Source organism: Deinococcus roseus, from assembly GCF_014646895.1.
In the GTDB taxonomy this organism is placed as follows: domain Bacteria; phylum Deinococcota; class Deinococci; order Deinococcales; family Deinococcaceae; genus Deinococcus_C; species Deinococcus_C roseus.
In genome coordinates this window covers 1-111,158 of the sequence record NZ_BMOD01000008.1, presented here as the reverse complement: position 1 = coordinate 111,158, position 111,158 = coordinate 1, and the positions used below count along the sequence as shown (strand labels likewise).

General features: G+C 56.1%; 110 protein-coding genes, 1 tRNA gene and 1 pseudogene (1 of these 112 running past the window's edge). 60 read left to right on the top strand and 52 right to left on the bottom strand.

Features of this window, described 5'->3' with window-relative positions; translation table 11 throughout:
- Positions 1-12 carry the final stretch of a gluconokinase gene (locus tag IEY52_RS12435; protein ID WP_189003017.1) on the top strand. Its footprint begins 1,407 nt before the window's first position, so the window shows 12 of its 1,419 coding nt (coding positions 1,408-1,419); the start codon falls outside the window, past its left edge; its stop codon occupies positions 10-12.
- A gap of 2 nt (positions 13-14) precedes the next feature.
- The gene (gnd, locus tag IEY52_RS12430; RefSeq protein WP_189003016.1) at positions 15-1,469 is read left to right on the top strand and encodes a decarboxylating NADP(+)-dependent phosphogluconate dehydrogenase; all 1,455 of its coding nucleotides are present in this window, start codon (positions 15-17) and stop codon (positions 1,467-1,469) included.
- Positions 1,470-1,641: 172 nt separating this feature from the next.
- On the opposite strand, the gene IEY52_RS12425 is transcribed toward gnd, so the two are convergent.
- Positions 1,642-2,397: a hypothetical protein gene (locus IEY52_RS12425; RefSeq protein ID WP_189003015.1), complete on the bottom strand. Its 756-nt coding sequence runs from the start codon at positions 2,395-2,397 to the stop codon at positions 1,642-1,644.
- Complete coding sequence (locus tag IEY52_RS12420; protein WP_189003014.1) at positions 2,394-3,116, bottom strand: hypothetical protein; 723 nt, start codon at positions 3,114-3,116, stop codon at positions 2,394-2,396. Before IEY52_RS12420 ends, IEY52_RS12425 begins: the two co-directional genes overlap by 4 nt.
- A 135-nt stretch (positions 3,117-3,251) precedes the next feature.
- Between IEY52_RS12420 and rplU the strand changes: the two genes are divergently transcribed.
- The 7 genes from rplU (at position 3,252) to rsfS (ending at position 8,676) form a co-directional block, all read left to right on the top strand.
- Positions 3,252-3,551, top strand: coding sequence for a 50S ribosomal protein L21 (gene rplU, locus IEY52_RS12415; protein ID WP_189003013.1), 300 nt, complete (start codon positions 3,252-3,254; stop codon positions 3,549-3,551).
- Between the two features lie 13 nt (positions 3,552-3,564).
- Entirely contained in the window at positions 3,565-3,834 is a 270-nt protein-coding gene (gene rpmA, locus IEY52_RS12410) for a 50S ribosomal protein L27 (protein ID WP_189003012.1), read from the top strand.
- Positions 3,835-3,961: 127 nt separating this feature from the next.
- Positions 3,962-5,038, top strand: coding sequence for a sialidase family protein (locus tag IEY52_RS12405; protein ID WP_189003011.1), 1,077 nt, complete (start codon positions 3,962-3,964; stop codon positions 5,036-5,038).
- Between the two features lie 3 nt (positions 5,039-5,041).
- Positions 5,042-6,355: a GTPase ObgE gene (obgE, locus tag IEY52_RS12400; protein WP_189003010.1), complete on the top strand. Its 1,314-nt coding sequence runs from the start codon at positions 5,042-5,044 to the stop codon at positions 6,353-6,355.
- Between the two features lie 113 nt (positions 6,356-6,468).
- Complete coding sequence (gene yqeK, locus IEY52_RS12395) at positions 6,469-7,020, top strand: bis(5'-nucleosyl)-tetraphosphatase (symmetrical) YqeK (RefSeq protein WP_229684766.1); 552 nt, start codon at positions 6,469-6,471, stop codon at positions 7,018-7,020.
- A gap of 54 nt (positions 7,021-7,074) precedes the next feature.
- Entirely contained in the window at positions 7,075-8,325 is a 1,251-nt protein-coding gene (locus IEY52_RS12390; protein WP_189003008.1) for an LCP family protein, read from the top strand.
- A gap of 15 nt (positions 8,326-8,340) precedes the next feature.
- The gene (gene rsfS / locus IEY52_RS12385) at positions 8,341-8,676 is read left to right on the top strand and encodes a ribosome silencing factor (protein WP_189003007.1); all 336 of its coding nucleotides are present in this window, start codon (positions 8,341-8,343) and stop codon (positions 8,674-8,676) included.
- Here the strand turns inward: rsfS and IEY52_RS12380 are convergent.
- From IEY52_RS12380 to IEY52_RS12365, 4 genes are all read right to left on the bottom strand, one after another.
- Positions 8,603-9,883, bottom strand: coding sequence for a sensor histidine kinase (locus tag IEY52_RS12380; protein WP_189003006.1), 1,281 nt, complete (start codon positions 9,881-9,883; stop codon positions 8,603-8,605). The genes rsfS and IEY52_RS12380 overlap by 74 nt on opposite strands.
- A gap of 2 nt (positions 9,884-9,885) precedes the next feature.
- Positions 9,886-10,353 (bottom strand): putative pterin-binding protein, encoded by a 468-nt coding sequence (locus IEY52_RS12375; RefSeq protein WP_189003005.1) that lies wholly within the window; start codon positions 10,351-10,353, stop codon positions 9,886-9,888.
- A gap of 61 nt (positions 10,354-10,414) precedes the next feature.
- Entirely contained in the window at positions 10,415-12,412 is a 1,998-nt protein-coding gene (locus tag IEY52_RS12370) for a molybdopterin oxidoreductase family protein (protein ID WP_189003004.1), read from the bottom strand.
- A gap of 77 nt (positions 12,413-12,489) precedes the next feature.
- Positions 12,490-13,689, bottom strand: coding sequence for an MDR family MFS transporter (locus IEY52_RS12365; RefSeq protein WP_189003003.1), 1,200 nt, complete (start codon positions 13,687-13,689; stop codon positions 12,490-12,492).
- A gap of 261 nt (positions 13,690-13,950) precedes the next feature.
- Between IEY52_RS12365 and IEY52_RS12360 the strand changes: the two genes are divergently transcribed.
- Positions 13,951-14,160: a hypothetical protein gene (locus IEY52_RS12360; RefSeq protein WP_189003002.1), complete on the top strand. Its 210-nt coding sequence runs from the start codon at positions 13,951-13,953 to the stop codon at positions 14,158-14,160.
- Positions 14,157-14,531 (top strand): type II toxin-antitoxin system death-on-curing family toxin, encoded by a 375-nt coding sequence (locus IEY52_RS12355; protein WP_189003001.1) that lies wholly within the window; start codon positions 14,157-14,159, stop codon positions 14,529-14,531. The genes IEY52_RS12360 and IEY52_RS12355 overlap by 4 nt, the downstream gene beginning before the upstream one ends.
- Before the next feature lie 20 nt (positions 14,532-14,551).
- Here the strand turns inward: IEY52_RS12355 and IEY52_RS12350 are convergent, their stop codons facing one another.
- Entirely contained in the window at positions 14,552-15,169 is a 618-nt protein-coding gene (locus IEY52_RS12350) for a GNAT family N-acetyltransferase (protein ID WP_189003000.1), read from the bottom strand.
- A gap of 118 nt (positions 15,170-15,287) precedes the next feature.
- Between IEY52_RS12350 and pdxR the strand changes: the two genes are divergently transcribed.
- Together pdxR and pepF are read left to right on the top strand one after the other, a co-directional pair.
- Entirely contained in the window at positions 15,288-16,754 is a 1,467-nt protein-coding gene (gene pdxR / locus IEY52_RS12345; RefSeq protein WP_189002999.1) for a MocR-like pyridoxine biosynthesis transcription factor PdxR, read from the top strand.
- Positions 16,755-16,804: 50 nt separating this feature from the next.
- The gene (gene pepF, locus IEY52_RS12340; protein WP_189002998.1) at positions 16,805-18,580 is read left to right on the top strand and encodes an oligoendopeptidase F; all 1,776 of its coding nucleotides are present in this window, start codon (positions 16,805-16,807) and stop codon (positions 18,578-18,580) included.
- 87 nt (positions 18,581-18,667) lie between these two features.
- Here pepF and IEY52_RS12335 read toward each other — a convergent pair whose 3' ends face one another.
- Positions 18,668-19,513, bottom strand: a complete 846-nt coding sequence (locus IEY52_RS12335) for a M12 family metallopeptidase (protein WP_189002997.1) — start codon at positions 19,511-19,513, stop codon at positions 18,668-18,670.
- Between the two features lie 112 nt (positions 19,514-19,625).
- Here IEY52_RS12335 and IEY52_RS12330 point away from each other — a divergent pair, with 112 nt between their 5' ends.
- Positions 19,626-20,507, top strand: coding sequence for a DUF2167 domain-containing protein (locus IEY52_RS12330; RefSeq protein WP_189002996.1), 882 nt, complete (start codon positions 19,626-19,628; stop codon positions 20,505-20,507).
- A 165-nt stretch (positions 20,508-20,672) separates the two neighbouring features.
- Here IEY52_RS12330 and IEY52_RS12325 read toward each other — a convergent pair whose 3' ends face one another.
- Together IEY52_RS12325 and IEY52_RS12320 are read right to left on the bottom strand one after the other, a co-directional pair.
- Positions 20,673-20,987: a c-type cytochrome gene (locus tag IEY52_RS12325; protein WP_189002995.1), complete on the bottom strand. Its 315-nt coding sequence runs from the start codon at positions 20,985-20,987 to the stop codon at positions 20,673-20,675.
- Between the two features lie 66 nt (positions 20,988-21,053).
- Positions 21,054-21,866 (bottom strand): HpcH/HpaI aldolase/citrate lyase family protein, encoded by an 813-nt coding sequence (locus IEY52_RS12320; protein WP_189002994.1) that lies wholly within the window; start codon positions 21,864-21,866, stop codon positions 21,054-21,056.
- A 187-nt stretch (positions 21,867-22,053) separates the two neighbouring features.
- Between IEY52_RS12320 and IEY52_RS12315 the strand changes: the two genes are divergently transcribed.
- The gene (locus IEY52_RS12315; protein ID WP_189002993.1) at positions 22,054-22,551 is read left to right on the top strand and encodes a GGDEF domain-containing protein; all 498 of its coding nucleotides are present in this window, start codon (positions 22,054-22,056) and stop codon (positions 22,549-22,551) included.
- Between the two features lie 3 nt (positions 22,552-22,554).
- Here IEY52_RS12315 and IEY52_RS12310 read toward each other — a convergent pair whose 3' ends face one another.
- The 4 genes from IEY52_RS12310 to IEY52_RS12295 are packed head-to-tail and all read right to left on the bottom strand — an operon-like array spanning position 22,555 to position 25,137.
- Positions 22,555-23,223, bottom strand: a complete 669-nt coding sequence (locus IEY52_RS12310; protein WP_189002992.1) for a tRNA (adenine(22)-N(1))-methyltransferase — start codon at positions 23,221-23,223, stop codon at positions 22,555-22,557.
- Positions 23,220-24,107, bottom strand: a complete 888-nt coding sequence (locus IEY52_RS12305) for an aminoglycoside phosphotransferase family protein (protein ID WP_189002991.1) — start codon at positions 24,105-24,107, stop codon at positions 23,220-23,222. Before IEY52_RS12305 ends, IEY52_RS12310 begins: the two co-directional genes overlap by 4 nt.
- Entirely contained in the window at positions 24,104-24,628 is a 525-nt protein-coding gene (locus tag IEY52_RS12300; RefSeq protein ID WP_189002990.1) for an MOSC domain-containing protein, read from the bottom strand. Before IEY52_RS12300 ends, IEY52_RS12305 begins: the two co-directional genes overlap by 4 nt.
- Positions 24,629-24,666: 38 nt before the next feature.
- Positions 24,667-25,137, bottom strand: a complete 471-nt coding sequence (locus IEY52_RS12295) for a hypothetical protein (RefSeq protein ID WP_189002989.1) — start codon at positions 25,135-25,137, stop codon at positions 24,667-24,669.
- 329 nt (positions 25,138-25,466) lie between these two features.
- Here IEY52_RS12295 and tyrS point away from each other — a divergent pair, with 329 nt between their 5' ends.
- Positions 25,467-26,663: a tyrosine--tRNA ligase gene (gene tyrS, locus IEY52_RS12290; RefSeq protein WP_189002988.1), complete on the top strand. Its 1,197-nt coding sequence runs from the start codon at positions 25,467-25,469 to the stop codon at positions 26,661-26,663.
- A 280-nt stretch (positions 26,664-26,943) separates the two neighbouring features.
- On the opposite strand, the gene IEY52_RS12285 is transcribed toward tyrS, so the two are convergent.
- Together IEY52_RS12285 and IEY52_RS12280 are read right to left on the bottom strand one after the other, a co-directional pair.
- Positions 26,944-27,654 carry a hypothetical protein gene (locus IEY52_RS12285; protein ID WP_189002987.1) on the bottom strand — a complete coding sequence of 237 codons (711 nt, stop codon included), beginning with the start codon at positions 27,652-27,654 and terminating at the stop codon, positions 26,944-26,946.
- An 83-nt stretch (positions 27,655-27,737) separates the two neighbouring features.
- Positions 27,738-28,826 (bottom strand): hypothetical protein, encoded by a 1,089-nt coding sequence (locus tag IEY52_RS12280; RefSeq protein WP_189002986.1) that lies wholly within the window; start codon positions 28,824-28,826, stop codon positions 27,738-27,740.
- A gap of 161 nt (positions 28,827-28,987) precedes the next feature.
- On the opposite strand from IEY52_RS12280, the gene IEY52_RS12275 reads away from it, so the two are divergent.
- Entirely contained in the window at positions 28,988-31,828 is a 2,841-nt protein-coding gene (locus IEY52_RS12275) for an ATP-binding protein (RefSeq protein WP_189002985.1), read from the top strand.
- Here IEY52_RS12275 and IEY52_RS12270 read toward each other — a convergent pair.
- Positions 31,713-32,189, bottom strand: coding sequence for a COG4315 family predicted lipoprotein (locus tag IEY52_RS12270; protein WP_189002984.1), 477 nt, complete (start codon positions 32,187-32,189; stop codon positions 31,713-31,715). The genes IEY52_RS12275 and IEY52_RS12270 overlap by 116 nt on opposite strands.
- 291 nt (positions 32,190-32,480) lie before the next feature.
- Here IEY52_RS12270 and IEY52_RS12265 point away from each other — a divergent pair, with 291 nt between their 5' ends.
- The 4 genes from IEY52_RS12265 (at position 32,481) to IEY52_RS12250 (ending at position 34,447) form a co-directional block, all read left to right on the top strand.
- Positions 32,481-32,897, top strand: coding sequence for an ester cyclase (locus IEY52_RS12265; protein ID WP_189002983.1), 417 nt, complete (start codon positions 32,481-32,483; stop codon positions 32,895-32,897).
- A complete protein-coding gene (locus tag IEY52_RS12260; protein WP_189002982.1) occupies positions 32,894-33,319 on the top strand; it encodes a hypothetical protein in 426 nt (141 codons plus the stop codon). The genes IEY52_RS12265 and IEY52_RS12260 overlap by 4 nt, the downstream gene beginning before the upstream one ends.
- Before the next feature lie 64 nt (positions 33,320-33,383).
- On the top strand, positions 33,384-33,884 hold the full coding sequence (locus IEY52_RS12255) for a hypothetical protein (protein ID WP_229684765.1): 501 nt from the start codon (positions 33,384-33,386) through the stop codon (positions 33,882-33,884).
- Between the two features lie 11 nt (positions 33,885-33,895).
- Positions 33,896-34,447: an SRPBCC family protein gene (locus IEY52_RS12250; RefSeq protein WP_189002981.1), complete on the top strand. Its 552-nt coding sequence runs from the start codon at positions 33,896-33,898 to the stop codon at positions 34,445-34,447.
- A 15-nt stretch (positions 34,448-34,462) separates the two neighbouring features.
- Here IEY52_RS12250 and IEY52_RS12245 read toward each other — a convergent pair whose 3' ends face one another.
- Both IEY52_RS12245 and IEY52_RS12240 read right to left on the bottom strand, forming a co-directional pair.
- Complete coding sequence (locus IEY52_RS12245; RefSeq protein ID WP_189002980.1) at positions 34,463-35,497, bottom strand: phosphotransferase enzyme family protein; 1,035 nt, start codon at positions 35,495-35,497, stop codon at positions 34,463-34,465.
- A gap of 109 nt (positions 35,498-35,606) precedes the next feature.
- Entirely contained in the window at positions 35,607-36,470 is an 864-nt protein-coding gene (locus tag IEY52_RS12240; protein WP_189002979.1) for a hypothetical protein, read from the bottom strand.
- Between the two features lie 215 nt (positions 36,471-36,685).
- Between IEY52_RS12240 and IEY52_RS12235 the strand changes: the two genes are divergently transcribed.
- A complete protein-coding gene (locus IEY52_RS12235) occupies positions 36,686-36,895 on the top strand; it encodes a hypothetical protein (RefSeq protein ID WP_189002978.1) in 210 nt (69 codons plus the stop codon).
- A gap of 340 nt (positions 36,896-37,235) precedes the next feature.
- On the opposite strand, the gene ypfJ is transcribed toward IEY52_RS12235, so the two are convergent.
- The 5 genes from ypfJ to IEY52_RS12210 all read right to left on the bottom strand — a co-directional run bounded on the left by ypfJ (position 37,236) and on the right by IEY52_RS12210 (position 42,526).
- On the bottom strand, positions 37,236-38,051 hold the full coding sequence (gene ypfJ, locus IEY52_RS12230) for a KPN_02809 family neutral zinc metallopeptidase (RefSeq protein WP_189002977.1): 816 nt from the start codon (positions 38,049-38,051) through the stop codon (positions 37,236-37,238).
- A gap of 201 nt (positions 38,052-38,252) precedes the next feature.
- Positions 38,253-39,473 (bottom strand): MFS transporter, encoded by a 1,221-nt coding sequence (locus tag IEY52_RS12225; protein ID WP_189002976.1) that lies wholly within the window; start codon positions 39,471-39,473, stop codon positions 38,253-38,255.
- Positions 39,474-39,682: 209 nt separating this feature from the next.
- A complete protein-coding gene (locus tag IEY52_RS12220; protein ID WP_189002975.1) occupies positions 39,683-40,486 on the bottom strand; it encodes an ABC transporter ATP-binding protein in 804 nt (267 codons plus the stop codon).
- A complete protein-coding gene (gene ntrB, locus IEY52_RS12215; protein ID WP_189002974.1) occupies positions 40,479-41,303 on the bottom strand; it encodes a nitrate ABC transporter permease in 825 nt (274 codons plus the stop codon). Before ntrB ends, IEY52_RS12220 begins: the two co-directional genes overlap by 8 nt.
- A gap of 11 nt (positions 41,304-41,314) precedes the next feature.
- A complete protein-coding gene (locus IEY52_RS12210) occupies positions 41,315-42,526 on the bottom strand; it encodes a CmpA/NrtA family ABC transporter substrate-binding protein (RefSeq protein WP_189002973.1) in 1,212 nt (403 codons plus the stop codon).
- Between the two features lie 365 nt (positions 42,527-42,891).
- Between IEY52_RS12210 and nirB the strand changes: the two genes are divergently transcribed.
- The 4 genes from nirB (at position 42,892) to IEY52_RS12190 (ending at position 50,985) form a co-directional block, all read left to right on the top strand.
- On the top strand, positions 42,892-45,420 hold the full coding sequence (gene nirB / locus IEY52_RS12205) for a nitrite reductase large subunit NirB (RefSeq protein ID WP_189002972.1): 2,529 nt from the start codon (positions 42,892-42,894) through the stop codon (positions 45,418-45,420).
- Positions 45,421-45,430: 10 nt separating this feature from the next.
- Entirely contained in the window at positions 45,431-45,775 is a 345-nt protein-coding gene (gene nirD / locus IEY52_RS12200; protein ID WP_189002971.1) for a nitrite reductase small subunit NirD, read from the top strand.
- Positions 45,776-45,964: 189 nt separating this feature from the next.
- Positions 45,965-50,134, top strand: coding sequence for a bifunctional nitrate reductase/sulfite reductase flavoprotein subunit alpha (locus tag IEY52_RS12195; protein ID WP_189002970.1), 4,170 nt, complete (start codon positions 45,965-45,967; stop codon positions 50,132-50,134).
- Between the two features lie 11 nt (positions 50,135-50,145).
- Positions 50,146-50,985, top strand: a complete 840-nt coding sequence (locus IEY52_RS12190; protein ID WP_189002969.1) for a uroporphyrinogen-III synthase — start codon at positions 50,146-50,148, stop codon at positions 50,983-50,985.
- Between the two features lie 63 nt (positions 50,986-51,048).
- On the opposite strand, the gene IEY52_RS12185 is transcribed toward IEY52_RS12190, so the two are convergent.
- Positions 51,049-51,516: a putative antibiotic biosynthesis monooxygenase gene (locus tag IEY52_RS12185; RefSeq protein WP_189002968.1), complete on the bottom strand. Its 468-nt coding sequence runs from the start codon at positions 51,514-51,516 to the stop codon at positions 51,049-51,051.
- A gap of 87 nt (positions 51,517-51,603) precedes the next feature.
- Here IEY52_RS12185 and IEY52_RS12180 point away from each other — a divergent pair, with 87 nt between their 5' ends.
- Positions 51,604-52,539, top strand: coding sequence for a LysR substrate-binding domain-containing protein (locus IEY52_RS12180; protein WP_189002967.1), 936 nt, complete (start codon positions 51,604-51,606; stop codon positions 52,537-52,539).
- Between the two features lie 290 nt (positions 52,540-52,829).
- Here the strand turns inward: IEY52_RS12180 and IEY52_RS12175 are convergent, their stop codons facing one another.
- The 4 genes from IEY52_RS12175 to IEY52_RS12160 are packed head-to-tail and all read right to left on the bottom strand — an operon-like array spanning position 52,830 to position 56,580.
- Positions 52,830-54,185, bottom strand: coding sequence for a dihydrolipoamide acetyltransferase family protein (locus tag IEY52_RS12175; RefSeq protein WP_189002966.1), 1,356 nt, complete (start codon positions 54,183-54,185; stop codon positions 52,830-52,832).
- Positions 54,186-54,193: 8 nt separating this feature from the next.
- Entirely contained in the window at positions 54,194-54,418 is a 225-nt protein-coding gene (locus tag IEY52_RS12170) for a hypothetical protein (protein ID WP_189002965.1), read from the bottom strand.
- A gap of 57 nt (positions 54,419-54,475) precedes the next feature.
- On the bottom strand, positions 54,476-55,492 hold the full coding sequence (locus IEY52_RS12165) for an alpha-ketoacid dehydrogenase subunit beta (protein ID WP_189002964.1): 1,017 nt from the start codon (positions 55,490-55,492) through the stop codon (positions 54,476-54,478).
- Positions 55,489-56,580 carry a thiamine pyrophosphate-dependent dehydrogenase E1 component subunit alpha gene (locus IEY52_RS12160; RefSeq protein ID WP_189002963.1) on the bottom strand — a complete coding sequence of 364 codons (1,092 nt, stop codon included), beginning with the start codon at positions 56,578-56,580 and terminating at the stop codon, positions 55,489-55,491. Before IEY52_RS12160 ends, IEY52_RS12165 begins: the two co-directional genes overlap by 4 nt.
- Positions 56,581-56,871: 291 nt before the next feature.
- Here IEY52_RS12160 and IEY52_RS12155 point away from each other — a divergent pair, with 291 nt between their 5' ends.
- Together IEY52_RS12155 and IEY52_RS12150 are read left to right on the top strand one after the other, a co-directional pair.
- Positions 56,872-58,224: an ArsB/NhaD family transporter gene (locus IEY52_RS12155; RefSeq protein ID WP_229684764.1), complete on the top strand. Its 1,353-nt coding sequence runs from the start codon at positions 56,872-56,874 to the stop codon at positions 58,222-58,224.
- Positions 58,225-58,379: 155 nt separating this feature from the next.
- Positions 58,380-60,848, top strand: a complete 2,469-nt coding sequence (locus tag IEY52_RS12150) for a hypothetical protein (RefSeq protein ID WP_189002962.1) — start codon at positions 58,380-58,382, stop codon at positions 60,846-60,848.
- Positions 60,849-61,023: 175 nt separating this feature from the next.
- Here the strand turns inward: IEY52_RS12150 and IEY52_RS12145 are convergent, their stop codons facing one another.
- Together IEY52_RS12145 and IEY52_RS12140 are read right to left on the bottom strand one after the other, a co-directional pair.
- On the bottom strand, positions 61,024-61,719 hold the full coding sequence (locus IEY52_RS12145) for a CPBP family intramembrane glutamic endopeptidase (protein WP_189002961.1): 696 nt from the start codon (positions 61,717-61,719) through the stop codon (positions 61,024-61,026).
- Positions 61,720-62,794: 1,075 nt separating this feature from the next.
- The gene (locus IEY52_RS12140) at positions 62,795-63,388 is read right to left on the bottom strand and encodes a hypothetical protein (protein WP_189002960.1); all 594 of its coding nucleotides are present in this window, start codon (positions 63,386-63,388) and stop codon (positions 62,795-62,797) included.
- Between the two features lie 278 nt (positions 63,389-63,666).
- Here IEY52_RS12140 and IEY52_RS12135 point away from each other — a divergent pair, with 278 nt between their 5' ends.
- The 7 genes from IEY52_RS12135 to IEY52_RS12105 all read left to right on the top strand — a co-directional run bounded on the left by IEY52_RS12135 (position 63,667) and on the right by IEY52_RS12105 (position 69,251).
- Positions 63,667-64,614 (top strand): ABC transporter ATP-binding protein, encoded by a 948-nt coding sequence (locus tag IEY52_RS12135; RefSeq protein ID WP_189002959.1) that lies wholly within the window; start codon positions 63,667-63,669, stop codon positions 64,612-64,614.
- Positions 64,598-65,326 (top strand): hypothetical protein, encoded by a 729-nt coding sequence (locus IEY52_RS12130; protein WP_189002958.1) that lies wholly within the window; start codon positions 64,598-64,600, stop codon positions 65,324-65,326. Before IEY52_RS12135 ends, IEY52_RS12130 begins: the two co-directional genes overlap by 17 nt.
- Entirely contained in the window at positions 65,319-66,218 is a 900-nt protein-coding gene (locus IEY52_RS12125) for an ABC transporter ATP-binding protein (RefSeq protein WP_189002957.1), read from the top strand. Before IEY52_RS12130 ends, IEY52_RS12125 begins: the two co-directional genes overlap by 8 nt.
- Complete coding sequence (locus IEY52_RS12120; protein WP_189002956.1) at positions 66,196-66,843, top strand: ABC transporter permease; 648 nt, start codon at positions 66,196-66,198, stop codon at positions 66,841-66,843. Before IEY52_RS12125 ends, IEY52_RS12120 begins: the two co-directional genes overlap by 23 nt.
- The gene (locus tag IEY52_RS12115; RefSeq protein WP_189002955.1) at positions 66,840-67,319 is read left to right on the top strand and encodes a hypothetical protein; all 480 of its coding nucleotides are present in this window, start codon (positions 66,840-66,842) and stop codon (positions 67,317-67,319) included. The genes IEY52_RS12120 and IEY52_RS12115 overlap by 4 nt, the downstream gene beginning before the upstream one ends.
- Before the next feature lie 98 nt (positions 67,320-67,417).
- Entirely contained in the window at positions 67,418-68,374 is a 957-nt protein-coding gene (locus IEY52_RS12110) for a CobW family GTP-binding protein (protein WP_189002954.1), read from the top strand.
- Positions 68,375-68,552: 178 nt separating this feature from the next.
- Positions 68,553-69,251 (top strand): copper homeostasis protein CutC, encoded by a 699-nt coding sequence (locus tag IEY52_RS12105; RefSeq protein ID WP_189002953.1) that lies wholly within the window; start codon positions 68,553-68,555, stop codon positions 69,249-69,251.
- Between the two features lie 99 nt (positions 69,252-69,350).
- Here IEY52_RS12105 and IEY52_RS12100 read toward each other — a convergent pair whose 3' ends face one another.
- From IEY52_RS12100 to IEY52_RS12070, 7 genes are all read right to left on the bottom strand, one after another.
- Positions 69,351-70,040, bottom strand: coding sequence for a metallophosphoesterase family protein (locus IEY52_RS12100; protein ID WP_189002952.1), 690 nt, complete (start codon positions 70,038-70,040; stop codon positions 69,351-69,353).
- Positions 70,041-70,125: 85 nt separating this feature from the next.
- Complete coding sequence (locus IEY52_RS12095; protein ID WP_189002951.1) at positions 70,126-70,362, bottom strand: ferredoxin; 237 nt, start codon at positions 70,360-70,362, stop codon at positions 70,126-70,128.
- A 74-nt stretch (positions 70,363-70,436) separates the two neighbouring features.
- The gene (locus IEY52_RS12090) at positions 70,437-70,673 is read right to left on the bottom strand and encodes a 4Fe-4S dicluster domain-containing protein (RefSeq protein ID WP_189002950.1); all 237 of its coding nucleotides are present in this window, start codon (positions 70,671-70,673) and stop codon (positions 70,437-70,439) included.
- Positions 70,674-70,822: 149 nt separating this feature from the next.
- Positions 70,823-71,899, bottom strand: a complete 1,077-nt coding sequence (locus IEY52_RS12085; RefSeq protein ID WP_229684763.1) for a quinone-dependent dihydroorotate dehydrogenase — start codon at positions 71,897-71,899, stop codon at positions 70,823-70,825.
- A gap of 156 nt (positions 71,900-72,055) precedes the next feature.
- Positions 72,056-72,907, bottom strand: coding sequence for a carbohydrate ABC transporter permease (locus IEY52_RS12080; RefSeq protein WP_189002949.1), 852 nt, complete (start codon positions 72,905-72,907; stop codon positions 72,056-72,058).
- Complete coding sequence (locus IEY52_RS12075; RefSeq protein ID WP_189002948.1) at positions 72,897-73,856, bottom strand: carbohydrate ABC transporter permease; 960 nt, start codon at positions 73,854-73,856, stop codon at positions 72,897-72,899. The genes IEY52_RS12080 and IEY52_RS12075 overlap by 11 nt, the downstream gene beginning before the upstream one ends.
- A gap of 264 nt (positions 73,857-74,120) precedes the next feature.
- Positions 74,121-75,428 carry an ABC transporter substrate-binding protein gene (locus IEY52_RS12070; RefSeq protein ID WP_229684762.1) on the bottom strand — a complete coding sequence of 436 codons (1,308 nt, stop codon included), beginning with the start codon at positions 75,426-75,428 and terminating at the stop codon, positions 74,121-74,123.
- A gap of 234 nt (positions 75,429-75,662) precedes the next feature.
- Here IEY52_RS12070 and IEY52_RS12065 point away from each other — a divergent pair, with 234 nt between their 5' ends.
- On the top strand, positions 75,663-76,577 hold the full coding sequence (locus IEY52_RS12065; protein WP_189002947.1) for a Stp1/IreP family PP2C-type Ser/Thr phosphatase: 915 nt from the start codon (positions 75,663-75,665) through the stop codon (positions 76,575-76,577).
- A gap of 73 nt (positions 76,578-76,650) precedes the next feature.
- The gene (locus IEY52_RS12060) at positions 76,651-77,028 is read left to right on the top strand and encodes a RidA family protein (protein ID WP_189002946.1); all 378 of its coding nucleotides are present in this window, start codon (positions 76,651-76,653) and stop codon (positions 77,026-77,028) included.
- Positions 77,029-77,328: 300 nt separating this feature from the next.
- Here the strand turns inward: IEY52_RS12060 and era are convergent, their stop codons facing one another.
- Positions 77,329-78,234: a GTPase Era gene (gene era, locus IEY52_RS12055; protein ID WP_189002945.1), complete on the bottom strand. Its 906-nt coding sequence runs from the start codon at positions 78,232-78,234 to the stop codon at positions 77,329-77,331.
- Between the two features lie 287 nt (positions 78,235-78,521).
- Here era and IEY52_RS12050 point away from each other — a divergent pair, with 287 nt between their 5' ends.
- Positions 78,522-80,225, top strand: a complete 1,704-nt coding sequence (locus IEY52_RS12050) for a dCTP deaminase domain-containing protein (RefSeq protein ID WP_189002944.1) — start codon at positions 78,522-78,524, stop codon at positions 80,223-80,225.
- A gap of 141 nt (positions 80,226-80,366) precedes the next feature.
- On the opposite strand, the gene IEY52_RS12045 is transcribed toward IEY52_RS12050, so the two are convergent.
- On the bottom strand, positions 80,367-80,810 hold the full coding sequence (locus IEY52_RS12045; protein ID WP_189002943.1) for an anti-sigma factor domain-containing protein: 444 nt from the start codon (positions 80,808-80,810) through the stop codon (positions 80,367-80,369).
- 255 nt (positions 80,811-81,065) lie between these two features.
- On the opposite strand from IEY52_RS12045, the gene IEY52_RS12040 reads away from it, so the two are divergent.
- Together IEY52_RS12040 and IEY52_RS12035 are read left to right on the top strand one after the other, a co-directional pair.
- Positions 81,066-82,646 (top strand): catalase, encoded by a 1,581-nt coding sequence (locus IEY52_RS12040; RefSeq protein ID WP_189002942.1) that lies wholly within the window; start codon positions 81,066-81,068, stop codon positions 82,644-82,646.
- A gap of 69 nt (positions 82,647-82,715) precedes the next feature.
- Positions 82,716-82,874, top strand: coding sequence for a hypothetical protein (locus IEY52_RS12035; RefSeq protein WP_189002941.1), 159 nt, complete (start codon positions 82,716-82,718; stop codon positions 82,872-82,874).
- Between the two features lie 15 nt (positions 82,875-82,889).
- On the opposite strand, the gene IEY52_RS12030 is transcribed toward IEY52_RS12035, so the two are convergent.
- Together IEY52_RS12030 and IEY52_RS12025 are read right to left on the bottom strand one after the other, a co-directional pair.
- Positions 82,890-82,965, bottom strand: a tRNA-Lys gene (locus IEY52_RS12030).
- Positions 82,966-82,977: 12 nt separating this feature from the next.
- Entirely contained in the window at positions 82,978-84,246 is a 1,269-nt protein-coding gene (locus tag IEY52_RS12025; protein WP_189002940.1) for a bifunctional folylpolyglutamate synthase/dihydrofolate synthase, read from the bottom strand.
- 128 nt (positions 84,247-84,374) lie between these two features.
- Between IEY52_RS12025 and IEY52_RS12020 the strand changes: the two genes are divergently transcribed.
- From IEY52_RS12020 to IEY52_RS12000, 5 genes are read left to right on the top strand one after another with little or no spacing between them, the layout of a single operon-like run.
- Complete coding sequence (locus IEY52_RS12020; protein WP_189002939.1) at positions 84,375-85,550, top strand: SpoIID/LytB domain-containing protein; 1,176 nt, start codon at positions 84,375-84,377, stop codon at positions 85,548-85,550.
- 31 nt (positions 85,551-85,581) lie between these two features.
- Positions 85,582-88,269 carry an LPS-assembly protein LptD gene (locus tag IEY52_RS12015; protein ID WP_189002938.1) on the top strand — a complete coding sequence of 896 codons (2,688 nt, stop codon included), beginning with the start codon at positions 85,582-85,584 and terminating at the stop codon, positions 88,267-88,269.
- Positions 88,270-88,279: 10 nt separating this feature from the next.
- On the top strand, positions 88,280-89,338 hold the full coding sequence (locus tag IEY52_RS12010; protein WP_189002937.1) for a hypothetical protein: 1,059 nt from the start codon (positions 88,280-88,282) through the stop codon (positions 89,336-89,338).
- Positions 89,323-89,760, top strand: coding sequence for a methylmalonyl-CoA epimerase (gene mce / locus IEY52_RS12005; protein ID WP_189002936.1), 438 nt, complete (start codon positions 89,323-89,325; stop codon positions 89,758-89,760). Before IEY52_RS12010 ends, mce begins: the two co-directional genes overlap by 16 nt.
- Entirely contained in the window at positions 89,757-90,134 is a 378-nt protein-coding gene (locus tag IEY52_RS12000; protein WP_189002935.1) for a VanZ family protein, read from the top strand. Before mce ends, IEY52_RS12000 begins: the two co-directional genes overlap by 4 nt.
- 13 nt (positions 90,135-90,147) lie before the next feature.
- Here IEY52_RS12000 and IEY52_RS11995 read toward each other — a convergent pair whose 3' ends face one another.
- Positions 90,148-90,879, bottom strand: a complete 732-nt coding sequence (locus IEY52_RS11995) for a hypothetical protein (RefSeq protein ID WP_189002934.1) — start codon at positions 90,877-90,879, stop codon at positions 90,148-90,150.
- A 97-nt stretch (positions 90,880-90,976) separates the two neighbouring features.
- Here IEY52_RS11995 and IEY52_RS11990 point away from each other — a divergent pair, with 97 nt between their 5' ends.
- The gene (locus IEY52_RS11990) at positions 90,977-91,717 is read left to right on the top strand and encodes an SDR family NAD(P)-dependent oxidoreductase (RefSeq protein WP_189002933.1); all 741 of its coding nucleotides are present in this window, start codon (positions 90,977-90,979) and stop codon (positions 91,715-91,717) included.
- Between the two features lie 56 nt (positions 91,718-91,773).
- Here the strand turns inward: IEY52_RS11990 and IEY52_RS11985 are convergent, their stop codons facing one another.
- A complete protein-coding gene (locus IEY52_RS11985) occupies positions 91,774-92,307 on the bottom strand; it encodes a fasciclin domain-containing protein (protein WP_229684761.1) in 534 nt (177 codons plus the stop codon).
- 283 nt (positions 92,308-92,590) lie between these two features.
- Positions 92,591-94,729 carry a glycoside hydrolase family 3 C-terminal domain-containing protein gene (locus IEY52_RS11980; RefSeq protein WP_189002932.1) on the bottom strand — a complete coding sequence of 713 codons (2,139 nt, stop codon included), beginning with the start codon at positions 94,727-94,729 and terminating at the stop codon, positions 92,591-92,593.
- Positions 94,730-95,137: 408 nt separating this feature from the next.
- On the opposite strand from IEY52_RS11980, the gene IEY52_RS11975 reads away from it, so the two are divergent.
- Complete coding sequence (locus IEY52_RS11975) at positions 95,138-96,640, top strand: carboxypeptidase M32 (protein WP_189002931.1); 1,503 nt, start codon at positions 95,138-95,140, stop codon at positions 96,638-96,640.
- 163 nt (positions 96,641-96,803) lie between these two features.
- On the opposite strand, the gene IEY52_RS11970 is transcribed toward IEY52_RS11975, so the two are convergent.
- Positions 96,804-97,115, bottom strand: coding sequence for a hypothetical protein (locus IEY52_RS11970; protein ID WP_229684760.1), 312 nt, complete (start codon positions 97,113-97,115; stop codon positions 96,804-96,806).
- 193 nt (positions 97,116-97,308) lie between these two features.
- Here IEY52_RS11970 and IEY52_RS11965 point away from each other — a divergent pair, with 193 nt between their 5' ends.
- Positions 97,309-97,698, top strand: coding sequence for a helix-turn-helix domain-containing protein (locus IEY52_RS11965; protein ID WP_146884374.1), 390 nt, complete (start codon positions 97,309-97,311; stop codon positions 97,696-97,698).
- Positions 97,699-97,760: 62 nt separating this feature from the next.
- Positions 97,761-98,201, top strand: coding sequence for a DUF3052 domain-containing protein (locus IEY52_RS11960; protein ID WP_229684759.1), 441 nt, complete (start codon positions 97,761-97,763; stop codon positions 98,199-98,201).
- Here IEY52_RS11960 and glnA read toward each other — a convergent pair.
- The 4 genes from glnA to rocF form a co-directional block, all read right to left on the bottom strand.
- Positions 98,189-99,574 carry a type I glutamate--ammonia ligase gene (gene glnA / locus IEY52_RS11955; RefSeq protein ID WP_229684758.1) on the bottom strand — a complete coding sequence of 462 codons (1,386 nt, stop codon included), beginning with the start codon at positions 99,572-99,574 and terminating at the stop codon, positions 98,189-98,191. The genes IEY52_RS11960 and glnA overlap by 13 nt on opposite strands.
- A gap of 276 nt (positions 99,575-99,850) precedes the next feature.
- Entirely contained in the window at positions 99,851-100,771 is a 921-nt protein-coding gene (locus IEY52_RS11950; RefSeq protein ID WP_189002928.1) for a hypothetical protein, read from the bottom strand.
- A gap of 91 nt (positions 100,772-100,862) precedes the next feature.
- Complete coding sequence (locus IEY52_RS11945; RefSeq protein WP_189002927.1) at positions 100,863-101,384, bottom strand: hypothetical protein; 522 nt, start codon at positions 101,382-101,384, stop codon at positions 100,863-100,865.
- 190 nt (positions 101,385-101,574) lie between these two features.
- Positions 101,575-102,459 carry an arginase gene (gene rocF, locus IEY52_RS11940; RefSeq protein ID WP_189002926.1) on the bottom strand — a complete coding sequence of 295 codons (885 nt, stop codon included), beginning with the start codon at positions 102,457-102,459 and terminating at the stop codon, positions 101,575-101,577.
- A gap of 157 nt (positions 102,460-102,616) precedes the next feature.
- Here rocF and IEY52_RS11935 point away from each other — a divergent pair, with 157 nt between their 5' ends.
- The 6 genes from IEY52_RS11935 (at position 102,617) to IEY52_RS11910 (ending at position 105,932) form a co-directional block, all read left to right on the top strand.
- Entirely contained in the window at positions 102,617-103,204 is a 588-nt protein-coding gene (locus IEY52_RS11935; protein ID WP_189002925.1) for a YceD family protein, read from the top strand.
- A complete protein-coding gene (moaC, locus tag IEY52_RS11930) occupies positions 103,197-103,667 on the top strand; it encodes a cyclic pyranopterin monophosphate synthase MoaC (RefSeq protein ID WP_189002924.1) in 471 nt (156 codons plus the stop codon). Before IEY52_RS11935 ends, moaC begins: the two co-directional genes overlap by 8 nt.
- On the top strand, positions 103,664-104,548 hold the full coding sequence (locus IEY52_RS11925; RefSeq protein WP_189002923.1) for a hypothetical protein: 885 nt from the start codon (positions 103,664-103,666) through the stop codon (positions 104,546-104,548). The genes moaC and IEY52_RS11925 overlap by 4 nt, the downstream gene beginning before the upstream one ends.
- A gap of 18 nt (positions 104,549-104,566) precedes the next feature.
- A complete protein-coding gene (locus tag IEY52_RS11920) occupies positions 104,567-104,932 on the top strand; it encodes a hypothetical protein (RefSeq protein ID WP_189002922.1) in 366 nt (121 codons plus the stop codon).
- A gap of 100 nt (positions 104,933-105,032) precedes the next feature.
- A complete protein-coding gene (gene rpmF / locus IEY52_RS11915) occupies positions 105,033-105,215 on the top strand; it encodes a 50S ribosomal protein L32 (protein WP_189002921.1) in 183 nt (60 codons plus the stop codon).
- A 93-nt stretch (positions 105,216-105,308) separates the two neighbouring features.
- Positions 105,309-105,932 carry an MOSC domain-containing protein gene (locus IEY52_RS11910; protein ID WP_229684757.1) on the top strand — a complete coding sequence of 208 codons (624 nt, stop codon included), beginning with the start codon at positions 105,309-105,311 and terminating at the stop codon, positions 105,930-105,932.
- A gap of 59 nt (positions 105,933-105,991) precedes the next feature.
- Here IEY52_RS11910 and IEY52_RS11905 read toward each other — a convergent pair whose 3' ends face one another.
- A complete protein-coding gene (locus tag IEY52_RS11905; RefSeq protein ID WP_189002919.1) occupies positions 105,992-107,530 on the bottom strand; it encodes an Ig-like domain-containing protein in 1,539 nt (512 codons plus the stop codon).
- A 161-nt stretch (positions 107,531-107,691) separates the two neighbouring features.
- On the opposite strand from IEY52_RS11905, the gene IEY52_RS11900 reads away from it, so the two are divergent.
- From IEY52_RS11900 to IEY52_RS11885, 4 genes are all read left to right on the top strand, one after another.
- Positions 107,692-108,669 carry a beta-ketoacyl-ACP synthase III gene (locus IEY52_RS11900; protein ID WP_189002918.1) on the top strand — a complete coding sequence of 326 codons (978 nt, stop codon included), beginning with the start codon at positions 107,692-107,694 and terminating at the stop codon, positions 108,667-108,669.
- On the top strand, positions 108,666-109,583 hold the full coding sequence (gene fabD, locus IEY52_RS11895) for an ACP S-malonyltransferase (RefSeq protein ID WP_189002917.1): 918 nt from the start codon (positions 108,666-108,668) through the stop codon (positions 109,581-109,583). Before IEY52_RS11900 ends, fabD begins: the two co-directional genes overlap by 4 nt.
- Positions 109,580-110,314 carry a 3-oxoacyl-[acyl-carrier-protein] reductase gene (fabG, locus tag IEY52_RS11890; protein ID WP_189002916.1) on the top strand — a complete coding sequence of 245 codons (735 nt, stop codon included), beginning with the start codon at positions 109,580-109,582 and terminating at the stop codon, positions 110,312-110,314. Before fabD ends, fabG begins: the two co-directional genes overlap by 4 nt.
- Before the next feature lie 120 nt (positions 110,315-110,434).
- Positions 110,435-110,665, top strand: coding sequence for an acyl carrier protein (locus tag IEY52_RS11885; RefSeq protein ID WP_189002915.1), 231 nt, complete (start codon positions 110,435-110,437; stop codon positions 110,663-110,665).
- A 147-nt stretch (positions 110,666-110,812) separates the two neighbouring features.
- Here IEY52_RS11885 and IEY52_RS11880 read toward each other — a convergent pair.
- Positions 110,813-111,158: pseudogene (locus tag IEY52_RS11880) on the bottom strand (ATP-dependent zinc metalloprotease FtsH); the annotation flags it as partial.

Here is a 111,158-nt window from a genome sequence, read left to right as displayed (position 1 = left end):
AAGGAGTTGTAAACATGGGTCAATCTGATATTGCCGTGATGGGTCTCGCCGTGATGGGCGAAAACCTGATCCTCAACATGGCCTCCAAGGGCTTCACTGTCACCGCCTACAACCGCAGCACCGACAAGGTCAAAGCTTTTATTGAAGGCCGTGCCAAAGGCGAAAGCATCGTGGGGGTTTACTCCCTGCAAGAACTGGCAGACAGCCTCAAGCGCCCCCGCAAGGTCATGCTGATGATCAAAGCAGGCAGCGCAGTGGACGCCTCCATCGAATCCCTGCTGCCTTACCTGGAAGAGGGAGACATCATCATCGATGGTGGCAACAGCCACCCTGCCGACTCTGACCGCCGCACCGCCTACCTCAAAGAGAAAGGCATCCTGTTCATCGGCACCGGGGTTTCCGGTGGTGAAGAAGGTGCACTCAAAGGCCCCTCCATCATGCCCGGCGGCAACAGCGCAGCCTGGGAGCACGTCAAACCCATTTTCCAGGGCATCTCTGCCAAAGTCTCTGACGGCAGCCCCTGCTGTGACTGGGTCGGCGAAAACGGCGCAGGCCACTTTGTGAAGATGGTGCACAACGGCATCGAGTACGGCGACATGCAGATGATCGCAGAAGCCTACAGCATCCTGCGCGGCGTGGCTGGACTTTCCAACGCTGAAATTGCCCAGATTTTCTCCGAGTGGAACACCGGGGAACTCGACAGCTTCCTGATCGAGATCACCGCAGACATCCTCACCAAAAAAGACGAGGAAACCGGCAAGGACCTCGTGGATGTGATCCTGGACAGTGCAGGCCAGAAAGGCACCGGAAAATGGACCTCCGTGTACGCCCTGGACGTGGGCAGCCCCAGCAGCACCATCGCTGAAGCTGTGTTTGCCCGCTGCATCTCCGCCCTCAAGAACGAGCGCGTGCAGGCCAGCAAACTTTTCACCGGTCCCCAGGACGCCTTTCAGGGCGACAAAGCAGAATTCATCGAGAAGGTGCGCAAGGCTCTGTTCGCCAGCAAGATCTGCTCCTACGCCCAGGGTTACCAGCTGATGCGCCTCACCGCCAAAGAGCAGGGCTGGACCCTGAACTACGGCTCAATCGCCCTGATGTGGCGTGGCGGCTGCATCATCCGTGCCCAGTTCCTGGAGAACATCAAAGAAGCCTTCGACAAGAACCCCGAACTGGCCAACCTGCTCCTGGATGAGTACTTCGCCAACATCATCCAGAACTACCAGCAGCCCTGGCGTGAAGTGGTGGCCCAGGCCATCCTGTCTGGGGTGTGGGTTCCCGCGTTCAGCAGCGCCATCTCCTACTTCGATGGTTACCGCTCCGAAATCGTGTCTGCCAACATCATCCAGGCCCAGCGCGACTACTTCGGTGCCCACACCTACGAGCGTCTGGACAGACCCCGTGGCGAATTCTTCCACACCAACTGGACGGGTCGTGGTGGCACCACGGCGAGCAGCACTTACAACGTTTAAGGGCCAGCGGCCTGCCGAGAGCCGGGGGCCGAGGGCTGAGAGCTGAAGGCATGATCAGGCCCTAAAGGTCTTCTTGTACAATCCAACTTTGTAGGGGCGCAGCACGCTGCGCCCTTTTTCTTTTGATTCAGAATATTGATTTGGTCTTCTGCCCTCGGCAGGCCGTAGGCCCTCACGCATCAAACATGGTCAAGGCATCCTGATCCAGGGTGTCCTGAATCCATTGCCTGAGGCTGATCCGCAAGGCATCCGGGCTTTCGTTGCGGTGCATCTGCTTGAGGTGTTGCAGGGCAGAAGGGGCACCCCGTCCCACGAATTCCCGCAGGATCACCTCCAGGCGAAACCACAGGCTGTGCAGTTCTGCATTGCGGCGCTGTTGCTGGTAGGTTCTGAAGGCCGTCATGATGTTGGGGGGCAGCGGATGGGGGACCTCCAGCACATGATAGGTGCCCTCATCAGGGTGTTCAGGAGGCAGCAGGGCGTCCCCATCCACCCACAGGCAGACATGCAAAGGATGGGCTTCTTGCAGCACACAGCCGGTGAAGACCTCCTGGTACAGGCTCAGGTGCAACTTTGTCCAGTTCTGCTCGGGTCTGGAACGGGCGCTGCCATGGGTGAGGGCCAGAATGGCCCGTGCGCTTTCTGGCGGAATCTGGTAACCCACAAAACCCAGGTCTGGAGCCTGGTACAGCATTTCCAGGGCACTGACCGCGTCTTTCTGGTTCCAGAGGGCCACCAGCAGCTCTCCTTGCAGGAACAGGAAAAAAGCCTCCTGATTGTGGGTGCCCAGCACAGCGGTCATTTTGTGGTCTTCAATGAGGGGGAGCAACTCCTGAAAAAGCTGCTCTGCGGTCATCTCCACACCCAGGGGCTGGTGCCTGGGAAGCTGGGACAGCACCCGATTTTGCACCTCGGGGGTGAATTTCATCCCGACTTCCTGGGTGAGAAATAGATCAGGATGCTCATGCCGGTCAGCCAGATCACCTCGTAGATGGTGTGGGTGATGGGGGACCAGGTCCACACAATGGCGATGATGCGTCCGACATTGACCAGGGCCAGGGCAATGCTGATCACCTGCACCTGTTTGCCGATGCGTCCTCCGCCAATCAGGAAACTTTGCAGCAGGTACAGCACAAAAACCAGCATGATGATGGCGTGAATCAGGATGCTCAGCAGGGGCATGCTGTTGAAGTAGGTGGTGTAAATGTACACCGTGATGGAACTGCAGATGGCTGCAATGCCGATCAGGAGGGCAAAACGCCCGTTGGGGTACAGCCCCTGCTGCTCCATGATGTAAGGCAGGCTGAAACTGCCCATCATGATGCTGATGGTGGCCAGCAGGAACACATAATCGCTGCTGGGATCCAGCGCTCCGGTCAGGTGCAGGTACTGTTTGCCAGGCAGCAGCATCAGGTCGCCGATGGTGACCAGCAGAACACCCCAGCTCAGGCCCAGAAAAGGCGTTTTGAGGGCCCGTGGGGCCTGCTGATAGAACGTGTTGAGGGCCGCTGCTCCCAGGGCATCGCTGAGCAGGATGGGAAGGTGTCGCCAGGGGATCTGGGGGTCAATGAGTACCAGAACAAACCACCCAATCCAGAAAAGCCCCATCAGAGCCAATCGCTGTGGAAGAGGGGTTCTCAGGAGCATGCTGGAACCAGTCTAACACATGCTTTTGTCGGGCCTGTGCGCAGTTTTGGGGGTCTTGAGTTTGAGGGGAGACTTGTGCTAGCATGGGGGCTTGAGTCCCCTTTTTGAAAAGGGGTGTTCTGGGAGGCACAAAAAATGTTTGCAATTGTCCAAAGCGGCGGCAAGCAGTACCGCGTGAGTGAAGGGGATGTGATCCGCGTTGAGCGCGTGAAAGCAGACGCCGGCGCCACCGTTGAACTGCCTGTGCTGCTCCTGCAAGGCGAAAACACCCTGGTGGGTGAAGGCGTTCAAGGCAAGCTCGTGAAGGCTGAAGTGGTCGCTCACGGTCTGAGCAAGAAAATCTATGTCCGCAAGTACAAGAGCGGCATTCAATACCGTCGCCGTAACGGTCACCGTCAGCAGTTCACCACGCTGAAAATCACGGCGCTCGGGTAAGAGGTAACAGGCCATGGCACACAAAAAAGGTGTAGGTTCCTCTAAAAACGGTCGTGACAGCAACCCCAAATACCTCGGCGTCAAGAAGTTTGGCGGCGAAGTGGTGCTGGCTGGCAACATCCTGGTCCGTCAACGCGGAACCAAGTTCCAGGCCGGAAGCGGCGTGGGCATGGGCCGCGACCACACCCTGTTCGCTCTGCTGGACGGCGTGGTGACCTTTGCTGACAAAGGCACCAAAGGCCGCTTCATCAGCGTGCAGGCCCAGGTCGCCGCAGCAGATTGATCCCGAATTCGGGTGAGGGCCAGGGCAACCCTGGCCCTCATTTTTGTGCCCTCATGTTTGTCATGTGACTCATCTGCAAAACCCTGACACTCAAGTCATGCAGAGTCAAGTCATGCAGAGTCAAGTCATGCAGAGTCAAATCAAGCAGAGGCTTTTTGTGACCTTTATTCTGGCCGCTTCACTGGCCCAGGCCCAGGACTTCAACGGTGCCCGCATGGTCTCTGAAAACACCATCTGGGGATTCACGCGGGGCGGGGTGTACCTCTCGCAGGACCGGGCCCGCAGCTGGAATCAGGTGACACCAGCGTTCACAGAGAAAGTGCAGGCCCTGCAGGGTTTCGCACTGGACGAGAACCGGGCCTGGGTGACGGCGCAACTGGATGGCAAGGTTTTGCTGGCCTTCACCCAGGATGCCGGACAGAACTGGACCCAGATGAAGATGGCCGATGTGGGGCAGGGGGCCTGGGTGAAATTCCGGGATCCTCAAAACGGCATCGGGCTGATTGGGATGGATGCAGGCATGAGCCACCAGGCGTTCATTCTGCTGAAGACCAGCAATGGTGGCATCACCTGGCAAAAGGTCAACAGCAGCCAGAACAGCTATTTCCAGATGCCAGAACTGCAAGGCGGCACCCTCCCAGACATCTGCTGTTTCACAGATGCAGTGTTTCTGACCGACAAAAACGTGCTGGTGACGGGCGGATACACCCCCACAGAGAAGCCCTATTTCTTCAGGAGCAACAACGGAGGCAAGTCTTTTTCTGCGGCAAATTCCCTGTTGCCTTTGAATGCCACCGAGCGAAAAAGCTTCTCCCGTCTGGAAATCCCGTATGCTAAAGGGGATGTGGTGCTGATGGCAGGTGTGTTCAGCACCCCCGAACAGCCCAGTTATCTGGTCACCTTCCTGTCGCAGGATGGCGGAAAGAGCTGGGTCAGAGGAGAAAAACTCAACCCCAGATCTCAACCCCAACTGACACAGGTGGTCTTCACAGACGCCAAAAACGGATTCACCTGGCTGGGAGGCAAGCTTTACATGACCTCCACCGCCGGACAGACCTGGCACCAGATCGTGGTGCCCTTTGAAAATGCTGCAGGGTTCAAACAGATCTCCTTCGCAGACCCCAAAAACGGCATGGCCCTGCTGGACACCGCTCTGTGGATCACATCGGACGGTGGGGCGTCATGGCAGGAAATCAAGAGGTGAAGTGTGGCTTTTCGGGATGTTCTCGAAATTGAAGTGATTGCAGGCAACGGTGGCGACGGCTCCATGAGCTTCCACCGGGCCAAATACATGCCCAAAGGTGGCCCCGATGGCGGCCACGGCGGCAAGGGCGGCAGTGTGTTCCTGAAAGCTGTGAACAACGTCAGCAGCCTGGACACCTTGATCGGCAAACGCAAATACAAGGCCAGCAATGGCTGGTACGGCGAAGGTCGCCTCAGGAACGGCAAAGATGGCGAAGACTTCGTCATTGAAGTTCCCGTGGGCACCACGGCTTTCGATGTGGAAACGGGCCGGGTGCTGGCAGACCTCACCGAGGTCGGACAGGTCAAACTGGTGGCCAAAGGTGGATCCGGTGGACGCGGCAACAGTGTGTTCGTGACCCCCACCCGCCAGGCCCCCCGCTTTGCAGAGCTGGGCACCAAAGGCGAAAACCGCAAGATCCGCCTGGAACTGCGCCTGATCGCCGATGTGGGACTGGTGGGCTACCCCAACGCCGGGAAATCCAGCCTGCTCTCCAGGCTGTCCCGCGCCAATCCAGAAATCGCAGATTACCCTTTCACCACCCTCAGCCCCATTCTGGGCGTGGTGACCCGCCAGGACCAGGAAGACCAGCGCTTCACCCTGGCAGACATCCCCGGCATCATTGAGGGGGCCTCTGAAGGGAAAGGACTGGGCCTGGAATTCCTGCGCCACATCAGCCGCACGCGCCTGCTGGTGTACGTGCTGGCCGGAGACCAGGACCCGGTGGGCAACCTGGACAGCCTGCAGAGTGAACTGCGCAGCTACGATCCCAGTTTGCTGGACGCTGCTGCCTGCATCGTGTTGAACAAGATTGACCTGCTGGAAGAAGACGAGCAGGAGATGATCGAGGAAGAACTGCAGGAGTTTGGCCTCCCCATCCTGAAAATCAGTGCGCTGGAAGAAATCGGACTGGACCGCCTCAAAGAAACCCTCTTTGACCTGCTGCCCTCCCGCGAACTGTGGCGCGAAACCCACGCCCTGGAAGAAGAACCCGAAGTGGTGCGCATCGAACCGCTCAGGATCGAACGCCACGAGGACATCATCCCCGGAGACGACCAGTACGACCAGGAAATCGAAATCGTCTGGGAGGTGCTGGGAGGGGGCTTTGCAGAACGCCTGTCCCGCTTTTCCCGTTACCTCGACGATGCAGCCGAGTACCTGCAGGCCTACTTCAAACGGGAAGGCCTCTTCAATGCCCTCAAGCGCGCTGGAGCCAAACAGGGCGACACCGTGGAAATTGGCATCATGAAGTTTGAGTACTTTGAGGACGACAACTGATCAGCAGAAGCACTGGCCTTGAGGGCGCAGCACGCTGCGCCCCTACAGGGGTATGTATGATTCACGCTAGGCTTTCAGTCCCAAACTCCTATAATGAAACAGCTGAGCGCATCATGATGATCCCTCCACACCTTGAAGTCTGGGCCAGACGCGTACAACTGATGGTGAAACCCCGCAGGTTCGAGCATGTGTTGCGGGTGGCTGAACTCGCCTGCCAGATGGCCCGTGCCAATGGTTTCGATGAAGCCCTGGCTTACGAAGCGGGTTTGTTGCACGACATTGCCCGCGATGTCAGCAGCATGGATTTGCTCAAACTGGCTCCGCCTGAGTGCCCCATTGACGCAGCCCATCCGCTGGCCTTGCATGGTCGGGCAGGAAGGGCGCTGCTGGAGTACTGGGGGTACACCAACGAGGAGGTGTTGTGGGCTGTGGAGGAACACACCACCGGGCCCAGTCCGGACCGCCCCATCAGCAAGGTGGTGTACATTGCAGATGTCAGTGAGCCTGGGCGCAACGTGAACCACCACATCCGTGAGATGGCTTTCCACGATTTGCAGGGTGCGCTGGATCTGGCCATTGGCAGCAAGGTGCGTTATTTGCAGGGTCGGGGCATTCAGGTGCATCCTCGAACCATGCAGGTGTTCAACAGTCTCAACATTTCATGATCTTCAGGTGGCAGGTGAACAGCTTTTGACGACGGCACACAACAAGGAGCAGCCATGACCCGCTGGAACCAGCAGCGGCGCATCTGGCGCACGGTGCAACTGACCAGCCTGATGCTGGCGGCCAGTGGCCTGCTGGGTTTCGCCCTGATGAGCGCCCAGGGCATCACCGGAAAGCGGGCAGGTCTGGTGACGGCCAGTGGGCAAGCGCCCAGTTTCACCGTTCTGCTGGCCGGTCTGGAGGCCTCTTACTGCGCCTGGGCCACCCCCACGGCTCCGGCCCGCAAGTGCACCCCGGAAGAAGCCGTGGACCGCAACAAGGTGATTGATGGCATGCACACCGACACCATCATGCTGGCCACCTTCAAGGGAACCAATGTGCAGATCCTCAACATTCCCCGTGACACCCAGGCGGAGGGAACCTACCGCAAGGTCAATTCCTCCTTCAAAATTGGGGGTCCTGAGCAGCTGCTGGGCGATGTGGAAACCCTGATCGGGCAGCGCATCGATTACTACGCCATTGTCCGTCTGGACTTCGTGGCCGATGTGATTGACCGGCTGAATGGCCTGGACGTGATCGCTCCTGCAGACGTGGCTTTCGATGACCGGGCTGCAGATTTGCACCTGCACCTGACCGCTGGCCCCCACCACCTTGAAGGCAAAGACGCTGTGGCTTTTCTGCGCATGCGCAAGGCTCCGGGCTGGGGGGACGATTATGGCCGCATTGACCGCCAGAAACTTGCCATTGCCCAGCTGCTGGACAAGTTGCGCAGTTCGCAGGGGCTTTCTGCTCTTCCTGGCATCCTCACCCAGTTCAACACTGGGGTGATCACCAATGCTGACCCTGCCCTGATTGATGCGATGGTGCCTTTCCTGAAGAGCTACCGTCTGCAGATGGCCACCCTGCCCACCAATGAAATTCCTGGGTCCAGCAACCTTGCGGTGGACCGCGAAACCCTGGAAGCCATGAATGCCCCCGCAGTGCCCGAAACCCAGAATGCCCTGCCCGAATCGCCTGTCCGCATTGTGGATGGCAGCGGAACGAACCTGGGCCAGAAACTCTCCCGTTACCTCTCAGAGCAGGGGTATCAAATTTCACGGGTGGATGAACAGACGGCCAGCTCCGAACAGAGCTCCGTGGCCACCCGCAACCAGGTGGGCGATGCCGAACAGGTGTCCACCCGCCTCAACCTGCCCAGAATCCAGACCCTGCGCCTGCCTGTGGAATACGGCGAAGTGGTGGTCTTTCTGGGCCAGGATGCCAACGACAAGTATGCAGCCCTGGCTGCCCTCCCCGAATCCCCATAAATTTCAAGGAGAAACATGCAAGACAATGCCCTGATCAAACTGATTGTGGATGCCGCCCAAGACAAACGTGCCGAAGATGTGGTGGTGCTGGATTTGCAGGATGTCAGCAGCACCCTGGATTACTTCATCATCTGCACTGCCAGTGCTGGACTGCAGATCAACGCTGTGCAAAACAGCATCCGTGAAGCCACCAAGGAACACGGCATTCAGGCGGTGGGCATTGAAGGCCCCAGTGACCGCTGGATCCTGATCAACTTTGGCACCGTGATCGTGCACGTCATGACGAAAGAGGCTCGTGATTATTATGACCTGGAAGGTCTTTGGTCTGATGCCCGGCACGTTGCAGTTTAGGTAAAACCACATCCACCTGGGTTCCGCCCCCATCCGGGGTCTGGATCTTCAGGTGGCCTCCGTGGGCTTCCACAAAGCGTTTCACCACTGCCAGACCCAGTCCCCAGCCTTTCTTGCCGCCATTGCGTTTCAGGCGGTAGAAAGGCTCCATCACTTTTTTCTGTTCTTCTTCGGGAATGCCCGGGCCGTAATCCCGCACACTGATGGTGACCTCCTTGCCCATGGCGTACACCCCGATGTCCACGTTGGTGTGCGACGGGGCGTACTTGAGGGCGTTGTCCACCAGGTTGCGGATCACCTGTTTGATGCGCACCACATCCACATCCAGCAAAATCGGGGTGAGGGGCAGGATGCACTGCACCCGGGGTTCCTCGTGGGAGAATTCCCGCACCAGTTCCCGGATGTCGATGCGCTCCCACTTGAGTTCCAGGTTGACGTACACGTCTTCCAGGCGGCTGAGGTCGGTCAGCACGGTGAGTTCCTGGGTGCTGTTGACCAGCCGTTCCAGCAGGGTGCGGCGCTGGTCTGCGGTCAGGGAATCCCGGCTGAGCAAATTGGTGGCCAGCACCAGTTGCTGCAGGGGTTTGCGCAGTTCGTGGGAGGTGATGGCGTTCAGCTCCATCTGCAGCTGTTTCTGGGCTTCCACCTTGGCTTTCTCGCCGTTGTAATTCACCCAGATGCGGGTCATCATGGCCGCCAGCAGCCCGAAAGTGATGGAGATCAGGATGCGCAGCCAGAACTGCTGGGTTCTGAGGGTGTACAGCACGCTCAGGCGGTTCTCCTGAATCAGGTCGCGGGATTGCATGGAAAGCTGCATGGATTCCCGGTAAGCCAGCTCCAGCAGTTTCACGTCTGCAGGGTTGGTTTTGATGGCCTCCTGCAGGTTCTCAATGATGTGGTCCAGCCGGGCCTCCCCGTAGGTTTCCACTTCTTTGACCTGTGGAAACTCATTGGTGAGGTTCTTGAAGGTGTCTTTCAGCAGCTCCAGGTTTTCTGCATAGGTGGCGCTGCAGATCTGGCGGTCGGCCACCTGCATCAGGATGCAGGCGATGCGCTGGTTCAGCTGGTAGTAGTGGTGGTTGCTCCAGATCAGGTTCTGGCGGGTCAGTGCTTCGTAAGAAGGCAAAAACGCCAGGGTGAACAGCACAAAAGACAGTCCGGCAGCCAGCAGGGCCATGATGAAGGGGGTGAACCGGTGCCGCAGCATCCTCACTCCACACGGATGCTTTTCAGGAACCACACCCATTTGCTGCCGTATTCCAGGGTGTTGAACCGTTCAGCGTAGGCATGGGTGGGGAAGACCACCAGCAGGGGTCCTTTGTCTTCAATGGTCAGGGGCCGTCCATCTCCTTTGAAGGCAATCATCACCGGGTAATCCAGCACATCTTCTGCATTGATGAAGGTGCTGTAATCGTTGGTGGCCACCATGTAAAGCTTTTTGGGGGTGAGCCTGAGGTGGTCCAGCAAATCTGCCACCATCACGCCCTGGTAGGTGTGGGGAACACTGGCATCGTCTGGACGGCTGGTGCGGTATTCAATGACCCGCAAGGATTCCAGCTGGGGCTGGGTGAGGGTGGTTTTTCCAGAGGAAGATTCGATGGTCAGGACCACAGGATCACTGCCTGCTGCTGGCATGTTTTGCGCCGGGTGCACTTCCTGATACACTTCAGGCCGCATGCATCCTGTCAACAGGAGCAGCGTGCAGGAAACCGTAAAAGCCCGCATACTTACCAGAATACTACGCTTTTGTCACGCCAATCGTATTTGCGTGGAAAGTGCTTCCCGCCCCCAGGTCGGTGAGCCGCTCTGAAGTGAGGGTGTTGATGCTCTTGCCATCCCGGGCACTGAGGCCCCACCAGCTGCCTTCCAGCACAATGACTCCTTTTTGCACCCCACCATGCACCCGAATTTGCCGCAGCACCGACCCCTGAGGGCTGCTCAGGTGAGCAAAATCTCCGGTGCTCAGGTTTAAAGGTGCCGCGTCCTCAGGGTGCATCAGGGCCAGGGGTTCTCCCCCTTCTGCCTGATTGAGGTTTTCCAGGTTGCCATAGGTGCTGTTCAGAAAGTGGTGTGCAGGAGGGGTCAGCAACCGGAAAGGATGCTCTGGAGTCACCTGCAGGCTGTCGGGGGTGTAATGCGGAGCAGGGGAGAGCTGCACTTTTCCGCTGGCTGTGGGTGCCCCGTGCTGGTAGGGCAGCAAACCTTCGGGCAGGTTCAGGCGCACAGAGCCTTCCTGCCTGACCCGTTCAGGCGTGAAACCCTGCAAGAACGGATGTTCGGTGTCCAGCAGGTGTTCCAGCAACTGGTCCATGCTCCAGTAAAGGGTTTCCTCCTGGAGGCCCAGGCGTTTTCCCAGTTCCTGAAACACCCAGGTGTTGGGTCTGGCCTCTCCTGGGGCATTCAGGGTTTTTGGGTTGTAGCCCAGGTAAGTGTGGCCATAACTGGTGTACACGTCCTCGTGCTCCATGAAAGTGGTGGAGGGAAGCACATAATCGGCAAGCTTTGCCGTCTCGGTCATGGCCTGCTCCAGCACCACCACCAGCAGGTCTTCCCGTTTGAACCCTTCAATCACCCGTGCTGTGTCAGGGGCGACCACCACCGGGTTGCTGTTGTACACGAACATGGCTTTGATGCCCCGTTCAGGCTGCAGGGCAGTGGCAAGCCGGGTCATGTTGATGCGTGGGGTGCTGGCTTTGACCAGATGGCCTGCCCCCAGTTTTTTGCGGTTCAGCTGGAAATACCCACTGGTGGAGAGGGTGACGCCCCCGCCCCGGTGTTTCCACTGGCCCATCACAGCAGGCAAGAGCAGCACCGAACGCAGGTTGTTGCCGCCGTATTCATGGCGGGTCATGCCATACCCCACCCGGATGTAGCTGGGCGTGGTGCTGGCGTATTCGCGGGCCAGTTGCTCGATTTTTTCGGTGGGGATTCCGGTGATGTCTGAAACTTTTTCGGGGGTGTAATCTTTTGCAGCTTCCCGCAATTCTTCTGAACCCAGGCAGGCTTCCTGCAGGTATTCCCGGTCCTCAAGGCCCCACCTGAAGATCAGATGCATGAAACCCAGCGCCAGAGCTGCATCTGTGCCAGGGTTGATTTTGATGTGCTCATCGGCAAAAAGGCTGGTTTTGCTCTGGTAGGGGTCGATGTGGTAGATCTTTGCGCCGTTCTTGCGGGCTTTTTTCAGCCAGGGGGTCAGGTGGCTGTTGGTGGTCAGGCTGTTGATGCCCCACAAAAAAATCAGCTTTGCATGTGGAACGTCCTCTGCAAGCACGCCATACCTGGGGCCGTAGGTCATCACCCAGGCTTCGGTGCCAGCGGTGGCGCAGATGGTTTCATCCAGCTCACTCGCTCCCAGAGCACGGAAAAAAGCATGCACATGGGTGCCTTCCCTCAGGCCCATGGTTCCCGCATAGTTGTAGCGCATCAGGGCATGGGGGCCATGTTCTGCCAGCACGGTTTTTAAACGGTCCGCAATTTCATCGAGGGCCTGATCCCAGGAGATCCGCACAAAGTCCCCTCCCAACCGTTTTAAGGGGTAGAGGGGACGGTCCGGGTGGTACTGCCGCGCCGGATAATGCACGGTCTTGGCACAGGCAAACCCCTGCGTGAAGGGATGGGATGGATCTCCGGTGACCTTCACGGCCTTCTCTCCCAGCGTTTCATCCGGGGCCAGGGTGATTTTCAGGCGGCAGGCATCGGGGCAGTCCAGGGGGCAGGTCAGGATCACATCACGCATCAGGAGCTCCTTGAGGGGTACGAAGGTCTGGGTCAAAGCATAACCCGCTGTGAATCAGCAACTGTGCAGCGGGAACTTTATTCTGTGGCATGTTGCATCCTTCTTTTCAGTGGCCCGGCCAGCACCACATGCATGATGGCCACCACCAGACCGATCAGGCCGCAGGCAGACCACAGGGTCAGGCTGCCATGACTGCCCAGCAGCCACCCTCCAAACACCGGAGCCACCATGGCCGCCAGACCCCAGGAGGCTCCATTGAGGCCTGCGTAAGTGCCCCTCAGGTGTGCAGGGGCAAGGTCTGCAATCACGCTGGATGCCACGGTGTTCATGCCCAGTTCTCCCAGCGTCCAGACCACCACCGCCACCATGAATCCGGTCAGGTCGTGGGCCAGCATGTTCAGCATCAGGCCACCCCCCATCAGAAGCGCAGAAATGGCCATGACTGTGGGGCGGGGAAACCGGGGCAGCACCATCTGGGCTGGAATCCCCAGCAGCACAATGATCAACCCGTTGATCGCAATGGTGTGCCCGAACTGCGCCGCCGTGAAATGCAGTTTCTGCATGGCCAGGGACAGCACCCCGAACCCCTGCATCATCAGCACCCCGAACAGAAACCCTGCCACGGTGTAGGCATACAGCAGGCCATCTTGTGGCATGCGCATTTTCTGGGAGGTGGTTCTCTGGTGTTTGGACAGGGTCTCGCGGAAGAAAAACAGCATCAGCAAACCACAACCTGCAGAGGTCAGGGCATCCCCATAAAACAGGTAACGGTAATTCTGGTCGGCCAGCAAACCGGCCAGCAGTGGCGCAATGGCAGCCCCCAGATTGATCGCCCAGTAATTCATGCCATACGCCCGGATGCGCCCTTCAGGGGGAACCAGATCCGCCACAGCCGCCTTCATGCCCGGACGGGAGGTGTTCATGATGAAGCCCTGCAGCACAATCACCGCCAGGAGCAGGTAAAAGTGCCGGATTTCACTGATGCCCACCATCATCAGGGCACCGCCAACCATTGAAAAGACCATGACCTTCTTGCGCCCCAGACGGTCCGTGACAAAACCCGCCAGAAACTGGGCCAGAAAAGACCCCACCCCGAACAGGCTCAGGGCCAGTGCAGCCTGCCCGGTGCTCCACAACAACTGGCTGGTCAGGTAATAGCTGAGAAACGGCACCACAAAATCCCCCACGCGGTTGATCAGGGTACCCCACCACAGAATCCAGAACTGCCGGGGCAGCACTGGAAGGATGCGCTGGATCAGGGGTCTGCGGGCGTCCATGGTTTTAACCTACCTTTTTTGATTTGGTGTCTGGTATACGCCAGGGTGCTTAAAGATAGGCAGAAGGCAGCGACCCAATGCCGACGGTGCCGTCCCCGAGCGACCCAGCGGTCCAAACCGCTTTGGACCGCGTAGTAGGGTCAAGAGAGGCATGCTGTAAGGGTCAATAAGAAGGCAGAAAACCTGGATCCAACCTGTAGGGGCGTAGCGTGCTGCGCCCAGCCGCAAGAAACCCAGACCAGAAAACCGTACCATGAACCCATGGATGCCCGAATTGTCACCATCGACGGACAGAAAATGCTTCTTCTTCCAGAAGAACTGCTCTTTCAGGCTGGACTGCTGGAAGAGGTGACTTTGCAGGTGACCGAGGAAGGTTTGCTGGTCCTTCCCAGAATTCAGCTTTTTGAAGATGCTTTGCAGCAGGTGTTCTCTGAGCATCATGACCTTCTGAAAAACCTGGCGGAACGATGATCCCCCTGAGCCTGGATCAGGTGTTGCACCTGCATGACCTCAACATCAAGCACTTTGGGGGTTCTTCCGGTGTGCGGGATCAGGGGCTGCTGGAGTCTGCACTGGCCCAGCCTTTCCTGAGCGCTTTTGGAGAGGAGCGGTATGTGGGCCTGTTCCAGAAAGCTGCGGCTTACTGGTATTTTCTGGCCCGCAACCATCCGTTCATTGATGGCAACAAACGCACCGCCCTGACCACCGCCCTGGTGTTCCTGCAGATGCACGGAATCAAAATCCAGACCAGCAAAACCCTGGAGGACACCGCTGTTGAGGTGGCCACTGGAGCGCATTCCATGGAGGCGATGGCAAGCCTGCTTGAGGTGTGGCAGAAATAAGATGGTTTTGCCCTCGGCCCTCAGCCCTCGGCCCTCAGCCCTCGGCCTCCGGCATAAACCCGCTCCTCCAGCTTCCGTTTCACCTCTGGCCATTCGGAATCCAGAATCGAGTACATCACGCTGTGGCGGTAACTGCCGTCTGACATGATGATGTGGTTGCGCAAAATGCCTTCTTTCTGTGCGCCCAGTTTCTCGATGGCCCGCTGGCTCTGGGTGTTCAGGTGGTGGGTCTTCAGGCTCACCCGGATGGCCTGCAGGCTTTCAAAGGCGTGTCTCAGCATCAGGTATTTGGCTTCCGGGTTGACCAGGGTGCCCTGCTGGTCTTTTCTGATCCAGGTGCCTCCGATTTCCAGGCCCCTGTGCGCGGGTTCGATGGTCAGGTAAGAGGTGTTGCCCACCACTTCTCCGCTGTCTTTGCGGCAGGTGGCAAAGACCACCCGTTGTTGCAACAGTTGCTGGTATGAGGTCACAAAGTCTTCAAAAGAGATGTTGCCCTCACCATTCAGGCCCCGCACCGAAAACCACTTCAAGAGGCCAGGGGAGAGGGTTTGGTACAGCGCGGGCAGGTCTTGTTCCTCCAGAGGTCTGAGGATGACGTGCGCTCCGGTCAGGGTGACGGGTTGAATCCAGGTTTGCATGGGGCCTCCGGCAGGACAGACGCTTAAACAATCCTCTGCGTGTGGTCCTGATAGGTTCTAGGATACGGGGACGGTGGTCTTCTCCAAAGAGCCACTTTTCTGGTTTTGAGGAGGACCAATGTTGCCCCCCAGTGTGCTTGCCCACCTGAACCGAACGCTGGATGTCCCCCTGCACCTGCAGGTCTATGAGGGACTTCGGGAAGCCATTCTGGAAGGCACCCTGAAGCCCTCGCACCGCCTGCCTTCCACCCGTGCGATGTCCCAGCATCTGGGGGTGTCCCGAAACACCGTGTTGCTGGCTTTTGAACAACTCCTGCTGGAAGGCTATCTGGAAAGCCGGGTGGGAGACGGCACCTACGTGACCCACACCCTGCCAGACACCTCCATCCAGAAGCCTGAAGTGCGCCTTGAGCAGCAGGGCATCCAGCCGCAACTTTCCAGACGGGCACAGAAACTGCTGCAGGTGCAGGTCACGCAGTACCTCAGCCAGCCAGAATACCGGGCGTTTCGTTCGGGGATGCCTGCCCTGAAAGATTTCCCCTTCGAGGAGTGGCGCAGGTTGCATGCCAGACACTGGAAAAACCCGCCCTTGCAGCTTCTGGCTTACGGGGATCCCAGAGGCTATCTGCCTTTGAGGGAAGCCATCAGCGAATACCTCAATGCCTCCAGAGGGGTACGCTGCACGCCCGACCAGGTTTTGATCACTTCGGGTTCGCAGCAAGGGCTGGAACTGGCTTCCCGCCTCCTGCTGGACGAGGGAGACAGTTTGTGGATGGAAGACCCCGGATACCTGGGGGCCAGGGCCGCTTTCCAGTCCTCTGGATTGCAGGTCTGTCCCATTCCCCTCGATCAGGAGGGGATGCAGGTGCAGTACGGTGAAATGCACCATCCACAGGCCCGCATGGCTTATGTGACCCCTTCGCACCAGTATCCTCTGGGGATCACCCTCAGCCTGACCCGCCGTCTGGAACTGCTGAAGTGGGCCAGAAACAGCGGGGCATGGATTCTGGAAGACGATTACAACAGCGAATACCGTTATGAGGGACGGCCCTTGAATGCTTTGCAGGGACTGGACCAGGATGGGCGGGTGATTTACGTGGGCACCTTCTCCAAGGTGCTCCTTCCTGCGGTGCGCATGGGGTACCTGGTGCTGCCCGAACACCTGATTGATCTGTTCATCCATGCCAGGTCTCTGGTGGACCGCATGCCTCCGGGGGTGTCCCAGGCGGTGCTGGCGGAATTCATGCAGAACGGGGGCTTTGAGCGGCACATCCGCCGCATGCGTTCTCTGTATGCAGACAGACAGGCTTTCTTTTTGCAACTGGCCCAGCAGCATTTCCCGGACTGGTTGCCCTTCCAGCCTTCTCCTGCAGGCATGCATCTGGTGTCCCATCTGGGGGAAGGTTTTTCAGACCGGACGCTGGTGGAGGAGGCCCGCAAGGCCGGTGTGACGGTGCGTGCCCTTTCCCCTTCTTACCTGCAGGATGCAAAACAGGGATTGCTGTTCGGATACGCTGGATTTCCCGAGGATGAGTCCATTCTGGCGGCAAGGGATCTGGGGCGGGCTTTTCGGGTGCAGAAATGAGCATGTGCGAACAGACGGTTTTGGGACAGGTCAGCTTTTAAGATGTCAGCATGACCCTTTCTTCAGATCTTCCACGCTGGGACATCGAGAGCATTTTCCCAGATTTTGCTGCCTGGGATGAAGAACTTCAGTCTGTGGTGGGTGAGATCCAGACCCTATCGGCTTTTCGTGGGACCCTGACCCGTGACCCGGAGCACTGCTTTCAATTCTTGCAGGCGTGGCAGGAGCTTTCCCTGAGGGTGCACCGTCTGGGCATCTACACCACCATGAAAGTCAGCACGGACACCACCGATCAGGAGGCCAGACGCAAGCAGGGGGAAAGCCAGTCCCTTTCTGCGGCTTTCCAGAGTGAACTGGCCTTTGTGGAGCCAGAACTGCTGACCCTGCCAGAAGAACACGCCCGCAAATGGTTTGAGCACCATGCAAGTCTGAAGGTCTACCAGGCTTTTTTCGAGAAACTCTGGGCACAGCAACAAAGCATGCGCTCCACGGAAATTGAAGCTTTGCTGGGAGCAGTCTCAGAGGCTTTTCAGGGGGCCAAAAGCATCCACCCCACCCTGGTGAACGAACTGGATTTTGGCAGCATTGCCACCCCTCAGGGCGAGGTGAAACTGACCCACACCTCCCTGCAATCTCTGCTGGCCCATCCAGACCGTGCAGTGCGCAAAGCCGCCTGGGAGCAGTATGCCCGCAAGCATCTGGAAGTGCAGCAAACCCTGGCCACAGCCGTGAGCACCGGGGTGCGCCAGAACGTGTTTCTGGCCCGCAGCAGGAGGTTTAAAAGCAGCCTGGCTGCCGCCCTGTATCCCAACCGCATCCCGGAGCAGGTCTACCACAACTTCATGCAGGTTTTTGAACAGAACCAGCAGATCTGGCACCGCTGCTGGCAGATCCGCAAGAAAGCCCTGAACCTCCCGGATTTTGCCGAGTACGACATCAAAGCCCCCCTGACCCAGAGCCCTCCTGTGGTGTCTTACGAACAGGCCGTGGATTTCATCACGGAAGGCATGCGACCGCTGGGAGAGGCTTACGTGCAGACCATGCGTTCTGGATTGCTGGAGGACCGCTGGGTGGATCACGCACTCACGCCCCACCGCAGGCAGGGGGCGTTCAGCATCGGGAACAGCCTGACCAGACCTTTTATTTTCATGTCCTTTCAGCCGAGCCTGTTCGGAATGTCCACCCTGGCCCACGAGGTCGGGCACAGCATGCACAGGCACCTCAGCAACCAGATCCAGCCCATTGTGTACGAGAAATACACCCTGTTTGCTGCAGAGGTGGCCAGCAACTTCAACCAGGCCCTCACCCGTGCACACTTGCTGAACACCGTGCAGGATCGGGATTTCAGGATCGCGGTTCTGGAGGAGGCTTTCTCCAACTTCCACCGCTACTTTCTGATCATGCCGGTGCTGTCCCGCTTTGAACTGACTTTGCACCAGCAGGCCGAGCAGGGCAAAACCCTGGGAGCAGCCCAGATGAACCGCCTGATGACCGAACTGCTCTCCGGGGTGTACGGATCAGAAGTGCAAATGGATGAAAACCTGAACGGGATCCTGTGGTCCCAGTTTTCCACGCACCTGTATTCCAATTTTTACACCTGGCAGTACGGAACAGGAATTGCAGCCGCCAATGCCCTGGCCGCCAGGGTGCTTTCTGGAGAGGCAGGTGCTGTAGACAGCTACCTGGAATTCCTCTCTCTGGGTGGAAAATTGCCCCCACTGGAAGCCCTGAAAGTGGCAGGGGTGGACATGTCCACGCCAGCCCCCATTGAGGCAGGTTTCCGAACCCTGGAAGGTTTGCTGGACCAGCTGGAAAGGCTACTGTAAGGCAAATCCACAAAAGACAACCCCGAGTTCTGGCTCGGGGTTTTTGCCCGGGGGAAGGCGTGCATTTTGAGGTGTGGATGGAGCGGTTCAGGGGTACAGGGATTTGATTCCTGCGATGTCTCCGCTGCTGAGGGTCTTGGCGGCCCCCAGACGGCTCAGTGGAATGCTGCTGTTTTTGGGCACAATGGTGGCCTGACCGTTGATGCTGAAGGCTTTGGCCGGGTAGTGCATGATCGAATCGAAGTCGTAAGCACCCACAGCGCGGCTGTTGCTCTCGATCTGGAAGTTGTGTTCGGTGCCACTCTGGATGTTGGCCCACACGATGGTGACGTACTGGTCACGGTCCTTGCGGCTCTGCTCGTGCCAGAGTCCCAGGGCATGCCCGAACTCGTGGATGGCTCCGGCCACCCCGCATCCACCCGTGGAGAGGGAGAGGGCCTGTGCGCCCCCGATGCGACCCACGTAAGAGTAGCAACCATTGTCCACAATCACCCGCACATAGTTTTTCTCACTGGCACGGGGCACAATGCGGACTTTGGTGTAGGCATTGTAGGTGTTGATGGCGCTCTGCACGTGGCTTCTGACCGTGGAGGACACATTCGAGGCAAATGTGTAGGGAATGCGGGCACTGGGCCACAGTCCGCCAGTGTTGGCAATGACCGTGGAGTTCTTCTGAATGTCACTGTTGGAGAGTTCTGCCAGCAGAATGTCTCCCTCAAAGAGCACCTTGTTGCCGTGCAGTTCTGCCGTCACGGTCCGGTCAAACTGCCCCAGTTTGACCTGCACGGTGCCATCTGGTTTTCCCTGGTTCTGGAAAAGGGCAGTTTCAGACAGGGCTTGTTCCTGGGTTTCCGGGGTGGCGGGGGTCTTGCTGCAGGCTTGCAGCAGAACAGCCGTCAGACCAAGGCAAAGTACACCGACAGTGCGTTTCATGTGTCCTCCAGATTGTGCAAAAGTGAACCGACTATAAGTTGCTGCAACCCTCAGTGTCAAGGAGGGGGAATGCCCAATGGACCTTCCGGGCATTCCCCGATATACTCGGAAAATGCTTGACAATTCAGGATTTCGGGTCTCACTGCATGCTTCTGCCCATGGGCTGCGCAGAAGCATGCTGCTGGGCGCTTTGCTGCTGGCTTCTGGGCTGCTTGCTTCTGCACAGGGGCACGGCATCAACAATCCTGAACTGTTTGACAGTGTGCTCCACTACCACACTGAAGAAGTGACCCTGCCGCACCAGTTGCAGGTCCAACCTGCAGCCTCCCTGCGCTTTCTGAACGGAGAAGACGCCAACCACGTGATTTACGACGTGTGGGGAGGCAGTGCCGACCCCAGCATTCTGGGGATGCTGCTGCCCAGAAACCTCAGCCCGGTGTCTGAAGGTGGATGGGGACTCAGCCTGCAACACCTGGACACCGGTTACGTGGATGCCCGCCGCTGGAAGAACGTGCAGGCCCAGGATGTGCTAAAAAAACTGCAGGACACTTCATCCCAGGTGCAGGTCCTGGGCTGGGCCATGCCCCCCACCTTTGATCCCAGAACGGGCCTGTTGATTTACGCCGCCGAGGTGAAATTGCCCGGTGCAGAAAGCACAGCGGTGTTCCCCAGGGTGCTCTTGCTGGGCCGGGAAGGTCTGGTCCTGATGAAAGGCATCATCGAGAAAAAACACTGGGAAGGCCTGAAAAAAGAGCTGCAGAATCTGGGCCACTCTGTGCAATTTACCGCAGGCCACCGTTACACCGATGTGCAGGCTGGAGACCGCCTGTATGACTACGGCATGTCTGCCCTGATCACCGAACAGCCCATTCAGGACCCGGAAAAAGCGCCCTTCCGCTTCCCCTGGATGGTTCTGCTGATGGGCATGGGTTTGATGGTGGTTTTGCTGGGAAAAAGGGTGCGTTCCAGAAACCTGACCCTGCAGGCAGAGTAAGTTATTCCTCTTTGGGAGCGCGGGCTTTGATGTTCAGGACCATGTGAATCATGCCGCCAGTGAACAGGGCAAGCAACCCCAGAAACAAAAAACCGAGCCATAAATTCATGGATTCATTTTAAAAAACCGCTGTGGGAAAAGCCACAGCGGTTCAGCAAGTTGTCTTCACTTCAGGGATTTCAGGTAGGCCAGCAGGTCGGCATATTCCTGATCCGACAAATTGAACTTCATCATGGGTGGGCCCAGTTTGCGTTTGTCCGGGGTGACGTTCTCTTTGAGGGTCTTCTTGAAGCCTGCAAACGTCCACTTCTTCAGTTTACCAGCCAGTTTGGGACCCACGCCCCCGAGTGCCCCTTCGCCGTGGCATCCCGAGCAGGTGGCCTCAAAAAAAGTTTTCCCCTTGGCGGCGTTGCCCTTGGGGGTGGCGGCAAAAGCCAGTGGAATCAAAAGTGAACTTGCCAGCAGAACCATTTTTTTCATGCACTTTCCTCCTGTTTACAGTGTGCAACTTTCAGTGTGAACAAATCGTCAAAACCTGTTTGACCCTCACTCCAGAGATGTGAGTTCCAGAATGCGCTCTGCTTCAATGGCGTGCAGCTCCTCAATGAGTTGACCGTCCAGCACTGTCACCCCCTGGTCTGCGTCCTTGTTCTGCCATGCAGCAATGACTTTTCTGGCCCACTCGATTTCTTCAGGGCTGGGAGAGAAGATGCGGTTGGTCATCTCGATCTGCAGAGGGTGAATCAGGGTCTTGCCATCGAACCCCAGCGCTTTGCCCTGAAGACAGACTTCTTTCAGGGTTTCCATGTTCCTGAAATCCAGATGCACCCCATCAAGCGCATATTTGCCATACGCTCTGGCATGCAGCACCACCTGAGAGAGGGCATAAAGCAGGTTGTCCCTTGAAGGCATGGGTCGGGCCTGCAGGGTTTTCACCAGATCGGTGGTGCCCATCACCAGGGCTTCCACATCTCCGTGCTCTGCAATTTCACGGCTGTTCACCACCCCCAGAGGGGTTTCAATCATGGCCCAGAGGGGAAGGCCCACTTCTGGCAAATCTGCGGTGCTTTCCACCTTGGGCAGCACCAGCAGCTCTGGCTTGATGTCCTCCATCAGGGCCAGGTCTGCTTCCCCCCAGACGGTGTGGATGGGATTGATGCGCACCGCGACCTCCATGGGAAAACCCTCCCGGATGGCACTGGCGGCCTGATTGCGGGCCAGGGCTTTCTGCTCGGGAGATACGGCATCTTCGAGGTCCAGAATCACCACATCTGCCTGCAAGGTGCGGGCTTTCTCGATGGCTCTGGTGTTGCTGGCAGGCAGGAAAAGGGCGCTGCGGCGGCGTTTGTAAATGGGCATGGTTTATTTTAAAGTTTTCAGTTCACAGTTTTCAGTTCACAGTTTTCCAGAACGAGGGGTTCAGGCCATATTCGGAGGGGCTGTATGCAGCAGACAAAAAGCTTTGCTGAAGCCTCTGCAGAAAGTTGCAAGAGGTCTTTTGGCAATAATGTTTTGAGGTTTTTTCAGGATGCCTGGAGGCAAAAGCATGCCAACATTTGATTTCTTTTATGACCCTGTTCCTTTCCAGTACCGGGTTGATCCCATGACGGGTCTCACCACCCACCGGGTCTGGATGAAACGCACGGATCAGCTCGGAAGGCTGGTTGCTTATGTGGACATTGACCAGCTCAAAACAGTAAATGACTTCCACAGCCTTCATGCTGGTGATGCAGTGGTCAGGGGGCTGGCAAACCGTCTGGATGTCTACAGGCGTCAGCATGAACACCTTTACCGTCTGGGTGGAGATGAATTTTTGCTGGTCCATTCCAGAAATCTGCCTGTTGAAGCTGCAAGAGCAAGAAGCAAAGCACTTCGGCAACTCTGGCTGGAGCCCTTTGCTTTTGAAGGCACAGGCATTCAGATCACGGCAGGGATTGTGGTGACCATTGTGGATGACCTCAATCTGGAAACCTTTTGGGAAAAGCTCAGAGATTTGATGTTGCAGAACAAAAAACAAGGAAGGAATCAGCTGCTTTTTGCCTGATCCTTACTGCAGCATCCGCAAAGCCATCTCCACCCGTTCCAGATCCTGCTGCACCCTTGGATTGGACACATTCGCCAGATTTTGCAGGCGTTTTTTCTGTTTCTGGACGTAATCCAGCAGAAAAGGATCTTTGCGCCTCAGAAGCCAGGGGCCAAACCTGAGGGCCACCTCCAGATTGAGGCCTTGATAAACCGGATCTTCTCCTGGGGCACGCTGGAAATGCAGCACCGGGTAATGCCAGAAGCCCACGGTCAGGGTTTCCTGTTTCACGTGAAACATGTTTTGCATGGCCCAGCGTCTGAGTGGTTCTGCAGAATCGTTGGGCTGCACGATCACCTGATCTGGCACCTTCTCTGCATGGGCCTGCAGGATCTTGACCATCAGGCCTGCCCCCATGCCACAGATGCTGATGCTGTCCACCTCTCCAGCCTTCAGAGGGGTCAATCCATCTCCCAGACGGGCTTCTGCACGGTCCTGAAATTTCTGCAGGTTCCTCAGGGCCAGTTCAAAAGGCTCCCGGTTCTTCTCGATGGCGATGCCTTTTGCAATGCGGTTCTGGTCCAGCAGGTTCCCCAGCAGGTAAGCATGGTCTGCCCCGATGTCTGCATGGATGCCGTAAGGCACCCATTCCAGCACGGTTTGCAATCGGGATTCCAGGGTTTTCAGGTTCACAGCAGGCCCCTCAACACTTCTGCTCCCAGCAGTTCTTTCTTCCAGTCATCACGGGTTTCAGCGTACCCCCAGCAACCCGAAAGCACAAAAATGTACACGCTCCATTTCAGGATGCGCTCTCTGGAGAGGCCCAGCCGTTCGGCGAAAGCATCCACCCGTCTGGCCTGCACGTTCTGCAATTCTTCCGGGGAATACAGGTCGTAAAGGACAGGCCAGGGGTTGCGCAGGAAAGCCCCAATCTCATAGGCCCTTTCCCCGATGATGCCCTTGGGGTCTATGGCCAGCCAGTTTTCCCCATGCTGCAGCACATTGAAATGGTGCAGATCGCCATGCAGCACCACGGGTTCTTCTGCAGAAGCGGTGAGTTCCTGGTAAAACCCCTCTGCCAGATCCAGCATCTCTGCAGGAAAAGCTGTTCCACTGCGCGGAAATTCCACCAGCCCCTGGTGCCACTGCTCTATGCTGGGAAAAGCATGTTCTGCAGGCACCGGATGCCAGATTTTCTCCATCACCTCACACATGATGGGGACGGTCTGGGCTTCAGGCAAAGTGCTCAGCATCTGGCCCGGAAACAGCCGCTCAATCAGCAGGGCACCCTGCTCAGGATCGGCTTTCAACAATTTTACGCCACCCGAGCCGTTCCAGAGTTTTAAGGCTGCAATCTCGGTGTGCAGTTCCTCACGGGGCACCCCCAGTTTGAACACCACATCCTGCCCCTCCCACTTGGCAGGAGCCACGTAATTGAAAGACAGGTTCTCAAAAGGCGCTCCCAGGTCCAGTTCCCACTGGGCAGCAAAAAGGTTCAGCAACTCTGGCAATTTCTGCAACCAGATGTCCCCATCGTCAAAGCTGTGTCGGATGTTCTCCAGAAATTCGGGATTCACTCCTCGAATTCTACCGGACCGACCAGACGCACCACATCGGACAGGTGCAGTGTTCCACCTTCCAGGATCCGTGCAGTGATGCCCCCATGACCGCGCATGGCGTTGTAGCCACCTTTTCCAAGCACCTCTTCCATGCGGCTGCAGGGGTGACAGTCTCCCGTTCCCTCGAACAGCACATTCCCAATTCTGAAGCGGGCTTTTTTCAGGGCATGCAAATTGATGCCCCGCACCACCAGATTGCGGCGCAAAAGGGCAGGCTCAATTTCGCACTTCTCCATCAGGCGGGCCAGCACATCCAGGTGCTCCGCCTGAATCAGGGTCACCTGACGCTTGCTGGGATTTTTCCCCTTCGACTGCAGGTTCTTCAGGCCCTGCGCTCCGGTGTGGTCGCCAGCAAGACCTGCGTCGGTGAGGGCTTCCACCTCCTCCACCTCGATGAGGGGCTCGCGGTAGGCGGGCCTCAGGCCCATCCAGATGAGTTCTCCAGTGAAAGGCTGGCTGGCAAACAGGTCTTTGAGCATGATTTGATTGTAAGGGCTGGGGATGAAAAGCGTGGGATTCAGTCGTCTTCCAGGACCAGCAGAAGTCCTGCGTGATTCTGGTCCATCAGCAAAAGACCATGCTCAAAAATGCATCTGTCCGTGATGCCCATGCCCATGTATCCTCTGGGCTGCTCGAAAAGATCCAGAAACCGCTGACTGAAGCGCAGGGCTTCCTGTTCCGGCATGGAGTCGATGGTGTGTCCCACAGCCGCTCCTCCCTTCAGGCCATCAACCAGGGTTTCCAGCAGATGCTGGGTTGACACTTCGTACCCATCCCCTTCTCCCCGGTAAAGCAGATCTTCCACAGAAGCAACCCCACTCCAGTGGCAGTACACTTCATCCAGAATGTCATTTTCATTTAAGCCCCCTGCCCTCAGATGGGCAATGGACACCAGATCAATCAGGTATTCGCCGTGCATTCTTGGGTAAGTTTCGATTTCACGTTTCAATGTCAAAAATTCAGGGATTTGCAGGGTGGGAAAGGGCATGGCCTGAGTATAGGACGCTTTGGAATGTGCATATACAGGTCTACTTTTATTGCCAATCCATGCTTTTTTGATGTTTTGGTGGAGCAGAACTTGTGTTTGTTTTCAGCCCTCGGCACTTGGCCCTCGGCAGGCGAAGCCGTCGGCCTTCAAACCCCCATAGCCCGCACCCTTGAGATTCCCCCCTCAAGCCGATAGACTGTTTGGCATGTTCGAGAAGCGATATTCTTCCTTGCAAGCGCCCCAGAGGTTTGGCGTTTAAGCGAAGTGTTGCTTCCCAGATCCCCAGGCGTGCCCCGAACAGGCACGGTTTTTTTTTGAAGGAGAAAGCCATGATTCCTGCAGAGCAACAAATCGAGATCCTCAAACGCGGCGCAGTGGACCTGATCAGCGAAGAGGACCTCAAGCGCAAAATCGAAACCGGCAAACAGTTGCGCGTCAAACTCGGGGCAGACCCCACCCGTCCTGACCTGCACCTGGGTCACGCTGTGATCCTCAAGAAGATGCGGCAATTTCAGGAACTGGGCCACAAGGTGATCATGCTGATCGGGGATTTCACCGCCATGATCGGGGATCCCAGCGGCAAGAGCAAAACCCGTCCTCCTTTGACCCTGGAGGAAACACGCCAGAACGCCCACAGCTACCTGGAGCAGTGCAAACTGATCCTCAAAGACGACCCTGAAGTGCTGGAGTTGCGTTACAACAGCGAGTGGCTGGAACCCCTCAATTACGCCGATGTGATCCGTCTGGCCTCCCGTTACACGGTGGCCCGCATTCTGGAGCGCGATGATTTCACCAAGCGTTTGAACAACGGCACCCCCATCAGCCTGCACGAACTGCTGTACCCCCTGACCCAGGGGTACGACTCTGTGGCCCTGGAAGCCGATGTGGAACTGGGCGGCACCGACCAGCTGTTCAACAACCTGGTGGGCCGCACCCTGCAGGGCCAGTACGAGCAGGAACCCCAGGTGGTGCTGACCCTGCCCCTGCTGGTGGGTCTGGATGGCACAGAGAAGATGTCCAAGAGCCTGGACAACTACATCGGCCTGATTGACGCTCCAGAAGTGATGTTTGCCAAACTGATGAAGGTGCCGGACACCCTGATGGAGAACTACTTCACCCTGCTGACCGATTTGCCCCTTGATCAGATCCAGCAGATCATCTCCGGTCATCCGGTGGAAGCCCACCGCATTCTGGCCCGCAACATCTGCCAGTGGCTGCATCCTGATGCAGACATCGCCTACGCAGAGCAGCGTTACGATGAAGTTGCCAAAGGCGGCATCCCCGACGACCTGCAAACCACCACCGTGCCTGAAACGGACTTCAATGACACCGGCAAAGTGGGCATCCTGAAACTGATCGTGCTGGGCGGTCTGGCCACCAGCAACAAGGAAGCCCGCCGCTTTGTGGAACAGAAAGGCATCAAACTGAACGGTGAACTGTTCACCGACCCACAGGCCTTTCTGGACCTCTCTGAGCCCGTGGTTTTGCAGCGGGGCAAGGACAAATTTGCCAGACTGAGCAGGTGAGTTTGGCTGGAAGGTGCGGTTGAGGTTTCTGGGGGTCAGATCTCCCCGCACCTCACTGTGTTCGGTGGTCCCCCGTCAGCGTTGGGGGGTTGGTGGAAGACCAGGCTGGAAGCCATCCCAGACGCGCACCAAGTCCCCCAACGCTGACGGGGGACAGCCTTGAGCGAATGCGAAAGGCAGGGGGATCTGACCCCCAGTGCTCCCAGACGCACACCCCAGATAAACCAGGGGATCTGACCCTCAGTGCTCCCAAAAAAACACTGCAAACACCCAAAAAAATCTACCTCCAGTTCTTCAGCGTTACCCCCACCAGGCGGGTCAGGTGGCCCGTCTGGAATTCCCAGCCCACGGTGGTGTGCATCAGGCCGGAGTGTTGCATGGCTTCGGTGTAGGCTGCGCTGGTGAACCACTGGGCCAGTTTTTGCCTTGCAATGTCTTCGCCCGAAAACAGGGCAGAGGCAGGGATGTGCAAGGTCAGGCCTTCGGATTGCATCACGATGGTGATGGGGGTTTTGCGTGGCAGGGTGCGGCTGGGTCTGGCGGTCAGGAAACGCAGGTCGTTCCAGAAGGCAGAGAGGTGCTGGCTGTGGTGGGGTTTCAGCAGATTCTCGAGGACGGCTGGTGCGGGTTCCTGATGCAGGTAATGCACTTCGCTGGCGTTTTGGGTGCCCCGAAAGCCGGAGAGCACCGGCACGCAGTCTTCCAAATACAGCGGATCAGGATCGTTCCAGTCGTGCAGTTTCAGCAACTGGTGGGTGGTGGCCCTGGAGGTGCGCTGGATGCTGAGCCAGCAGTAATCCAGGCCCTCGGTGTGTTTCTTCAGTGCAGAGGGCACCTGTCTGGGATGCAGGTCCAGGGTGTAACGCACCTCCTCATTGTGGGAACTGAACGTCCATTCGATGGGACAACCGCTGGGGGTGAGGGTGCTGTGGGGGTTGAAGTCTCCCAGGCTGGGAGGGGCAAGCAGCAGTTCTGCGACGGTTTCCAGCATGACAAAACCTCCGTGGTCGGGTCAGGCCCGGTCACTGAATGGGGATGCAGGGTTGTGGGAAAAATCAGGTGGGGATGGTCAGGTCAATGGGCGTGCTGCAGTTGCACGGCGGCCCCCAGCACCACAGGTGGCAGGGTCACCATTTCGCTGTGGTGGGTGGTGGTCTGGCTTTGCAGGGCGAATTCGCTGACCTGCTGCCAGGCCGGGCTGGAGCTCAAAAGAGAGTGCATCAGCTTGATGCCCTGAACCCGGATCTGCGGCTGGGAGAGGGTGTCCAGCAGGGCTTCCAGCAGTTTGCTGTTGATGCTCCACAGGTACACCTGGGAGGCCTGGTGTTCTTCTGCCTGACGGATGGTTTGCAGCAGGGTTTTCACAAATTCCATGGCTCCGTGGGACACCACCAGCATCTGCTGTTCCAGGTTGAGTTGTTGCATTCCGCTGTTCAGGGTGCGCAGGTCTTTTTGCACTTCCGGGGTGAGCATGGGGTTTCCCAGCGGATGGCCCAGACTGGCCACAGTGATGCCCAGTTGCCCCAGAGAGAGGGTCTGGGTGTCTCCGTGGTGCTGGAAGCCCAGACGCAGGGCCATGCCCTGCACAGGTGTGCCAAAGGTGATGGAGGAGGGGGTGGCTTCGGTTTCGTCCCGACCCAGTTTGTGCATCAGGCGTTGCAGCTGGGTTTGCAGGTGCTCGATCTGGATTTGCTGTTCTCCCTGGGCACCCACACTGTCTTCCAGCAGGGCACTGAAATCCAGAAAGTGATGCCTGAGGGGACGCAGCAACTGCCCCAGTTGCTTGCGCAGTTCGGCATGGCGCAAATGCTGCTGGTCGGAATTTTTTTTCAATTTGAGGATTTCGCTGATCAGAAGGTGCCGCTGGGTTTCGGTGGGAATGCCGCCCTGGTGGGTGATGGCCTCCTGAATGGCCGGGCGCAGGTTTTTTACGGCGCGTTCCAGATGGAGGGTGTAATCCATGAAGCTGCGGGGGGTTTGCATGCAGAACTCAGGAAGGAGTTTCAGTCCAGCGGCCAGCACGTCTTTTTTGACCTGTTGCAGGATGTCCTGGTGGTTCATTTGCAGGGTGGTGAGGGCATGCAATTTGAGTTTCATCTGGTGGTGCAAATTCAGGTGCCCAGTGAGGGTGTCCAGAATCAGGTGGTGATCGGGAGCAAGCATGGGTCTCCTCCTTGTGGTGAAGTGGGGGCATCACCAGGATGAATACAGTGTGCCCATTCAGGTGTTAACAAGGCGTTAACAGCAGATCAGGAACCCTGCCAAAGCATCAATAAGGGATTTCCCTAGGGGTGGGTTCGGGAAAGACACCCTACCCTGAAGGTATGCATGTACAAACGCTGGGTGGGCTGGATGCAGGCGTCAAACCCATCAAACCCAAAAACCTGCTGCTGCTGTGTTACCTGGCCCTGGAAGGCAAGCAGGACCGCAAACACCTGCAGATGCTGTTCTGGCCCGAGGCTGCAGATCCAGCCACCAGCCTGAGGGTGGCCCTCAGTTATTTGCAAAGCCTGGAGAAAGATTTGTTCAGGTCGGTGCAGAATCAGGTGGAGTCCCGGATTGAAACCGATGCCCAGCAACTCCTTTTGGCCGTTCAGCAACAGAACCACACAGAGGTGATACAGCTTTACAGCGGAGCTTTCTTAAAAGGGCTGGATTTGCGCAACACCAGCACTGAGCTGGAAGACTGGATTTTTGAGACCCGCGAGAAACTGGCCTCTCTGGTGCAGTGGTCCATTTTGCAGGAGGCCCAGAAAATCCGCCATGCCCTGCCAGACCAGTTCAAAGTGCTGGCAGAACAGTTTTTTCAGGTGGAGGGTGCGCCTCCGCCCACCCTGGAAATGCTGCGTTTTCTGCATGCGCTGGGTCTGGAAGGGTATCTGGAGCACCGGGTGTTGAAAGAAGCTGCAGAACTGGGGGTGGACCTCACCACCTTGCAGGTGCCCCAGAAAACCAATTTGCAGACCGCCATCCGTCCGGTGCAGGTGTTTGTGGGACGGGATCAGGAGCTGGCCTTGCTGCGTGAACGCCTGCAGCAGACCCCTCCGGGCATTGTGACCGTGACCGGACTGGGTGGGGTGGGCAAAAGCACCCTGGTGCGGGCCTATTGTGCTGCAGAGCATCCCGAAGACACCCTGTGGCTCAAGGCAGACGGCCTGAAAGACGCCAGCGGTTTGCTGCACCAGCTGGGCCTCAATGTGCAGCAGGCAGATCCCTGGATGGGTTTGATGGACACCCTGAGGCACCACAGGGGTGTTGTGGTGATCGATGGTGCAGACCAGCTTTCTGGACTGGAAAACCTGCAGAACTGGCTGCGTTTTTCGGCCCTCAGAATCATTGTGACCTGCAGGCAACCCCTGCAACTTCCTGAAGAAAGCCTGCTGAAACTGGAACCTTTCAGCATTCAGGAATACCGGGGAATGGGTCTGACGGAAGTGCTGAACCATCCTGCAGTGCAGTGTTTTGAAAAACACGCCAGAAGGCACCACGCCGCTTTCAAAATCCAGTCTGAAGATGCCCAGGAGGTGGTGCAGCTCTGTGCGGCCCTGAGTGGTTTGCCTCTGGCCCTGGAAATGGCATCCAGCTGGGTGCAAATGCTCTCTTTAAAAGAAATCCGTGAAGAGGTGCAGCAGGTGGTGGACCCTGAGGGGGATCCCCAGAGCCTGAAACCCATCTTTGAGGCCAGCTGGCATTTGCTGTCAGAACAGGAAAAACAGGCCCTGACCAGCCTGAACTGTTTTCTGGGCAGTTTCACCAGAGAGGCCGCTGTGATCGTCAGTGGGGTGCAACTCAGAACTTTGCAGCAACTGGTGCGCAAATCCATGCTGCAGATGGAACCCGGACAGCGGTTTCGGGTGCCTCAGGTGCTTCGGGGATTTGTGCCAGAGCCTTCCACCGAAGTTCAGAAGAAACATCAGGCCTATTACTTGCACCTGCTGAACACCCTGGATGCCAGTTCATCTCAAGGGCTCCTCGACCATGCGAGCACCATTCCAGACCTGATGGAAGTGGTGCGTTTCAACATGTTCAACGGCTCCGCAAAGTCTTTCAGCCTCTTGAAGATTTTTGACCGTTCCACACTGTACTATCAGGGATTGCAATTTTACAATGATGTGCTGAAGGACATCAAAATTCAAGACAAACCAGATGCTTATCTTGAGTACGCATGGATGTGCTTCAGATCGGGCGAGTCCAGGGAAGCCCTTCGGGTGTGTGATGGTCTGGATGAAATATGTGATGACATCAGGATCAACATGATCAGCAGAAACATCAGGGGATCTGTTTATATGGGAATGATGATTTATGAAAAATCATATTTGCTGTTTAAGGACGCCATGCAAATGGCAATGCGGCTGAAAGAAGAGGATAGGATTTTTCTGTATGGAATTAATGCCATCATAGCCTCCAGGGAATCGCTGATGGAGGATAAAGAGGTTCTCGATATATTGTCTGGTCTAGAGTACTCTAAAAATGGGTATCATGATCTTTATCTCAAGTATGCGATAGCATACTCTGATGTAATCAGAGAAAACAATATGAAAGAGATTTATGTGATAGACAGCATCATCGAAAAATCCCGGGAGAATCAATTTGGTGATCTTGAATTGTACTCCATCTACTGCAAAATGTTCACTTTGTTTCTGGATGGAAAAGCCGTATTGAATAATCTTGAGGCAGACATTGAAAGAGGCATCAGTCTTGCTCTGTTTCAGGGAAACTCAACCATGCTCAATGGGATTCTTCTGTTCAAGCTGGCAAAGTCCTCACCTGTTCACGTTCAGGATGTGAACGAAGTTTTGAACAAGATATACAAAACAGAGGACAACTACAATGCCATCCTCTGTGCGATCTTCTTGCTGGGGCATGCTGGTTTTGATGAAGAGCAGAAGAAAACGCTGATCACACGGCTTTTGGAGTGGCGCTGTGTCAGCCCTCTCTCCAGAAGGCTTCTGGAGCTGAACCTCTCCAGATCGTTGTGTGACCTTGCAGAACAGGATCAGGTGCAAGAAGTTTATGTGCTGGTCAACAAAGTGCTGGACTGGTTGATCTTCAAGGACCGCCTAGCAGTCCAGGAGGTGGATTTCCAACATCATCATCGTCCAGAGGAACCAGAGGCTCCACATCTGCCGGAACCACATCCCAGATCCCCGGAACAATCCCTTTGACCTCTCCGGCCCGGTCCTCGGTGAAAATGTACAGCCACCAGCCGTTGTATTCCACCTGCTTGTACCCATATTTGCCATCGTTGCGCTCAAATTCAGAGATGGTTCCTGGCACCGTGGCTCCCCCATAAGCTGGAGCAGGCAGGGGGACATACTGGAAAATCAGGGGTTGCAGACGGTCTGGCCACTCATCTCCCCAGGTGACATTGGCCTCAGTGATTTCCCCAAGGCTGTTTTTCTGCAAATAGAGCGGCAGAAAACGGTAAAGGGTGTAGCCTTCGGAGGTGACCAGATACCCACTGCCCGAAGTGGTCAGCCGAATGCCCGGTGTGGGGTCCAGATTTTCGCGTGAACGTTTGCCCATGACATCACCTGTGGTCCTGACGTTTGAGAATGTTTGATGGAGGTGCCTGTTGGAGCATGCTTGAAACGGCACCCAGAGATGAAAAGCGGACAATTACCACTTTCAGGGAAAGCCGCAGAGAAACCTACTGGGGATTTCCCTCATGGCAAAAAAGATCCAGACCAAATAAAATGCAAAATTCTCTTGCTGCCAACAATGGAAAACCGTCAAAATGCCCATCAAATGCAGGTGTTTGCTTTTGACGTTTCTTTCACACCCCAAATTGCACACTGTTTCTCAAGAGGTCAGGGTATGTCCGAGGCGAACCGCAGCATCTTCCAACACTTTCTGGACGAGGTGGTGGAACGCGGAAACCTGAGCGTCATTGAAGACGTGGTCAGTCCGCAGTTTCTCAACCACGACCCGAGGCTCCCCCACCTTCCTCCAGATTTGGAAGGAGAGAAACGCTTTTTTGCAGAGCTGCATGCCTCTTTTGAAAACCTGGAAGTGCAGGTGCAGGAATTCCGGGCTTTTCAGGATGTGGTGGTGTGCAGAAGCAGCTGGTCTGGAGTGCATGTCGGAGGTTTCGCTGGCCTCCCACACACCCGGCGCAGGGTTTCTCTTGAGGTGGTGGATGTCCTCAGGTTCCGGGAAGGCTTTTTGACGGAACGCTGGGGTTTATTGGACTACTGGCATCTCTTAAACCAGTTGAAGGGTGAACACACATGAAAAAACTTTTGATCCTGGCCGCAACCCTGGGCAGCATGGCCCTCGCCTCCGACATGATGGGACGCATGACCGTGATGACCATTCCCCTGATGGGCATGGGCATGCAGATGGGCAGTGCCGTGGTGGTGGCCTGGCCCAGTGGTGAGCACGAAGTCTTTGTGCACCTTGAGGGCCTGACTCCCGGCTCTGGCATGTACGCCAACCACATCCACTTCAATGCCACCAATGACGCCATGTGTTCCATGCAGAACGGCGACAAGATCATTGGCCTCAACAACCTGATGGCCGATGACAGGGGCATGGCCACCTCTTACACCAAACTGCCCGCCACCGTGAAATTCACCATGACCCCCATGTACCTGAACATCCACTCCAACAACCCGGATGCTGTGGGTCCCAGCATCATCTGCGGCGATTTCTAACCCCACCTCGCTTAAACCCCACCCCTCCCCTGCGTGTCAGGGGAGGATTCTGGAGGAGGAGAACATGAAAAAACACCTGTTGTGTGCAGCATTGATGCTGGGCATCGGGATCTCTGGTGTGGGTCTGGCCCAGGACGACTCTGGCAGCATGCCTGGCTTGGACATGGGCCAGGGACCGATGTTCACGGAAGAGCAGCAAGCCGCCATGGCTGAGACTGCAAAGCGCTGGGGGCTGCCCGAAGGCACCGTCAAAGTCTCTGACTGCGTGCCCACCATGGGCGAACACTGGGCCAGACTGCAGGATTTGCCGCTGGGTCCCATTTATGGCATCAAAGATGACAGACTGGTTTTTGTGGAACTGATGCCCTCCCAGGAGATGTTTGCGAAAGGCATGTCCTGGGTGGACGCCTTGAAGACCCCCAAATGGTTTTTAAAAATCGACCATGTGGACATCGAATTCCAGCCGCAGGGCCATGAAGGTTATCCCATTCCGCACTATGACATCCATGCTTACTTTGTGCCGCACGCAGAACACCTCGGGTACTGCCTGCCTCCCATGCCCTGAAGGAGCAATTCATGACCCAGACCAGCAAGACCCAGAGCACCAACACCTACCATTTTGTGACCCACTGGAGGGTCAAAAGCAGCTGTCAGGAAATCAGCGAAGTTCTGGCAGATGCTGAGGGGCTGGCCCGCTGGTGGCCCAGCGTGTATTTGCAAGTGAAGGTGTTGAAAGAAGGGGCCCAGAATGGGGTGGGCAAAGAAGTGGAGCTCTACACCAAAGGGTGGTTGCCCTACACCCTGCGCTGGTCTTTTGTGGTCACCGAGGTCAATGTGCCGTATGGTTTTGCCCTGAAAGCCCAGGGGGATTTTGTGGGAAGAGGGATCTGGACCTTCAAGCAGGATGGGGACTGCGTGAACATCACCTACGACTGGTCCATCGTGGCCGAGAAACCTTTGCTGAAGTACCTCTCATTCCTGATGAAACCCATTTTTCGCTGGAACCATGGGTGGGCCATGCAGAAAGGTTTTGAGAGCCTGGAACTGGAGTTGAGGCGCAGGAAGGCCCGCACCCCCGAGGAGGCCAGAGGCATTCCCGCGCCACCCCGTTCCACTTTTGTGCGCTGACTCTACGGGCTGAAGCTACTGGGGGTAGGTCTCCTGGGCAGGGTTCCGGTAGGTTCCCTGTTCCAGCCAGTGGGTCATGCGCCGGGTGGTCTTGTTCAGGAACTCTGGAATGTACTTGCGCACCTCCGGGTTGAGGTTGACCAGCACATCGTTGGCCAGCAGCAACCCACGTCCTGCCATCAGGACCTCAATGTCGCTGTCCTGAAATGTCCAGGGCAGCACCTCGGCGTAACCCTGCTGAAAGGCTTCCTGGTAAGCGTCCCGTTCTTTGAAGCCATTCAGGTAGTAGATGGCATTGGCCACATCCTGCACCGGATGGCCCAGGGCGCAATCGTCAAAATCGAAGACCTGCAGATCGCCACGCCAGACTTTCAGGTTGTGGCTGTGCAGGTCGGTGTGGATGGGGAAAGGCTGGTTTTCTTGCTGGTAAATGCGGTCCAGGGTGCCCTGGGCGAGGTCTGCAGCGTTCTGAAACAGGTCTTGCTGCTCAGCAGAGAGGTGGGCGGCTCCCACTTCTCCGAAGAGCACAATCTGATCGCCCAGGTAGATGCTGGTGGTGGTGGGCAAAGCGCAGCCTGCAGGCAAAGTCCAGCCAGAGGCATGCTGGTGGAGTTTTGCGGTCACCTGGCCCAGCTGGTGCACCAGGGAGACCCCATTTCTGGAGAGTCTGTCTCCCAGCAAAGGACCGGGAATCCACTCAAAAAGTGCAGAGGGCAAAGGGTCTGCAAATCCGGGAACCTCAAGCATCTGCAGGATGGGGCCTGCTGAAGTGCGAATGGGCTTCACCACGGGAATGTCGGTGTCTGCAGCCAGGGCCTCCAGCCAGGCCATTTCAGCCTGCACGTTTTCGGTGGTGCGACGGCTGTTGACGTTGATGCGCAGGGCGTATTTGTGGCCTGCCGTGTCGTCCACCCGGAAGGTGGTGTTGAAGCCGTGGTTGAGTGTTGAGAGCTTTTTGACTTCAAAGGGGTAAGCCCCCAGCGCTTCAAAGGCCACCTTTCTGAGCCGGTGAATCTGGGCCTTGCCGCTGAGCTGCGAGAATTCGGTCATGGGATCCTTTCGGGGGTTGCAGTGGTTTCAGTTGCTGAATACTGCATAACGTGCTATAATTTTTTCATCAGTCGCCAATCACGGCGATTTTTTCATTTTGGATCTTTGTTCAGCCTTTCAATTGCAACACCAGAGACCGGTACCAGCCCTGCTTCATGCCGGGCAACTGTACCATTTCTCGGGCAAGCTGCAGTTTTTCTTCCCGGCTGCGGCCCACCTCGTACAATTTTCGGGAAAAATGCAGGGCCTGCAGGTGCCAGAATTCCCTGGGAGGAAGCTGCATCTGCTCCTCGGCCCAGAAGGCAGGGGGGTTCCAGCGGGCCACCTTGTGCTGCTGGTCTCCCAGGTAAAACCAGAAACGGTAAGGCACCGAGATGTTTTTCACCTCCGGGATGGGGGCATCCTGCCACTTCACTTTTTGCTGCCAGCGCCAGGTGTTGGGGCTGGTTTTCAGGCTTTCCACAATGCCCACAAAACGGATGTTCTGGCTGAGCAGGCGGGCAGGAATGCCATCTCTGGCCGCCCAGTGCAGCAGCAGGCGGTACAGGCTCAGAAAAGTGGAACCGCCACACACCAGATCCACAAAAGCCACCCCATGGGGACGGGCCAGAATTTGCGCTGGCATCAGGTTCAGCGCCTGAAATTGCTGTTCGATGGCCTTCAGGGCTGCAGGGGTTTCCTTCTGAATGCTGTCCACCGTCCAGCCTCCGATGGAGAGGTTCAGCATCTGCAGGCGGTCCTTCCATGAGGTGTTGTGCAGGGCACCCTGCAGGTGATCGTAGAGGCTTTCTGGAGAGCGTCCCACAAACACCAGATCCGCATTGTCACTGGAAGACAGCACTTTTGCAGCGCACAACCTCAGGTCGGACAGAAATTCTGGATAAGCGGGCTCGCCTTGCTGGGGCAAATTGCCCAGCTGCTCGGTTTTCTGCAGGTTCCAGCGGAAAGGTTGTTGTGCAGGCAGGGTGCTCATGGGATGCTCTCAGGGTAAGAAAAGCACAGCAAGCACACATGCCTGAACTGGCCTATCCAGACCCCTGAGCCAAACCACTTAGCCCGGTCACTTGCCCTGTTCTGTCATGCAGGCCTGACAATCCCATGACCCTTTCCTGAAACAATGCAGACACAGGAAAAGGCGTCCAGCAAGCCAGAGATTCGAGTTTTCTTCGGGTTTTTCAGGAGGATGTCATGGACACAATGCTGTTTCTGTTGATTTTTGGTGCAGTGGCTCTGGTTGTGGGTCTGGTGGTCTGGCTGTCTCCTCAGCGTCTGCGTCAGCAACTGGGAGGAAGTGCAGATGGAGGGTTTTCTGCAGATTTCAGTGCCTGGGGCGATTCGAGCAGCGATTGTTCCAGCAGCGATGGGGGCGGTTGCGACGGCGGTGGGGGTGGCGAATGAAACCTTGCCCTGGTTTGAGTTGCTGCATATTGCATAACCTGCTATAATGTTTTACATCAGTCGCCGTTAAGGCGAATTTTTTGTTTTGGACACAGAGGCGATTTATGAATCTTGAAAATTACAGACTGGCAGATTTTTTCAGCATCATGCCCTGGTGGCAATGGGTCCTGTGGCTTGTGGGAGCGGTGGTGGTCTGCTGGGCCGCTGGAGCTTTTTGGATGAAGCTTCACGGTTTCATGGAAGACCAGAACCGCAGGTGATTTGAGCCTGCAAAAGAACATCCCCCTCTCTGAAACCTCAAGAAAGGGGGATGTTTTGAATGGATGCTGTGGTTTGAAGTTCACTCAAAGGTGTTGCACTGGTTGGCATCACCGGTTTTGGCACCCACACTGAACCAGTGGTCCCGCTGGGCACTGCTTCCGTGGGTGAAGGTTTCAGGGTTGGCGTATCCACGGGACTGCTCTTGGAGGCGGTCATCTCCAACAGACTGGGCAGCGGTGCGACCCTGGTTCAGTTCACTGGAGGTGACGATGGGATCTTTCATGGTGGCAAGGTAATTGCCCCATACACCTGCAAAGCAATCGGCTTGCAATTCCAGTTTCACAGAAGCAGAATTGGCCCCCTGACGGTCACCGCTGGCTTGCACCTGATCCATGATGCCCAGCTCATCCTGCACGTGGTGACCCACCTCGTGGGCAATCACGTAAGCTGCTGCAAAGTCTCCTTTGGCTCCAAAACGGGTGGCCAGATCATTGAAGAAAGAGGGATCAATGTAAATCTTCTGGTCGTTGGGGCAATAAAAAGGCCCGGAAGCAGAGGTGGCATTGCCGCAGCCTGTGGAGGTGCCTCCAGAGAACAAAGCCAGGGTGGGTTCATGGTAGGTGCGCCCGGATTTCTGGAACACCTTGCCCCAGTATTCGTTGGTGCCACTGATGATGGCCTGGCCGAATTGAAAGGCCTCATCGTTCTGGGGTTTGGATTGCTGCTGGTTTGAATTTCCATTGATCTGGTTGAGGACATCTCCTGGATTGCCACCGAACAGCAGGCTGATGATCAGCAAGATCAAACCTGCTCCACCCCCGATGGCCAGTCCACCACCGGGAATGCCCCGGCGGTCCTCAACATTTCCGCTTTTTCCTAATCTTTTCCAGTCCATGGGGTCAATATAAAAAGATCCTGTTTGCGGTCTGGTAACAAACATTGAAATGTTGTTTTTGCCTAAACTTTCGTTCAAGGATTGCTCTAGAAAAAAAGGGTTTGCTTGAGGGCTGTGAGCTGCAACTGAACCCTTCCTGCAAAAACAAAAAAGAGGCCCTGAGGCCTCTTGAACTTGATATGTTGCTCAGGTGTGGGCTGCTCAGTCGTCTGCAGCCACCAGGTTGCTGCGCACTTCGCGGGCCTGAATCATCCTTACGGCACCCATGAAGATGAACATGCTGACCACGCTGAACCCGAACAGCCAGATGAAGGCACTGGGAGCGTAGGTTTTGGCGGTGGTGGCGAACAAGAGGGGCAGGAAGAATCCGCCCAGACCGCCCAGCAGACCCACCAGACCGCCCACCACGCCCATGTCTGCGCCGTACCAGTTGGCGATCAGTTTGTAGGTGGAGGCTTTGCCCACACCCATGCCCACACCCAGCAGCAGGGTGGCGGCCAGGAAAGCGGGAAGGGGCATGGATGCGGTGTTCATGCTGAGGATCAGGGTGGCGACCACGCAGACCACGAAGGAGTAAAGGGTCACGATGCGGGGACCGAATCTGTCGCTCAGGTAACCGCCCAGAGGACGCAGCAGGCTGGCAGGGAAGATGAACAGGGCAGTCAGCAGACCGGCCACTTTCAGGTCCATGTGGTACACGGTTTTGTAGTACTTGGGGAGCCAGCTGGACAGGGCCACGTAAGCACCGAAGAAGATCACGTAGTACAGACCGAAACGCCAGACCTGGATGTGCTTGAGGGGAGAGAGCCACTGGGAGATGGTTTTTGGGGTGGTGTTCTTGCGGTCTTCGGGAGCGTAGAAGTGGATGAAAGCAGCCACCACCAGCAGGATCACGGCGTACAGCAGGGGCACGAAGCGCCACCCGCCGGGGATCAGTGCGCCCGTGGCGGGAATCAGGGTGATCAGGGTGGGGGCAAGCAGTTTGGTGATGCTGGCTCCCACGTTCCCTGCACCGAAGGTCCCGAGGGCCAGACCCTGGCGCTCTCTGGGCACCCAGAAGGAAATCCAGCTGTTGCCAATGGCGAAGGACACCCCGGCCAGACCCACGAAGAAAGCCAGGGTCAGGATGGCGTTGTAGCTGCCAGCGAAGGGCAGGATGAACAGCGGGATGCTGGTCAGCAAAGTCAGGATGGTGAAGACATTCTTGCCGCCAAATTTGTCGGCAAGAATGCCCACAGGCAGACGCAGCAGGGAGCCGGTCAACACAGGCACAGCGGTCAGAAGTGCGAACTGGGCGTCTGAAAGGTTCAGCTCTTTCTGCAGGGGAATTCCAATGATGGCGAACATCACCCACACAGCGAACAGGATGGTGAATCCTGACGTGGAGGCGATCACAACTTTGTTGGCGGCGTTGTCTTGCATCTTTGACTCCTTAAGGGCACTGGGAATTTGGGACAGGGGGTGTTTTTCTTGCTGAGGGCCCAGAGCCGAGGGCCGAGGGCAAACCTGTGATGCTGTAGCGATTGCTTTGAACTGCTGATCAAGAATGTTGCTTTACTGTTCTTGATTTTTGAAAGGGCTTGTTTCACATTGCTCTCGGCCCTCGGCTCTGGGCTCTCGGCTCTCGGCCTTCAGGCGGGATGGGCCAGCACCACACTCAAGAGCGAGAGCAGGTGGCTTTTGATCTTCAGGTAGGTGGGGTTGTCGATCAGTTCGGCTTTGTGGCGGGGGCGGGGGAGGGGGACTTCGATGATTTCGTGGATGTGGGCTCTGGGTCCGTTGCTCATCACCACGATGCGGTCCGCGAGGTAGATGGCCTCGTCGATGTCGTGGGTGACCATCACCACGTTTTTTTGCGTGCCATCGGTGTTTTCCAGGGACCACATTTTCAGCAGTTCCTCGTGCAGGTTGCTCTTGGTGATGGCGTCCAGCGCCCCGAAAGGCTCGTCGAGCAGCAGCACCGAGGGGTGAATGGCAAATGCTCTGGCAATGGCAACGCGCTGTTTCATGCCACCAGAGAGTTCGCTGGGCTTTTTGTCTTTGTGGGGCATGAGGCCCACCACCGACAGGAATTCCTCCACGCGGGCTTTGCGCTCTGCAGCCCCGAGTTCAGGCTGGGCAGCCTTGACGGCCTCCAGCACGTTCTGAAACACGCTGAGCCAGGGCAACAGGGAGTAGTTCTGGAACACCATGGCGCGGTCTGGTCCGGGGCCTTCGATGGAGCGGCCTTTCAGGCGGATGTGGCCTTCCGAGGGCTTTTCCAGGCCCGAGATCATGTTCAGCAGGGTGCTCTTGCCGCAACCGGAGTGTCCGATCAGGGCGATGAACTCACCGGGCCAGATCTTCAGGTCCACGTTCTCCACGGCCACGTAACTGCCGAAAGCCTTGTGCACACCTTCAATGTCCAGGGTGGGGGTGCCGGTCTGCTTACTCATATTTCACCATCCGCTCCAGAAGTCCGAAGAGTTTGTCAAAAAGAAGTCCTGTAAAGCCAATCACGAAGATGGCGGCGATCACGTTGGGCAGGCTCAGGGCGTTCCAGGCATCCCACACGAAGAACCCGATGCCGGATTTGCCGGAGAGCATTTCGGCGGCCACAATCACCATCCAGGCAATCCCGAAGGAGATGCGCAGACCGGTGAGGATGTGGGGGAGGGCGAAGGGAATCAGCACCTTGGCGATGTACTGTCCGGGGGTGAACTTGAAGACCCGTGCCACGTTCTTGAAGTCTTTGGGGAGGGTATTGACCCCGAAGGCGGTGTTGATCACGGTGGGCCACAGGGCAGTGATGAAGATGATGAACACGGTGGCAGGTTCAGCGCTCTGGAACACGGTCAGGCCAATGGGGAACCAGGCCAGAGGGCTCACGGGGCGCAGCAGTTGCACGATGGGATCGATCAGTTTCTTGGCAAACGGAATGCTGCCCATCAGGACGCCCAGTGGAATGGCCACCAGGGCTCCGAGCAGGAAGCCTCCGGCAACGCGGCTCAGGGAGCTTAAGAGCAGGTTTAAAATGCCCCGGTCATTGGGACCGCGCTCGTAGTAAGGGTCGGAGAACAGGGTTCTCAGGGCGTTGAAGACGTCCAGAGGGGTGGGCAGGTCTTTGATGTTCTGTCCGACGATCCACCAGAACATGAGCAGGAGGGACATGCCTGCAACGAAGAATCCAAACTGTCCCAGGGCGTTTTTGAAGCCTTTCAGCAGGGGTTTGCTGGTTTTGATGGGGGTGGCTTTGTATTGAACGTTCTGCATCTCACACCTCCTTAAATGCTGTGGTCTTTGAGGTAGGCTTCGGGTTTGCTGGGATCGAATTTGGCCTTGTCCAGGGTCATGGTCCAGGGCTTCATGTCGTCATCGGGAAGCTTGAGGCCTGCATCTTTGGCGACCTGTTTGTAGAGGTCGGTCAGGATCAGTTTTTCTGCGATCTTGTCCACATCGGGGAGCTTTTTCAGGTACCCGAAGCGCACGTACTGGGCCATGAAGAACACACCGTGGCCGTGGCGGGGCATGTTGGTGGCCCCTTTGCGGGAGAAAAGCATCATGTCGTCTAAAAATTGCTTGGTCCCGATGCCCTCACCCATGTCATAGCGGCCTTCGAGTCGGGCCTGAATCACTTCTGCAGAGGCATTGACGTATTTCGATGCACCAATAACAGCGGCAGCCTTGCGGCGGTTGGCCAGGTTGTCCAGCCAGGCGGAAGCGTCCAGGATGGCGCGCATGATGGCCATGACTTCATCTTTGCGCTCGGAGAACTGCTTGTTTAAAACCAGCGCTTTTTCGGGGTGGTGCTTCCAGATCTGCTGGGTGGTGATGTGGGTGAAACCGATGCCCTGCTGTGCAGCCACACCGCCCCAGGGTTCACCAACGCAGAAACCGTCCATGTTGCCGACTTTCATGTTGGCAACCATTTGCGGTGGGGGAATGGTGATGATCCCAACTTTGCTCTGGTCGATTTCTGTGGCGGCCAGCCAGTAACGCAGCCAGATGTCGTGGGTGCCTCCGGGGAAAGTCATGGCGAAGGTGGGGGCCTTGCCACTCTTGATCAGGCCGTCCACCCGGTCTTTGACTTTCTTGAGGTCGGTGCCCACCCCTTTGAATCCGCTCTCCAGGGTGATGGCCTGCCCGTTGTTGTTGAGCATCATGGCGATGGGCAGCTCTTTACCTGCAGGTCCACCGATGCCGTTGTACACGCTGAAGGGCATCCCGAAGAGGCAGTGCGCTCCCTGAATGTCTCCGGTCAGCAGGGCGTCGCGGGTGGCGGCCCAGGAGGCCATCTTCACAATGTCGACATCCACGCCGTATTTCTCGAAGTATCCGAGTTCCTTGGCCATGACCAGACTGGCGCAGTCCGTGAGGGCAATGAAACCAAGCTGGATTTTCTTGCTCTGGGCTTTCACAAAGTTCACAGCAGGAACTGCACTGGCGGCCGTGACGGTGGCCGCTTTGATGAATTGACGACGGTTGATTCTGGTCATGGTGTCTCCTTGGTCAGGGGAAGTCGTCAGAGGGGCGTCACTTGGGCGAGGGGGGCAGAAGGGCGGGAAGGATCAGGTCTGGGAAGAACCTGTGTGGGCGGGTCAATGCAGTTCCCCGCAGGGATGCAGTCACTATGCGGAACCTCTCAGGGGTTTGTCAATAGCAAATCTGCAAGGTGTTCAAAATTTTTTGCACAACTTGCACGGATACAGGACAGAACTAGACGTTTTTCCTGAAAAATCTGCATACTGTTCAGTTTGTTGTTGACAACTGGTGTATTTTTCGCCGAAAATGATTCACAAGCAGGACGGAAGCCCCCCGGACGTACCGCAAAAGCGGAACAAGCTGCAAAGGAGTGAAGCCCATGTCAACACAAAACACCCACCGCCTTCTGGTCATCGGCAACGGAATGGTCGGACACAAATTTTTGGAAGCACTGCAAAACAAGACACACAACATGGAGGTGACGGTCCTGTGCGAGGAACCCCGCCTCGCCTATGACCGCGTCCACCTCACCAGCTACTTTGATCAACCCAGACCAGACCTCGCCATGGGGCGCATTGAGGACTACCAGGCCTGGGGCATCCGTGTGGTGATGGAAAAAGCCACCCACATCGACCGTGAACAAAAGACCGTGCACACCGCCACCCGTGCACTGAAATACGACACCCTGGTCCTCGCAACCGGCTCTTACCCATTTGTTCCACCCATCCAGGGCAAGGATGCCGAGGGCTGCTTCGTTTACCGCACCATTGAAGACCTGGACGCCATTCACGCTTACGCCCAGACCTCTAAAGAAGGTGTGGTCATTGGTGGGGGTCTGCTGGGTCTGGAAGCTGCAGGCGCACTGAAAGCCCTGGGCATCAAAACCCACGTGGTGGAATTTGCCCCCCGCCTGATGCCCGTTCAGGTGGATGAGCAGGGCGGCAAGCTTCTGAAGAAGAAAATCGAGAACATGGGCATCGCCGTGCACACCAGCACCGCCACCCAGAGCATCGATCTGGACGGCAACAAGGTGAAGGGTCTGACCTTCGCAGACGGCAAGAGCATTGAAGCCCAGATGGTGATTTTCAGCGCCGGGATCCGCCCCAGAGATGAACTGGCCCGCGCCAGTGGCCTGGAGGTTGGAGAACGCGGCGGCATCACCATCAATGAAGCGTGCCAGACCAGCGATCCCAGCGTGTACGCCATCGGTGAGTGCGCACTATATAAAGGCAGAATTTACGGCCTTGTGGCCCCCGGCTACACCATGGCCCGTGTGGTTGCAGACCAGTTGACCGGAGGAAGCAGCGAGTTCACCGGTGCAGACATGAGCACCAAGCTGAAACTGCTGGGTGTGGATGTGGGCTCCTTTGGGGATGCTTTTGCTCAGACCTCCGGTTCTGAAGAGATGTTCTTCACCGACCCCCTCAAGGGCACCTACAAGAAACTGGTGCTCTCTGCAGACGGCAAAAAAGTGCTGGGCGGCGTGCTGGTCGGGGACTGCTCCGATTACAGTAACCTGCACAGCCTGTTCTCCAACGCCATGGACATTCCAGGTGGTCCCGAGCACCTGCTGGTTCCCGCTCCTGCTGGAGGCGGCACCCAGGTCAAGGCCACCCTGCCCATGACCGCCACGGTCTGCTCCTGCGAAAACGTCTCCAAGGGCAGCATCTGCGAAGCCGTGGTGGGCGGAGCCCAGGACATCCCCAGCATCAAGAAGTGCACCAGAGCGGGCACCGGATGTGGCGGATGCGTCCCCATGGTCACCGACATCCTCAAAGAACAACTGCTGCTGCTGGGTCAGGAAGTCAACAACAACATCTGCGAGCACTTCGATTACTCCAGGCAGGAACTGTTTGATGTGATCCGCATCAAGGAGTACCGCACCTTCGGGGAAGTGCTGGAGAAGCACGGACACGGCATGGGCTGCGAAATCTGCAAACCCGCCGTCGCCAGCATCCTGGCCTCGCTGTACAACGAGTACATCCTCAAGCAGGAGCATGCTCCGCTGCAGGACACCAACGACCGTTTTCTGGCCAACATGCAGAAAGACGGCACCTACAGCGTGGTTCCCCGTGTGGCCGGTGGCGAAATCACCCCCGAGAAACTGATTGTGCTTGGCGAAGTGGCCAGGAAGTACAACCTGTACTGCAAAATCACCGGTGGACAGCGCATCGATTTGCTCGGTGCCCGCCAGGAACACCTGCCCGAAATCTGGGCCGATCTGATTGCTGCTGGCTTCGAGTCCGGTCACGCTTACGGCAAGTCCCTCAGAACCGTGAAAACCTGCGTCGGGGAAACCTGGTGCCGTTACGGGGTGCAGGACTCCACCACCCTGGGCATCAAACTTGAGGAGCGTTACAAGGGCCTGCGTTCCCCCCACAAACTCAAAGGCGGCGTCTCTGGATGCACCCGCGAATGTGCAGAAGCGCAGGGCAAGGACTTCGGGATCATCGCCACCGAAAAAGGCTGGAACCTGTACGTGGCCGGAAACGGCGGCATGAAACCCAAGCACGCCCTCCTGCTGGCCGCAGACCTTGACGAAGCCACCCTGGTCAAGTACCTGGACCGCTTCCTGATGTTCTACATCCGCACCGCAGACCGACTGCAGCGCACCAGCGTCTGGCTGGAAAAACTTGAAGGTGGCATGGACTACCTCAAGAAAGTGGTTGTGGAAGACGCTCTGGGCATCGGTGCAGAACTTGAAGCCGCCATGGAGAAACATGTGGGCACCTACCACTGCGAGTGGAAGGAAACCCTGGGCAACCCCGAGAAGATGAAACACTTCAGCCACTTCATCAACACCGATGAAAGCGACGACAACGTGGTGATGATCGAAGAACGCGGCCAGATCCGTCCCGCTTTCGACTTTGAGAAAGCCGACCTCCTCCCCATGATTTCCGGAGATTAAGGAGCAGACCATGACACAGACACTGACACGCGAAGCCACCTGGGTCCAGATTTGCACCCTCAACGACATCGTGCTGCACGCTGGTGTGGCTGCAAAAGTGAACGGCAAACAGATCGCCATCTTCCGGGTGGAAGAGAACCTGCTCTACGCCATCAGCAACTTTGATCCCTTCACCAGGGCCAACGTGCTGTCCAGGGGCATCATCGGAACCAGAGGGGACGTGTACAAAGTCGCTTCCCCCCTCTTGAAGCACAGCTTCAACCTCCAGACCGGTGAGTACCTCGATGACCCCAGCGTCACCATCCCCACCTATGAAGTGCGTGTGGAAGACGGAAAAGTATGGGTCAGGGCCTGAACCTCACCTGTTAAACCTGCGGGACGCTTCGGCGTCCCATCTGGCTTTTCTTTCCCCGCTGCCTTCTGACCCCTCTTCCCGGGTGCCTGAATTCCCCCTTGACCTTCAGTTCACCCCGGCCTCTTTCAAACGTTGTCCTGCTGCCGAACGCGCATCACCTTCAGCAGCAGGCATGACCAAAGGACAGGCATGACCCAGACACCACACACCGTCAAAACCGTCTGCCCCTACTGTGGGGTGGGGTGTGGCATGATTTTGCAGGTTGAAGATGGGGCCGTCACCAGAGTGGTGGGGGACACCTCCCACCCTGCCAACGGTGGCCGCCTCTGCACCAAGGGCCTGACTTCCTTTCAGGTGCTTTCCCACCCTGGACGCCTCAAAGAAGCCCTGGTGCGCGACACCCGTGAAGGCACCCGCCTGCCGGTTCCCATGCAGGACGCCATCCAGCAGACAGCAGACCGCCTGCGGCACATCATTGACACCCACGGACCAGACGCTTTTGCCTTCTACCTCTCCGGCCAGATTTCCACCGAAGCCCAGTACCTGGCCAGCAAGCTTGCCAAGGGGTTCATTCGCACCAACAATGTGGAAACCAATTCCCGGCTGTGCATGTCCAGTGCTGCAGCCGGATACAAGCTGTCGCTGGGTTCGGACGCACCTCCGGGCTCCTACGAGGACATTGAAAACAGTGACCTTTTCGTGGTGATCGGCTCCAACATGGCAGACTGTCACCCGATTTTGTTTTTGCGCGTGCTGGATCAGGTGAAGGCCCGTGGGGCCAAACTGGTGGTCATTGATCCCAGAAAGACCGCCACTGCAGAAAAAGCCGACTTTTACCTGGCGATCAAACCCGGCACCGATCTGGCTTTCCTGAACGGCCTGCTGCACCTGCTGATCGAAAACCACCACACCGATTCTGCCTTCATCCGGGAGTACACCGAGGGCTATGCAGAACTCAAGACCTTCGTGCAGGACTACACCCCTGAAAAAGTCAGTGAAATCACAGGGATTCCCGAGCAGGCCCTGCGCCAGACCGCAAAACTGATCGGAGAGGCCCGCGAATTCATCACCTTCTGGACCATGGGCTTAAACCAGAGCACCCACGGCACCTGGCACACCAATGCCATCGTGAACCTGCACCTCGCCACCGGAAAAATCTGCCGCACCGGAAGCGGTCCTTTCTCCCTGACCGGACAGCCCAACGCCATGGGAGGCCGGGAAGTGGGTTACATGGCCCACGCCCTTCCCGGACAGCGGGTGATTGCCAGTGCAGATGATCGGGCCTTCATCGAGAACGTCTGGAAGGTTCCAGCGGGCACCATCCAGCCCAGACCCGGTCTGGACGCGGTTCCCATGTTTGAAGCCATGCGGGACGGCAAAATCAAGGCACTGTGGGTGATTGGCAGCAACCCGGTGGTGACCATGCCCAACCGCCAGAACACCCTGCTGGGCCTGAAGAAAGCTGAACTCATCATCGTGCAGGACACCTTCCTGGAAACCGAAACCGGGAGTTACGCAGACATTCTGCTGCCTGGTGCCCTCTGGGCCGAGGCAGAAGGCACCATGATCAACAGCGAACGCAACGTTACCCTGATGAAACAGGTGGTGGACGCGCCAGGAGAGGCCCTTCCCGACTGGCAGATCATCACCGAAATTGCCCGGGCCATGGGGTACGCAGAGCACTTCAATTACAGCAGTGCCGCCGAGGTCTTTGAGGAAATCAAGCAGACCTGGAACCCCAGAACCGGCTATGACCTGCGGGGCGTCAGCTACGAGCGCCTGCAGGAAAACCCCATCCAGTGGCCCTGTGCCCCTGAAGGGGACCGCCGCAACCCCATCCGTTACCTCAACGACGGGGTCAGCCAGACCTTGCTGACCCTGCCAGACGGCAGCCAGCCTGAACTGGTCTTTGCCACCGACTCCGGGAAGGCCAGGTTTCTGGCCCGTCCCTACCTGCCTCCCCATGAACTGCCCGATGCGGATTTCCGTTTCGTGCTGAACACCGGAAGGCTGCCCCACCAGTGGCACACCCTCACCAAGACGGGCAAGATTGCCACCCTCAACAAACTCAACCCCGAAACCTTCATCGAGGTGCACCCCGAGGACGCGGCCCAGCTGAACGTTAAAAACGGCGACACGCTGGAAGTGCGCTCCAGACGGGGCAAAGCAAGACTCCCTGTGAAGGTCAGCAAGAAAGTGCAACCCGGTCAGGTCTTCGCACCCATCCACTGGAACGACCTGTATGGCGAGGACCTCTGCATCAACGCCCTGACCAGCGATGCCAGAGACCCCATCTCCCTGCAGCCCGAACTGAAATTCTGCGCGGTCTCCCTCACCAAAGTGGCCGAGAAGGTGCCTGAGGTGAAAGCCCCTGTGGTGGCGGCGGTTTCTGCCCGCGTTGCTGCACCCACACCTGCACCCGTTCCCGTGCTGGCAGGCGCAGCAGAAAGGATTCCCATGTCAACATCTGATTCACCCGTGGACGCCCTGCGGACCATGCTGGGGATCCGGGAGACCGTGGCCGTCAGCTTTGAATCCCACGAGGAGAGCTACCTCTCCGGTTTCCTGGTTGGACTGGGCCGCTCTTACTCTCCCCAGGTGCCCTCCGTGCCGATTCTGCCCGCCAATGCCCCCCTCACCCCCACCAAGCGTGACTGGGTCAACGGTCTGCTGGCTGGAATGTTCTCCAGAGGGGTGCCCGGTGTGGTGCTGGCAGGCGGTGCAGTCTCCGCAACCGCACAGGCAGAGCCATCCTACTCACAGGCCCAGAGCATCCTGATTCTGTACGGATCCCAGACCGGAAACGCCGAGGGCATTGCCCAGACCGTGTCGGACAGCCTGGAAAGCCAGGCCATTTCCACCCGTGTGCTCAGCATGGGAGACCTCACGGTAGAAGCCCTGCAACGGGAACACACCGTGCTGCTGATCTCCAGCACTTACGGAGACGGCGATCCACCAGACAACGCCAGACCCTTCTGGGAAGAACTCAGCGAATTTGAAGGCACCCTCAGCCACCTGAAATACGCGGTGCTGGCCCTGGGGGACAGCAACTACGATGGTTTCTGCCAGTTCGGCAAGAACCTGGATGCCCGCATGCAGGCGCTGGGCTGCACCCCCATCTACCACCGCACCGACTGCGATGCGGATTATGCTGGCACCGCCACCACCTGGACCCGCCAGATGACCCGCATCCTCTCCGGTCAGAAGGCCCCTGAACCTGCGCCCGGCAAAGCCCAGACCAGCAAATACTCCAAGGCCAATCCCTTCCCGGCCCGTCTGGTGATCAACCGCAGGCTGACCGGAGCAGGTTCCCAGAAAGACGTGCGCCACTTCGAGTTTGATTTGAATGGCTCTGGCCTGACCTACGAAGCCGGGGACGCGCTGGGTGTGATGCCCACCAACGACCCCGAACTGGTGCAAGAAATCCTGCTCAGGCAGGAACTTAGCGGCAAGGAAACCGTCACGGTCAAAGAAGACCAGCAGCAACTTTTCCAGGCGCTGTTCCGGCACCACGACATCTGCAAACCCAGCATGGACTTCCTGCAGGTGCTTGCAGAGAAAACCACCGATGGCAAGCTCAGGGGCCTGCTGGACCCCGAGCGCAAAGCAGACCTGAAAGACTTCCTGTGGGGCAAACAGATTGCCGATTTGCTGGCCCTGTTTCCCAGCAAATTCACCGCCAGCGAACTCACCTCCCTGCTGCGCCCGTTGCAGCCCCGCCTGTACAGCATTTCCTCCAGCCCCAGAATGGACCCCAACCGGGTGTCCCTCACGGTGTCGGTGGTGCGTTATGCCGGGAGCGGCAAAACCCGCAAAGGGGTGGCTTCCGGGTTCCTGGCAGACCGTGCCCAGGTCAGCTCTGTGCCCCTCTTCATCCAGAAGAACGCCACCTTCAAACTGCCCAAAGACCAGGCTGCACCTGTGATCATGATTGGCCCTGGCACCGGGGTTGCGCCTTTCCGCGCGTTCTTGCATGACCGCCAGGCCAGTGGAGCCACCGGGAAAAACTGGCTGTTCTTTGGCGAGCAGAAGCAGAACACCGACTTCCTGTACCACGAAGAACTGCTGACCCTGCAACAGCGCGGCATCCTGCACAAACTGGACACCGCATTCTCGCGGGACCAGAAAGACAAGATCTACGTACAGCACCGCATGCTGCAGCAATCCAAAGAGCTTTTCCGCTGGATGCAGGACGGCGCACACATCTACATCTGTGGAGATGCCAGCCGCATGGCAAAAGATGTGGACACCACCCTGCAGCAGATCCTGATTCAGGAAGGCGGCCTGTCGGAAGACAACGCCAGAGACTACCTCAAGACCCTCGGGCAGCAGAAGCGGTACCTCAGAGATGTGTATTAAGGAGAAAAAACATGGCCTGGTTTGATGGACTGAAAGTGCTGTCTCTGGAGACCCGCAGACGCGAAGAAATGACCACCCTGATCGAAAAATACGAGGGGGTGGCCACCGTGGTCCCCAGCCTGCGTGAAGTGGCACTGGACACCAACACCGAACTGATGCGCTTTGTGGAACGCCTGGAAGCCGGAAATGTGGATTACCTGGTCTGCATGACCGGGGTGGGCACCCGCATGTTCCTGCGCGATGTGGTCAAATGCTACCCCGAGGCTTTAAAGGCCCTGAAGAACGTCAACATCGTGATCCGGGGCAACAAGCCCCTCAAAGCCCTCAAAGAATTTGGACTGTCGGGCATCATGGTGAAAAAACCCCACACCTGGAGGGAGGTGCAGGATTTCCTGCACAGCATCAGTTTGCAGGACGCCTTCATCAGCATTCTGGAATTCGGGGAACCCACCCCCCTGGTCCTGATGGACAGCCTGAAAGAACAGGGGGCCACCGTGCAGAGCATTCCGGTGTACCGCTGTGCCCTGCCCGAAGACCCCACCCCTTTGCAGGAAGCCGTCAAAGGCTGCATCCGGGGAGAATTTGATGTGCTGCTGCTGTCCAGTGGCACCCAGATCGTGCATTTTTTAAAGTGTGCGCGGGACATGGGGCTGGAATTTGATTTGCGGCAATCCCTGAGGCGCATGGTGATTGCTTCGATTGGTCCAGCCTGCAGTGAAGCGGTGGGAGACCTCGACCTCAGCATGGATGTGGAGGCCAGCCCCCACAAGATGGGCATTCTGGTGCGTCAGGCCTCGGAGAATGCAGCGGGCATTTTGCAGCAGAAGAAACCTGTCAACAGCTGGATCTGAAAACAAAATTCTGAAAACAAAGAATCCCCTTCTGGGTTCAGAAGGGGATTCTTGATTGTGGTTTTATTTTGCAAAAATCCAGTTTTTCATGCCTTTCACCAGTCTGGGAACCACCTGAAAATTGACCAGGGGCACCGCAATCAGGGTGATGATCAGGGTCACCACGGGCAGGGCCACATGCCCGAAGAGCACAGGCAGCAGCAGGTAAAGCAGCGCAGTGATGACCGGATAGGTGCCAAGCCAGAGCACAAAAGCCATTTTATGATGGGCTTTCTGGGGTAACTGTGGAATGGTCACCCAGTTCTGGAAGAGGGTTCTGAACAGCGGAATCAGCAGGTAATGCACGGTGGGGACCACCAGCAGTGTGGCAATCAGGGCGGTCAGGAAGGTGGGGAGCTTGCCAAAAACATAAGGGCCAGTCAGTTCAAGAACCAGGGTGATGGTGGGGTAAATGGCAAGCCAGCGCAAAAAAGTCAGTCTGATCTGGATTTGATTCTGGGACAGGGATGGGGTTTGAAGGGTCTGTGTCATGGGGTCCTTCTTGCTCTGAAAACAGTATGGAGGTTTTGATTGATAAAATCCAATACTTTATGGTGCCAATTTTGATAAGCTTGACTTATGGCTCAATCCCTGGAACTCCGGCACTTGCGTTATTTTGTGGCTGTGGCAGAAGAACTGAATTTCACCCGTGCAGCAGAACGGGTGTTCCTGACCCAGCCTGCTTTGAGCCAGCAGATCAAAGCCCTTGAAGAGATCCTGGGCGTGACCCTGCTGGAACGCACCCAGCGCAAAGTGCGCCTGACGGATGCCGGACGGGTGTTTCTGGATGGAGCCAGACGCACCCTGCAGGAAGCAGACCGTGCCATCAAAGAAGCCCGCAAAGCCGACGGCATCCCCCGCATCACCCTGGGCTATGTGGAATATGCGTTTCAATCGGTGGTGGGACCCATCGTTACAGCCCTGCTGAAGGAGCACCCCGAAATCCGTCTGGAACGCCGTGAAATCCCCCACTACCAGATTGGACAGGCCCTGGAAAACCGCACCATTGATGTGGGCTTCGGGGTTTTGCCCATGGAAGGAGAGGACATCGAAAACCAGAACATGGGACGGGCCAGATGGCAACTGGTGGTGCCTGCCCAGCACCCCCTGGCAAAACTGGAGAAGATCCCCCTGTCTGCGCTGGAAACAGAACCCCTGATCATGTTCTCCCGGTCCATGAACTCCCTGCTGTATGAACAGGTGATCGCCCGCCTGCGCAAAGCGGGCATTGAACCCAGCGTGGTTTACGAAACCGCCCAGGTGGAAGCCGGAGAGAACATGGTGGAACTCGGGGTGGGATTGTGGGTGGTCACCACCTACATCATTGCAGACGGACTTCCTGAAACCCTGGTCGCCAGAGACCTGGAGGGTTTTGAACCCATGCAGATGGGCATGGCCTGGAGAAAAGGCGAAGAAACAGGCCTGCTGGGGAAGGTTCTGGAGATGTGCAGCAAAGCAGGAGGCTGGAAAGGTTGCGACTCCTGGCCATGTGAGCCTTCTGGGGCTGGCGTTTGAGATTGCTGGGGGTCAGATCCCCCTGTGGCTTCTATGTGGGATGAGGATGGTCGGGGGCGTTTGAGATTGCTGGGGGTCAGATCCTCCCTGTCCTTCGCTTTGCTCAGGACTGTCCCCCCTTAACGAAGGGGGGTTGGTGGACGACCAACATGAAAGCCTGCTCAGACGAACAAAAATCCCCCTTCGTTAAGAGGGACAGCTTCGAGCAAATACGAGAAGCAGGGGGATCTTTGCCCCAGTGCGCTAAAACGCCTGTGTAGGGGCGAGGCATGCCTCGCCCTCAAACAAACCTAAGCGTTCAGCACCAGCAATTCAGGGGTTTCCAGCAAACGGATGACCTCTTTGCAGAAACGGGCAGCTTCTGCACCATCCACCAGACGGTGATCGAAGCTTAAAGACAGGTACATCATGTGGGCCACCACGATTTCATCCTGTGCATTCACGATGGGACGCTTCTGGATGGTGTGGATGCCCATGATGGCAGCATCTGGCACGTTGATGATGGGGAAGCTGAACAGTGCCCCGATGGATCCGATGTTGGTGATGGAGAAGGTGCTGCCTGCCATGCGGTCCGGCGAGAGCTTCCCGCTGCGGGCCTGCTCTGCCACCTCCTGGATTTCCTGGGCCATTTCCAGCACGGTCTTTTTGTCAACATCCCGGATCACGGGGACCACCAGACCTGCATCCGTGGAAACGGCCATTCCCATGTTGTAGTAATGCTTCTGCACGATTTCCTGTCTGGCCTCATCGAAGGAGGTGTTCAGGCTGGGGAACTTCTTCAGGGCAGCCACAATGGCCTTGAAGATGAACGGCAGGTAGCTGAGCTTCACCCCGTCTTTTTCCAGGTGGGGTTTGAGTTTTTCCCGCAGCTGGACCAGGCTGGTCAGGTTGGTCTCGTCCACGGTGAGGGTGCGCACGGTGTAAAGGTGGGAAGCCTGCATCTGCTGGCTGATGGCGCGGCGCAGACCCCTGAGGGGTACACGGGTTTCGCGGTCCTCGTAGCCTCTGGGGGTGCGGTATTGCACGGGGGAGGGGAAATGGGAGGGGGCTCCACCTCCGGTGGCAGGCTTCAGGCTTTCGGCATGCTTGTGCACATCAATGACCCGGATGCGGCCATTGGGACCGCTGCCTTTGACCTCGTTGATGTCCAGCTCCAGTTCGCGGGCCAGCTGGCGGGCAGCAGGAACGGCCAGTGCCCGACCATGCACGGAGGTCTGGGGAACAGATTTCTGGGCCTCGTTTTGCTTCAGGGCAGCAGAAGGCTGGCGGATGGAATCGGGCATCTTGACTTTTTCTGCTTCCCCGAAGGCTTTAAACAAACTCAGTTCATCGCCCGTGTCCTCTTTGTGCTCCTGCAAAGAATCCACCTGGGCAGGTGTGGCGACAGGCTGGGCAGAGGTGTCCTCGCCCTCCTCGGCAATGATGGCAATGGGGGCATGCACGGGCACGATGTCTCCCACCTTGACCAGCTGGCTTTGCAGCACCCCGGAGATGGGACTGGGCAGTTCCACGGTCACCTTGTCGGTCATGACCTCGATGTAGGGCTGGTCTTTTTCTATTTTTTCCCCGACCTCGACCATCCAGCGGAGGATTTCGCCTTCCACCACCGATTCGGCCAGTTCAGGCAGACGGATTTCTTTTGACATGTTTTCCCTCACATGAGTGCAAGCACCAGTCGAATGAGTGCCCAGATCCCGATGGCAATGGCCACTCCACGAACAAATTTGTCGTCCTTGCCGTAAAACCAGGCACCCACGGCCAGCAGCGCATAAAGCACCACTGCACCGAGTTCGTTCCAGGGGGCGGCGAGACGGTTGGAAAGATTGAAAACAGAGACTCCAATGAGCAGACCCAGAATGCTGATGACAAAGCGTGGCACGGTTACAGCTTCCAACACTTTGTGGTGCGCATGCAACATCTGCAGGTCATGGAGGCCTCAGTAACCCAGAGATTTTGCAGCAGCACGCAGGATCCGGTTCGGTCCGGGCAGGTAAACCTTGTCCAGCGCGTAAGGGTAGGGGGTGTCAAACCCGGCCACCTGCACCACCGGAGCCAGCATCTGGTCGAAGAGCTCTTCCTGAATCACGTAAGCCACCTCTCCCATGAAGTTGGAGGTTCTGGGGGCCTCGGAGATCAGGACCACCCGTCCGGTTTTGGCCACGCTGGACAGCACAGCTTCCCGGTCCCAGGGGATCAGGGTGCGCAGATCCAGGACTTCAGGATGGATGCCTTCGGCTTTGAGGGCCTCTGCAGCTTTGATCACATCGGGCATCACACCACCGTACCCAATCAGGGTGATGTCGCTGCCTTCCATGCGCGTTGCAGCTTTGCCAAAGGGGATGGTGTAATCGTCTAAAGGCACATCTTCTTTGAAAGAACGGTAGAGGCGTTTGGGTTCAAAGAACATCACCGGATCGTCCAGACGGATGGCTTCTTTTAAAAGGCCCTTGGCATCGTAAGGCGTGGAAGGCATCACCACTTTGAGGCCCGGTGTGTGGGTGAAGTAGGACTCTGGGCTCTGGGAGTGGTGGTTTCCGCCGCGCACACCACCGCCGGATGGGGTGCGAATCACCATCGGGCAGTAAAAACCGCCCCCACTGCGGTACCGGATTTTGGCCGCCTGCGACACGATCTGGTCGAAACCAGGGTACAGGTAATCTGCAAACTGGATTTCGGCCACCGGGCGGAGGCCCCGGACGCACATCCCCACTGCAGCACCCACAATCGACGCTTCAGAGAGGGGGGTGTCAAAGACCCGTTTCTTGCCGAATTCGGACTGCAGACCCTCGGTGGCCAGGAAGACCCCACCCCGCTTTGCCACATCCTCCCCAAACACCAGCACGCTCTGGTCTCGCAAGAGCTCTTCCCTTAAAGCCTCATTGATGGCCTGGATCAGGTTGAGCGGTTTGCGAATGGGAGAGGATGAAGGTTTTTCGGGACTTTGCATGGTCATAGGTTCTCCTCCCTGACGTAGATGGCCTGCTGTGCAAGGTGGTCCGGGAGGTCGCTGTACACATCATCGAACAGGATTTCCCAGGTGGGGTAGCCCGAGGCATCGGAGGTGCTCAGGGCCTCCTCGAATTCGGCAAGCACACTCCCATAATACGCCTCGATTTCTTCACGGGCTGGAAGAATGCCCTCTTTTTCCAGAAAGCGTTCAAAGCGCACCAGGGGGTCCTGCGCCCTCCAGGACTCCACTTCTTCCTTGCTGCGGTAACGGGAATCATCGTCGGAACTGGAGTGCGTCCCGATGCGGTAGGTCAGGCACTCGATCAGTACAGAGCCGTTTCCAGCCCGGATGTACTCTGCGGCCTGTTTGACCACTGCGCGCACGGCCAGCACGTCCTGACCATCCACGTAAAAACCAGGGATGCCGTAAGCGTGGCCCTTGACCGCAATGTTCTTGCTGTTGGTCTGGTCCCTGACGTTCAGGCTGATGGCGTACTGGTTGTTCTCGCAGATGAACAGGCAGGGGGCCTTGTTGGCAGAGGCCATGTTCACGCCTGCGTGCCAGTCGCCCTCGCTGGTGGCCCCTTCCCCGAAAGTGCAGATGGTGATCTCATCGGTGCCAAGGTATTTCTGTGCAATGGCGGTGCCTGCTGCAGGAGCAATGTGGCTGCCAATGGCGCTGCAGATGCTGGCAATGTGGTTCTCTGGATCCGAGAAGTGCTGGGGCATCTGGCGGCCCTTGCACACGTCATCGTTGCTGCCCAGCAGCTGGGAGATCCAGCGCTTCAAAGGCATCCCCAGGGTCAGGATCAGGCCATTGTCGCGGTAATAAGGCCAGTACCAGTCATGCTTCTTGCGGGTGCCCCAGGCAATGCCAATCTGGGTGGCCTCCATGCCTGTGGACTGGGCATAAAAGCTGGTCTTGCCCTGACGCAGAATGGGAATGAGGCGTTCATCGCACACCCGGGAACGGATCATGTCCCGGTGGATCTGTAAAAGTTCATCCACACCCAGATCCAGCTCAAACGGCTGGGTGCGGGATCCATCCTCTCCGATCAAACGGATGGGCTGGTTGGTGAATGCTTCAAACATGCAAACCTCCAGAAAGGAACGACTGTCCTTCACCATCTTAGGGCTTCTTGCGTGCAGGATGTGAGTTATAACAGCATGATACTCCCGAATGCACCCCATCCTCCAAGTCAAAATTTAATTCGAAAAAGGCATTTTGCTTGATAAAACCCTCGATATTGGCATTTCTGCTTTCATAAACTTTGTCATTCTGGAAAATGTTTGCAAATCCTACTTTCGAGCAGTTTTTCAGATGTCCTGCACCTGCCACCCTCTCTGGTTCAACTGGGTCACAGCAGTGTGTTTAAATGCCTTATGGACCCAACTGAAACGGGTGGACTTCTGCAGACCCTTGGCTTGCACCTTTCCCAGAATGCCCTGATGGGCTGGGCCATTGCGCTCTTTGTGGGCACCTACGTCCTGATCGTGCTGGAAAAATACATCCACCGCACCATGGCTGCCTTGCTGGGGGCCTCGGTGATGATGGCGCTGGGGATCCTCACCTCAAAGCAGGCCTGGAGCAGTATTGACTTCAACACCATTTTTCTGCTGTTTGGCATGATGAACATCGTCACCATCCTCAGCCATTCAGGCTTTTTTCAGCTGGTGGCAGACCGGGCTGTGATTTTCACCAGAGGGGATCTCACCCGCATTCTGTGGGTGTTCTCTTTGCTGACGGCTCTGTTTTCGGCGTTTCTGGACAACGTGACCACCGTGCTGTTCATGGTGCCCGTGATGATCCGGGTGACAAAACAACTCAAACTGAACCCCATTCCTTTTGTGATTGCACTGGTGATTGCTTCCAACACCGGAGGCACCCTCACCCTGATTGGAGACCCGCCCAACATCATCATTGGGTCGATTGCGAACAAGGGCTTCAATGATTTTCTGATCGAGGTGGCCCCTTATGCTTCCGTGGCCTTTTTGCTGGGACTGATGCTGATGCAATTCCTGATGCGCCGTGCAGGAGACCTGAAAGCAAAAGTGACCCCAGAAGAACTGCAGCAGATCCTGCACGCCAGCAGCCAGGGCCAGTTTGATTACCCCCTTATGCGCAAAGCCCTGGTGGTCTTTGCCCTCACCATCGTGCTTTTCGTGCTGGCAAGACCGTTGGGTCTGGAAGCGGGAGTGATTGCCCTGCTGACCAGCACCATCCTGGCCCTGCTGACGGGTCTTTCTGCTGCCTGGATCATGGAAAAAGTGGAATGGACCACCCTGATTTTCTTCATGGGCCTTTTTGTGGTAATTGGAGGTCTGGAGCACACCGGGGTCTTTGCCATCATTGCAGACCACCTTCAGGTCTTGATCGGGCAGGACATCAAGCAGGGGATTCTGGTGCTGGGGTTCTCCAGTGCCCTGATTTCAGGCTTTGTGGACAACATCCCTTTCACCATCAGCATGGCCAAGGTGCTGAAAGACATGCAGACCACCCTGGGACCCGCAATGGACCCTTTGTGGTGGGCATTGTCCCTGGGGGCGTGCCTGGGCGGCAACCTGACCCTGATTGGAGCCAGTGCCAACATTGTTTCTGCAGACCTGGCAGACCGCGAAGGGTACAAGATCACCTTTTTTGGGTTCATGAAATATGGGACACCCGTTGCTTTTGTGACCGTGACGGTGGCTGTGTTGTTGTTCTGGGTGACACATGCAGTGATGGGCTTGCAATAGGGGATTGTCCTTAGCAATTTAGAATCTGTTTGCCAGAGAAGAAATTTGCTTCTGGATTGGTGCTGGAGTTTACTTGGCACAAGTTTTTTGGGTTTACTTCGGGTATCCTTAACAAATCTGTGCCTGTCCTCATCCTTTTCTAAGGAATGTATACAATGAACCTACAAACCCAACATCCCGAAAATTGGTACCAAACCCACAGCCTTCACTTTCGGCAGCACCCCAGTTTTGAATTTGTCGGAAGTCCTGAACATGGCATTCAACACCTGATTTACCACCAGCTCTCCAACTTGCCAGATCCTGTCTGGTTTGAAGTCACCTCGCAGATTGCGCACGATCCTGTGCTGACATCCAATGCACTGGTGGATGCCTTCAACAAAGCATCTGGAGAGCGGGTGCTGGACCACGGCATGCATTATCCTTACGTGCTGACCGTCATCAAACGCTATACCCCCCTCTTTGGAAAGCACACTTTTATTTTCAGTGGAACACAGCATGCTCCAGAATTTGCAAAAGCTTTGCTGGAACTGCAACAGGAAGGCCATCATGTCATCCTGATTGGCAAAGAGCGCCTCAGTGACTTGCCACTCCTCACTTCAGAAGATTTGCGTCTGACCCGCCCAGAAGCAGCTTTGATGGCGGAGCCTTTCAGACTCACTGAGACCCAGATCAGAGAAGCCTACGACAGCACAAAAGGCACCTTTGAAAGGTACTGGATTCGCCTGCACGAACTGATCCAGCGGCCTGCTCCCCTGCGTCCCACACCAGAAGGCTTCAAATACCCCCCTGGCTTTGAAGTGGATCTGGAGCCCAGGTTGCTGGCTTCATTGCTTTACAAAAAGGCAAAATATCTGGACGCCCTGGAAGTGGCGGTCATGGGTTATCAGGCCATGGTGCTGGACGTGATCGAGCAGGCAGGAACCAAAGCCCTGCTGACTGGAGCCCATGAGCGCTTGCATGTGCTGCTGGAATCCCTCCCCAGGCACCTCAAAGAAGATGAAGTGGTGATGCGCTGGAGGATCGAAGCGGCCTGTTTGCTGGGCAAAAAAGAAGACATTCGCAAAGAAGTGCTGGCCTACCTGGAGGAGCATGAGGCTCCAGATGTTCGGGCTGTGGCTGTGTTGAATTTGATCATTGAGCGGGATATAGCCAAAGAAGTAGAAAAATGCTTTCAATCAAGAAGGAGTATATATACTCTGAAAGCTAAAACATTTTTACTGTCATACTTAAAAAAATCCGTATATGAAGATAGTGATATACCGTTTGAAGCATTAAGCATGGCTGAAAACCAAGAGAATTTATTGGAAATAATCAGGTGTTCGCGACTAATTGCTATGTATTGTGGATCCACATATAGATTTAAAGAAGCTATGCATTGGACTCAATTCTCTCTCTCATGTATAGAAAAAATAGAAAATTTCAATACTATAGATCACATATACACCATAAATCTGTGGATACACTTTAGAATTTTGGAAAATAAAACTGAAGGTTTAAGCATTATTATAGAACAGGGAATTAAAATAATTAAAGATGTTAGTGAAATAGATAGACAAATTTTTGAAAATACTATAGCTAATTTTAGATTTATTACTGGAGATTTTGAAAATGCTATTAATTTCTGGAAGGATGTTTGGGAAAAATCTGATAGGGTATATAAAGCTTTTTATTCTTATGAGTATATAAAATGTCTTGCCTGTATGGGTGAATTTTCAAAAGCACGAGAAATTGCTGAGGAAAGTTATACATATTCAAAAGGTCTGCATGAGGCATATAGAGTACACTCTATGATTTCTAGGGCATATCTATTGGCTATAGATGATTCTAAAGAATGTTTAGAATTATTAAATAATATAGATCTCATCCTTAAGGAAAATTTTCATACTTCTGTTTTTATATGCAGTTTGCTTTTAAAAATTATATGCTTAAAAAATTTAAAAAATATTGATTTATTAAATAAAACATTAGAAGATAATAAGTCATTATTATCTAGAATTTCAGACGACTCTATAAAATACTATCTTGGTTATAAGAGACTAATAGATATATATTTTTCTCAGCAAAGAAATATATCTGAGTTTAATTTTTTAGGAGATTTGGACATCACTATTAATAGTAAAAAGGTCAAAATCCCTCTCAGGCAGGCAGAAGTCCTTCTATTTCTAGCTTTGAATAAAGAAGGCGTGAAGGGAGAAAAATTGATGATGGATGTATACGGAGAAGATAATTCAGATAGCTATGGCAGCCTGAAGACCACCATATCGAAGATGAGAAAATCTTTTTCTATAGATTCTAATCCTTATAAAATATCCGAAGATTACAACTGCGATGTATTTAATCTTCTCGAACTTATAAAAATAGGAAAAATGCAAGATGTAATTGAATCCTACAAAGGAGCTTTATTGCCACAATCACAATGTGTGTCGATAGAAAATCTTAGAAGATTCATTGATGAATATGTGAAAAAAAGTGCAATTCTTACTCAGAATATGGATTATATGTTAAAAGTATATGATAAAATGCCAGACGATTTGGAACTTTTGGAGAATATAATAGAAATGATGAACAATGGAGATCCGAGAAAGATTGTTTTGCAAATGAAATTTGAAACCCTAATTATTTAGGGTTTGTATATAAGCTAGATGTCTTAATAATAATTGGGAGAATTGGATCAGCCCCAGCCACTCCCGCGAAACCCACCATCAGCACTCCCATAACCACCACGATTTTTTTGATCATTTGTTTGCTTTTCATGTTTACTGCCTCCGTGATGAAAGGATGTCACGGAGGCAGTGTCTTTCAGGTCACCGATGGTGCGGTAACCTCCTGGTAACCTTTCTGGTTGCCCAGCCCCAATTCAAAGACCACGCAGTAGCCCAATCGCTGGAACATCAGTTCGATCACCACATTGGTGAGCCAGTGAATGACCACAGCCAGCAAAATGCCATGGGTGGCCTGCACCAGATAGGCGAACATCATGCTGCTGAAAAGCGGAAAAGCAAAGGCAGCAAAGAACGGCATGAAAGGATCAATCTGGCCTTTCAGGACACTTCTGACCGGGATGTAATGGATGATGGCAAACAGCAGCGCCTGAGGCAGAGCAATCCAGTACCAGGGAACCTCTGGCAACCAGACTGCAGGCAAAGCAAACATCAGCCCCCGGAACAGGGCCTCTTCGTTGATGATGCGGCAAAGCTGGGTCAGGATGCGGTCCAGCAGGGGCCGTCCATCCAGAGGCATGCGTTTGACCGGACTGTGCAGGATCAACAGGGTGGAGGCCAGAAAAAAAGGCACGTACACCAGCATCAGTTGCAACAGTTTGGGGGTTGGAAGGTAATTCCAGTAAGCGACGGGCATCAGGAAGGCGAAGAGGGACGCTGTGATGTGGTTCAGTTCCACATCCTTCACTTTGGGCGAGAGGATGCCGTACACCAGCACCAGGATGGGAATGCTGACCATCACGTATTTGGCAATCAATTGCTCGTGTGGGGTCATGGGCCTCCTTATGAAGAAACGGGGTGGGTTTTCACCCACCCCGCAGGAATTTGGATTTTAGTTGAGGGTAACGGACCATTTGCCGCTGGTGTAAGTGATGCTGATGATGCCGAGGTTGCCGTTGATTTTGAGGTCTTTTTCGCTCATGTCAATTTCTCCTTGATTGATAGAAGGGCTCAGTTGAGGGTAACGGACCATTTGTCGCTGGTGTAGGTGATGCTGATGATGCCGAGGTTGCCGTTGATTTTGAGGTCTTTTTCGCTCATGTTCATTCTCCTTAGTTGAGGGTAACGGACCATTTACCGCTGGTGTAAGTGATGCTGATGATGCCGAGGTTGCCGTTGATTTTGAGGTCTTTTTCGCTCATGTTCATTCTCCTTGGAACTGAAAGATGGGATTCTCTTCACCTTTGCGGGTGATGGTGAGCTGCTTTTCTTGAATGTGGATCACGAAATCATCCATCTCTAGATGCATGTTCATTTTCCTCAGTTGAGGGTAACGGACCATTTGCCGCTGGTGTAGGTGATGCTGATGATGCCGAGGTTGCCGTTGATTTTGAGGTCTTTATCTGCCATGGGTCACCTCCTTTTTCATTGCGTGAAAGTCTGTGTAGATGGGGGAATCATTCAGAAGGCTGCTCTGCAGCTTGATGTATTTCATGTCAGTCCTCCAGGCCCATGATCTTGCCGTCACTGAGCCGTTTCACCCGTACAATTCCAGCCCTGGCCAGAAATTTGAAGAGTTTGGTTTTGAAGATGTAGGGGGTGTCTTCCATTTCAGTCTCCTTGCAGGGCCACAGCGGGGACATTGACATTCCAGGCTACCCGGATGGCTCCGATGCAGAAGCTGAATTTCAGGGGTTTGGTTTTGTATTTGAAGTTCTTCATGCGGTCCTCCTTTCTGTTCTTTTCGTCTGCGTTCTTTCTTGAAATCAGAATACGGATCTGTGCGCACAGGTGATTTTCTGGTGGGCTTCTGCTGGGATTCAAAACCAATAGATTTTGTTTTCGGTCCAAAACCCTCAAAAAAGAAAGCCCGAAGCAGCTTCGGGCAGGCAGACAGGGAAACAGGATTTTCAGGAAACAGCTTTGATGGGCCTGGGGCTCCAGCCCAGACCGCGCATGGGGGCCTGGCAGAGCACGCTGTGCATGTTCTGGGTGGTGCTGGCCAGGATGGCATCTCCCAGCCGGGGGTCCATGCCAACCCGTTTCATCACGTCGAACATCAAACGGGAGTCCTGCTGGTTCAGGGCCAGCTGGATCAGGTTTTCCTCAAAGTATCCCCGCAGGTCTTCTGCAAAGGGACTCACCGATTGTGGAAAGAAAGGTCCTCCGTACAGCTGCACGCTGCGTTCAAGGTCACCTGCTTTGAGGGTGCGTTCCAGCTCGATGGCATCAACCACCACCGGGGTGCGCAGTTCATAACGCTGATAAATGCTCTGAATCTCAAACCCCAGTCCTCTGGCCCGTTGCACCAGGTTGCTCATGGCACTGCTGGAGGCTTCTTCTCCAAAGAGGGCATTTTCCACCAGTTCTCTGGCGGCGTCTCCCTGACAGGTGGCCAGGAAGACCACCAGTTCCAGGGGTCTCGATTGTTTCACCACTTTTTGATTGATCGTCAATTTGCCCAGGGTTTGAATCCGCACGCTTGTCTGATTTGCTTCTGTCATGTTCACCTCTGCTGGGGTCTTTAGCAGATTTCTTCCCGAATTGTGGCGGTTTTTCCCTGAACTCGGCATGAATCTTCTAAGTGATTTCACTCAAGCATGTGGGGGGTCAAGTCCAGGGTTCCATCCAGTTGGTGACCTGTTGGTAACCCCCCCTGGGGTTTACTGGTTTCAGAACTGATGCAGGTGCAAAGAAACGGCATCTGGATGGGGTTTTGTGCAGCCTGAGATCGCCTTTCTGCTGCATGGAAACCTCAAATCAGCATGGAAAGGAGGTTTGAATGGTGCTGACCAATGATCCAGAAATTGTTGCTGAGGCCCGCAAGATGTCCCGCACGGACCTTGCTGTATCGGTCCAGAATGTGGCCTGCAGTTACCGACCCCTGATGGGCAAACACCAGCCGGTGCTCAAGGATGTGTCTCTGCACGTGGTGCCTGGGGCAATCTGTGGGGTGGTGGGAGCGAACGGTGCAGGCAAGACCACGTTTTTGCGCATGCTGGCCGGTTTGATTCGCCCGGAGCGTGGAGAATTGAAAGTGCTGGGTCTGAACCCTTGCAGGGACCGGGCGGCTTTGATGGGCCGGACCGGGGTGCTGCTCAGTGGGAAACGCAATTTCCCGGACCGCTGGACGGTCAGAGAGGTGCTGGAATACAGCGCGCTGCTGTACCGGGGCCGCAGAGGCATTTCGGAAGTTGCAGATACTTTCTTGCTGTCTGACAAGCTGGAAAAGCAGGTGACGGAGCTTTCCCTGGGGAACCGCCAGCGGCTTTCCCTGGCGTCCATTTTTGTGCATGACCCGGAGTTGGCCCTGCTGGATGAACCCACCCTGGGTCTGGATTCGGAGAGCATTGACCGCATGCTGGCTTACCTGTCAGCGCGTTCCAGAGAAGGCAAAACCACCCTGGTGACCTCGCATGATCACGGGGTGCTGGGCCGGATGGTCACCGAAGTGGTGCTGCTCAGGCAGGGCATTCTGGTCCCTTACCGTGAGGAGGAGCACCGCCAGGGCTGGATCAGACTCATGCTGGACCGTGCCCCGGATATGGGCATGCCTGCAGAGGTGCTCATGGATGGGGCTTCTTTGCGCCTGCCCAACCGGGTGCGCCTGCTCGCAGAGGTGTTCGAGCGCCTGGGGGCAGATGGCGTGAACATCGTTGATGTGCGCCGGGAAAACCAGCTGGAGTCCCTGATGAAAAAAGAGGAGGCCGGGCATGCTGCAGGGTTTTAGGATTGCTGGCTTCAAGGTCCGTGCGGATTTCAAGGAGCAGCGCAGGTACCCTTTGCAGATGGTTTTTGGCCTGATCACCACCGGAATTGTGCTGTGGGGTCTGGGGCTGGGGGCCGCCAAAACCAGTGGCAATGCTGCTTTTCTGGCCACCCTCTCCACCTTCATTGCCACGGCTGGGGTGACGGTGTTCTACATGATCCCCAGAGCCCTGGGTTCTGGAGACGACCATCCGCCAGAGGAGATCATGCTGTTTCCCTACAAGCTGGGCAGCCTGCTTTTGACGCTCAGCCTGACGCTGGGGGCACAACTGGCCCTGGGTTTTGGAGGCATGTACGTCCTGATGGCCTGGGCCACTCAGAACCTGCATTTTCCCATCGAATTGATTTTTGCTGCGCTGGGACTGGCGGCGGTCAGTGTGCTGGGTCTGGGAATGCTGATGTTTGCCCTGAAGATGGTGCTGCGCAAGGTGCAGAACATCTCCACGCTGGTGCAACTGGGCCTCTTTGCAGTGGCATTTGCACCCGTGCAAAACCTGGGGTCCTGGGTGGATGTGTTGCCGCTGGTGGGCGTGATCCACTGGCTTCACCAGCCCTCATGGATTGGCGCAGGATGGATCACATTTTATGGACTTGTCTGGCTTTTGATCGGTCTGCTGGCCGTTCAGATTGCAGAACACACCGTGATGAAAAGGGGGATTGCAGCCCATGCATGACGCTTTAAAAGTGGAAGGTTTGAAGAAAACGTACGGAGACAGAGAGATTCTCAAAGGCCTGGATTTCAGGTTGCCCCAGGGGGCAATGGGCCTGTACCTGGGTCCTAACGGAGCAGGGAAGACCAGCACCTTCAGGCTTCTGTCCGGTCTGGAAAGACCCGATGCCGGAGCCATTCAGGTGTTCGGGCAGCCCAGAAGCGACCTCAGCAAACGCCTGATCGGGGTGACGCTGGAAGAACCCCGTTTCTATCCCTGGCTGACCGGAAAAGAAACCCTGGAGATTGTGGGGCACTACCGTCAGGTGGAGAACCCCAGGAAGTGGGCGGTGCAGGCCCTGGAACGGGTGGGACTGGCCCATGCCATGAACCGGCCCTCAAAAGGGTACTCGCTGGGAATGCGCCAGCGGCTGTATCTGGCCTCTCAGCTCTTTCCAGAAGTGAAATTGCTTTTGCTGGACGAGCCGACCAACGGGCTGGACCTTGAAGGCCGCGAGCAGCTCTGGGCGGTCCTGAAGACCCTCACAGGTGAAGGGGTGTCCATGCTGGTGTCCACGCACCAGGTGCTGGAAGCCGAACGTTACGCCGAACATCTGGTGGTCATTCATGCCGGGCAGATCGCGTACCAGGGGTCTTACGCCCAGCTGGCTGCCAGCCGCCGTCTGGTGGTCGAGGTGGACGATCCCGAGCGTGCCCGCAACATCCTGGGCCTGCATGGCCTGCAAACCGCTGCTGCACGGGACAGCCGCGCTGTGGTGGTGGATGTGAACATCAAAGACAGCCGTCAGGTGCAGGGCATCCTGGAACAGCAGAACCTGACCGTGCTGAGCAGCCGTCCCGAAGACCTGGAAGAACTGTACTGGAGGATCAAAGATGCTGACAGCCGAGTTGCTTAAACTGAAACGCAATCCCATGGGCCTGGGTCTGGCCGTGGCAGGTCTGGCCCTTCCGGTGCTGGTGTTCGCAGCCAACCAGATGAACCCCAGCATGCAGGTGAAAGCCAACGGGGAAGCATACCTGCTTCCTGCCCATGCGGTGCTGGCCCTGCTCACCCCTTATTTGCTGGCCCTGGAAACACAGCAGGCCACCGCCAAGTGGATCCTCACCACGCCCACCTCTGCCTTAAAAGTGCTCTTTGAAAAGATTGCGGTGATTTTGCTGCTGGTGGTGCTCAGCCTGGGCGTGTCTTTCGCCCTGGGGAACCTGCCGGAAAGTGGCGCAGCCTTTGGTGCAGGACTGGCCGGAGTGGTCAGCAGCCTGGGAACGCTTGTGCTGCTGTCTGCCCTGACCCGCAATTTTGCACTGGTGCTGGTGGTGGGCTTTGCCTGGATGCAGATCATCCCGCGCATGGTGCTGGCCCTTCCCGAAAACCTGCAACCTGTGCTGGCCGCTGGCCTCCCTGGGATGGGCATCACCCACTTCTCTGGAGACAGTGAGCACCAGTGGATCCGCATTGCCATGACTGCCCTGATCTGGGCTCTGGCCCTCACCCTCTGGAAGAAGCGGGGCATCACGTTATGAAAAGCATCAAGTGGCTGATTGTGCTGGGTGCGGCCCTGGTGGGAGGGGCACAGGCAGCGTCCTGCAAAGAGCTGGAAAATGCCCAGCAGAAGTTGCACACCGCTCCTTTCACCCTGCTCAGGGACGCCACCCTTTATGTGGACAACGATGTGGCTTACCACGAAGAGGCCCGCATCGAGTTCAAAAACGGCAAATTCACCGTCAAGACCCTCAAGAAAGAGCAGAGCAAGACTGCCAGTGTGGACTACAAAGGCGATGACCAGCTTCCTGAATTTTCCTGCCATACCTTTGCCCCGCAAGGCAAACGCCTGTTGACCCGCGAGGAGATCAAGGAGATGGATGGTGGAGCCCGCGAAGCCGAATTTGTGCTCAGGGAAGGCAAACTCTTTCCTGTGCAGGTGATCGAGAGTGGCTCGGTGGGCGTGCTGTTCTTCAAGAAGAAGATCCGTTTTGAAGTGAAGTACCGTCAGAATTGACCAGAATTGAACGGTCCTGAACGCCATCCCCGCAAAGCTTTGCGGGGATGGGTCTTTTTGCAGGATGAAGCAGGACAAAACGGTCTATGCTGTACACCATGAGAGTTGTGCGCAACCGCATTCCCGTGACCGTGATCGGAGGTTTCCTGGGGGCCGGAAAAACCACCCTGGTCAACCACCTGATCCGCCAGAACCCCTACAAGCTGGGCGTGATCGTCAATGAATTTGGTTCCCTGGGGGTGGATGGTGCCCTGATCGAGAACCTTCCCGATGAAGACCTCGCCGAACTGACGGCAGGCTGCCTGTGCTGCTCGGGAAGGAACGATTTGATTGAGGCCCTGGTCAAGCTGGTCTCCAGACCCCAGCGCCCCGAGTATGTCCTGATTGAGCTTTCCGGGCTTGCAGATCCTGTTCCTGTGATGCAGACCTTGTTGGACCCCCAGGTGCGGGCGCTTTTTGAACTGGATGGTCTGGTGACCGTGCTGGACGCCCGCAATTTTTACGCCACCCTGGAGCAGAACCCCGAGATGGCCCTGCAACTGGCCTACGCCAGCAGCATCGTGATCAACAAATCGGACCTTGCAGACCAGGAATTGCTGGACCTTGTGCAGGACACCTCCAGCAAACTGGCTCCGCTGGCCAAAGTGATCCGCACCCACCACAGCGAGGTGGCCTCCGATCAGGTGCTGAACCAGAAACACTTTTCTGCAGACCTCAAAGAGGATGTGCTGGAAACCACCCACCAGCACACTGCGGGCGTCAAAAGTTTTGTCCTCAAGCACATTGAGCCCCTGGACATGATCCGCTGGCATTACTTCCTGCAGAAATTCATTCTGGAGCGCCCCGGTCATGTGCTGAGGGTCAAGGGTTTTCTGGCCTTCAAAGACATCCCAGAAGAGGTGCTGTTTCAGGCGGTGCGGGACATCTTCAGCGCGGAGGCCCTCACCGACCCCCACGACAACACCTCGCATCTGGTGGTGATTGGTCGGGACCTGGACCGCGACCTGTATCAGGCGGCTTTCCAGGAATGCTCGGGGGAACCCACCACTGCCTGAAGCTTTTTGAAACGCAGCATGAAGCCCAAATTGTCACAAAAGTTCAGAAAGCTGTCAGTTCAGACGGCTTACAATGCAAAAATCCAGCTCCTGTTGTTCTTGTCGGCACAGGTGTTCCAGCGTTTCCAGAGATGATCTGTCTGATCCCCTCATCCCACCTGACCAAGGAGTGACCCCCGTGTTTCCCATTCGCATTGAAGTTGTTGCCGAAACCCCCATGGATGTGCGGGCTGCCCAGACCAGCGGAGCCACCCAGGTGCTGATTGTCCGTCAGCTTCCAGAAGGCAGCTCCAGCAGCGACACCAAAACCATTGAAGCTTGCCTGGAACAGGCCACCATTCCCGTTTCTGTGCTGGTCAAACCCGATGCAGGCGATTACTGTTACGAAGAGGCCCGCCGCACCCGCACCCTCAAGATCCTGGAGGTGTACTGGAAGCGGGGCATCCGCAACATCACCTTTGGCGCAGAGCACGATGGCGTGTTCGACTGGGATTTGCTGGAGGAGGCCATCCACTGTGGCTTCACGGTGAATGTCAATCAGGCCTTTGACCTGCTCAGAAATCCTCAAGCCGCCTACATGAAACTGGTGCAGTACCCCAAAGTGCTGCAGATCAACACTTCAGGTGCCCCCTGGGCCACGGCAGATGGAGATTACACCCTGGAACAACTGCTGCGGTCTGCCAGCCCCCAGTTGCCCATCTTCCTGGACACTGCCGGTCACTCCGAGGACCGGGTGCTGGGACTTTTGAAAACAGGTTTGCATGGCGTTCAGCTGGGAAAAACCATCCGGGATGGTCAGGGCAAGATCAATTACGGCCTGCTGGACCGCTGGGTGGGTTTGTGCCAGAGCCTCAACAAACGCCCCAGAAGCTTCTGAAGTCAAAACCATGAAAAGCCCGGAGTGTTCCGGGCTTTCTCTTTTGAGGGCAAACCATCCCGAAAAAGGTTCAGAAAACGGTGTTTTCATGTGTTTTCATCAGGGTTTTCCCAGCATCAAACGCTGGGCTTCCTGCTGTGGAAAAGGAGCATGCTGCAACACCCAGCATGCAGCCGTTTTGCAGTCGTACTCCACCCGCCTGAAGTCCGTGAGCCAGCGCTCCGCCCTTTTCTCCAGCAACGTCCAGCGGGCCCTGGGATCTCCGTCCACCTGCTGGCTGACTGCACCTGCATTGATCACCAGATGGTCGTCAATGGCAGTCAGGCCTTCCCGGTGGGTGTGACCGCTGAGGATCACCCGTGCAGTGATCCCGACAAGGTGTTCCCGCAAATCCTGAAAGCCACGGGTGAGGTAAGGTCCCCGTTGCCAGGCCCACAACAGGTGCCCACTGGAGTCCTGCAAATCCCCATGACACAGCAGGATTTCTCCATCCAGAACGGTGGTGGTCAGGGGCAAACCCAGCAGGTGTTCACTGGCTCCAGCGGGCAACTGGGATTTCAGCCAGCGGGTGAAGGCACCGTCATGCTGCAAAAAAGGTTCGGCACTGCCCAGCACTTCGGTGGCCCCAAGTTCCCGTTGTAAGGCATAAGCCCGGCCTGGATCGGCCTGTCCGTGCACCTGGTCTCCCAGGTTCACAACCAGGTCAGGGGTCTGGGTTTTCACATCCTGCAATACAGATTCCAACGCAAAAGCATTTCCATGCACATCACTGATCACGGCAATTCGCATGCTGCCAGTGTACAGGGATGTGTGCAAGGAGGGTGCAGAACAGCAAAAAGGCGAGCTTGAAGGCTCGCCTTTGGAATTTTGAGGCTCACACCCCGAAATGAATTCTGGCTTTCTCGATGAAGCCCTCTTCTCCAGCAGGCACATCTTCTTCCTGAAAGATGGCATTGACCGGGCAGGGGGCCACACAGGCTCCGCAGTCGATGCATTCGTCCGGGTGGATCAGGAACTGATCTCCGGCATCGTAAATGCATTCCACGGGGCACACTTCAACACATGCCTGGTCTTTGGTGTCGATGCACGGACTGGTGATCACAAAAGCCATGAAGCCTCCTGTTCAAACCGCCTGAAACACTGAAAAACACTGAGAGGGCCGTGAAGTGAAGCCAGAAGGGGGGTTTAAACGCCGAAGTGAACTTTGGCTTTTTCGATGAAGGACTCTTCGCCGCCGGGGATGTCCTCCTCGGGGAAGATGGCATTCACGGGGCAGGCAGGGACGCAGGCACCGCAGTCGATGCACTCGTCGGGGTGAATCAGGAACTGGTCACCGGCGTCGTAGATGCACTCCACAGGGCACACTTCGGTGCAGGCCTGGTCTTTGGTTCCGATGCAGGGGCTAACGATGATGTGAGGCATTCTTCCACTCCTTCCTTGGGGGCTGCCCAAGGTCAATATTCAAACATTATGGGGATAAAGGGTCAGGGTTGCAAGTGTCAAGGTAGACAAATTCTCGCTTCCAGAGCGGTAATACCGACTTATCCGCTCGGATTTATCTTGCCAGAGCCTCAGGCATCCACCCCGATGGCATCTTCAAGACGCACGAACCCATCGGCTTTCAGGCGGTCCAGAATGCCCCGGTTCAGGTTGGCAGCCAGTTGTGGTCCCTCGTAAATGAAAGAGGTGTAAACCTGCAGCAAAGAAGCGCCAGCACGCAGCCTCCAGTACGCCTCATCCGCAGTGAAAATGCCTCCCACAGAGACCAGGGGCAGGTTTTTTCCCACAGCAGCACGCACATATTTCAGCACCTCGAAAGAACGGGCGGTCAGGGGTTTCCCTGAAAGCCCCCCGGTCTGCTGGGGATCATTTTTGAGGCCGTCACGGGAAATGGTGGTGTTGGTGAGGATCAGGCCAGACAGTGCAGAAGTGCGGGCCAGATCAATCACCTCATCGATCTGGGTGTCGGTGAGGTCCGGGGCAATTTTCAGCAGCACGGGTTTTCCGGCAGACACCGCAGGATCGGTCGCCACCGCCAGCAACTCTGCCAGCTTGTCTTTATCCTGCAGTTGCCTGAGGCCCGGAGTGTTGGGGCTGGAAACATTCACCACAAAGTAATCGGCGTAAGGGCTGAGGCGGGTCATGCTGGTGCGGTAATCCTCGGGGGCCTGATCCAGTTCGGTCACTTTGGATTTTCCCACATTGATTCCCAGCGGAATGCTCAGGGGGTTCTGATCGAGGCCCAGACTTTTCAGGCGCTCTGCCACCGCTTCAGAACCCTCGTTGTTGAACCCCATGCGGTTGATCAGGGCGAGGTCTTCGGGCAGACGGAACAGGCGGGGTTTCTCGTTGCCGCTCTGGGCCAGGGCCGTGATGGTCCCCACTTCCAGCGCCCCAAAGCCCAGTGCAGGCCACGCCCGCACCGCCAGGGCATTCTTGTCAAAACCCGCCGCCAGACCAATGGGATTGGGAAATTTGAGCCCGAAGCGCTCGATTCTCAGGCGGGGATCTGCAAACACCGTGAAACGTTCCAGCCCCTTTTGCAAGGCAGAAGATCTGGACACTGCAATCAGACCCTGCATCACCTGTTCGTGAATGTGCTCGGGGTCCTGGGAGAAGAAAAAAGGTTTGACCAGTTGGTACAGCATGGTAAGAGTCTAACGCAAGGGGAGAAGGGGTTGAGGAATTGGACTATTGTGCGGTTTTTGCGGTTTTGCCGAGGGCAAATCTTCAAGGCTTTGCCCAAAGCTTTTTGGTTTGACAGACAGCTTTCGTTAAAACACTCTGCGCGCTCGGCTCTCGGCTTATTTCTCCTGCCCCAGTGCAAACCCCCTGCTGAATTGCTCTTGCAGCAAGGTGAAAATCAGCAAAGGCGGCAGAATGCTGATCACGGCCCCGGCCATCACTGCGCCCCAGTCGGTGGCTCCGCCCACATCGATCAGTTTTTTCAGGCCGACCTGCACCACCTGACGGTCTTCGCTCTGCATCACCACCAGGGGCCACAAGTACTGGTCCCACACGTAAACAAATTGAATCACGGCCAGTGCCCCGATGGTGTTCCAGCTCATGGGGATCAGGATGTGCCACAGAAACCTGAGTGAACCGCAACCGTCCAGTCTGGCGGCTTCGGCAAGGCTGGTGGGGATGTTCATGAAGTGCTGCCTGAACAGAAAAACCCCTGTTGCAGAGGCCAGAAACGGCACGATGATGGCGGCGTAACTGTTGGTCCAGTGCAAATCGGTGATCAGGTTGAAAAGAGACACAATCAAAAGTTCGGTGGGCAGCATCAGGGTGAACAGCACCAGTGCAAAAACCATGTTCTTGAAGGGGAAACGGAAATACACAAAGGCCAGTGCTGCCAGCAAAGAAAGGGCGGTTTTGCCCACTGTCACAGCCACAGTCACCACAAAGGAATTGAGCATGTACTGCCCCAGTCTGGCGGTGTTCCAGGCGGTTTTGATGTTGTCCAGCAAAGACATCCCCGGGTTCATGTGCGAGGAAACCACCTGGCTGGAATCCTGGGTGGCCTTGATGGCAGCAAATACCAGTGGGAAGGCCACCAGCAAGACTGCAATGCTCAGGATGAGGTGGGTCAGGAGGTCTTTCCAGCTGATGCGCTTGCTGGATTTCTGAGGGCTTTTGAAGTCACGCACCATGGTGCACCTGCTTTCCTCCAATGCGGAATTGCAGCACCGTGATGCCTGCCACCAGAATCAGCATCAGCACCGCCTGTGCAGCAGCAAACCCGGTTTTGGCATTGGCAAACCCATCCAGATAAAGCTGGTAAATCAGAAAACTGGTGATCCCGGTCTGGCCGTACACCGGGCCACCCTTGGTGAGGATGTCCACCAGCCCGAAGCTGTCAAAAAGCGCCTGCACGACATTGGTGAACACCAGAAAGAAAGTCATGGGGCTGAGCATCGGGACCAGGATGCAACGGATGCGCTGCCAGCTTCCAGCCCCATCGATCTGCGCAGCTTCCAGGGTGTCTGCAGGCACATTCTGCAGGGCAGCCAGATAAAACACCACGTTGTACCCCAGGCTTTTCCAGATGGCGGCACAGCAGACCAGAAAAAAAGCCAGAAATGGCGTGTCCAGCCAGCGGGGTTTGATGTGAAACCAGCTGCCCAGCAGGGCATTCACCAGACCAATTTCAGGGTTGAACAGGAACAGCCACAGCGTTCCTGCAATGGCAGGGGAGAGGGCATAAGGATAAATCAGCAACAGGCGGTAAATTTTTGCCCCTTTGATCGGTCTGTTGGCCAGCAAGGCCAGCAAAAACGCCAGGGCGATCCCGCAGGTCACGGTGATGGCCATGAAAACCAGCGTTTGCAGGATGCTCTGGTGGTACACCGGACTGGACAGCAACTCGATGAAATTCTCCAGCCCCACAAAACGCTCGGTGCTCAGAAAAACACTGCTCTGGTAAGCACTGAGCCGCAAAGTCTCGATGGCTGGAAAATACAGAAAGACGGCCAGAATCAGCAGGGACGGCAGCAAAAACAGCCAGGGCAAAAGGCGGCTTTTGAAGATGCCCTGCTCTGGTGGTGCAGCCTGAGCTTTCTTTTTTTGGGTCGGCGGGTTTTCGGTGGTGGTCTGGGTCATGTGGGTTCCTTGTTTGAGATGGCCTGGGGGGAGATCCCCCTGTGCCGCACTTCGTTTGGTACTGTCCCCCGTCAGCGTTGGGGGATTTCTCTCGCTCTACACCAACCCCCTTTTGTTAAGGGGGGACCGCTTCGAGCAGCGCGAGAAGCAGGGGGGATCTGGCCTCAAAACTTCCAGCCGAGGACAGCCCTGATCAGGGAAAATCCTCCCCTGCATGGGGAGGAAGCAAGTGAAATGAGCAAGGTGGGGTTGGGGTGGAAAGGTTTATTGGAAGTTCTTGTTGTAATCCTGGATGGCCTTGTCTGCCCGGCTCTTGGCTTCTTGCAGGGTGGCATCCACGCTGCTGCCAGAGAGCACCTTCTGGATGCCTTCTTCGATGATCTTGCGCACTTCAATGAAGCTGCCCAGCAGAGCGCCGCCGGTGGCCACATTGGGTTCGGTTTTCAGCAACTGGTTGAAGGCCACGGTTTGCACGGGGGCCTGGGTGAACCAGCCTTCCTTTCTCAAGAGGCCCACGCTGCTGGTTCTCACGGGGTAGTAACCGGTCAGTTTGTGCCATGCCGCCATGTTTTTGGAACTGGTGAGGTACAGGGCGAAGTCCAGAGCGGCATCCGCCTGTTTTTCATTGATGTTTTTGGCGATCCACAGGGAAGCGCCTCCGATCACCACACCATTGCGTTTTGCTCCGTCTGCGATGGGCAGCACACCCACACCCATCTTGAAGCCTGCTTTTCTGGCGGCGTCCCCGATGTTGCCAATGTCTGCCGTGGAGGTGATGTGAAAGACCACCTTCTCATTGGTGAAAATGGCGTCGCTGCCATCCCAGTCTTCCAGTTTGCCGCTGGAGGTGTAGTACCCTCTGTCGCTGAGGGTTTTGAACCAGTTGAAGATTTTCTTGCTGGCCGTGCTGTTCAGGTTGGATTCGGTGGCGCGTCCCTTGCGTCCGTTGTCGTTGTTGACCAGGGCTGCACCCTGCTCGGCCATCCACTGTTCAAAGAACCAGGAGTGGATGTTGAACCCGATGCATTTGATGTCGCTGCTCTGCAGTTTGATTTTCTCGCAGGCTTTCAGCACGGCACCGTAGGTGGTGGGTGGGCGGCTGGCATCCAGGCCCAGTTGCTCCATCAAATCCTTGTTGTAGTACAGCACCGGAGAAGAGGAGTTGAAAGGCAGGCTGTTCACCTTGCCTCCAATGGTGTAGTAGTTCAGCACGGGCTTGATGTAATCGCTGTAATCGACCTTGCCAATGCCCCCCACAGGCTGGAAGATGCCGCTGTCCCAGGCGAGCTGGCTGCCCACCTCCACCACCTGCACCAGGGCAGGGGCTTTGCCCTGGCGGGAAGCCAGGATGGCGGCCTGCAGGGTGTCGTTGTAAGAGCCTTTGTAGGTGGGAACCACTTTCACATCGCTGTGGGTCTTGTTGTACTCATCGGCACGGGCCTGAATGAAGGCGCTGCGTTTGGCATCTCCGAAGGTGTACCAGAAATCCACGGTGAGGGGTTCGGCCTGCGCCAGCCCAAAAGAACCCAGCAGCAAAGTCAGCATCCAGCGTTGGTTCAGGTGTTGTTTCATGTGTGAGACCTCCGGTGTGTGCAGATGGATGTCAAGCCACACACCAGCAGGACTGGACCGCATTTTGGATCCAATCCCGCAATGCCTTTATTTCTAGGCCCGGGGTGTCACCGCAAAGTCAGTGCATGGTCATTGCAGGGTCAGGTCGGGTCAAGCCAGACCAGAAAAGGTCACCTTGACGCTTTGGTTACACTTTTTCCCCATTTGTGCAACACATCAGGTATGATAAGAACCGTGAAGCCCGGTGCCCTCAACGTGTCATACCTCACCGACCAGGGAAGAATCAGAAACCTGAACGAGGACGCCATTCTCACCCTTACGCTGCCTTATGGCGGGCTGTATGCGGTGGCGGACGGCATGGGTGGACACCGCTCGGGCGATTATGCCAGCCAGCTGGCTTTAAAAGAACTGCAACAAACCTATGCCAGGGAAAAATCCCCCAACCCCCACCGGATTTTGCAGGCGGTGGAGGCCGCAAATCAGGCGGTCTATCAGGCCTCCAGATCGCCAGACAAAAGGGGCATGGGCACCACCCTCACCACCATCCTGATCGAACACAATTACGCCTGGATCGCCAACATCGGGGATTCCAGGGCTTACCTGTACCGGGATGGGGAGCTTTCCCAGGTCACCCGTGACCACTCCTGGGTGGCAGAACAGGTGCGAGCGGGCATCATCACCGAAGAAGAAGCCCTCAAGCACACCATGCGCAATGTGCTGATCAACGCCATGGGCAGCTCCAGAGACGTCAAACTCGACCTCTACATGCAAGAACTGCAATATGGTGACCTGCTGCTGATCTGTACCGATGGCATCCACAGCATGCTGATGGACTCCCAGATCGAACAGGTGCTCAAGGCCTCCCAGTTCCCGGAAGACAAGGTCAAAACCCTGGTGCATGAGGCCAACGAGGCGGGTGGCATCGACAACATTTCTGCCATTGTCATTGAAGTGCAGAAACTGCGGGCACAAAAACCCCCGGTGAAAGCCTACGCAGTGCCCCAGAGCCCCCAGGGCATCCAGTACTATTACGATCTGTTTGGCACCCGCCAGCAAGGCAACCTGCTGTGGCTGTGGGTGATGCTGGGCGGACTCTTTTTGCTGTTCATCGAGGTGGTGCTGCTTACCCGCCACACCCCTGGCAGCTGAGCACCAGACAGCTCGAGGGCAGAAGTCCAGTCAGCACAGGCCCCTTTCACCGAAAATCGGTAAGATGATGGGCATGAAAGAACGCATCAACACCCCAGAAGCCCCTGCAGCTCTTGGTCCTTACTCACAAGCCATCCGTCAGGGCAACCTGGTGTTCCTCAGCGGCCAGATCCCCCTCAACACCAGCAACGAAGTCGTCGGAGAGAACGTCACCGACCAGACCCACCAGGTCTTCAAAAACCTGATTGCTGTGCTGACCGCCGCGGGCACCGACCTCAGCAAGGTCCTGAAGGTGACCGTGTTTCTCAAGGACATGAACACCTTCGCCGACATGAACGCTGTATTCTCCCAGTACATGCCTGAACCCTACCCTGCCCGCAGCACCATCGAAGTGGCCCGCCTGCCCCGCGATGTGCAGGTCGAGATTGAGTGCATTGCAGTGGTGGAATGACCCCCTGCACGCGTTGCACTTGTGCTGTCCCCCTACAGAGGGGGACATTTTCTTGTTTACCATTCTGGAGGCCAGATCCCCCCTGCTTCTCTCATTGCTCGAAGCGGTCCCCCTTAACGAAGGGGGGTTGGTGAACAACCCATATGGAAACCAACCCAGACACCCAACAATCTCCTTAAAAAAGGGGGTTGGTGAACAACCCACATGGAAACCACCCCAGCCAAACAACAATCCCCCTTCGTTAAGGGGGACCGTTCAGAGCGCAGCGAAGAACAGGAGGATCTTACCCCCAGAAATCTTTTACTCGTACCCCAGTTGCCTCAGCGCTTCGGGATCTTCACGCCAGTTGGGCATGATTTTCACGTGCAGCTTCAGGAAGATTTTGGTGTTCAGGAAGACTTCCAGTTGTTTTCTGGCCCCCTGCCCAATTTCTTTGAGTTTGCTGGCCCCTTTGCCAATCACGATGGCCTTGTGTCCGGGGCGTTCCACAATCACATCACAGTAGATTTCGATGATGCCGTCAGGACGGTCTTCCCAGTCGGTGACGCGGGTGGCCACAGCGTAAGGGAGTTCTTCTTCCAGGCGTTTCATGGCTTCTTCGCGGATGATTTCTGCAGCCCAGTTTTCACGGGACTGGTCGCTGCGGCTCTTTTCATCGAAGAAGAAGGGGTTTTCGGGGAGCAGGCTGAACAGTTGCAGCCTCAGGTCCAGCAGGGACTCGGGGTGCTCCTGGGCACTGAGGGTGCGGGTGCCGAATTCACGCTCACCCAGCAGGTTGCCGTACAGCCTGAGGGCTTCCTCGGGGTACTTGGAGGCGTCCAGTTTGTTGCCCACCACGATCAGCGGTTTGTCGATGTCCTTGATGGTGCGGGACACCATCACATCTTCCTCGGTGGGAGGGTGGCGCAAATCCACAATCCACAGAATGGCGTCCACGTCGGACAGGGCGGCCTGGATTTCCTCGTTCATGTACTTGCCCAGGGCGTCCTTGGCCTTGTGCATGCCCGGGGTGTCCACAAAGACAATCTGGTGCTGGTCCTCGGTGAGGATCCCGCGGATGCCCCGACGGGTGGTCTGGGGGCGATTGGTGATCGGGGCAACTTTGACCCCGAGCATGTTGTTCAGCAGGGTGGATTTACCCACGTTGGGTTTGCCAACGATGGCAATGAAACCAGAGTGGGTGGAGGTGTTTTGAGCGTCAGTCACCTTTACAGTTTAGCATTCATGGGTGAGGGGTTAAGAGCAGAAGGCAGAAGGCAGAAGGCAGAAGGCAGAAGGCAGAAGGCAGAAGGCAGAAGGATTTGTGATCTGCCGAGAGCCGAGGGCCGAGGGCATCTGAAGCCTGGGAACGGGCATCTTAAAGGACAATCCTTTAAATAAAGCTGTAGCCTTTGCTTTTTTGCCCTCGGCCCTCTGCCCTTGGCTCTCGGCGGGTGAAGCCCCCATCAGACAACAAAAAGACTTTTGCCCCATTGTGCATTAGAATGCTCTCCATGAGTATTCTTCCTGACTGGCGAATCCGGGAACTGGCCCAAGAAGGCATGATTGAACCCTTCGAGGAGCGCCTGGTGCGAAACGCCCAGAATGCCGGAGTGATCAGCTATGGTCTTTCCAGCTTCGGGTATGACCTGCGCTGTGCTCCCGAGTGGAAGGTGTTTGTGAACGCCTTCAACACCGTGGTGGACCCCAAAGACTTTGACCCCAAGGGGTTCATTGATGTGGTTTCCGAAGAGATCATCATTCCCCCCAACAGTTTTGTGCTGGCCCGCAGTGTGGAATACCTCAAAATTCCCGATACGGTGATGGTGGTGGCCCTTGGAAAAAGCACCTATGCCCGCTGCTTCAGTGAAAACACCCGTGTGGCCCTGGCAGATGGCACCTCGCCCACCCTCAAGGAAATGGCAGAACGTTCTGCCCAGGGAGAGGCTTTCTTTGGTTATTCCCTGAACGAGCATGGCAGAATCATTGTCACCCTGCTGGAATCTCCACGCCTGATCGGTCAGGACAGGCTGCTGGAAATTGAACTGGACAACGGAGAGGTCATTGAGGCCACACCGGACCATGAATTCATCACCAGAGATGGTCGCAGTGTGCAGGCAGGAAGCCTGAAAGCAGGCGACTCCCTGATGCCCCTGTACCGCAAAGCCTACAGGGGGTATGAGATGGTGTACCAGCCCCTTTCGGGGCACATGTATCCCACCCACAGGCTGGCAGATGAGTGGAACCTGCAAAACGGCATTTACGAGGATGCTCCGGGCACCCACCGCCACCACCAGGACCACAACCGCCGCAACAACAACCCCTGGAACATCACCCGTGTGGATGCCAGCGAACACATCCGCATGCACAATGCCATCACCTACCTCAGCCAGGAACAGGGTGGGGCATTTGACCCGGCAGAACACAGCCTCAGCATCAAAGATGCCCTGGCAGAACTGCGCCAGAATGACACCTGGTACAGAAAATACCGTGCAGCCCAGAGTGTGAAGGCCAGCAACTTCTGGCAGGATGAACGCTATGCAGAAGCCCGTGGCAAATTGCTGCTGAAGCACCTGACCCGCTGGACTGCTGCAGAACGTGAAAAGCAGCAGGAACGCCTGAGAGCGGCTTACCAGAACCCAGAATTGCGCGAAAAAATCGGACAGCTTTCCCGTGCTGCCTGGAGCAAAGCTTCAGATGCCCGCATTTCCAGACAGCAGGAAATTGCTCGCAACATCCGCCTCAGACCCGAAATCAATGAAGAAACCGTGCGTCAGGCGCTGGATGAAACCGGCTCCATTCGGGGTGCGGCCAGAATGTTGAATTGTGACCGCAGTGTTTTCAGGCGTTTCCGTCATGTGGTGCAAGCCTTCAAAGGCACCGAAGTGGTCAACCACAAAGTGGTGTCCATCCGCGAAAAAGAAGGCCAGCACGATGTGTACTGCCTGACCGTTCCAGAGGCTGGAAACTTTGCTCTGGAAGCCGGGGTCTTCGTGCACAACTGTGGCATCGTCGCAAACGTAACGCCTCTGGAGCCCGGCTGGGAAGGCCATGTGACCCTGGAGTTCTCCAACACCACTCCCCTCCCGGCCAAGATGTACGCCAATGAGGGCTGCGTGCAACTGCTGTTCTTTGAAGGTGAGCGCCCTGAAGTCACCTACCGGGACCGTGGCGGCAAATACCAGGGCCAGACCGGTGTGACCCTGCCCAAGCTGTAAAAAAGCAGGCATCAACAAACCTCCACCAGAAACCAGCACAGGTGCTGGTTTCTGGTGGAGGTTCTCTTTCTGAGGCAAAGGTGTATTGCCCTCTGGACAAAAACATGCGTTGGGATTTGATGCGTCTTCTGCCTTCTGCCCTTATTTTAACTGCACATCCCCCAGAATCCTGGTCGGGCTTTCGCTGCCCCCTTCGGGTTCCAGTGAGACCAGCAAGGCTTCCAGACCAATGGTGTTCACCTGCAGGGTGCGCAGTTTGATGGTGCCCAGGGGCTCGATGTTGTCTCCTAGCACGCTCCAGACCTGATAGACGCTGCCTTCTTTTGCAGGCTGGTTCATCACCAGCAGGGCCTGCCCATCGTCTTTTTTCAAAAGTGAGGCGAACTGGGTGTTGTCTGTTTTTTCGATGGGCAGCATTTTTGCATTTGCTGCCAGCCAGGTTTCAATGGTGCGGGTTTCCTGCTGCTCCGGGTTGCCTCCGGTCAGGTAAGGCAGGCCCATCCATGCACCTGCGCCCAGCACCAGAATGCCCCCAATCACCCAGGGCAGGATGCCCACTGGTTTTCTTCTTGCCAATACCGTCATGCATCATCACCCAGTCCTCGGAATCCCTTTCATTTTAGGAGCCTGAGTGCAGAAAAAGGGCCACTGTCAGCACAGCAATTTGATTGATTTGGGGAGGTGTTTTCAAGGGGTGTGGGGATGCTTACAGAAAACCACCTGCAACGCTGGATACCGTACCCGAATTTACTGATGTTCCAGCAGAAGAAGTGAACAATGACTCGCAGCCAACCCTGTTTTTCGAGTGTTTCCAAACGTGTTTCAGCCAGGAGGAAGACCATGAGCGAAGAGCAAAAGAACGATCCTGTGGTGAACCCCCAGACCGAAGACCAGACCCTCACCACCCGTCAGGGACATCCGGTGTCTGACAACCAGAACCTGCGCACGGTGGGAGAAAGAGGACCCACCACGCTGGAGAACTACCATTTTCTGGAGAAGATCACCCACTTTGACCGGGAACGCATTCCCGAGCGGGTGGTGCATGCCAGAGGGGCCGGGGCACATGGGTATTTTGAGGCTTACGGCAAGGTGGGAGATGAACCCATCTCCAGATACACCCGTGCAAAACTTTTCCAGCAGGCAGGGAAGCAGACCCCGGTTTTTGTGCGTTTCTCGACGGTGATTCACGGGAACCATTCACCTGAGACCCTGCGTGACCCCCGCGGTTTTGCTGTGAAGTTCTACACCGAAGATGGCAACTGGGACCTGGTGGGCAACAACCTCAAGATCTTTTTCATCCGGGACGCCATGAAATTTCCAGATCTGGTGCATGCCTTCAAGCCCGATCCCGTCACCAACATCCAGGACAGCGAACGGATTTTTGACTTCATCTCTCAGACGCCAGAAGCCACCCACATGATCACCTTCCTGTTTTCGCCGTGGGGCATTCCAGCCAATTACCGGGAGATGCAGGGCAGTGGCGTGAACACCTACAAGTGGGTCAATCAGGACGGTCAGGCGGTGCTGGTGAAGTACCACTGGGAGCCCAAACAGGGCATCCGCAACCTGACTGCAGATGATGCCGCCCTGATTCAGGGCAAGAACTTCAGCCATGCCACCCAGGATCTGTACGAGGCCATCGAGCGCGGTGAATACCCCGAGTGGGAACTTTGCGTTCAGATCATGTCTGATGGGGAGCATCCAGAACTGGACTTTGATCCCCTGGATCCCACCAAACTCTGGCCGCAGGAGCAGTTCCCTTTCCTGCCTGTGGGCCGCATGGTGCTGGACCGCAATCCCATTGATTACCACGCAGAGGTGGAACAGGTGGCTTTCGGGACCGGGGTGCTGGTGGATGGTCTGGATTTCTCGGATGACAAGCTGCTGCAGGGCCGCACCTTCTCTTATTCGGACACCCAGCGTTACCGGGTGGGCAGCAATTACCTGCAGCTTCCGGTGAACGCCCCCAGAACCCACGTGGCCACCAACCAGAGGGGCGGGCAGATGGCCTATCATGTGGACCTCGCAGAAGGCCAGAACCCCCACGTCAATTACGAACCCTCTACCCTGGGCGGCCTGAAAGAAGCTGCACCTGCAGGAAAAGACCACACCCCCAGAATTGAAGGCAATCTGGTGCGCCAGAAAATCTCTCGCACCAACGATTTTGCGCAGGCTGGAGAAACCTACCGCCGCCACACCGATGTGGAGCGCAACGACCTGATCAGCAACCTGGTCAGTGCCCTCAAAGACTGCGCCCCGCACATCCAGCAGCAGATGGTCAAACACTTCACCCTGGCGGATGAAGATTATGGTCGCAGGGTGGCGGAAGGGCTGGAAATGGACTTTGTCAGCTTCAAAGAAAGTCTGGCCCAGGGGGTCAGGCAGGCCGAAGAAGAAAGTGTAGAGGGCAAGCCCTACTGACCTGGATGCACCACCAGAAACCCCGGAATGTTCCGGGGTTTTTCCGTTCAGGATGGGTTACACTCAGGCATGGCTGAATTGAACTGGATGTTCGTGAAAATTGGGGTCCCGGTGTGGCTCCTGCTCATGCTGGGCTGGTTCTTTGTGGGGTGGTACCGGGCGAACTTGTTGCGGGATGTTCATTCAGAAACAGCAGATCTGCGGGCAAAACAAAAGAAGCCCCTGTAAAGAGGCTTCCGGGTCTGGTGGATCGTGTAGGAATCGAACCTACAACCCGCTGATTAAGAGTCAGCTGCTCTGCCGATTGAGCTAACGATCCGTGACCCTCATCCTAGTCCTGCTCCTGCAGCATGTCAAGGATTTTCGGACGGATCCGCCCGATCAAGTAGAGGCTCCCGGCCACCAGTAGGCCACCTTGCTCAGGGGTGGCAGCCAGAGCTGCTTCCAGTGCCTGCTCGGGATTCTGAACCACCTGACCGGGGTGCATCCGGGCCAGTTCTGCAGGGTCCAGGCCCAGTTCGCCTGGGTTGGTGTAAATGATTTTTCCTGCCAGAGGAGCCAGCGCATCCAGCGTTTCTTTTGCATCCTTGCGGGCCATGATCCCAAAGAGCAGGGTGCTGACATTTCTAAAATTCTGGGCGAGTGCACGGGCAGCATGGGGGTTGTGGGCACCATCCAGAATGACGGCCTTGCTGCCAATTTTGAACATTTCCATGCGTCCTGGGTGCTGGGCATCCAGGGCGGCTTCGTAAACAGAGGTCAGGTCTTTGTCCAAACGCTTGATGTATGGGCTGGTGGCTCCACACCGCTCTGTCTCAAGCCGGTCTTCTTCCTTCCAGTGTTTTACTCGATGTCCTTTAAGGAACAGGACCCGCAAAGCGGCAAGAGCCAACCGTGCATTGCTGACCTGATGGCTTCCGGTCATTCTGGGTGGCCGGGGAATCGTAAAAAGGTGCGGATGGTACTGGGGGGTATATAAAGGTGCTCCCCGATCTTCAGCAATCTGGGTGATGACCCTCAGGGCTTCTCCTGCGGCTGTGGTCAGGACAGGAACCCCTGCACGGATGGCTCCTGCCTTGTCTTTTGCAATGTCCCGAACGGTGTTTCCCAGGGTGGCCTGGTGGTCCAGATCCACGTTGGTGATCAGGGTGGCGACCACATTCTCAAGTGCATTGGTGGCGTCTTTCTCTCCCCCCACACCAGCTTCAATGATGGCCCAATCCACTGTTTCTTTCTGAAAGTGTCCCATGGCCATGCCAAACGACAACTCAAAAAATGGCATGTCTGGGGCATGAACTTTGGCCCATTCAATAAAAGCAGCAATGTCCTCTCCAGGGATTTCCTGGAGGTTCACCCGAATGCGCTCACTGAAATTTGTGAGGTGTGGACTGGTGAATTTGCCCACATTCATGTGTCCAGCACGCAATCCCGCTTCCAGCATCGTACACACAGAACCCTTCCCGTTCGTCCCAATCACATGAATGACTTTGATGTCTTTTTCGGGGTTTCCCAGCAAGGCCAGGAGTTTTCTGGCCCGCTCGGGGGTGCGGTCTTTCCCTGCCCGGGTCCGTGAATACAGCCAGTCATAATCAGGCGTCATGGTCTTGCCATTGTATGGAATAGCATCCCCTTTCGTTAAGGGGGACAGTGCAAACGGAGTGAGCACAGGGGGATCTTTCCTGTACCCTTTCATGCAATCCCTCGAACCTGTTGCTAAACTGAAACGACATGCGTTTTCTGACCCTGCTCTGTGTGCTTTTGCTTTCTGTGTGTTCTGGCGCATTTGCCCAGGACGTGCAGATCCGGGTGCTGGTGGCCCAGCAAAACAAAATTCAACTGTTGCTTCCTTTCGCCCATTATGTGATGGGGCCGGATGGCACCGTGATTTACCAGAGCAGCACTCCGGTCCAGTGGGACCTGGAGATGAAATCCGGGCACATCCAGATCAACGGTCAGGATTCGGGTCGGGACACCCTGCACTTCCAGGAAACGGTGGCGGCCCAGAGTTTGCTGCTGAATGGGGTGCGTTACCGGGGGGCCATGAGCATTTACGGCCAGGGCAGCAACCTCACGGTGGTGAACACCCTCAACATTGAGGATTACCTGCGCAGCGTGGTTCCGGCAGAGATGCCTCCAAGCTGGCCCATCGAGGCCCTCAAGGCCCAGGCCATCATTGCCCGAACCTATGCCATTGAGCGCCTGAACCCCAAAGGGCTTTATGATTTGTGCGCCACCCAGCAATGCCAGGTGTACAAAGGGCAGTCCTCAGAGCACCCTCTGGTGGATGTGGCCATTTCGCAGACCTACAAGCAGATCATTGCCTTCAACCAGCGGCCTGCCAAGACGTTTTTCTCCAGCGACAACGGCGGGTACACAGCCAGCAGTGCCGAGGTGTGGGGAAGCAACCTGCCTTATCTGGTGGCCCAGCCAGATCCGTTTTCGGTGGGTCCCAGGAGCAGCTGGCAACTCAACATTTCTTTCAGCCAATTGACTTCCATCGCACGTGGGTATGGCTTTAAGGGCACGGCCACCGGTTTCCGCATCGACAAATACAGCGGTTCTGGACGGGTGGTGCAGGTCAGTGTGCTTTCTGATGGAGCAGCCTTTGCCCTTTCGGGTGCAGAAGCAGGAGGCATCATCCGGGCCTTTGGGGGTTATTCCACCCGTGTGGCAGCGCAAACCAATGAAAATGGCGTGGTGATTGTGGGTGCAGGATTTGGTCACGGGGTGGGTCTGTCCCAGTACGGAGCCAAAGGCATGGCCGAAAAAGGGTACTCCTCAGACCAGATTCTGGGCTTTTATTACCCCGGGGTGTCCAGGGGGGGCTATGTGATTGCAGGTCCAGCACCTGAGAGACAGACCAGCAAACCATTAATGGCGCTGAATCCCCTCTCATGGAACTGACACCGTTTCCCTTTAACGTTAGAACATCGACATGAGGGTGTTACGTTTTTTCATTGTCTTCATCATGGTTGTGTTTGGCTGGGCCCAGGCCCGCACCATCGAGATTGTGCAGGCGGGTCAGCTTGAACTGCGCAATGTCACGCTGGATGATGGGTCCGTGCAGGAGTACATCATCCTGATTGGCACACCGGTTGAATTGAAGATTGACGACAGTGTCATCCGGGCCAACCGGGTGGAATACAACAAGAGTGCCCGTGAATTGCGCCTGATTGGCCGGGCCAAGTACATCACCCAGAACAAGAACGCAGATGGCACCACCACCGACCAGACCCTGGAGGGAGAAGACCTCAAGGTCAACCTGGAGATTGAAGGGGTGGAAGGGGAAGATGTTTTCATCACCACCCAGAACATCCTGGTGAAAGGGGACGCGGTGCAGCGCATTCCCGGACAGATTGGGGTGCAGGGCGGGTATTTCACCCCCTGCGCCAGGTGTGGACGGACCCCCAACGATTATGCTTTCACGGCCAGCACCATGTGGATTTATCCAGGCAACCGTCTGGTGGCCTACGACGTGAAGGTGCTGATTGCCGACACCCCGGTGTTTTACCTGCCTGCTCTGGTGTTCATGCTGAACAAGGAACGTCCCACCAAACTGGAGATCGGTCAGGATGAAAAAGATGGCTGGACGGTGGGTGCAGATCTGCCTTACCTGATCAGTGCGGATTCTTTTGGGACCCTCTATGTGGATTACTACCAGAACCGGGATGTGCCGCTGGGCATCAAAATTGACCACACCCTCTACAATGCTTTTGGTCAGCAGAACACCAGCAAATTCCAGGTGTTGATGGACCCCAAACCTGTGGGCAGCCAGGGGGTCTACTGGGTGTTCAATGTGGATGTGAAAGGCAACCAGCCTGCCCTGGCCGCCAAAAGTGGACTGGATTATTCGTTCACCGCCAGCCGGGATGACAGAAGCAGCTTCAACATCATCCCTGTGCAGGCAGAAGTCAAAGGAGAATGGGAAGCCTTCTCGGTGCGGGTGGGGTACTTCAATGTGATCGATGGCGACACTGACCCCCAGGTGGCCCTGCCTTACCAGACCCGCAAGTTGCCAGAAGTGGAATTTGACCCCAAATCGGTGAAGGTCTTCCGGGTCACTTACGATCCCAAACTGATCCTGGGGTACTACGAGGGGCCATCCAACCCCCTCAACCCCAGTGCCCGTCGGGCAGGAGAGCGCATCGCTGCATTCCGGGCCATGTACAGCCACACCCTGAGCTGGTCCTGGAAACCCTGGTCCACGGCAGATCTGAACATCAATCAGAGTTTCACCGGACAGTACTTCTCTACAGATGAGCGGGCTGTGGAGCAGAATTTCACGGCAAATTTCAGCAACACTTTTTCTGCCGGGAACAGCATCAGTTTGAATTACACCTTTGGTTATTCGGAAGGGGAGACCCCTTTCACTTTCGATTCGGTGTTCAAACGCAAAAACCACACGCTGGGGGTCACCGTCAATCTGCAACCTGCGCCAGAGATGAGCCTTTCTGCCCAGCAGACCATTGATTTTGAGAAAAAACGGGATGAGCAGCCTTCCGGGACCGCCACCCTGAACTACAACCCCAAGCCCATCAGCATCTCTGTGACCTACCGGGAGAATGTGTTCAAACACCAGCCAGAAGCCATCAGTGGCAGCTTCAACATCAACCAGGACACCCTGAGTTTGCGGGTTTCCACCTCTTACGATTATGGCAATCCTGATCCTGACCCTGCCAAAAACCGCCCCGGAAAATTTGGTCCCCTGTATACGGATGTCAGCTACACCTCACCAGACAGGTTTTATGCCACCTCCCTCAAGCACGTGTATGACCTGGATAAGCAGCAGGCCATCAGCCTTCAGGCCAATGCCAGTTTCACTGGACCTCTGGAAGGTCTGGACGAGCTGTTTGGGGTGACCCGCTGGGAGGATTACACCCCTTCCACCTACAGTGCCACCCTGGAGGAGCTTTACAATTACCAGTCCTCCCTGTGGAGTGGGACGCTCACTGCCTCCAGAGAACAGGTTAAATTTACGGTGACCCACAGCCTCAACACCGGAGCAGATGTGAACCAGATCTGGAAAGGCAGCCTGAATGCCCGACTGGACATCGGAAATTTTTATGCTGCTTTTGCAGGCCCTCTGGACCTCAACCGCAGGGGGTTTTTCACCAGACCCACCCTGGAGGTCAGCTACAGCCAGAGTGTTTCTGGCATTGATTTGCGCACTGGAGCCACCCTCAACATCAAAGGCCTGGACCAGCAACACACCGACCTGAAGAGTGCTTACCTGAACGGCCAGTGGTGGGTTTCGGATTTCCTGGGGGTGCAGGGCAATGTGTCTTACCTGGGGGAGTGGGATGCTGGAGAAAAGAACCGCACCGACACCCTCACCCTGAATCCCCTGACCATCACCACCACTTTTGGTCGGGAAGGCAACGAACCCCAGTGGATTTTCTCTGCCAGCGTGCTGCAACAGACCTACAAATGGACCAATGGAGAATACACCGGACCGCAATTTGATCCCACCCTCAAGCTGGTTTACAACCGCTGCTGCTGGACCAGTTTGCTGGAATGGTCTCCCAACAAGGGCACCTTCCGTTTTGCTGTGAACCTGATGCAGGGCAATTACATGGACATCATCAAAGGCTCCCCTGAGACGGGCATTCAGGGCCCTTTCTAGGAGGATTGGCATGCGGCATGTTGTGCTCAGCCTGACCCTGCTGCTGGCCCTGACGGCCTGCACAGGAACCAGTGAACCTGAACTGGCTTTCAAATTGGTGGTGCAGGACCAGACTGCGGATGCCAGGGTGCAGCTGAAGGCTTTCAAGGTGTTGACGGACCTTACCGCCCTGACCCCTCTGGAAGTGGATGGCGTGGCCACTGGCCTGCAAAACACCCAGACCGGCACGTACCTGTTTGCAGGTTTTGAGAACCGCGTTGATGTGTATGTCGGAGACCCTGATGCAGAAAGTGGACTGAAGCTCTCCCGGTCTTTTGCCACGGGAGACAGTGGGGTGTTCAAGATCGATGACTGTGCAGATCCAGTGAAGCTGAGCCGCCCCTCCCTCAGCCCGGCAGAGAATGTCCTGGTGGTGCTGGGACAGTGTGGAACCTCTGACAGCAAACAGCGGCTCTGGACCATCAACCTCAATGTGGGCACCCCTGCCAGCTGGACCCCCGTGGCCATCTGGAGCAACCTGGTGACCCCCATCAAATTTTTTGCTGCAGGGAACGATCGGGTGTTCTTTGCCCAGGAGAATGCAGCATCCAAGGATTTCACCCTGAATGCAGTGTCTTACACCTTCCCTTTTGACCGGGAAACCAGTGGAGCCAAAACCCTGCCCACCACCCTCAAAGGCCTGGAGGTCTGGAAAGGCAGTTTGCGCTACTCTGATGGCAGCAAGGTGCGCACCATCAAGACCCTCACCACCCTGGAAACTGCAGATCTGGTGACTTACCCGGCCACCAGCCTGATCCGCAAGCAAACCCAGTTGCTTGCCGTGGGCAAGGATGTTTCCACCGCCTGTTTGCTGGATGACAGCCCTGCCTGTGACTCTGGAGCGGATGTGATTCAGCTTGCTGGAGTGCAGGATGTCACCTTCGACCTGAATGGTTATGCCTGGATGGTTGCGGGTGCTTCTGGGTCTTTTTCGCTGTATCGTGTGGACATTGTGGCAGCCAACAAACAGGCCGAATTCAAAGCAGGATCCCTGAAAAACGCCAGAGGTGTGGCATGGCTGGTGGATTGAACGAACAGCACGAATGGACCCAGGATTTGACCCTGGACCATGTGGCCATTGCCACTGCAGACTTGCAGCAGGGGTCCCAGCCTTATCTGGCGCTGGGTTTGAAAGCGCTGGAAGAAGATGAAGAAGTGGTTTCTCAGGGGGTGCGGGTGAGGGTCTTTGAACTGCAAGGGGTGCTGATTGAATTGCTGGCCCCCACCCGGCCGGACAGCCCCATCCAGGCTTTTCTGGACAAAAAGGGACCGGGTCTGCACCATCTGGCGTTTAGGGTGCCTGATCTGGAGGCAAAAGTGCAGGAACTGCAGCAACAGGAAGCCCGCTTCATTGGGGATGCTCCCCGACCTGGTCGGGCAGGCTCCAGGGTGATTTTTCTGCATCCCAGATGGGGTGAGGGCACATTGATCGAACTGGTGGAGCATCCATGAGGGTTGGCTGGTGGCTGTTCGCCCTGGTGTACATGGGGGTGATTTATGCTTTCTCTGCCCAGTCGGGCAGTGCTGTGGGCATTCCTGCACCCTGGGACAAAGTGGCCCACACCCTGGAATACCTGGGACTGGCTTTTGTGCTGGGCAAGGCCACCCGCAGCTGGACTGCAGCCTGGATGCTGGCGGCCTGGTATGGCGCACTGGATGAGGTGCATCAGGCTTTTGTGCCGATGCGCATGGCGGGCATCGACGACTGGTGGTTTGATGTGCTGGGCGGCTTTCTGGGCAGCAGGCTGGGCACCTCCAGAGAACGCAAAAAGCAACCTCCAGTGGCCCGGGAAGATGAATTGCAGTACACCCAGAATTTTGATTGATTTTGCCTGAGGTTCAGGCCGCCAGTTGTCTGGTCCGCAGGGTGTTCAGGGCGGTCAGGTGTTGCAGGTAACCCCGCACCCAGCCCAGAAAACAGATCAGCAAGATGGCATGCAGGCCATGCAGGGTCAACTGGGCGTATCCCATCCAGTGGGTGGGAACTGCATTGAAAGGCAACAGCAGCAGTTGCAGCAGGTGCTGTCCTTGCAGCAGCAACACCAGCAGGTTGACAGCACCATAAGCTTTTTGCAGGGTTTGGATGTTGTCCTGGCCTTGCAGGCGGGTTTGCAGGGCGTGGGTCCAGCGTTCCAGGGCCACCCACAACAGCAGGGCCAGCAGCCCCCCCACCTGTTGCAGCATGTTCCATCCCTGGGGAAGAGGCAACCCAAAGAAAGCCCCCCAGGCCAGCTGGTCTGTGAGGTGCAAGGCATTCAGCAGCCACCAGCAGGTTTGCAACACCAGCAGGCTGATCAGGCCCCAGCGCAGACTCAGGCTGAGTTTTTGCAGGTGCAGGGCCGAAGACATCCTCAGCACATACATTTCACTGGAGGCCGTCCAGCGGCGCGAGGTTTCTGCAATCAGCAGCAGCAGCACCACTGCACACAGCACACCAAGAAGTTGCACAGGGTCCTGGTGGACCTGCAGCACCAGCAGCACACCCAGTCCCACCAGCAGCCATTGCAAAACACGAACGCCCATTTTGATGTTGTGTCCATAATGTGTTAAGGGATGCAAATGATTTTTCATTTCTTTCTCAGTTTAGGGGGTTTTTGTGAGGCTGTCGGTGATGGTGGTCAGGTGGGAATGTGACGGTCTGGCATGCAGGGTCTGCTAGTTTAAAGAAATGCGAACCATTGTGGTCACCGGAGCGGCCAGAGGCATAGGCCTGGCCATTGCCAGAAGATTTGTACAGGATGGAGAAAAAGTCATTCTTGTGGATGTGTTGCCTGAACTGGAACAGGTGGCAGCATCCCTGGAAGCCACCGCTGTTCTGGGGGATTTGCTGGACGATGCCCTGCTGGAAACCCTGGAGCAGAAGGTAGGGGAAAACCTGGATGTGCTGGTCAACAATGCAGCCATCAGTGCTCCTGGCAGTGCTGCAGAAACAGATGTGGCGGCCTTCAGAAAAGTGATGGAGGTCAATGCCATTGCTCCGGTGCGTCTGGTCCAGCGGCTGTTGCCCCGCATGCGTGCAGGAAGCAGCATTGTGAACGTGGCCAGTGTGCAGGGCCTGTTTGCAGAACAGAACAATGCGGCTTACAACACCTCCAAAGGTGCCCTGGTCAACCTGACCCGCAGCATGGCCCTGGATTTTGCGCCAGGAGGCATCCGGGTCAATGCCGTCGCCCCCGGAGCCATCGCCACCGAAGCTGTGCTGGGCGCCATTGCCAGCAGCACAGATCCCGAGCAGACCCGCCAGGACTGGGAAGACCTGCATGCCCTCAGGCGGCTGGGTCAACCCGAAGAAGTGGCCTCTGTGGTGCATTTTCTGGCTTCACGGGCAGCTTCTTTTGTGACCGGGGTGATTTTGCCTGTGGATGGAGGCATGACCGCATCGTTCATGATGGCAGGGCGTCCGGTCTAAGAGAGACCAAAAAGAACAGGGACCCATCTGGCCCCTGTTCTGAACAACTTCAAACTTTATTGAGCGCCCAGAGCGTCTAAAACCTCCTGGGGCAGCAGCACCGAATCGATCACATGCACCACTCCATTGCAGGCACGCACATCGGCTTGCAGCAGTTTGGCATCGTTCAGCATGACACCATCGCCAGCCATCACCTGGATTTTTTCGCCTTGCAGGGTCAGGAGACCGTTTTGCTGACGCACCACACTGGCAGAATTGACCGTGCCTTTGACCACATGGTAGGTCAGGACTTTGCTGAGCCATTCCTTGTTGCCCAGCAAGGTGTCCAGGGTTTCTTTGGGCACTTTGGCAAAAGCGTCATTGGTGGGGGCAAAGACGGTGTAACGGGCAGATTTGTCTTTGAAGACATCCAGCAAACCCGCTGCGTTGAGTGCGGTTTTCAGGGTGCTGAACTGGTCCATGCTGTCCACCAGATCAGCAATGCAAGGCCGACTGGCCTGTGCAGTCAGGAGACCAGCAGAAGTGCCAGACGCCCCAGATCCGAGTGCCAGAGCGCCAAAAACGGTGAGTCCCAGAATCCATTTGTGCATGGGTGAACCCTCTTTGAGTGAAGTCTGGAAACAAAGAAAACCCTGTGCACCAGGGTATAGACGCCCTGTGCGGGTCTTGCTGTTTCCACGGTTTCACCTTAAAGACTGTGGTCAGAATTGAGTGTATTTGGCCTCGCTGTTCTTGAAATTTGGTGATCTGGCAAACCAAAAGAAAGTGATCCCAGAAAACATTGGCACCCTGCCTTTTGCAGAGACAGGGTGCTGGAGAACAAATCAGGTGTGTTGAAACAAATCAACCTGTGACTGCTCAACCTGTGACTGCTCAACCTGTGACTGGAGGAGCAGCCACCTGAACAGCAAGGGGAACTGCCGCCCCCAGATCCAGCCCACGCTGACCAGGAGAACAGGTGCCCACTGTGATTTCCACAGGCCCCTCTGACCACACCCCTTCGCCCTGGGCATTGATGAGCTGCAGGGCACTGGAAGGCACAGCAAACTGAACCTGCTGGGTGGCTCCTGCGGGCACAGAGACTTTCTGAAAAGCCACCAGTTGCTGCAAGGGGACCGGAGTGGCAACCTCAGGATGCTGCACGTAAACCTGCACCACCTCGGAGAGGTCGCGTGGGCCGGGGTTGTGCACCTGCAGGCTCAGGTGAAGGTCATGGTCTGCAGAAAGGGTGGCAGGAGCCTGCAAATCAGAAAGCTGGACCTGTCCGTAAGTCAGGCCATACCCGAAAGGAAAGAGGGGTTCGATGGTGCTGTAACGGTAGGTGCGTCCGGTCATGCGGTAATCCTCGAAGTCGGGCAGGTCTGCAGTGCTTCTGGGAAAAGTGACGGGCAACTTTCCACTGGGGGATTGATCGCCAAAAAGCACATCGGCCACAGCACGACCCCCCTCCTGACCCGGATACCACACGAACACAATGGCCTCCACCAGATCGGCCACCTCCTCCAGGGCCACAGCAGAACCTCCGGTCAGGACCAGCACGGTTTTTGCTCCGGCTTCGGACAGTTTGCGCAGGGCATCAAGTTGCACCTCCGGGAGTTCAATGCGGGTGCGGTCCCCGTTCTCTGCAGAATCGATGGATTCCCCTTCTTCCCCTTCCATGTGGGGCGTGATGCCCATGCAGGCAATCACCACATCGTTCTGGGCCGCCGACTGGAAAATCCAGCTGGTGTGCGACTGGGATTCATGCAGCACATGGGTGGCAATGCGGTACTCTGTACGCACCCCTTCAGGAATGCGCCCCATCAGTCCTTCCAGCAGGGTGGTGAGGCCGGTGTTCATGCCGTAATAGTTGCCCAGGAGCACCTCCACGCTGGTGGCGGTGGGACCCAGCACAAAGAGGCTCTTGAGGTCGTCCCTGAGGGGCAGGATGTTGTTTTTGTTCTTCAGCAGCACCACCGATTCCACCGCGGCCCGATGGGCCAGTGCAGCGTGTTCCTGGCAGGCCACCACATCCGTGGAAATGCTGGCATAAGGCACCCGTTCAGGTGGATCGAACATGCCCAGTTTGAACCGTGTGGCGTACACCCGGGTGAGGGCAAGGTCCAGGTCTGCTTCGGTGATCAGGCCCTGCTCATGGGCTTCCAGCAAATGGGAGTAACGGCAACCGCACTCCAGGTCACAGCCTGCCTTCAGGGCCTTTGCGGCACTCTCGGTGGGATTGGGGGTGCAGCCGTGGGGACCATCAAAATCCGAAATGGCCCAGCAATCCGAAACCACATGCCCCTGAAAGCCCCAGTCTTCTCGCAGCACCTTCCCAATCAAATACGGGTGGGCACAGGCAGGATCGCCATTGACCCGGTTGTAAGCCCCCATCACCGCCTCCACGTTTGCTTCTGTGACCAGCTTTTTGAAGGCAGGCAGGTAGGTTTCATGCAGGTCTTTCAGGCTGACCTGGGCATCAAAACCGTGACGCAGTTTTTCGGGTCCAGAGTGCACCGCATAATGTTTGGCACATGCCGCGGTTTTCAGGTAGGTGGGATGGTCTCCCTGAAGCCCTCTGACAAAAGCACTGCCCAGGGTTCCGGTCAGGAAAGGATCTTCCCCCCAGGTTTCCTGCCCCCGCCCCCAGCGAGGATCCCGGAAGATGTTGATGTTGGGAGACCACAAATTCAGGCCCTGGTAGATGTCGGTCTTGCCATTTCTTTTCAGGGCCGCATGGTATTTGGCCCGCGCTTCGGTGCTGATGGCATCCGCCACATTTTGCACCAGTTGCGCATTCCAGGTGGCTGCCATCCCGATGGCCTGCGGAAACACCGTGGCCCTGCCATTGCGGGCCACCCCGTGCAGCCCCTCGCTCCAGGAGTTGTAAGCCGCAATGCCCAGACGGGGAATCCCGGGCGCTTCATGCCACAGCTGGGAGATTTTTTCACGAACGGTCATCCTGCTGAGCAGATCTTGCAAACGCTGGCCCAGATCGAGGTCAGGATTGAGGTACAACGGGGCATCAGACATGGTTTCTCCTTGATTTGGATGCCTCATTTTACCGTTCGCCCTGAAAGGCAGATCATTTTGGACGGGGTTCAATGAAAAAAAAGGTCAGGAAGAAGATGCCGAGGGCCGAGAGCCCAGGGCCGAGGGCCAAAAACAGATCTGGCGATGTGGATGGATGCGCAGTATTCCTGCCAGCAGGGAGAAGCATGATGCCCCTTTGGCTGTACGATTGACCGCACATGGGTTCGGCAGCACGTCTGGGCCTGCGGTTCTGTTGACACCAGCAATTTTAGAATCTACGTTGCTCTCGGCTCTCGGCTCTCGGCTCTCGGCTCTCGGCTCTCGGCTCTCGGCTCTCGGCTCTCGGCTCTCGGCCCATAAGCTGTTTCACCTACCCAGCCCCTCCTCTAGACATGGTATGTTTTGCCCATGGAACAGCTGAAAGAACTGAAACACCTGATTGGTCAGATCTCAGACCTGGGCGGGGCCATGGGCCTCTTGAGCTGGGACCAGGAAACCTACATGCCGCCAAAAGGGGCAGAGGCCAGAGCCCAGCAAATGGCCACCCTGGCCCGCATTTCCCATGAATTGATGACGGGTGAGAAAATGGGGGGGTTGCTGGAAGACCTGAAGGGGTTTGAAGAACAGCAAGCTGCAGATTCCATGGACGCTGCCATGATCCGGGTGGCCCGCAGGGACCACGAGAAGCGCACCCGCATCCCTGTGGATTTTGTGGAAAAGGCCAGTCTGGCCCGCAACCGTGCCCACCACGCCTGGATCAAAGCCCGCCAGGAATCCAACTTTGCACTGTTTCAGGACAACCTGCAGGAAATGATGGACCTGGCCCGGGAAGGGGCAGAACTGGTGGGCTACGAGGATCATCCTTACAATGCCGTGCTGGACGATTATGAGGAGGATGCCAAAGTCAGCGAGATCAAGACGGTCTTCGCCAGCCTGCGGGACCAGACCCTTCCCCTCTTGCGTGCTGTCCTGGATGCAGGGGATGCCACCGATTACAGCATCCTGAACCGCCCTCTGGCCGCAGAGAAGCAGAAGGATTTTGCCCTGAAAGTGGCCCGTGACCTGGGTCTGTCTCCTGAGTTTTCCCGTCTGGACACCACCACCCATCCTTTCCAGACCAACTTTTCCATCGACGACATCCGCATCACCACCCGATACGACGAGACCTACTGGCCCACGGCCCTGTATGGGGTCTGGCATGAAACCGGACACGGCCTGTACGAGCATGGGGTGAATCCTGAGCTGGAACGCACCAACCTGGCCAGGGGCACCAGCCTGGGCATCCACGAAAGCCAGTCCCGCATGGTAGAGAACATGATCTGCCGTTCCCGTGCTTTCTGGCAGCATTATGGTGCAGACTTCAGTGCTGCCGCCCCTGAAGTGGCTGCGGATTTGAGTGCAGAAGAGCTGTACCGTGCAGTGAACCGGGTGCAACAAAGCCTGATCCGGGTGGAGGCCGATGAGCTCACCTACAACTTTCACATCATGCTGCGCTTTGAGCTGGAACTGGAGCTGTTTGAGGGCACCCTGGCCATCAAGGACCTGCCAGAAGCCTGGAACCAGAAAATGCAGGACTACCTGGGGATCACCCCTCCCAACGACGCTCTGGGGGTTTTGCAGGACATCCACTGGTCTTCTGGCCTGATCGGGTATTTCCCCACCTATTCTTTAGGGAACCTGTATGCCTGTCAGCTGTGGAATGCTGCTGCTCAGGATCTGGGCGACATGGACGCCCTGATTGCCCAGGGAGAAGCCCACAAAATCATTGGCTGGATGAGGGAAAATGTGCACCAGTATGGCAAGATGTACAGCCCCAGAGAACTGATCCAGAAGGCCACAGGTGCACCTCTGAATGCAGACCACTACGTGAAATACCTGAATGCCAAGTACCGGGATGTGTACGGGATCTGAGAAAGCAACAGTTTAAGTTTTTGTGGCAAAATCCTTACATTTGAAGGATTTTGCCAGGTAAACAAGAAGAAAGGCGCTCCAGAAGCGCCTTTCTTTGATTATGTTTTTTGTTAAATCAGGTTCAAATGGGACCCGGAGTGTGTTTTGGAGTGTGCTTTAAAGCTCAGATCACCAGACGGCGGGGCAATGGAAAGAGGGTACGCTTGCGAACAGGAGCAGTGGCAGGGGTTTCTGTTTCCAGCACGTAATAATTGATCAGGTACATGCGGGTGGCGTGCAACCAGGCGTGGGCCAGTTCAAAATGGGGATGCTGGCGGTCTTTTAAAGCTCTGGCACTGCGCAGAAGGTGTTCTTCGAGGTCCCGCAGGGCATTTTTCCCACCTTGATTGTCGGCTTCAATCAGGGTGTTCATGACGGTGGTCGGATGGACCTGGCCTTTCTTTAAGCTGTCAGCAATGGTGTCCAGTACGCGCATCAAAACTGCTCCTTTCGCATAAAAACCTGTTCTTGGTTATGATTGTAGCATAATACATAGGCTGTTTCAAGAACTGAAAATTTCCATTCTGTATTGACCGTAGTCGGTACCTCTGCTATCCTACGGATAGGAGCGATTTTTAAGTTCAAAGCAGAACGAGAAGACGCCCGGGAGTCTGATAGAGGAGGATCACATGAAACTGAGCGAACGCTTACGTGAACTCCGCGCAGAACGGAATTTGAGGCTCAAAGACGTGGCTGCCATTGCTGGCATCAGCGTCCCGTACCTCTCCGACCTGGAGCGCGGGAGAACCAATCCAAGCCTGGATACCTTGCAAACCCTTGCCACCGCGTATGACATCACGGTGCATGACCTGCTGGAATCCGTAGAATTCTACGGTCTGAATACTGATGGTGCACTTCCCAAAGGCCTTGCCGATCTGGTGGCAGACCCCGTGCTGGGCGGTCAACTGACCCCCGACTGGGTGCGCACCCTGAGCCGCATTGAACTGCGTGGCAAGCGCCCCAGAGACAAGCAGGACTGGTACGAAATCTACCTGCACCTCAAACGCATTCTGGAGTGAGTTCTGCACGCCTGCTGCGTCACGAAAGTGGCGCAGTTTTTCTTTGTTCTCTGGAGATGAAAATGGCGGGATACTCTGGCAGGACCCTCACCCAGAAACTGGGTTTGAAGCCCCACATGAAAGCCATGTGGCTGGATGCACCGGATGGCCACCTGGACTGGCTTCCAGACCTTCAAGAAATCACAGAGATCACAGAAATCACAGCAGGGTCTGAGGGCACATCACCTCTGGACTTCATTCACCTGTATGTGACCCGGAAGCAGATCCTGCAAGAAAAGCTTCCTGAACTGCGCACCCTCCTGAATCCTGCAGGCATGATCTGGGTGTCCTGGCCCAAAAAAGCCTCCCAGGTGCCCACCGATGTCACCGAGGACACCATCCGGGATCTGGCCCTCTCGCTGGATCTGGTGGATGTGAAAGTCTGTGCCGTCAGTGAGGTGTGGTCTGGTCTGAAACTGGTGATTCCAAAAGCCAGCAGGGCACGCGCGGTTCAGATGTTGTAGTACATCTCAAACTCTTTGGGGGTGGTCTGCAGCCGGAAGGCTTCGGATTCTTCCCTTTTGAGATCGATCCAGTTCTCCAGGAAATCCCGGGAGAAGACATCTCCAGCCAGCAGGAATTCATGGTCGGATTCCAGTTCGTCCAGGGCCTCATCGAGGGTTCTGGGCAGGGTCTTGATGCGCCTGGATTCACGGGCAGACAGCGAGTACACGTTCTTGTCCATGGGCGGTGGGGGCTTCATGCCCTGCCGGATGCCGTCTAAACCTGCCAGCAAAATGGCACTGAAGGCCAGATAGGGGTTGGCACTGGGATCCGGTGCCCTGAACTCGATGCGTTTGTCTCTGGCATGCTGGGGACCTTTGTAGAAGGCAGGGATGCGCACCACTGCAGAGCGGTTGCCCGCACTGATCACCAGATTGACTGGGGCCTCGTAACCGGGCACCAGACGGCGGTAACTGTTCACGCTGGGGTTGGTGAGGGCGGTCAGGGCAGGACCGTGGTACAGCAATCCTGCAGCGTAGCTCATGGCCAGATCTGAAAGTTCGGCGTACCCTTCCGGGTCGTAAAACAGGGGCTGTCCGTCTTTCCAGAGGGACTGGTGGCAGTGCATGCCTGAGCCGTTGTCTCCATAAAAAGGTTTGGGCATGAAGGTGGCGGTCTTGCCTGCCTGAAAAGCCGTGTTTTTCACCACATACTTGTACTTCAATACGTGTTCTGCAGCATCCAGCAAAGGAGCAAAACGCATGTCAATTTCCATCTGGCCTGCGCTGGCCACTTCATGGTGGTGCAGCTCAATGGGAATCCCAATGGACTCCAGATGCTTGACCATGTCGCTGCGCAAATCGGAGTAACGGTCTGCCGGGGGCAGAGGAGCATAACCGCCCTTTCTGGGCAGGTTGTAACCATTTCCCTGTGTGCCTGTGGTCCACCAGGATTCGGTGGCATTCACTTCAAAGAAGCTGGCATGGGGAGAAACGGCGTAACCCACACTGTCCAGCACAAAGAATTCTACTTCTGGACCAAAGTAAGCAGTGTCTGCAATGCCCGTGGAGATCAGGTGTTCCTGTGCCCGTCTGGCAATGTTGCGGGGGTCCCTGAGGTAGGGTTTCCCGGTTTCGGGTTCCACCACATGACAGGTGACCATCAGGGTTTTGTGCTTTGCAAAAGGATCCAGGCAGGCGGTGTGGGGTTCTGGAATGAGCAGCATGTCAGATTTGTCGATGCCCCTGAAACCCTTGATGGAAGAACCATCAAAGGCAATGCCTGCCTGCAAAAGTTCGGGGGTCAGGTGACGGGTGGGAAGGGTGAAGTGCTGCTCTCTGCCTGGCACATCCACGAAACGCACATCCAGAAAGTCCACGTGTTCGTCATGCATGTGTTTCAACAGCTCTTGCGGATTTTTGAACACGGTTTGACCTCCACCTTCCCACCTGACTCTTGCATCATGTCAGAAATTTCTTGCACAAGTATAAGAAATTTTTTCATATTGAGTCAAGAAATTGATCTGAATGTGCATTTTGTACAAAAAAATCTGCATGATGTGCTGAAAATGACGCATCGGGCTCTTCTGGTGAAGCAGGTGCAAAAGAACAGAAGGTCCCTTGATGGGGACCTTCTGGCTGGACTTGCAGCTTTGCTGTTGCCGGAGGCTTCAGAACAGCTTGCTGATCTGGGCAAATTCATCCTGGGCCAGAGCCAGCACAGTTTTGAAGGTGACAGAATCGTCTTTCTCGATGGCTGCTTTGAGGTCAGCAAGGTGGCTGGTGAAGCTGGCGGCCAGTTTGGCATCTTTTGCTTCTACAGTGGTTTTCAGCAGCTCCCAGCGCTTCTGGGCACCTTCCAGGGATTCCAGACCCTCGCCAATTTCACCTTCGCCAATGTATTCGTCGTTGGTGGCGCTCAGGCCCAGACCCAGCAGACGCAGGTTCTCGGCGTTGGGATCGCTGTGCACCGCCTGGAAGCTGGCAACCACTTCATCGGCCAGTTTGCTGTAGGCATCGCTGCTGATCTGTTGCAGCTGGGCGATCTGCAGTTTTTCCACACTTTCCATGGCGTCATGGGAGATTTTGGCAGCTTCCACCACAGCACGGTTGAGGAAGCCCACGGCATCCTGATACTCGCCAGGGTTGCTCTGGTTGCCCCCCTCCATGCCTGCAGCGTAATCCCCTTTGGAACTGGTGACCAGGTTGCTGGTCAGGGCAATGTAGAAGTTGGTGTCTGCACCGGCAAGGGCAGCATCATAGGCTTTGTCCCAGGCCCCATCCAGGAATTTCTCGACGGTCTGCTCATAATCGGCAGGGGGTTCCATGCCAGGGGCATGCATGATGGCATGCAAGGCATCTTCAAAAGGCTTGACCAGGTCTGCAGAGACTGCAGGCTGGATTTTGCTCCAGAGTTCTTCCAGAGAGTGACCGGCATGTTTTTTGCCCCATTGCAGGCTTCCGGCATTGTAATTGGAGACGCTGGCGAACAGGTGGCCGCGCATCAAATCCAGGTTGGTGGCAAGGTCCAGGTTGGCTGCAGAAGCAGAACCCAGGATCAGGGTGGTCAGGGCAAGCAGGCGTTTCAACATGATTTTGAGCTTAAAGTCACCCCTCTATAAAGTCAAGTGAAATGGTCGGATTAATTCCTTCAGTCCAGCAAGGGGTTGTCCTGATGGACCCTCACAGGCCCACCAGCTTCAGGGCCAGAGGGGCGTTGTCTGCACGGATCTTCCAGCCCCCTTTGTTCACCAGTTCAACCTGCAGGGTGTCTTCTCTTCCTTCGGTGCTGGCTGCCTTCTGAATGCCCTGAGAAACCCCTTTCCGGGTTTGTTCCAGGGCCTCTTTCATGCCTTCTGCAGGGTCGTCCATGTTGATGTCCATGTCAGACATGCTGTCCATCATGCCGTCCATGCTGTTCATCATCACATCTGCGAGGGCAATGCTCTTGATTTTGACCACCACGCTGGCCCGGTCCTGTTGCACCTCTTTTGACAGGATGGTGTATTCCATTTTTTCAAAAATGTGGCTGTCTTTCACATCTTTAAACTCAATGCCACCAGATTCCACCATCTGATTGGCGGCGGCAAATTCTCCTTTTTGCAGGTGATTCAGAAAGTTTGAGACTGCATTTTCTGGAGTGGAAGCTGTGCTGCATGCGACCAGAGCAAGAGATAAAAGACCAGCAAAGAAGTTTTTTTTCATTGGATTTCCTTTCAGAACAGCAAGATGCGAAATTTCCCAGAAGGTTTTGGGCCACAAAGAGGTTTTTGGACCTCACAGTCAGATACGTTGCCTGCATTCAAAAGTTTCTGCCTGTCATTGTGCAGCAAAAAGACCTCTCTTGCGAGAGGCCCTGATCACAACACATCAAGCCACATCAGGTCACAGAAAGTCAGAGGATGCGTTTCCCCAGCAAGCTTCCTGCCATCTCCACCATCACCTGTGCGGTGCGGTTTTTCTCGTCCAGAATGGGATTGACTTCCACGATGTCCATGCTGGTGATTTTGCCGCTGTCTGCAAAGAGTTCCATCAAAAGGTGGGCTTCACGGTAGGTCAGACCGCCTTCCACAGGGGTGCCCACGCCAGGGGCCAGGGTGGGATCCAGTCCGTCTGCATCGAAAGACACGTGAATGCGCTTCAGGTGCCCCAGTTTTTTCAGGGTCTCCTCGGCAATTCTGGAGATGCCTTTCATGTCCACTTCGCGCATGGTGTAAACGGTGATGCCGTGCTCTTTGATCAGGCGGCGTTCTTCGCTGTCCACGCTGCGGATTCCGATCATCACGATGTCTTCGGGACGGATCTGCCATGCTCCTGCAATGGAGAGCAGTTTTTCATGCCCGATGCCGCACAGATGGGCCACAGGCATGCCGTGGATGTTGCCGGTGGGGCTGGTCTCCGGGGTGTTGAAGTCGGTGTGGGCATCCACCCAGATCAGTCCGGTGCGTTCCCCTCTGGCGCAACCTGCCACCGTGCCCATGCTGACCGAGTGGTCTCCACCCATGCAGATGGGGAAGACGTTCTCGGGGAGGTCCAGCAGCACGTCATAGGTGCGTTTGCAGGCATCGTAGATGGGGTCCAGAAAGACCATGCCGGATTGTTCCAGCACATTGAAGGTGTCGGCAATTTCCACCGGGATGTTGCCCAGGTCGGTCACCGAGTGCCCGAGGTCTTGCAGGTGTTGCTTGATGCGGGCATTTCTGAGGGCACTGGCCCCCATGTCTACGCCCCGGCGTCCAGCGCCGAGGTCCATTGGGATTCCGAGAATGGCCACTTCCATGCATACGAGTCTAACACGACAAATCGGGTATTCATAACGACTGAAACAATATTTTTCAAAAGTCCTCAAAAGCCCCTAAAAGTGAATATTCAAATGCATATTCACTTAAAAAACTGCTGATTTGACCCGGGTGGTCCCGAGCGCATACACTTATATGATGTCTGTGAATAGCGCTAATCCCGCCATTCGCCTGTCACGCATCCTCAACATCCCTGGAGAAGAGGTTACCGACTCCGGAACCTTCGATCTGTTGAAATATGAACAGGGCGGCGAAGAAGCCATCCTGAATGTGCAAGACGGGCGATACAAAGTAACCGCCAGCAATGTTGGAGAAGACCGATTCTGGCTCTCTGGCACCGTGGAAGCCACCCTCTTTCAGGAATGTGCCCGCTGCCTCAGGCCCACTCCCGTGCCTGTGACCACCCAACTGGGCATCCTGATGGAATACAGCCCCAAAGTGGAAATCCCCTACCTGGATGAAGGTGAGGCCGGAGAGGAAGTCATCAAGTTCGGTGATCCCATCTTCAACCTCGGGGACATTTTTGTGGAAAACCTGCTGATCAATCTGCCTTATGTGGTGCTCCACGACGAGAACTGCAAGGGACTGTGCCCCATCTGCGGCATTGACCTCAACCCGGACAGTGGCCAGACCTGCCCCTTCGACAATTGCCCCCGTGTGGCCCAGGAAAAAGACAGCGCAAACCCTTTCGGTGCCCTGAAAAACCTGGACCTCCCTGATGAGTGAACTGACCCACTTTGAAGAGGGTGCCCCCCGCATGGTGGATGTGGCAGACAAGCCCAGCACCACGCGCACCGCACAGGCTGAAGCCATCATCATGCTGCCAGAACCTGCAAGGCTGGCTTTGCAGAACAACCCCAAGGGCGACCCACTCATGGTCGCCCAGCTTGCTGGCATCATGGGGGCCAAGAAAACCAGCGATCTGATTCCGTTGTGCCATCCCCTCCCCATCAAAAAAGCGGGCGTGGAGATTGAACCGCATGCCCAGGGACTCAGGGTGATTGCCACCGTGAAAACCGAAGGCCAGACGGGCGTGGAAATGGAAGCCCTGACTGCTGTCAGTGTGGCTGCCCTCACGGTCTACGACATGCTGAAAGCCGCCAGCAAAGGCATCGAGATCCAGAACATCCGCCTGCTGTCCAAAACCGGCGGCAAGAGCGGCGATTATCACGCAGAGGAGCAACCGTGAAAGCAGCACTGTTAGACACCTTCCAAAAAGACAGCCTGGCCTTCTGGAATGCCTTTTTCAGGGAACTGGATTTTGAACTGGTTTCTGCCCGCAACTCCGAGCAGGAAGCGCTGGACCTGGGCCGGGAAAGCCTGCCCACCGAACCCCGTCACGTTCAGTATGCAGTGGGTCGCCTGATTGACTTTCACATGCAGGGTGCCACAGTCATTGTTCCCAGACCCGCAGAGGTCATCGGAGACAAAATTGATGCCAACCCCTGGCTCACTGAATTTCCTCTGGTGGCCAATTACCGCCTGAGCCTCCCCAGACCCGAACAGGTGCTCACTTATGGTGAAGAGGACATCCAGCGCTCTGCCCTGACCCTGGGCACGCAACTGACCAGCAACCCCCAGCGGGCACGCATGGCCTGGGAACGCCACAAACCCCTGTTGAAAAGCAAACGCAAAGAACTGGTGACAGAAGTTGCAGGTTACCGCACGGTGGCTGTCATTGCCCCCCGTTACCTGCTGCAGCAGGACATCCATGTGGCTCCTGCGCTGGAAGCCCTGAAAGAATACGGTCTGCTTCCCCTGCTTTCCAGTGATCTGGACCGCTCTGAAGCGCTGGACCGTGCCTCCAGAATCGATGTGAAGGTCAGCACCGACATCGAACAGGAACTGGCTGGAGCTTTGAGTCTGCTCGATGGCAAGGGCTTCATTCAGGGCGTGGTTTTCCTGGTTCCTGAGCGATCAGAAGCCCACCAGAAATTCATCAAGGACCTGGTGAAAAAGACCCGCAAGCCTTCACTGGTGCTGACCCTGCAGGACACCCCCGAACTGGTGGACCACGGACAGATCCGGGCTTTTGTGGAAAGACTTGAACAGTCCAGGACAGTACAATGAACTTGAAGAGGGAACTGAATGGATAAAATTCTGGGCGCACCACTGGCTTTCTGGAACTGGCTCAACACCAAAGACCCCCGTCCGGGCATCAATCGGGACAAGATCATCCGCCTGCTGGTCAAGGCTTTTCTGTTTGCCATGGTCATCAACCTGATTGTGGTGTTCCTGGCCGCCCTGAAGGTCCCTTACATGAACACCTTCTGGGGCCAGACCCTGGTGATGCTCCTTGTGTACATTCCCTTCCTGCGCTGGTTCATGATCGAGATGACCCCCGCCCCTGCTGCTGCCCGCAAAGGTGCGACCACAGACAGCAAAAAATTCAAGAAGGCAGACAAAAAACGCAAGTTTGCTGGTGTGAAGGGCAGAGGGCCTCGCCTGAAGTGAGGTGCCTGCTTCAGACCCATCAATCTCACACACTTCAAAATTTTTTTGCTATACTTTCATTTGCTGCCTTTTAAGGCTCTAGTCTCAAGGAGAAACGCTCATGGCTAAACACCCCGTACCCAAGAAGAAAACTTCTAAATCCAAACGCGACATGCGCCGCAGCCACCACGCTCTGGTGGTCCCCAACCTGGTCGAGTGCCCCAACTGCCACTCCAAGAAACTCCAGCACCACGTGTGCAACGAGTGCGGTTACTACGACGGCAAACAAGTCCTGAGCGTCTAAGTTGACCTCTACGGAATAGTCCCCAGGTGAAAATGCCTGGGGATGATTTTTTTGCTGATGTGCAGGCTGTGGGGTGCGGGCATAATGGTCCCTATGATTCTGCAGACCCTCAGCATAGGACAGGCCCAGGAGCATCCTTACCAGTCGGGACTGGTCCAGAGCGCCATCGTCAAACATTCCACCCCTGAAAAACTTCAACTCACCTTCACTGGACTGGTGGGCGACCAGCAGGTCGACAGACGGTACCATGGGGGTCCAGACAAGGCCATCTGCGTGTATGCCTCAGAGCATTACCCATTCTGGAATGCCCGCCTGGATCGGGAACTTCCTGTACCTGCATTTGGGGAGAATTTCACCACACAAGGCCTTCTGGAGTCAGTGGTGTGCATTGGAGATGTGTACCAGATTGGAGGGGTCAGGGTACAGGTGACCCAGCCCAGACAGCCCTGCTTTAAACTGGCCATGCGGCATGGCATCAGGGATCTGGCGGTGCAGGTCACCGGGAGTGGGTTCACAGGGTTCTATTTTAGGGTGCTGGAAGAAGGTCTGGTGCAGGCAGGTGAGCCCATCACTTTGCTGGAAAAAGGCCAGATCACCATTGCTGAAGCCAATCGGGTGATGCATGTTGACCGCCAGGATCTTGCAGGCATTGAACGGCTCTTGCAGGAACCTGCCCTGTCAGAGGCCTGGCAGAAAGAACTGGGAAAACGCCAGTAAAGCTGCATGACCAAAAAGAACCGCCCATTTGGGCGGTTCTTTTTGGTTGGGCTTGATCCTCAGGGCATGGCCACATGGAAGAAGAAGATCACCTGATTGGCTTTCAGGTCATAATCTGCCTTGACCAGATGGATGTCGTTGGGGTCTCTGGGGGCATCCATCAGTTTTTCCAGGTCCACCACGGCCAGGTAGGTTTTGCTGTCGTTCATCAGCAGACCGTAGTGTTTGCTGCCTGCGGCCAGGGTGAAGTTGGCAATGCCGTGAGGATCACCGGGATTGAGCCAGGTCACTCCTTCGGCTGGATTGGGAATGCTGCTGAAGGCATAATCTCCAAATTCCAGGGGTGCTGTTTTGGAGGTGGGCATTTTCACAAAGCCCATGGCATCTCGGGCAGAACCACTGCAGAACTCTGCGCTGAAGAAAGCCACATGGATGATGGAATCCACACTGATGTCAGTGAGGGGCCAGTTGCATTGCTGGTTGTGGGCCAGGGATTTGGTGAAGGTTTTGGTCTTGAACTGCCCTGCTGCGGGTTGGTTCAGCTGCACATCGTTCAGGTCCACAAGGTGGGCGAACAGGTCGTACTCGTTGGCGGTGATGCCGATGTTGGTGTTGTAATCCACTGCGCCATGGTCTGGCTCATCCAGATCTGGGACCAGGGTGCCATCCAGTTTGTAGGCTTTTTTGGTGGCCACATCCACCAGATCAATGGAACTCTGGGTGAGGTATTGAGGGGAGAAGATCTGGTTGGTGATGGGGTTGTATCCGAAGTTTTCGGCCACATCTGCCAGGATGTTGGTTTTGATGGTTTTGGTCACCAGATGGTCCAGCATGCCATAACCCGGCTTGGTGGAAATCAGGAACACATCGTCTCTGGGATCATAGAGGATGCCACAGATGTAGCAGTTCCCGCCGCTGTAGGACACCTGCTCGGTCAATCCGGTGGCAATGGTGTCCACCACTCCAGTGGCCACATCCATCACATAGACATTGGGGGAGAGGTAGCTCACGCAGGCCACCTTGAAGTGTTCCCAGTCTGCCGTGCAGGCATCCACACTGAAGGTGTCTGTCTTGCTGATGCCCTGTGGACGCACCACCGAGGCAGCCACTCCGGTCTTGATCACGCCATCTTTGGCCAGCGGAATTTTGATGATGCCTGTTGCGGAAGGCACAAATGCAAAAGTTTCTCCGTCTTTTTCCAGCACGGCCATGGCACCTGAGCCAGAACCACTGGAACTGGGTGGCGTTGGATTGACCGTGATGGCTGTGGGAGGATCACTGGTTTTGCTGTTGTTGGAGGTGTCAATGGCTCTGGCTGTGTACGTGAAATTGCCATCCACTGTGGTTTTTTCGGTGTAGGTGTAAGGGCTGGTGGTGTCTTCGCCGACTTTGACTGCACCTTTGTAGAATTCCACCCTGGCCACCCCTTTGTTGTCGGTGGCGGTGGCGGTGAGCTCCAGGTTTTCTCCGATGTTGAGGGTGGTTTTGTTGGCGGCCAGGGTGACGGTGGGCAGCGTCTTGTCCGTTGGGGTTCCGCTCATCTGACAGGAAACCAGACCCAAGACAAGTCCTGCGCTCAGTAAAAACCGGTGCTTCATGGTTTCTCCTCCATATCGCCTGAAGAAAGTGTCAAGAAATTGTGGCTCGTTCTACAGTATAGATCAATCGAATTTCCTTGTGTGACTCAAGCATCACAGGGTGCAGAAATGTTTGCAGATAAATTGACCGGCTGGTCAGTTTATGATAGTGTGCTCTCATCATGAACGCAGGCATTACCGCACTTGGCACCTACGTCCCCACAAAGGTGGTCACCAACGCTGACCTGGAACAGCGGCTGGACACCAGCGACGAATGGATCCAGTCCCGCACAGGCATCCAGAAAAGACACTTTGCAGAAGAGGGGGAATTCTGCTCCACCCTGGCGATCCGCGCCGTGGAAAACCTGAAGGCCCGGTACGGAGATCATGTTCTGGATGGTGTGGATCTGGTGATTGTGGCCACGGCCACCCCGGATGCCATGTTTCCCGCCACCGCCTCACTGGTGCAGGCCCACTTTGGCCTCAAAGCTGGTGCTTTTGACCTGCTGGCTGCCTGTCCAGGCTGGCTTTATGCCATTTCTGCAGCCCAGGCTTATGTGGCCTCGGGCACCAGCAAAAAAGTGCTGGCCATTGGTGCAGAAACCCTGTCCCGGGTGATCAACTGGGATGACCGGGCCACTGCTGTGCTGTTCGGAGATGGAGCGGGTGCCGCCATCATCGAAGGGGTCAAAGAGGGTTATGGCTTCAAGAGCTTCGTGCTGGGATCAGACGGCATGGGTGCAGACCACCTGCACATGAAGGCCTTCGCGGATTGCCTGCCCAGCGGAGCCAGAATGACCCGCAAGCTGTACATGAATGGCCGTGAAGTCTTCAAATTCGCCGTGCGGGTGATGGACAGTGCCAGCCTGGAAGCCATCGAAAAAGCGGGCCTGAAGCCTGAAAACATCAGCCTGTTCGTGCCCCACCAGGCCAATGCCCGGATCATTGATTCGGCACGGGAACGCCTGAAACTGCCCCCTGAACGTGTGGTGGTCACGGTGCAGGATTACGGCAACAACAGTGCCGCCAGTGTTCCGCTGGCTTTGCAACGCGCACTGGACGAAGGACGGGTGCAAGACGGAGACCACCTGCTGTTTGTGGCCTTTGGTGCAGGATTGTCCTGGGCTTCTTGCGTGCTCACCTGGGGAGGAAAACAATGATTGCTGCCCTGTTCCCCGGACAGAACAGCCATGCTGTGGGCATGGGAACCGCTGTTCGGGATGCTTACAACGTTTCTGCACAGGTTTTTGAAGTGGCAGATCAGGCCCTTCCTGGCATCACCAACGTGATGGCTGAAGGCCCGCTGGAAGACCTCACCCTCACGGCAAACCAGCAGCCTGCACTGGTGACCGCTTCCATTGCCGCTTACCGGGCCTGGCAGGAAGCCACCGGACTGAAACCCGCTTATGCTGTGGGTCACTCCCTGGGCGAATTTTCTGCCCATGTGGCTGCAGGCACCCTGGACCTCAAGGATGCCATCCAGCTGGTGCACAAACGCGGAACCTACATGCAGGAAGCCGTTCCAGTGGGCCTTGGAGCCATGGCAGCAGTGATGGGAGAAGACATCGCCACCATCAGCGAAGTGTGCAAAAACACCCCCGGTGTGGTGGAAGTGGCCAACTTCAATGCACCCACCCAGACGGTGATTTCTGGAGAGGCCAGCGCTGTGCAGGCCGCCAGTGCCGAACTGAAAGGCAAGGGCTTCAAGGTGATCCCCCTGAAGGTTTCTGCCCCGTTCCATTGCAGCCTGATGCAATCTGCCAGAGAGAAGCTGGAAACAGACCTCCAGAACATCTCTTACCAGCCGTTGCAGTTCCCGGTGATTGCCAACTTTACAGCCCAGGAAGTGCAAAATCCTGCGGAAGTGGCCGCCCTGCTCTCTGCACAGGTGACGGGCAGTGTGCGTTTTGTGGAAAGCATCTACAAGTTGCGTGACCTTGGGGTCACTGAATTTGTGGAATTTGGCAGCGGAACTGTGCTGACCGGCCTGCTCAAACGCATCCTTCCTGAAGCCAGAAGCTTCAACATTCACACCCCCGAAGACATTCAGAAGTACCTGGAGGCACATCAATGAAAGTTGCACTCGTCACCGGCTCCAGCCGGGGTCTGGGAAAGGCCATTGCCCTGGAACTGGCCCACAAAGGTTTCAAAGTCGCGGTCCACTACTCAGGATCCCAGGCGGCTGCAGAAGCCGTTGCAGAAGCAATCCGCAATGGTGGAGGAGAAGCCCAGACCTTTCAGGCCGACCTCTCGGACAGAGAAGCCGCCATCAAACTGGTGGACACCGTGGCAGACGCCATGGGCGGTCTGGATGTGCTGGTCAACAACGCTGGCATCACCCGTGACGGCCTCCTGATTCGCATGAAAGACCAGGACTGGGAGGATGTGATCCAGACCAACCTCAGCGCCGCCTTCTACACCACCCGCGCTGCCATCAAACGCATGATGAAAGCCCGCCATGGCCGCATCATCAACCTGTCCAGTGTGGTGGGTCTGATGGGCAACCCCGGACAGGCCAACTATGTGGCTTCCAAAGCCGGAGTGGTGGGCCTCACCAAAGCCGTGGCCAAAGAATACGGTGGCCGTGGCATCACCGTGAATGCTGTGGCCCCCGGTTTCATCGAATCTGACATGACCGCCAAACTGCCCGAAAATGTCCAGCAGGACTACCTCAAACAGATCCCCGCAGGCCGCTTTGGCAAGCCCGAAGAGGTGGCCAAACTGGTGGCTTTCCTGGCTTCAGAAGACGCCGGTTACATCAACGGCCAGATTGTGGAAATCAACGGCGGGATGTATTCCCACTGAGCCCACAACCGTCTTGCTGGACGGTCTGGAATCTCACCTGTCAGACCCCTGAAGTTTGATGAGGTCTAACGCAAATCAGATCTTTTGGTGTAAACTACGCCAAGAAATACGGAGGAAAACATGAGCGTGTTCGAACAAGTCAAAGAAGTGATCGTGGATAAACTCGGTGTGGATGCAGACAAAGTGGTTCTGGAAGCCAGCTTTGTGGATGACCTGGGCGCTGACTCCCTGGAAACCGTTGAGCTGATCATGGGCCTGGAAGACAAATTCGGCGTGACCATCGCCGATGAAGATGCCGAAAAGATCCGCACTGTGCAAGACGCAGTGAGCTTCATCGAAGGCAACAAGTAAGACCTTCAGCCCCACCTCGGGCTGTGCCCTTTCCTCCCCGCATCGGGGAGGATTTTTTGTGTGCCATGCCAACGCAAAGTCCCCCCTGAAACTCAGGGGGGACAGGTTCGAGCTTGCAAGAAGCAGGGGGGTGAAGCAGGGAAGAGGTCAACTGGTTGCAGGTTTGTTCAGGTTTGGGGCCTGCGGAGGGGGCGCATCTGAATCTTCAGGGTCAGGCAGCAAACCACCTTTGAGGAGGATGCGGAACTCTTCACCCGAGAGGGTTTCCCGGACCATCAGGGTTTCCACCACTGTATGGATCACTGGTTTGTACTCCTCCAGAATGACCTTCACTTTGGTGTACTGTGTGTCAATGATCCGCTTGATCTCGTTGTCGATCATTTCAGCGGTTTCCTGGCTGTAATTGCGCTGGTCCTGGTAAGCGCCGAGGTAGGTTTCGTTCTCCACCTGGTGGGCAATCTTGCCGAGCAAGGGGCTCATCCCCCATTCGGTC

Excerpts from the sequence above, each read along its gene's own strand:
- gnd (WP_189003016.1), top strand. The coding sequence starts at position 15 with ATGGGTCAATCTGATATTGCCGTGATGGGTCTCGCCGTGATGGGCGAA.
- IEY52_RS12425 (WP_189003015.1), bottom strand. The coding sequence starts at position 2,397 with ATGAAATTCACCCCCGAGGTGCAAAATCGGGTGCTGTCCCAGCTTCCC.
- IEY52_RS12420 (WP_189003014.1), bottom strand. The coding sequence starts at position 3,116 with ATGCTCCTGAGAACCCCTCTTCCACAGCGATTGGCTCTGATGGGGCTT.
- rplU (WP_189003013.1), top strand. The coding sequence starts at position 3,252 with ATGTTTGCAATTGTCCAAAGCGGCGGCAAGCAGTACCGCGTGAGTGAA.
- rpmA (WP_189003012.1), top strand. The coding sequence starts at position 3,565 with ATGGCACACAAAAAAGGTGTAGGTTCCTCTAAAAACGGTCGTGACAGC.
- IEY52_RS12405 (WP_189003011.1), top strand. The coding sequence starts at position 3,962 with ATGCAGAGTCAAATCAAGCAGAGGCTTTTTGTGACCTTTATTCTGGCC.
- yqeK (WP_229684766.1), top strand. The coding sequence starts at position 6,469 with ATGATGATCCCTCCACACCTTGAAGTCTGGGCCAGACGCGTACAACTG.
- IEY52_RS12390 (WP_189003008.1), top strand. The coding sequence starts at position 7,075 with ATGACCCGCTGGAACCAGCAGCGGCGCATCTGGCGCACGGTGCAACTG.
- rsfS (WP_189003007.1), top strand. The coding sequence starts at position 8,341 with ATGCAAGACAATGCCCTGATCAAACTGATTGTGGATGCCGCCCAAGAC.
- IEY52_RS12380 (WP_189003006.1), bottom strand. The coding sequence starts at position 9,883 with ATGCTGCGGCACCGGTTCACCCCCTTCATCATGGCCCTGCTGGCTGCC.
- IEY52_RS12375 (WP_189003005.1), bottom strand. The coding sequence starts at position 10,353 with ATGCGGCCTGAAGTGTATCAGGAAGTGCACCCGGCGCAAAACATGCCA.
- IEY52_RS12370 (WP_189003004.1), bottom strand. The coding sequence starts at position 12,412 with ATGCGTGATGTGATCCTGACCTGCCCCCTGGACTGCCCCGATGCCTGC.
- IEY52_RS12365 (WP_189003003.1), bottom strand. The coding sequence starts at position 13,689 with ATGGACGCCCGCAGACCCCTGATCCAGCGCATCCTTCCAGTGCTGCCC.
- IEY52_RS12360 (WP_189003002.1), top strand. The coding sequence starts at position 13,951 with ATGGATGCCCGAATTGTCACCATCGACGGACAGAAAATGCTTCTTCTT.
- IEY52_RS12355 (WP_189003001.1), top strand. The coding sequence starts at position 14,157 with ATGATCCCCCTGAGCCTGGATCAGGTGTTGCACCTGCATGACCTCAAC.
- IEY52_RS12350 (WP_189003000.1), bottom strand. The coding sequence starts at position 15,169 with ATGCAAACCTGGATTCAACCCGTCACCCTGACCGGAGCGCACGTCATC.
- pdxR (WP_189002999.1), top strand. The coding sequence starts at position 15,288 with ATGTTGCCCCCCAGTGTGCTTGCCCACCTGAACCGAACGCTGGATGTC.
- pepF (WP_189002998.1), top strand. The coding sequence starts at position 16,805 with ATGACCCTTTCTTCAGATCTTCCACGCTGGGACATCGAGAGCATTTTC.
- IEY52_RS12335 (WP_189002997.1), bottom strand. The coding sequence starts at position 19,513 with ATGAAACGCACTGTCGGTGTACTTTGCCTTGGTCTGACGGCTGTTCTG.
- IEY52_RS12330 (WP_189002996.1), top strand. The coding sequence starts at position 19,626 with ATGCTTGACAATTCAGGATTTCGGGTCTCACTGCATGCTTCTGCCCAT.
- IEY52_RS12325 (WP_189002995.1), bottom strand. The coding sequence starts at position 20,987 with ATGAAAAAAATGGTTCTGCTGGCAAGTTCACTTTTGATTCCACTGGCT.
- IEY52_RS12320 (WP_189002994.1), bottom strand. The coding sequence starts at position 21,866 with ATGCCCATTTACAAACGCCGCCGCAGCGCCCTTTTCCTGCCTGCCAGC.
- IEY52_RS12315 (WP_189002993.1), top strand. The coding sequence starts at position 22,054 with ATGCCAACATTTGATTTCTTTTATGACCCTGTTCCTTTCCAGTACCGG.
- IEY52_RS12300 (WP_189002990.1), bottom strand. The coding sequence starts at position 24,628 with ATGCTCAAAGACCTGTTTGCCAGCCAGCCTTTCACTGGAGAACTCATC.
- IEY52_RS12295 (WP_189002989.1), bottom strand. The coding sequence starts at position 25,137 with ATGCCCTTTCCCACCCTGCAAATCCCTGAATTTTTGACATTGAAACGT.
- tyrS (WP_189002988.1), top strand. The coding sequence starts at position 25,467 with ATGATTCCTGCAGAGCAACAAATCGAGATCCTCAAACGCGGCGCAGTG.
- IEY52_RS12285 (WP_189002987.1), bottom strand. The coding sequence starts at position 27,654 with ATGCTGGAAACCGTCGCAGAACTGCTGCTTGCCCCTCCCAGCCTGGGA.
- IEY52_RS12280 (WP_189002986.1), bottom strand. The coding sequence starts at position 28,826 with ATGCTTGCTCCCGATCACCACCTGATTCTGGACACCCTCACTGGGCAC.
- IEY52_RS12275 (WP_189002985.1), top strand. The coding sequence starts at position 28,988 with ATGCATGTACAAACGCTGGGTGGGCTGGATGCAGGCGTCAAACCCATC.
- IEY52_RS12270 (WP_189002984.1), bottom strand. The coding sequence starts at position 32,189 with ATGGGCAAACGTTCACGCGAAAATCTGGACCCCACACCGGGCATTCGG.
- IEY52_RS12265 (WP_189002983.1), top strand. The coding sequence starts at position 32,481 with ATGTCCGAGGCGAACCGCAGCATCTTCCAACACTTTCTGGACGAGGTG.
- IEY52_RS12260 (WP_189002982.1), top strand. The coding sequence starts at position 32,894 with ATGAAAAAACTTTTGATCCTGGCCGCAACCCTGGGCAGCATGGCCCTC.
- IEY52_RS12255 (WP_229684765.1), top strand. The coding sequence starts at position 33,384 with ATGAAAAAACACCTGTTGTGTGCAGCATTGATGCTGGGCATCGGGATC.
- IEY52_RS12250 (WP_189002981.1), top strand. The coding sequence starts at position 33,896 with ATGACCCAGACCAGCAAGACCCAGAGCACCAACACCTACCATTTTGTG.
- IEY52_RS12245 (WP_189002980.1), bottom strand. The coding sequence starts at position 35,497 with ATGACCGAATTCTCGCAGCTCAGCGGCAAGGCCCAGATTCACCGGCTC.
- IEY52_RS12240 (WP_189002979.1), bottom strand. The coding sequence starts at position 36,470 with ATGAGCACCCTGCCTGCACAACAACCTTTCCGCTGGAACCTGCAGAAA.
- IEY52_RS12235 (WP_189002978.1), top strand. The coding sequence starts at position 36,686 with ATGGACACAATGCTGTTTCTGTTGATTTTTGGTGCAGTGGCTCTGGTT.
- ypfJ (WP_189002977.1), bottom strand. The coding sequence starts at position 38,051 with ATGGACTGGAAAAGATTAGGAAAAAGCGGAAATGTTGAGGACCGCCGG.
- IEY52_RS12225 (WP_189002976.1), bottom strand. The coding sequence starts at position 39,473 with ATGCAAGACAACGCCGCCAACAAAGTTGTGATCGCCTCCACGTCAGGA.
- IEY52_RS12220 (WP_189002975.1), bottom strand. The coding sequence starts at position 40,486 with ATGAGTAAGCAGACCGGCACCCCCACCCTGGACATTGAAGGTGTGCAC.
- ntrB (WP_189002974.1), bottom strand. The coding sequence starts at position 41,303 with ATGCAGAACGTTCAATACAAAGCCACCCCCATCAAAACCAGCAAACCC.
- IEY52_RS12210 (WP_189002973.1), bottom strand. The coding sequence starts at position 42,526 with ATGACCAGAATCAACCGTCGTCAATTCATCAAAGCGGCCACCGTCACG.
- nirB (WP_189002972.1), top strand. The coding sequence starts at position 42,892 with ATGTCAACACAAAACACCCACCGCCTTCTGGTCATCGGCAACGGAATG.
- nirD (WP_189002971.1), top strand. The coding sequence starts at position 45,431 with ATGACACAGACACTGACACGCGAAGCCACCTGGGTCCAGATTTGCACC.
- IEY52_RS12195 (WP_189002970.1), top strand. The coding sequence starts at position 45,965 with ATGACCCAGACACCACACACCGTCAAAACCGTCTGCCCCTACTGTGGG.
- IEY52_RS12190 (WP_189002969.1), top strand. The coding sequence starts at position 50,146 with ATGGCCTGGTTTGATGGACTGAAAGTGCTGTCTCTGGAGACCCGCAGA.
- IEY52_RS12185 (WP_189002968.1), bottom strand. The coding sequence starts at position 51,516 with ATGACACAGACCCTTCAAACCCCATCCCTGTCCCAGAATCAAATCCAG.
- IEY52_RS12180 (WP_189002967.1), top strand. The coding sequence starts at position 51,604 with ATGGCTCAATCCCTGGAACTCCGGCACTTGCGTTATTTTGTGGCTGTG.
- IEY52_RS12175 (WP_189002966.1), bottom strand. The coding sequence starts at position 54,185 with ATGTCAAAAGAAATCCGTCTGCCTGAACTGGCCGAATCGGTGGTGGAA.
- IEY52_RS12165 (WP_189002964.1), bottom strand. The coding sequence starts at position 55,492 with ATGACCATGCAAAGTCCCGAAAAACCTTCATCCTCTCCCATTCGCAAA.
- IEY52_RS12160 (WP_189002963.1), bottom strand. The coding sequence starts at position 56,580 with ATGTTTGAAGCATTCACCAACCAGCCCATCCGTTTGATCGGAGAGGAT.
- IEY52_RS12155 (WP_229684764.1), top strand. The coding sequence starts at position 56,872 with ATGGACCCAACTGAAACGGGTGGACTTCTGCAGACCCTTGGCTTGCAC.
- IEY52_RS12150 (WP_189002962.1), top strand. The coding sequence starts at position 58,380 with ATGAACCTACAAACCCAACATCCCGAAAATTGGTACCAAACCCACAGC.
- IEY52_RS12145 (WP_189002961.1), bottom strand. The coding sequence starts at position 61,719 with ATGACCCCACACGAGCAATTGATTGCCAAATACGTGATGGTCAGCATT.
- IEY52_RS12140 (WP_189002960.1), bottom strand. The coding sequence starts at position 63,388 with ATGACAGAAGCAAATCAGACAAGCGTGCGGATTCAAACCCTGGGCAAA.
- IEY52_RS12135 (WP_189002959.1), top strand. The coding sequence starts at position 63,667 with ATGGTGCTGACCAATGATCCAGAAATTGTTGCTGAGGCCCGCAAGATG.
- IEY52_RS12130 (WP_189002958.1), top strand. The coding sequence starts at position 64,598 with ATGCTGCAGGGTTTTAGGATTGCTGGCTTCAAGGTCCGTGCGGATTTC.
- IEY52_RS12125 (WP_189002957.1), top strand. The coding sequence starts at position 65,319 with ATGCATGACGCTTTAAAAGTGGAAGGTTTGAAGAAAACGTACGGAGAC.
- IEY52_RS12120 (WP_189002956.1), top strand. The coding sequence starts at position 66,196 with ATGCTGACAGCCGAGTTGCTTAAACTGAAACGCAATCCCATGGGCCTG.
- IEY52_RS12115 (WP_189002955.1), top strand. The coding sequence starts at position 66,840 with ATGAAAAGCATCAAGTGGCTGATTGTGCTGGGTGCGGCCCTGGTGGGA.
- IEY52_RS12110 (WP_189002954.1), top strand. The coding sequence starts at position 67,418 with ATGAGAGTTGTGCGCAACCGCATTCCCGTGACCGTGATCGGAGGTTTC.
- IEY52_RS12100 (WP_189002952.1), bottom strand. The coding sequence starts at position 70,040 with ATGCGAATTGCCGTGATCAGTGATGTGCATGGAAATGCTTTTGCGTTG.
- IEY52_RS12095 (WP_189002951.1), bottom strand. The coding sequence starts at position 70,362 with ATGGCTTTTGTGATCACCAGTCCGTGCATCGACACCAAAGACCAGGCA.
- IEY52_RS12090 (WP_189002950.1), bottom strand. The coding sequence starts at position 70,673 with ATGCCTCACATCATCGTTAGCCCCTGCATCGGAACCAAAGACCAGGCC.
- IEY52_RS12085 (WP_229684763.1), bottom strand. The coding sequence starts at position 71,899 with ATGCTGTACCAACTGGTCAAACCTTTTTTCTTCTCCCAGGACCCCGAG.
- IEY52_RS12080 (WP_189002949.1), bottom strand. The coding sequence starts at position 72,907 with ATGGTGCGTGACTTCAAAAGCCCTCAGAAATCCAGCAAGCGCATCAGC.
- IEY52_RS12075 (WP_189002948.1), bottom strand. The coding sequence starts at position 73,856 with ATGACCCAGACCACCACCGAAAACCCGCCGACCCAAAAAAAGAAAGCT.
- IEY52_RS12070 (WP_229684762.1), bottom strand. The coding sequence starts at position 75,428 with ATGAAACAACACCTGAACCAACGCTGGATGCTGACTTTGCTGCTGGGT.
- IEY52_RS12060 (WP_189002946.1), top strand. The coding sequence starts at position 76,651 with ATGAAAGAACGCATCAACACCCCAGAAGCCCCTGCAGCTCTTGGTCCT.
- IEY52_RS12050 (WP_189002944.1), top strand. The coding sequence starts at position 78,522 with ATGAGTATTCTTCCTGACTGGCGAATCCGGGAACTGGCCCAAGAAGGC.
- IEY52_RS12045 (WP_189002943.1), bottom strand. The coding sequence starts at position 80,810 with ATGACGGTATTGGCAAGAAGAAAACCAGTGGGCATCCTGCCCTGGGTG.
- IEY52_RS12040 (WP_189002942.1), top strand. The coding sequence starts at position 81,066 with ATGAGCGAAGAGCAAAAGAACGATCCTGTGGTGAACCCCCAGACCGAA.
- IEY52_RS12035 (WP_189002941.1), top strand. The coding sequence starts at position 82,716 with ATGGCTGAATTGAACTGGATGTTCGTGAAAATTGGGGTCCCGGTGTGG.
- IEY52_RS12025 (WP_189002940.1), bottom strand. The coding sequence starts at position 84,246 with ATGACGCCTGATTATGACTGGCTGTATTCACGGACCCGGGCAGGGAAA.
- IEY52_RS12020 (WP_189002939.1), top strand. The coding sequence starts at position 84,375 with ATGCGTTTTCTGACCCTGCTCTGTGTGCTTTTGCTTTCTGTGTGTTCT.
- IEY52_RS12015 (WP_189002938.1), top strand. The coding sequence starts at position 85,582 with ATGAGGGTGTTACGTTTTTTCATTGTCTTCATCATGGTTGTGTTTGGC.
- IEY52_RS12010 (WP_189002937.1), top strand. The coding sequence starts at position 88,280 with ATGCGGCATGTTGTGCTCAGCCTGACCCTGCTGCTGGCCCTGACGGCC.
- mce (WP_189002936.1), top strand. The coding sequence starts at position 89,323 with ATGGCTGGTGGATTGAACGAACAGCACGAATGGACCCAGGATTTGACC.
- IEY52_RS12000 (WP_189002935.1), top strand. The coding sequence starts at position 89,757 with ATGAGGGTTGGCTGGTGGCTGTTCGCCCTGGTGTACATGGGGGTGATT.
- IEY52_RS11995 (WP_189002934.1), bottom strand. The coding sequence starts at position 90,879 with ATGAAAAATCATTTGCATCCCTTAACACATTATGGACACAACATCAAA.
- IEY52_RS11990 (WP_189002933.1), top strand. The coding sequence starts at position 90,977 with ATGCGAACCATTGTGGTCACCGGAGCGGCCAGAGGCATAGGCCTGGCC.
- IEY52_RS11985 (WP_229684761.1), bottom strand. The coding sequence starts at position 92,307 with ATGCACAAATGGATTCTGGGACTCACCGTTTTTGGCGCTCTGGCACTC.
- IEY52_RS11980 (WP_189002932.1), bottom strand. The coding sequence starts at position 94,729 with ATGTCTGATGCCCCGTTGTACCTCAATCCTGACCTCGATCTGGGCCAG.
- IEY52_RS11975 (WP_189002931.1), top strand. The coding sequence starts at position 95,138 with ATGGAACAGCTGAAAGAACTGAAACACCTGATTGGTCAGATCTCAGAC.
- IEY52_RS11970 (WP_229684760.1), bottom strand. The coding sequence starts at position 97,115 with ATGCGCGTACTGGACACCATTGCTGACAGCTTAAAGAAAGGCCAGGTC.
- IEY52_RS11965 (WP_146884374.1), top strand. The coding sequence starts at position 97,309 with ATGAAACTGAGCGAACGCTTACGTGAACTCCGCGCAGAACGGAATTTG.
- IEY52_RS11960 (WP_229684759.1), top strand. The coding sequence starts at position 97,761 with ATGGCGGGATACTCTGGCAGGACCCTCACCCAGAAACTGGGTTTGAAG.
- glnA (WP_229684758.1), bottom strand. The coding sequence starts at position 99,574 with ATGCATGACGAACACGTGGACTTTCTGGATGTGCGTTTCGTGGATGTG.
- IEY52_RS11950 (WP_189002928.1), bottom strand. The coding sequence starts at position 100,771 with ATGTTGAAACGCCTGCTTGCCCTGACCACCCTGATCCTGGGTTCTGCT.
- IEY52_RS11945 (WP_189002927.1), bottom strand. The coding sequence starts at position 101,384 with ATGAAAAAAAACTTCTTTGCTGGTCTTTTATCTCTTGCTCTGGTCGCA.
- rocF (WP_189002926.1), bottom strand. The coding sequence starts at position 102,459 with ATGGAAGTGGCCATTCTCGGAATCCCAATGGACCTCGGCGCTGGACGC.
- IEY52_RS11935 (WP_189002925.1), top strand. The coding sequence starts at position 102,617 with ATGTCTGTGAATAGCGCTAATCCCGCCATTCGCCTGTCACGCATCCTC.
- moaC (WP_189002924.1), top strand. The coding sequence starts at position 103,197 with ATGAGTGAACTGACCCACTTTGAAGAGGGTGCCCCCCGCATGGTGGAT.
- IEY52_RS11920 (WP_189002922.1), top strand. The coding sequence starts at position 104,567 with ATGGATAAAATTCTGGGCGCACCACTGGCTTTCTGGAACTGGCTCAAC.
- rpmF (WP_189002921.1), top strand. The coding sequence starts at position 105,033 with ATGGCTAAACACCCCGTACCCAAGAAGAAAACTTCTAAATCCAAACGC.
- IEY52_RS11910 (WP_229684757.1), top strand. The coding sequence starts at position 105,309 with ATGATTCTGCAGACCCTCAGCATAGGACAGGCCCAGGAGCATCCTTAC.
- IEY52_RS11905 (WP_189002919.1), bottom strand. The coding sequence starts at position 107,530 with ATGAAGCACCGGTTTTTACTGAGCGCAGGACTTGTCTTGGGTCTGGTT.
- IEY52_RS11900 (WP_189002918.1), top strand. The coding sequence starts at position 107,692 with ATGAACGCAGGCATTACCGCACTTGGCACCTACGTCCCCACAAAGGTG.
- fabD (WP_189002917.1), top strand. The coding sequence starts at position 108,666 with ATGATTGCTGCCCTGTTCCCCGGACAGAACAGCCATGCTGTGGGCATG.
- fabG (WP_189002916.1), top strand. The coding sequence starts at position 109,580 with ATGAAAGTTGCACTCGTCACCGGCTCCAGCCGGGGTCTGGGAAAGGCC.
- IEY52_RS11885 (WP_189002915.1), top strand. The coding sequence starts at position 110,435 with ATGAGCGTGTTCGAACAAGTCAAAGAAGTGATCGTGGATAAACTCGGT.